Below are 115343 nucleotides of genomic sequence, written 5' to 3'. Positions count from 1 at the left end.
TTTAATTAAGTTTGTTTAAGATCAGCTTACTTGGCATCAGGAACGAAAGCCCCGTTGTTGACGGAAGCCTTAACCGTTCCCTTAGTTGCCGAGTAGAAGATGCTGGTCGTGGTCTTGGAACTAGCCACCGTATCAACGGGTGTTTCCAGCTTAAACTGGTAAGCAACTGAACCCAGGTTGTCGGCCGTTGGGACCGTCTTAACAACGAATTCCTTCAAGTTAGCCTTAGCCAGGTGAGCGTCAATATCGGTTCCCTTCACAATGGCGCCTTCAGTTGGGCTAAAGAAGTCATCCTTCTTTAAAGCATCTTGATTGGCCGTTGAATTCCAGGCAGAAGTCAGCACAGTTTGGGCATCAGCTGGGGCATCGGCATTGTAGACCTTGGCCGTCATGTTCATCAGCTTGGTTGGGTTCTTGATCAAGTAAACCACGATGGAACCGCCCTTAGCAACCGTCGAACTTGACCCCATGAGGGAGTAAGTGTAGCCGGCTGGGATATTGGCGTTGGCTAATTGAATCGCTTGGTAGTTGGTGACCGAGTTAGTGGTCCCCTTAGGCATCGCTACGACCTTGCTAGAAATGGCGGAACCAGTGGCTTTGTCGACGAAGTTCAACGTGATACCGTCCTTGGCATCGATGGTGTTGGCGTCGGCAATCTTCAAGGCATCCGCGTAGATCCACCCGTTAACGTTAGGGTTTTGGGCGTCTTCCACGTAGTAGTACAACCAGCCTTCGCGGGTCTTAGTGGCGGCCTTGGTGATCTTTAGCGTGTCCTTAGCGTAAGGCACGGTGCTCTTGACCATCTTCGTGGACTTATATTGCGCGTACTTTGGCGCTGCCCAGGTAACGTTCTTGGTTCCTGGGTTAGCAAACGTGGCCGTGGTGGTTGCTGGTAATTTGGCGTCGGTCATGGTGTTGGCGGCTTGAACCCCACCAGCGTATTCATTAGCGGTCTTCCCACCGTAGATGTACCCACGGTATTGGCCACTCATGGACACCACCTTGTAGTAGATGGACCCCCGGTTGGTCTTCACGATCCGGTAAGCCCGGAAGTAGTAGGCGGAATTTTTGGAGTTCGCCAAGTTACCAGCCGTATACTTGGAAGCCACAACCCGGGCACCAGCAGCGGTTCCTGGCTTGGTGTAGATTGCGTTACTCCCCGTCAATGCGACGTTTCGAGTAGTTGGATCGCTCGTCATCGTCGTATTGGAAACTACATAAGCCTTGCTCTTAGCGCTGGCCGTGGTCGAAACTGAAGCAACAGCTCCGAAACTCAAAGCGGCTAAGCCCAGGTATAATGATTTAGCTAAACGTGATTGCATAAGTATATCTCCCCTTATCTGTATTAATAGCTTAATACAAAGTTATTATAACAAATTAACACGTGCAAGTTTACTAAGTCATCAGAGGGTTATAATTGGGTAATTTATTTGTAAAAAAACCAGGTAAATGTTGGATAAACGACATGGATTTGTTGTTGCATTTTAGAAAGCGTTTGCTAAGCGTAACGAATTAATTTGGTGATTTTTTCTAAAAGGAACATACCATCCAAAATCAGAAGTGATTACTGAAAGCGTAGACGACCATCCAAAGTTAAAATAGACGACAAATTATTGGATGTTAACTCCAGTATTTGTCGTCTATTTTGGACTTGTTTTAAATTAGTGATTGACCAATTACTCATCACTATACCGTTCTGCCTAGAAAAAGTTCCCCCCTTATTCGTTCAACCACCGCTCAATTTTCACCTCGTACGCCGCAATTAGCTGTTCCTGTTCTACAAAGTTACCCAGAGTGTGAATCGCTAACAGTTCTTCACGCAGTAAAGGAGTTTGCACGGTAACCTGCCGGGTACGCCGAGCGTCCACCCGTCCCTCGCCGTACAGCGTCAGCCATTCAACCACCTGCTGGGGGGATTGGAGGGAGAACAGGTCCTTAGCCGCCACCTGCGGCAACAAGCTTTGGACCCGGTCGGCAATCTGAATGCCGGGACTATCTAAGTCTCCCAGATACGTGACGGTTAAGCCCCGTGCAACCAACTGGGGCAAGAGCTGACAATACGCGGCGTTAAAGTTATTCCCCGCCTGGTCGATCAATGGCCACGCGGGATGCCGGTGATGAAGCCAGACGAACACCCCGTTATTTTCGAGGATCACGGCCTTGGGGGCCATGAGGGGAATGGTCGCCATCGCTGCGACCTGCCAGGGATTTAGCGTGACCGGTTGGGGCAAGTTGGTCTGAAAAACGTTCGCACTGACGAAGGCGGTTCCCACCAACTGGGCGGTGAGTTCGCGGACGGGATGAGCAGTAAGACAGTTAGTCAGGACCCACTGATAGTAGCGATAAACAGCCGGATTTTCCCGGGGATCGCTTAACGTATGGGCCGTGAACCCGGCGTCGACACTTTGCTGTCCCCGGGGTGGTAGTTTCTGATTCGCCGCAATCGCCGCAAACAAAGGCGTGAGGTTTGTGGCGGCGGGCGGTGCCGGTTGACCGGTCGCTTGCTGGTAAGCCGTTGGGTAATCAATCATCGGGCTTGGCCTGCCAAATCAAGGCTGGTCGGACCACGTTGGGATGGAACTGGCCGTCGTTTTTCTGGGTGGGTGCCAACACGTCGTACGCGATATTTTCGACCCCGTCCGCTAAGACCTTATTTTGCGCCCCACTGGGCATAGTCGCAATAAAGTTGAACCCGAAATGGTCAATGGTCCGCGCGAACGACTTGGCGGTTTCGGGATCGAGCTTATCGGCGAATTCGTCAAACATCACCAGGTGCGGCACATCGGCTTGCCGGGACCGTTGCAGAATCATCTTGGGGACCAACAGTAGCGGTAGGACCATGGCCTGCGCTTTTTCCGCCCCGGAGCCGCCGGATTGAACAAACTTATCGTCGACCTCTTCAAAATCATCAGCAGGACTTTGACGCCGGTGAATCCAGATCTTAAACGCCGACCATTGCCGGATATCGAGTAATTGGTAGGCCTCGTCCATGAATTTCGCGTCGTCGTTATCAACGGCTACCTCGTTGGCTAACCGCTCGAGCCGACGCTGAATCTCGGCTAACAGTGCGGGACGATCCGTTAAGTGTGCATCACAGGCCTCGTCGATCACTTGCTGGTCGACGTCGACCGGTGCCAAGGAAACTTTGAGCCTGATTTCCTGGTCGCTTTGAGTCCCTTTAGCCAATATCTCGTTGTAACTGGTAATTAAGCGATACTGGTCCGCAATCTGGTGAATGGCGGCACCAAGATAGGTCTTCTGCGCAATATCGTTGCCCGAAGCCGATTGACTTAAGGCGTTGGCCACGGCAGCTTCATCGGCCGCCAGGAGAGTCTGGGCCTGATGAAGGTCAAACGCCACCACCCGAAACCCTAAGTCACCTAACGGAACGGCCCGTTGCTGGCGCATGGCACTGGCAATTGCGGGATGCCCTCGTTCTTCAAAAATGGTGTCCAACGCATACCGGTCGAGACCGTTCTCGTCATTGTGGTGGATCAGCCGACCAATCCGATCGGTTAATTCGCTATACCCGTGATTCCGTAATTCGCTGCCGTGGCTATGCGTAAACGCTAAGGCAGCAGTCAAGTCGTTCAGTATGACGTCGGCAGGAAAATATGGGGCCAAATCGTGTAGCCCCGCGTGGCCGGCCTGGCCTAACTGGTCTAATTGCTGAGTAACCGTTTGCCGTTGGGTCGCAATCGACGCCAGGTTGGCTTGGTGCGTTGTCTGCTGGGTACCGACTTTTTGTTCCTGGTGGCGATACTTTTGCACGGCCGACTGAGCTTCCGCCAGTTTATCATCGATTTGGGGATCTAAAATGAGCTGCTCCAGTTGGGCTTGAAGTTGGGTCACCTGCGCCTGTGCGACGGTCACGTCAAAGTCAGCAAAGTCCGTGGTTAACACGGTTTTAGTCGCCGTGACCTGCTGCTGCGCGTTTTCCAGTTGAATGGTCAGCTGGTCAAGTTGCTGTTGAAGCTTGGCAAACTGGGTGACCAGGTCGCTTAGCGTGTGGGCCGCCGTTTTAAGGGTTCCCAATAATTGGTCATCGGTTAAATAGGCCTTTAAGTCGGGGTTCTCGTGAATCAAGGCGACGCGTTGCTGTTCCAGTTGGTTGAACCGGTCGCTCATCTTGGTTGCCCCAGCCTTATGGACGGTCAGGTTATCCGTGTGTAGGCCCTCACGAAACCGACCAAACACGGGATTCTGTACCCGTTGATCGATGCGCCCGTCTAGGTCGTGGCGCATCTCCGTGACAATCTTAACGTCTTCGTTAACGTGTTGCTGGCTGGTTTGAATCTCATGGATCTGCGTGATCAACCGGTCCATCTTGCGCAGGTAGTGTTTCAGGGCCCGACTTAGTTCGGCGGTGTCGGTCGCCGTCATCACGTCTAGTAGTATTGGCATCCCCGCCGTTTTGGCTGCTAACTGCGCCTGGAGGGGCCGTAATTGTTCTTGACGTAAGGTAGCTTGCCGGTGGGTGATAGCCGCTTGTTGTTGTGTAAACTCGGCTAAGACTTGTTGTTGCTGGACGAGTTGCTGTTCCAGTCGTTGATACCGCATGAGTCGGTCCGTTAATAAGCTGATTTCATTTTTTAGGCCCTTCCGGCGTGCCTTCAGGTCTTCTTGAACGGCCTTCTCCCGAACGTACTGGCCGACCGCACTTTCTGCCTGTTCCAAGAGCGGTTTCAGCTGCGTTAGTGTTTGTTGCGCCGCGGTGAGGCCCCGTTGTTCGGTCGTTTGGGCCTGTTTGAGCTGGTCGAGTTGCTGACTGGTAGCGGTATACGGCGTCAGGACCACCTCTTTAAACCGGTTCAAGTTCCGCCAAAAGATTTCCTTTTTTAGGCGATTGAGCCGGTCCTGGGCCCGGACGATGCGTTCGTGCAACCCGTTCATCTGGTTAAGTTCTCGCTGGGTCGCCGCAACGTTTTCGATGACCTGCCGATCGATGCCCTCCTGGGCGTTCTTCAGGGCGTTTTGAATCGGGGTAAAGCGGGCATTACCAGCCGTTAAGATTGGGGAGGCCAGGAGCCGGTAAGCCGTGGCCAACTGGTTGAGATTCTCAATGCGCGTAAAGCCGTAAACGTGTTCGGCCGCATAGTTACGATAACCTTCTACCTGAGTGAACACCTTGAAGTCCTGACCGAGTCGTTGATTGGCGGCAATAAAGGCGTCCTTTTCCAAGCTATGCCCCTCAGCGTCGGTAGTCACCACTTGAATGGGGGCCTGCGCTACCGGAACGCTGGCAACAAACCACCAGGTTGGCTTCCGGCGTTCCCCGACTGTACGGTGCGCCCCTAAGCCCAGGACGATTTGCCGGGTCGCTGATGCTAGCACCATGTAACTATACCCGGTGCGGACCTTCATGGCACCGCTGCCCCAGCCCAGTAACATGCTGTCAAAATTCCGAGATTCGCGCGAACTGTTCCGGGCACTGCCCGTTTTATCCAGCCGGTCGGTCCCCTTGGCGGGATTAAAAGACGGTGTGGCGATCGACCCGTCGATCAGCATCGGGAAAAAGCAGTTGGCTAACGTGGTCTTCCCCACGGCGTTTTCCCCGACTAACGTGAGGTTTCCCCGTTTAGAGGCGACCAGGTCTAACTTAGGGTATTTATTAAAGTTGCGGAGATGAAAACTAACGGGACGTAACGTGGTCAGCTTACTCATAATGGGATTCCTCCTCGGATGTGGTTTTGGCTAAGAAACGTTGCGCGATGGGCGTAGCGACAATAAACGCGTCCCGAACGGTCACTAAGCCTAACTCTGTTAAGGCTTGTTTGACGAGCGTGGGACTGATGGCCGCATCGGGAAACAAAACGGCGGTGACCTGCTTGATCTTAGACATTAACTTGGCCGCGGGTAACCCCACCTCGCCAATTTGTCTGGCAACGGCAATGGCCACCACCGTGGGTTTCGCCCGGCTAGGCGTGCGGGTCCGGTCCAATAATAGGGCGTAATCATCCCCGCATTCCAAATCAAAGCGGTCTAATTCGGCCCACTGCTGCGCCAATTCGGTTCGATGTGCCTGTAGCGTTTGCCAGAGCTGTGAGGACGTGGTCGTTCGATTCAGCGACCGTTTGATCAGTAACGCTCGATTAAGGCGCTGCAGGGCCGTTAGCGGTGGCGTCTCCTGTTTGGCTAACAGGTGGGTCACGAGGGCTTGGGCGATGCGGTTAAAATCGGGATCAACGTTCCAGTATTCGATCACCTCTTGGTCCTGATTGCTGGGCACATACTCCGGCATATCCGGGGTAAACAATTGGAAACGTTCGACAAACAACTGGGTGATTTGACGGTGGATTTCCCGTTCAGCTAATTGGGGCACTTCGCTGTGGACCTGCCGCACGATGGTTTGCGTTAAGACGGACCGATCGGCACGGTTCCCCTGCAATTCTGGGACGTTAATGACCGCTTTTAAAGTGGCTAACAAAATATGGACCGTTTCGGCGTCTTCTCTGGGCGGCCCCACCAGCCAGACCAGGTTTTCCTGATAGTTCTCCGGGATGGTACCGACTAATTCTTGCAGGAAATGGTTCACGTGTTGCTGGACAACGGTCCTCTTCAACGCTTTAACGGCATCGGCTGTCGCTTTCGTTGTTTGGGCAGTTAAAGTACTGGTAAAAAGGTTGCGGTCAATGAGTTGATTCACAATGGTTCGTTCGGTTCCGCGTAAATGGGTTACCATTAGTCTGCAACCTCCTGACTGTCAAAAGTAATGGTAAAGCCACTGGGTAATTGAACGCTGAAGGCTTCCCCGGCGTAATGCAGCCAGACGGGCTGACTATCGGGTAAGGCGGTCACCGCCGTTACCGGCCGCCCAAACGGCGCGAAGCTTTGATAATGATCGTAGCCGGTGGCACTGTATAAGCGGACAATCTCGTCACGGGCCAGAACCGTTTGTAACTCCAGGTCGTGGTCGACCCTACCGGGGGTGGCGTCGGTCATCACCAACCGTTGAAATTCGGCTAACCCGCGTTGGCGATGGTCGTCAGTCACGTCGGCTGAGACCACCGTAGGATTATCCGCGGCCGTAGCGATAATACGCTGTTGACGAGTGGCCAGGTACTTGACCGGCCCCATCGTTGTCGCGTTTAACAGGTCCGTCGTATCGGAAACTAACCGGTCTTGCGCCAAATGTTTCGGAATTGCCCGCGGAATCGTGAGGGTGTCATAGTGGGCCAGCAAGTCGTCGATTTGGCCGGACAACTCCCGGATGTCGATGGTTTGATCCTGAATGTGGTCGTACGCCCGTCCCAGAAGTTGAATCGCGCTAAGAATCGTTTGAAACACTGTATAAATCGAGTCATAGCTACTGTCGATAGCACTGGCGGTAGGTTCAAAACTCGCCGAGAGTCGTTGTAAGTGAGTCTGGACGTATTGGTAATCTTGTTGCAGTTGTAAGGTGAGTGCCGTCTGGTCGTCAAGCGCGCGGTTGACCTCTAGGCTATCTTGCCCTTGGCGACTGCGGGCGACCTGTTCGAAAAACGTGGTTGAGTTCGCCATGGCCTGCAGTAAAGGTCCTTGGGCCATCAGGCGTTCAAACGCGGGGATGGCCTTGTGATGCAGCATTTGTTGGAGGTGTTGCGCGGCGTCGCTACCGTGATTAAAGGCCAAATCGTTGGCGAGATCGTCTAAGTCCTCGTCAAGCTTGTGCATCCCCTTCATCACGTCGGCGTAGGCCGATAAGAGGTTATTGAAGTTGTTATATAGCCGGGTCGACGTACTATCCTGGCTGGGTTGGCCTAACTGCTGAACCAAAGCACAATATTCGTCAATCCGGGCGATGTTGGCCGTAACGGTGCTTTCGGCGTCCAAGACCTTGGGCATCAACGTTAGGTACTCGATCCCCTGACTGGTAATGCGGTACACGGGAGCTTGCTGCAAGTGAAAGGCCCCACTCTTCATCTTCACGCGGACCTTCCGTGGGGACACTTCGATGAGCCGCGCCGTTTCGCTGAGTTCACTCAAGACGTTTTTTAAAATCGCGTCCGTGAGGGGCTTCTCGTCGGCATCCAAATAATTAGCGTTGTAGTGTTGACTGAGATAGTTAAAGGTTTGGGGTTCGCCGGTGTGGTCCCCGTAAAGAATCGTTAAGATGAACCAGCCGGCCAGTGGATGGTCGCGACTGTGGCCCAAATTAACGGCCGTTAACAGGTGCTTTAATTCTGGTTGCATGGTCATGGCGATAAGCAATCACCGATCCTTTCTGACTAGTCGACCATCAGTATACCGTTTTTATAAAGCTGGGTTGGCTAATTTCGTTAAATTGTCGCGTTTTCCATTTAATCAGCACCCCCGAGGTTGGCGCTCAAGGACCCCATATCCTTAAGTCCGCAGAACGGACATTAAGTTTTCGGATTATCCCCGCTTTTTCTATGCAGTAATTAAAACCGGTAGGCCCCTCTGCTTAAGGGCCTACCGGTTTTCTAAAATTATAAAACGTTACCTTAGCGCGACAGTTGGTCCAACCGATACAGGTACCACCAGTCGGGAACCCCAATTGGATACTGCCCCAACGTTTCGCCCACGATCCGAATGGGTGACCACTTCTGGCCGGCTGGGATCACCAACAGACCGTCATAGAAGGCTTCGTCAACGCCAATCAGATGGCCGTTAACCGTGGCTCTGACCGGGGCATTCTCCGCCAACAGATTGGCCCAAACGTACTCGTAGACTTGGCGGTCGGCTAACGACACGTCCTTAGTGGTGGGTAAATATTGGGGAATCTCGTCAACGCCAATTTCGCCAAGGTTCGCCCATTCCCGAAAGCCTAAGGTTTCACCGATCTTGGGCGCCGTCATGGGCACCTTGACCTGGGACAATTGATTGAGGTGCCCCTTTAGCTGGTCGCATAACCAGTAAAAACCGCTCAAATCGTCGGGCGTTTCACTCCACCAGACGCGCAGCGGTTCCCCTGCCACAATAGCCGCTTGAACTTCCTCAATTTTTTGGGTGCTGGTGCTAAAATAGTCCGGGTTCGTCTGGTCTTGGTCGTAGCGGGCCTTTAAGGTCCAAAAGGACGCGTGGGCGTTTTCAAACCGATGAAGGTCCCCCAGTTGAAGGTCTAAGGGCACGCCAATGACGGGTTGGTGCAGGGCTTGGGCGAGATTATTAGCGAAGCTTTCGTTAAACGTGATTTCCATGAGGTAACATCCTTTCAGGTCAGTGTGCTGTTCTCATTATCGCGTAACCGGTTACACCTGACAAGCCTAATCTCGGGCCAAACTAATGGCCTGTGGCGTTCGTTCCGATCGGTTCTTAGAGAATTTAAAAGTGGACCAGCAACTGATGAAGAGCTGCTGGTCCACAAAGGTTTAGCTTAATTGAGGACGGATTCACTATCCCCGTTGAGTAAGACTTTGTTTTAAGGCCATCCCGGTTCGCGAATCAGGACACGTTAGACTGCCCTGCGGGGTACCTTCATAACAGACCCGTCCACCATATTTCCCGGCATCGGGCCCCATATCAATTAACCAATCCGCCTGACTAATGACGGCTAGGTTATGTTCAATCAAAATTAGGGTGTTGCCCTTAGCGACCAGGTCTTCAAATAATCGAATGAGCCTCTGGGTATCGTTTAGATGCAACCCAGTGGTGGGCTCATCTAGGAAATAGATATTCCCGGTATGGTCCAGTTCCATCGCCAATTTAACCCGTTGAACCTCGCCACCCGATAAGGTGGTCATGGCCTGGTTAAGGCTTAAATACCCGAGCCCGACCTGATTCAACAATGCCAACTTTTTGGCGATAGCGGGAACGTCCGCGAAAAAGTCGAACGCCTCTTGAATCGACAGGTCCAGGACGGCCGCAATGTCTTGACCGTGGTACTGATACTGCAAGGCTTCTTGACTGTAACGCTTACCCCCACAGAGCTCGCAAACTTGTACGACCGGGTCCATGAAGGCCATCTCAGTGATGGTCACCCCCTTACCCTTGCATCGCGGACAAGCGCCCTTACCGTTGTAGCTAAAGAGTTGGGGTGACACGCCACCGTTGGCCTCACTAAACAACTTCCGTAAAGGATTCATCAAGTGTAAATACGTGGCGGGCGTTGAGCGAATGTTAATGCCCACAGCGTCCTGACTGAGGTCAATGTAGTCTCGATTGGCCACGCGCTGTTTAACGGCGGCAACCAACGTACTTTTACCGGCTCCGGCCGGACCGGATACCACGGTCATGACGTGTTCTGGAATCTTGGCGTCAACCTGGTGGAGGTTGTGGGCCGTGACGTGGTCTACGTTAAGCCAACTTTGCGACTGCCGCGGGGCCCGGAACGTCGTTGGCGTCCGCAACATCTTACCAGTAATCGTATCCGACTTCAGTAGGGCTGAATAGGTGCCCGTAAAGGTGACCTGACCACCCGCCTTACCTGCTTGAGGGCCGATTTCAACCACGTAATCGGCCGATTGAATGATGGCCGGGTTATGGTCCACCAGGACAATGGTGTTGCCGTGAGCCTTTAACTTCGCGAGTGACTTCGTGATGAGCTGAATGTCATGGGGGTGTAAGCCCACACTGGGCTCGTCTAAAATATACACCAGGTCGGATAAGGAACTGGTCAGGTATTTGGCAATTTTGATGCGTTGGGCCTCCCCACCGGAAAGGGTATCGGTGCCCCGGTCTAAGGAGAGGTAGCCCAGACCGATATCGATGAGGGCTTGGACCTTCCCACGTAACTCGCGGACCATCCCGGTCGCAACTGGGTCGGTAATCTGATCTAAGAAGCTAATCACGTTGACCAAGTCCATGGCGCCAACCTCGGCAATGTTTTTACCTTGGATTCGCCCCTTTAAAGCCGCTGGATTTAACCGGGTGCCGTGGCAGACGGGGCACGGTTTGCGCGTCACGATCTTCGCTAAAGCTGCCTGATGATGTCGACCGGAGGCACTGTGAATGACCGACCGCATCATTCGGGGAACCAAGCCTTCGTACAGGGCCGTGCGTCCCCACTCCACCGGGGGATTCTTTAATTTTTGTTGGGGCGCATGCATGAATAAGTCGTACTCTGCTGGTGAATAGTCTTTGATTTTTTTATCTAGGTCAAACAACCCACTATGCCCGTATTCGTTCCAGCGCCAGGTTCCCGGTTGAAAGCCCGCAAAGGTCATGGCGCCCTCGTTCAGCGATTTATCCGGGTCAATAAGTTGACGTTCGTCCACGTCGTCCACGAACCCCAGTCCCTGGCAGTTCGGACACATCCCCTGGGGTAAATTAAAGGAGAACCACTCGGAATACCCAACCCAGGGCTTGCCGACCCGGGAAAACAGTAACCGCAGGACGGAGTAGATGCCAGTGTAGGTGGCTAAAGTGGACCGTGAATTGCGGCCAATGGGCTTTTGTTCCACGACGATGGCGACCGGTAAATGATCGATTCGGTCGAAATCGGGTTGTCCATACTTGGGTAAGTACTGTTGCGTAAAGCTCGGAAACGTTTCGTTCAGTTCTCTGCGGGAAACGGCCGCCAGCGTATCAAAGACCAGGGATGATTTACCGGCACCGGATAAGCCAACAAATACGGTGGTTTGATGCTTTGGAATCGATAGATCCACATTCTTCAGATTATTTTCCCGGGCACCCTGAATGTTAATGGCGCCGTCCGTAAACAAGTCTTGGGTCATGAATGCAACGTCCTCCTTTATCACGGGTTAAGCTTAAACAACGCGGGCGACGCAGTGATGTGAGTCGCTTGTAAGTAACATTATTATAAAACGGGTAAAAATGGTTGCCAACGATTAAGCCTCTGAAATAGTCTGTGGTTTTAAACGGGGCAAAACTCAAAAAAAACGCCCACCATTCCGTTGAATGGTCGAGCGCTTTGGAGTCTAAAAAAATGACGAAGCAACTCACGATAAAGTCGGTAAGGACCTTTAAATGAGCCGATTTTTAGGATCTAATACGAGTGATTCGGCTAACAGGACCTCACTATACAGGTCGTAAATCTCATCGCTTGGTACTTGGTGAGTTAATGCCAGTGAGTGTAAATAGCGCCGTTCTTCATTGAAGGCGGCCATCAACGCCCGGCGCTGATCAACGCTTTGCAGAACCGTAATTTTTTCTTGATGCCGACTGACACCGCTCCACTGTTTAAAGAACGACCCTAACGTATTATTTTGCACCTGATCTTGGAGGTCATACAGGACTAAATCCTTCACTGCCGGTTCTAAATCTAGCCGATCAAGCTGCGCAATGCCCGCCTGGACCATGTTTGGTTTTGGCTTGTAATGCTTTAACATCTTGTGACAATTTTATGTCCCTCTTTCTGGTCTTCGTAATGTGTACCTGATGCTAAGTCTTTAATAAACGGGCCGCGTCTCCCCTTGTGTGTCAGCATCGGCAATGCCCACACTATCGTTCTTCAGATACGTTGGGTCGGCAATGATTTTAACAATCACATCGGCCATGCTCTGCCGTGAACCGGAAACGCCCACGTAGGCGTCATGGCGATGGGTCAGGTCATACTTGACCTCGTTGCGGTCATTTAACCAGGGAAAGCGCAACGTGGTGTAGTCAATGCCGGAAGCCGCCAGCAACTCATCCGCGTGGATGGCCGCTGGTAAACCACTCTTGACCATTTCGTGATTCCACCGGCCGTATTCACCGGGCACTTCGTCGTACAAGCCCAACAAACTGGATTCGATGATCCGCGTGACGCCCTGGGTCTTAGCAGTCTGGATGACATTGTTGGTGATAACGTTATTCGGCGTGTGATCGACCATGGCAACGTAGACCACGTCCTGGTTCTGCATGGCGGCGTTGACCTGGTCAAAGTTGGTAAGATCCCCGTCAATCAGGGTGACCTGCGGGTTAGCCGCCAGTTGTTGCAGACGGTCACTGTGCCGCAAGAATAGGGTGAGTGCCACATCGGGTTGTTCGGCCAAGAGCCGTTGCTCCACGATTTGGGCGATTTGGCCGTTAGCTCCTAAAATTAAAACGTTTTTCAAGATGAGTTCCTCCGTTCATACTTGGGACGATCTCTAGTGTGTCAGAGACCGTCCCACTACTGGTTAACGCTTATTTGTTGTACTTAATCACCTTGGCCGGGACGCCGACCGCCACCGCGTTATCGGGGATGTCCTTGGTCACGACCGCCCCGGTGCCAATAATGGCGTTCTCACCAATGGTGACGCCGGGAGCCACATTGACCCGGGCACCTAACCACGCGTTCTTTTTGATGTGAATTTCCTTGGTGGTGATCTTGCGAATATCGTTGGGCTCGTGGTTATCCGTGAAGAGTCCCACACCCGGTCCCAGCATGGCGCCATCGTCAATGGTGATGGTGCCCACGGACATCATGGTGAGGTTATGGTTGGCGTAGACGTTCCTACCCAGGTTGACCCGGTTACCACAATCAATAAACATCGGCGGCGTGAAAAAGGTGCCGTCGTGCATCTGACCGTGCAGTAAGTCGTTTTCAAGTTTTACGATGCGGTCCCGCTGACTCGGCATGGTGGCGTTAATCTCGTGGCACAGATCGTTACAGCGGTCAATTTCACCATGGACTTCCTTTTGATACTGGACATTCCGAATATCAATCACCTGACCGGCGCGTAAGTCTTCAAAAATACTCATTTAAAGTGCCCCCTCAACAGGTTCTAAGAACTAGCAAACGCCCCTACTTTTCTGGGATGACTTGGTTCAACAGGCTAACAGCCGTTAACGTCCGGGGGTAACCGATGAACGGCAACAAGACGGTGACCACATCCAGCAGCTTTTGCTTATCGTTGCCGACGCGGACGTTGTTAGCGATGTGGCCCTTAACCTGAGGATCTGCGCCACCCATCGAAATCAGCATGGCGAACGTCAATAGTTCACGGGTCGCTACGTCCAGACCCTGACGCGTGTAATAGTCACCGAAACAGTTATCCGCTAAGAACGTGGCAAATTGCTTTTGGTTCTCTGGGGCGGTCGTTAGCATCTGGTCGACCGCATCCCCGGCGATTCCGCGCACCGTTTCGAGTCCCTTCTCATAACGATTTGCGGGGGTCGTCGTGCTCTGCGGGTCAACCGGTACCTGGATGTGGCGTTCCTTAAACACGTCGTTGGTGGCGTTCAAGAAGTCGAAGACCTTGGCTAAGCCGGCGTAAGGCACCGCTTGGTAAACGATCTCCTTGATTTCAACCGGCGTGACGCCAATCGTGAGGGCCGCGCCCAGCATGACCTTGTATTCGTTCAGGCTTTGAACCGCGATTAAGGAGGCTAAGGTGACCTTTAGCCGTAATTGGTCAGATAAATGACTGTGTTGTAGGACTTCATCAAAGGCGAAGTTATCGAACAGGTCAATAAACTCAGGGTCCGTGACCTTTAACGTGGAAACGTGGTTAGGAAATAGATGATTGTGATTAGATTGTGCAGTTTCATTCGGCATAATTGATGACCTCACTTTTTGAATGATTTTAGTAACAGGACTAGCAACTTAGCTTTGAGTTTCGACTCAATCGCTACCCCATAACGGTCTGAATCCAAGCGGTTAACTGGTCGGCAGATTGACCGTTGACTTCTAAGCCGGATTTAACGGTGACTTGGGGGATCAAGCCGGCAAAGTCTTGTTCGTAATCACCAGCGGTCCCCGCATCAGTGTAAAACGGGGCGACGGTGCCGGTGTACATGGCTAACTTTGTTAACAAACTGCGAACTGGTGTGGCGACCATTGAACTCCAGACGGGACCGCCAACCAGAATCGTGGTGTACTGGTCAAAATCAGGTAACGCGCTAGTTAGCGTCGGTAAATCTCCGGTACGTAGCTGGGTTTTCGCAACGTCCGAGGTCGCAAACATATCGCTGGAAAAGGTCTGCGGCGCAACGGTGAGTTCCACGACATCTGCGTCCACCTGATTGGCAAGGGCTTGTGCGGCGCGTTTAGTCGTGCCGGACCATGAATAGTAAATAATGAGTGTTTTAGCTGCCATCAGCCATATCTCCTTTTTAATAAAGTGCATCAGCACGGGTCGTGCGTTAAGCGCTCCCGCTGCGTAACGGTCAAATTGACCTTAGATTCTTCATAAAAACGACCATCATGAAGCATGGGGATGGTCGTTTTCTAGCCTATTCCCCGGCTGGGAAGTCCGTTGAGGCGGCTAAGTCGGTTTCAGCTTGGTATTCTGCGACGCGGTCCTGTAACCGCGCGATGGTCTTGGCGAGAGCGTCTGACCCTAGCACCATGTGTAATGGTGCCGGCGTCTGATCGACACTTTCGATAATCCGCGCAGCCATCCGGTTAGGGTCGCCAGGGGCGAGTCCGTTAGCTGGGTCCAGCATCGCCAAGAAGGCGTGCGCGGGATTGTCGTCGTAAGCCGGCATCAGGTTGGCCACTTGGGCACTGCCGTACCGGAATTCGGTCCGCGCCCCACCGGGTTCCACAATCGTCACGCCAATGTTAAATGGTGCGACTTCTTGAGCCACGGATTCGCAGAAACCTTCGATCCCGAATTTAGCGGCATGGTACATGGAGTTACCGGGATAAGCCACCTGACCACCGTACGAGGAAATTTGAATGATCCGGCCGTGCCCCTGTTCGCGCATGTGCGGGAGGACGGAACGAATCATCTGGATGGAACCGGTGAGGTCCGTGGCAATGATTTTGTCAACGTCTTGGTCGCCTAATTCTTCCGCGGCCCCGAACAAGCCGTACCCCGCGTTGTTGACTAAGACGTCGATGGTGTGGGTCGCCGCCAATTGGTCCACTAACTGGTGAATCGCGGGAACGTCCGTGACGTCTAACGTCTCACAGATGAAGGTGTCGGGATAGTCGTCGACTAAGTCTTGTACCTTGGTCGTATTCCGGACGGTCCCAATCACCGTGTTGCCCGCTTCCAACAATTGAGTCGTCATCGAACGACCGAACCCACTACTAACACCCGTAATTAACCAAGTTTGTTTTGCCATGTTGTTTTCCTCCAATTAAAATCTATCTTTAAAATAAGTGACGTTGAATTGCCTCAAATTGATTGATTAAGCCTAGTACGTACTAGCGACCTGACGGGTAATCCGCCACTGACCGGCCTGCTTGTGGTAAAACATTTGCATCTGGAGTGGCCAGGTGTTGATCCCGCCACCCCAAATTTTGGCTTGGACTCGATTTTGACCAACGAGGCTGGCTTGATCGCCGTCGATTTGGACGTCCTGGATGGCCTCTTCTTGGGAAGAGAAATACTGCATCTCACCGTTTTGAATTTGATCGATCCACTCGAACTTAGGTTGAACGTAACCCGTCATGTGGGTCAGGGCCATCCCGTCCGTCAGAATTTCGTTTAACCGGCTGATGTCTTTTTGAACCATCGCCGTATTTTCGTCGCGGTATAGTTGAATGATCGTTTCCTTATCCGTCATGTTCTTTTCACGCTCCCGTTTAGTTTACAAGAAGAATGATAACGAAATTCCGGGTTAGGAGCTATTCCGAATTCATCGCCGATAGATAAGCTCAGCTTATGCAAAATTCTGTTTCAATAATTCCGCAAAGCTTTCGATGTAGTAGCCCGAGTTGTCGGCTTTCCAGTAGGCGTAGTACTGTTGTCGCAACTGACGGCCCCCTTTAACTAGCGGAATCAGGCGAACAATATCGTGGTCCAATTGGGATTGCGTGCGGCGGTTAGTGATGAGGTAGCCCTGGTTCGCCGCAATCAGCATTTGGGCGTCGTCGTAATTTTTAGCCTGGACAAACTCCCCCTGGACCCCCAGCACTTCTCGGTAGTAGGCCTCTTCGGTTAGGGCCTGTTGGTGATCATCTACAATTAAAATACACGGTAAATCGGTGAGGGCCTTGCTTTCAATCTGGTCGGTGGCCACGGGCAAGCCTTGGTTGACCGCCACCATAAAATCACTGTCCGTTAGAAATTCGTTATGGTACTCGTTAGACAAGGCGCGTCGTTGATCAGAGAAATTCAACTCAACCTGATTGGTTCTTAACAACTCGTAGAGATCTTCATGACTCCCACTCGTGATTTTGACTTTAACTTGGGGAAATTCCTTAGAGAATTGTGCCACCGTCTGTAAGAATTCAGTCGTCCCAAAGCTCCGCAGGTACCCGACGCGTAACTCGACGGTGTCCGGTTGCGCCATCTTGACTGTTTGGTCAACGAGTTGGGTGACGTCGGCTAAGATAGCTTGGCTGTGGGTGTAAAAATACTGCCCCGCTACCGTGACCGTAAAACTACGGCCCCGTCGGTCCAGTAGTTTAACCCCCAGGCGGTTTTCTAGTTCCTTCATTTGTTGGGAAATGGCGGATTGGGAAATGTGACAATCGACCGCAGCCTGCGTAAAACTATGATTTTTAACGATGGCAATAAAATACTGCATCTGTTGAAACATGGACTTCACCTCAAGTTAGTTTTTCTTTTAGTATAGCGGTTATTTAATGGGTTTCACCTTTGGTCGCCTTGAGGACACCTAGTGAAAAGATGATGGCCAACAACAGCAGCGCTAATATCCAAAGGACGGCGTGATCGTAAGCGGCAACGGGCGCCGTATATTGACTGGTCAGGGCCACCACGATGGACAAGCCGACCGACCCCCCGATTTGATGGACGGTGTTCACGACACCGGAGGCAGAACCGCTCATTTTCGGCGTGGTGTTGGCCACCCCAGCCACCGTTAAGGGACTCAATACCAGCCCTTGGCCAATCCCGATGATGACCATTGGTAAGGCAATGGCGACGACATAGCCACTTTGAATCCCGACGAGTGCGGTGATGCCCACGCCGACAAAGGTCAGGATCATCCCACTCATTAATAACTTTGAATTGCTAACGCGCAGCGCTAAGCGAGTCAAAACGGTGGCCATGACGAACTGGGGCAAGGTTTCCGGTAAGAAACCGATGGCCGCCTGTAACGGACTAAACCCATAAACGTGTTGCATCGCTAGTGGCGTTAAGAAGAAGTAGGCCATCCCGAAGCCCAGGTACGCGAACCGTGCCAGATAGGCGTAACTTCGCTGAGCATCTTTGAACAGGGCGAGGGGCATCAGGGGTTCCTGGGCCCGGTATTCTTGGAATACGAACCCAATCAATGCAACGACTGCAACGATCAGAGCGGGTAAACGGTAGACCGTGCCATCGATGCTATAAACCAGGGATGATAGGCCAATTACAGATAAGAGCGTGCCTAAACCATCGATTTTGGCCGCCGTCGTCTTTTCAGAACGCAGAAACTTTAAGGACAGGCAGAACATCGCGAGACCAATGGGAAAGTTCAAGAAGAAGCCCCACCGCCAGGAGAAGTAGCTGGTGATGATGCCGCCGACCACTAACCCAAAGCTGGCCCCTAAGCCCCCGGTCGCCCCGTAGTAAGCAATCGCCTTGGTGCGCATCGTCCCATCGTAGTTATCCATCAACAGGGCCAGTGTGCTGGGTGCTAGAATGGATGATCCAATCCCTTGAATAGCCCGCATGGCGATGATCATGGCCCCATTGGTCGCTAACCCCACCAGTAAAGAACTGATACTGAAGATGAGCAGGCCAATCAGAAAGACGCGTTTACGCCCGAAAACGTCCCCGGCCTTCCCCGAGAACAGGAGTACCCCCCCAAAAAGTTAAGGCGTACGCGTTGGTGATCCAGGAAAGCGTTTGGGTGTTTAACGCCAGGTCCTGGGCGATTTTAGCGGTACTGGTAAAGATGATGGAGTTGTCTAAGAGAATCATGAAGTAAGTTAAGAGGATGATTGGCAATGCAATGCCAAATTTTTGTTTCTTCAAGTGAATAGCCTTCTTTGTTTAAGTTTTATGAAGAATTTGTAAATCGTGGTAAAAATGACTTTCGGTCATTATTTTCTTAAAAGAAAAACTTCTTATTCAGAAGTTTTGGTTAAATAGTCCTTTAGAATCGCGGCTAACTGTAAATCACAAAACGTATTAATGTCTTTGAGCGGGTCGATTGTCTCGGGCGATATACACCAACTAAAAACCAAGCCGTAAATTTCGGTAGTTAGTAGCTGAGCCAATGGCGTGACCGGGGTTGCGGCACTTAACCGCCCCTCTTGAACCAAGTTGGTCAATAACTGTTCCAGTGAGCCTAAATCAAATTCCCACTTTTGATGATTCGTCGGTTCCACGATGTAGCGAATCCATTGCCGGGCCAGCTGGACATCGGAATCAACGACGACCTGTAAATACGCGTTCAGGTAATGGCGGATACTGTCTTGGGGGTCTTGATTGCCTAACTTAGGAATCTGTGCCGTTAGGTCGGATAAGTGGCTCTGGGTCAAAGCCTGAATAATGTCTTCTTTTTTCTTGAAGTAGTTATAGAAGGTGCCCTTAGCGACCCCACTAGCCTTGGTAATGTCTTCAACCGAGATTGAGTCGTATCCTTTTTTCCGAATCAACTGATCGGTCGTGTCAATTAACTTTTTGCGCGTCGCAGCGGCGGCGACCTGACGATTGGTCATTCGTGACACCTCGTTTCTTGATGATGGGATTACTATAAAGCAAATATGACCGATAGTCAATGACTAACGGTCATTATTTTAAAAATAATCGGCAACACTCAAAGCTTGGAAGTGTCTCTTGATCAAGATAGGAGGATCCTAGCCCCCTTTTAGACACGAAAGGCCCGGGTTTCCGGGCCTTGAAGTTCATTAATCCTCTATATCGTGGCCGTCATTGAACGCAATTAACGAATTCCATCGGGGCGGTGTTGTTAAACAAATTTGAATAGGTCTGCTTGGTCACGGACTGTTAGTCGACCAATGGGTACTCGATGAGTGATGACCTGTATGGGCAAGCGATAGAGCATGTGACAATCCACGTCAGCAATCGAAATGGCCATTAGTCGTCTTCAGTCACCCATGCTGCAAAGTTAGGTGACTTGGTAGCGTCAAAGTGACCATTTTTATCAATGAACACGTCCTCAACGGGCAGCCCCACAATTAATTGACTCCAGGTTAATTGACCCGGTTCCTTAGTGAGGACGATTTGACCATCCACATTGGTCGTTATTTCAAGTTCATCCCCTGGCATGAGTGCCAGCTGTTTGCGAATGGTGGTTGGAATCACAATTTGCCCCTTGCTGGAAACCTTGGTGGTCATTGGTTTGATTTCGTGGCTGTCTGGCATGCTAAGCACTCCCTTATTTTAAATCTCTTTACCGTAAGTTATCTTTATCTTATCGCATCTGGACCAAAATAGACGCTAAACAGCCCACCTGGGAATTGGATAACCAATTTTCAGGTGGGCTGTTTTAAGCTATTTCGTGTTTAATCCCACACTATCGCGGGCGTAATAGTCATCATCTGCGATGGCCTGTTTGACAAAGTCGGCAATGGAACTTACCGACACGTCATGGCCGCCAAAGGGTTCGCCCTTGCGCGTAACCTCATAATTGACGGGACCGTTGGTGAACCAGCCCGGCCGAATCACGGTGTAGGTCAAATCGGAGGCCTCTACCACGTCGGCGGCTTCCCGGTACGGCCGCAAAACGCCGTTATGGTCTAGGTTTCCGTTACTGCCAACGGCTGCCGGAATCTCGTTATAAATCCCCATTGAGGTGATAAACAACAGGCGTGAGACCTGGTTACGGTCCATGGCCGCGACAATCTTACGGGCAAACTGACCTAACGGGCCACTCAACGCCACGAAGACGGCTTCTTGGTTAGCCAGCGCCCGGTCTAAGTCGGCATCGTTGGTCACATCCCCGGTGACGACCGTTTCCCGGTCACTGGGTTGTAACCGTCCCGTACTTCTCGCAAACAACGTTAACTGATCATCCGTTTCGTTTAAGAGGGTTTGGCGCACGGCACCACCAATGGTTCCCGTGGCCCCAATAATTAAGACTTTTTTCATTAGATGAGCTCCTTTTAATCACTAATGACTAACAATGACTTGATGGCTTCCCGGTGATCCATGGCTTCATAGGCCGCCTGAATTTGGTCGAGGGTAAACCGTTGCGTAAAGACCTTCCCGGGATGGATGTCGCCCTTGAGGACGGCGTCTAACAAAATTTTCCGGTCATCGGACGTAACGGACGCAATACCGCCCCGTAGTCCGATGTTCTTCCAGAACAAGTTGTTAGTGTTCATTTCCGGCTTTTGGGGCACGCCCACGCGACCGACGACGGCCCCGGGACGGCCGACCTTAACGGCGGTGTCGATGGACTGTTCCGTGCCGACACATTCGAGGACCGCGTCGGCCCCGGCCCCGGTCAAGGCCATGACCTTGGCAACGGCTTCGTCACCCCGTTCAGCGATGATATCCGTGGCCCCAAATTCCTTAGCTAAGGCCTGCCGGTCGGCGTGACGACTCATCGCAATGATGCGCTTGGCGCCTAACAACTTAGCCGCAATCACGCCACACAATCCCACGGCGCCATCGCCCAGCACGACGACGGTGTCATCCTTTTTAACCTCGGCACTGGCCGCGGCGTGGTAACCGGTCGCCATCACGTCGGCTAAGGCCAAAAGATTGTTAAGCATTTCGTCGGAGTAGTCGGCGGGTTGGCCGGGAACCTTGACTAGCGCCCAGTTGGCGTTGGTAAAACGCAGGTATTCGCCTTGGTACCCCCCGTTGCCCCCGGCTTCTTGGTTTAAGCAATCGCCGTCAAAGCCCGCCAAACAAGCGGCACAGTGACCACAGCCGTGAGTGAAGGGTGCGATGACGAAGTCGCCGACTTGCACGTCCTTGACGTCCGCGCCCACGGCATCGACGATTCCGATGGCCTCGTGCCCGGTGGTTGAACCGGCTTCACGCTTGGCAATCCCGCGGTACCACCATAAATCGGAGCCACAGACACAGGCCCGCACGATTTTGATGATGGCGTCCGTGGGTTTCTGAATTTCGGGTTTCGCGTAATCCTTAACGACCATTTTGCCGGGTGTCATAAACGTTGCTGCTTTCATCTTAAAATCTCCTCCATTGCTATTTGGGCTTTAAGTTAATTGATAAGTCTTAGTTTACGCGTCAATGCCCAATTGACCAATTCTAAATAAGCTGGTTATTTATCAGTTTTACTTATGCAACACCACCGCGTTTGGCGCAAACTGGGGCGGCACCGTTAGTTAGAGAACATTGGTTGTCATTCCGGACGCTTTCTTGGTATCATGAAACCATTAGAACCAACGTTTGGAGGCCTCGCTTATGGAAAAACAGCACTACTTAAAATTAATCGACCAAGAACTCGCGACGGCACCCTGGTTCGTCCAGGAGTACTACCAGGCCAAGGCCACGATTCCCTTGTCGCCGGCAACCCTGTACCAGTACCTGACCGAATTTCGCCGGTTTTTTAACTGGCTGATTAGTGAGGGCCTGACCCCCGCCGCTAAACCGGCCGACCTTCAGCTCGACGTCTTGGCCCATCTGAAAAAAGAGACCGTGGAGCTGTATAAGTCCGCCCTCTTGAACCAGACCAAGGACAACGGCGCCCCCGGGAGTCGGTCACACCCGACCATTAACCGGTCGTTAAACGCCCTCTCCTCACTATTTAAATACCTGACCGAGGATACGGAAGATGAACACGGGGAGGCCTACTTCGACCGCAACGTGATGCACAAAATTGCCCTGGTGCGGACTAACGAGACCTATGCCACCCGGGCGGCGAACCTGAAGACCAAGCTGATGCTGGGCAACACGGACCACGACTACCTGGCCTTCATTGACGACAAATACGAGGCACTGTTGACCCCGACGCAAAAACGCTACTTTCGGCGTGATAAGGTTCGCGATTTAGCGATTAACGCCCTGTTACTGGGTAGTGGCCTGCGGGTGTCGGAGGCCGCCAACGCCGATTTGCGTCACTTGAACCTGAAGACCAGTACGATTGGCGTGATTCGTAAGGGTGGCCAGCGCGATACGGTACCAATTGCGCCCTGGACCATGCCCTACATTCAGGCCTACGTGGACCAGCGACCAGCCTTGTACCATGCGGCCCCCGGGGACCGGGCCCTATTTTTAACCATTTACCGCGGGCAGGCGTCGCGCATGCAGGCCAACACCATCGAAAAGATGGTCGCCAAGTACTCGGCGGCCTTCAAGGTGCGGATCACGCCGCATAAGTTGCGCCATACACTGGCGTCCAAGCTTTATCTGGCCACCAAGAACGAGCAACTCGTGGCCACTCAGTTGGGACAGAACTCTACCAGCGCCACCGGGTTGTACACCCATATGATCGATGAGGAGCAACGGGATGGGTTAAAGAAACTGTAAAAATTATATCAACAAAGATTTGAACGTGCAGTTTATTTATCTATCATTCAAAAAGTCCCTAAGGTTGGTCGGAACACCCAATCTTAGGGACTTTTTAGCGACTACTTACCTCGCTTACCGTTGCCTCGTAACGGCCCACCAAAACAAAATTCGAATGGGACCAGAATGGAACGCTCAAATAATCACCATCCGTTGGCCTAACGCCTACCCTTGTTGGTTTTCGGTGGTCACGGCTGGTTTGCGCTTCAACGCTAAGGAGAGGACTAAGCCTAGGATTGCCATCAAAAAGGCCGCTAAAAATGAGAACCAGTACCCGTGATTTAACTGCGCCACCTGAGATAGGTGTTCGGTGCGCCCACCTTGAGTCCCAAACGAGACCAGCATCATCAAAACGGCCGTTCCCAGTGACCCCGCAATTTGACGAACGGTGGAAGACGCCGCGTTGCCGTGAATCGACAGTTCGGGAGCTAAGGCGTTGATCCCCTCGGTAAAGGTTGGCATCATGACGGTGGCGACCCCGATAATACGAAAGGCGTACGCCACGGCGATCCAAACTAAGTTAGTCGTTGACGTCAAGAAGAGCATGGGAAAGGTTCCCAGGGCCATCACACCAAATCCCACCAACGAAATGGGTTTAATGCCATATTTATCGTATAATTTCCCGGAGATGGGACTCATGAGACCTTCTAATAAGGCGCCGGGGAGTAAAACCAAGCCAGAAGCCAGCGCGGAAAGACCGTGCACGCGTTGTAGGTATAATGGGAGAACCAATTCAACCCCTAACAGCGCAATGTTGCTTAACGCGCTTAGGGCCGTGGTCAACGTAAAGACGTGGTTTTTAAAGACCGTAAGATTGATTAACGGGTTGGCCAACTTGAGCTGACGCCGACCAAACAGGCCTAAAATGACCAGACCACCGATTAAGAAAATGGTGCTGACCCAGCTCAAACTACCGGTGTTGCCAATCTCCGAGAAACCATAGAGTAAGGCGCCAAATCCTAACGAAGAGGCTAAGATCGACCACCCGTCGACCTTAACGTTTTCAGTTTGGACAACTGGGCGTACCCAGAAAATCGCGGCCACGAGTAACAGTAGCGTCAAGGGAATTAGCGAACCCGATAACCATTTCAGTCCTAAGCTGTCAATGATCCAGCCCCCCACCGTCGGTCCCAGGGCCGGACCAAACGCGACGACCAGCCCAATGACCCCCATCACGGTTCCACGCCGTTCCACCGGATACAGGACGAGCACGACGTTTTGAATCAACGGAATCATCGAACCAGCGGCCACCGCTTGAATCAGACGCCCCGCCAATAAGGCGCCAAAGGAATTTGCGAAGAATCCCAGTAGGCACCCGCTTAAAAATAGACCGACCAACGTGATAAACGTGTAGCGGGTATTAAAGCGGTGAAAGACCCAGGCCGAAACCGGAATCATCAGTCCGGCAACTAGTTGGTACCCGGTGCTCACCCATTGGGCGGTTGACTGGGTCACCGCAAATTGCTTGATGATCGTCGGTAAGGCGTTGTTAAAGAAGGTTTCGGTGAGTAACATCGTGAAGGCCCCAATTAAGAGGACCCCCAGCATGCGGTTTTTTGTTTTCGTTGATGAATTAATTGTAATCAATCGCAAAACTTCCTTTCATAATCGTAGCTAGCTACACTTTTGTTTAAAAATAATAGGCCCTCTTGTGGCCTACCTTATTTACGCCATGTTGTGAATCATCGTGCGGATGGCCGCGAGAACAACTGTCTGCGTTTCAGGGCTAATTCCGCGGAGCATTTGGGTTTCAACGAGTGCGACTTGTTTTTCTAGTTGGCTGCTGTAGGTCGTAATCAGCTCCTGCCCCTTTGCCGTTAATTGCAGCTGAACCTGCCGTTTGTCCGTCGGAACGACCTGAGTTTCCACTAAGCCCGCTTTCACCAGTCGCTTATTGATACCGCGCGTCGTGGGATGACTAAGTTTTAGCTCGGTTTCGATCTGTTTTTGGGTTAACGGCGTTCCTTGATTCGTAAATAGTTGCATCAGTACGGACATCTGGGTTCCGGTGAGGTTGACGCCTAACGAGCGTAAATCGTTGTTCAACTTTTTTTCTACCAGATTATTGAGGGTTTTTAAATTTCGTCCAATATTATCTTCAAATATGGTATTCATCGGCTGACTTCCTTTCGATAAAGCGTAGTATGCTACACTTATTATTAAAAGTCAACTTTTTTAAGTTCAGGCAGGTAACTTCTGAATTGAACAAAACAGAAAAAATGTTCATTGCCCCTAGCGCGGATTCAGTACAATAAGCTCAACACTTGAGAAATGAGGGATTAATGATGAGTAATTTTAAAATGGCGATCACGTTAGACGACAAAGCGTATTCGAGCGATCAGTTACAACGACTTAAGTATGAACGGGCATTACACGTCCTGCACGAGTTTAAGGAATTGGGCGTTAAATTGACGGATGCCAACGGCCGGGATTATTCCTCGGCGGACTTAAATTGGCTCGAACCCGATCAGGCACTTAACTTATTAGAAAAAACGCATACCCGGCTAGGAGCTGATCAAACCTATGACCTGATGAAACCCCTGTTTGATGATTCCGAACGGCGATGGAAACAATTTAACCAACGCCCCATTGAGGAACAAGGTTGTTGGCTCGGCGTCACAAAATTTGATATTCAAGGTTTAACGCTCGCAGACTTTCAAGCAGCGATGGCCACTGCTCAGGATGGGGAAACCCCGTACCAGATCATGCCCGAACATTATGGAGTCAAGGGCACGATTCAAAGTGGGCAAACGATTATGGAAGCGTTCGGGTGCTTTGGTGAACCAACCATGACCAAGGGCGTTGCTACCCCAGAAATCCCGTCCTTCACGGGTGCTCAACGCCATACAGACTACCCCGTATGCGTTGCAGGAGCGCTTCAATTGGCGGATGGTTTTGACATTCACGTGGGCGCCATCCACGAAGTGAAACCTGTAGCGGGCGGATTAAAGATTGTTTCTACCTTTTTCTGCCCGAAGGATGCCCCCAAAGCTATCGCGGATGGTCACACTATTCACTTTGCCCTAGAGGTCGGTGAAATGTTAAAATTATTAGCCGAAAGCAAGTAATCTGTATCGCGACCATCGTCGACTTAAAACGGGCTTCCTTGAAGGGGCTGGGACAATACTCTCAGCCTTTTCTGGAAGCCTATTTTAATGTGAATTCATTTTCAAAGAACTGGTCACTGACTGGACATATTGCGTTAAGAAGGCGGCCAATTGCTCAATTGTTAGTGTCTCGGAATGATAAGCCCACCACTGCAAGATGCTCATTCTTGAGCCGTTCAGTGCTTCGTTAACTAAGGTCACTTGTAATGAATCCAAGGCCAATCCTTGATTAAATTTAGCGTATTCTAAAATGTCCGGTAAGAAATACTGATTTAATTCGTACTTAAAATGGGGATCGCCATGGTCGCTCATGAGTGCCCGGAGAACGGGTAACTTAGTTTTTAAATACGCGAGCTTCTTAATTAGTAAGTCGTAAATCACCGCCGTATTTTTTAACGTTTGGTTCAGATTCGGTGTTTTCGGAATGGCCTCAAGTAAGCTAAATTCAATATCCTCTAGTAAGTCAGCGATTGAGTCGTAGTGGGTATAAAAAGTCCCCCGACTGACACCGGCTTTTTGGGTGACCTGACTCACTTTGATTTTATATATTGGATAGTCTAGGATGAGCTGCAGATAGGCTTGATGAAGCTTTTCGTCAGTTGATGATAACGTCATTGGTATTCTCCTTTAATGCGCAGTACGATTAGCAGTGAGTTTAATTATTGATATGCCGGTTAACCCGATGTTCCGGCCGGAAGCCTAGATTAAGAATTCTTAATTGAATCATATCATCAGTAGTTAAACAAGTCCTGTAGAAGTGGCGTGGGAATGATTAAGGCTAAACTTGATCTCCATGCACACCCGTGGTGCCAGCTAACCGTTAGGCTTTCGAACGGCATGGGTAACTAGGTCACCGCCATAACGATAATTATAAATCATCGTCAATAACCTAAGGGGGTTAAAAACCATGCTCACCGTCAAAATCCGGTATTCCGAAACGCAAGACTTAGCCCAACTATTTGCCATCGATCACACCATCTGGAATTCGACCAATAGTCCCGGTCCGGTACGTCTTAAAAGTCTCGCTGCATACGGGCAGCGTTACCCAGCCGGCAGCCAATTAGTCGCCGTTCGTGGAACGCAAGTCCTGGGGATGATTTCTTGGAACCCCCAGTCGCCCTACCCGTCAATGCACCGCACCTGGAATATTGGCATTGGTGTGGCCCAAAATGTGCAACATCAAGGTGTCGGTGGGCGGTTGATGACCGCCTTAAAGGCCGAAGCCCGGCGGCAAGGGATTCACCGCATCGAGCTAAACGTTTTAGCCACCAACCAAGTTGCCCGTCAGTTCTACACGCAACAAGGGTTTCAAGTTGAGGGGCGGGCCAGAGACGCGTTTTACCTGAACGGCCACTACGTTGACGACTATAGTTTGGCTTATTTGATTGAACCGTCATGAGAAAGAAACGTGATGAAAGTGACTAAGACCAAAGATGTTTCATTGGAATTCACAACTGATCAATATCAACAGATCAAAGCCATGGCTGATTTTCACGGCGTTACGGTAACCACCTATCTACGAACGACTATTTTGACACGAACGGCCGATGATGTGGATTACCGCGATGCCAGGGCTAACCTGAAAATGAGTCGCGGTGAAACGGTTTCTAGTAACGATATTCGCCAGCGCTTAGGGTTAGATTAACCGTGGGCCCAAAACAAAAGGGTCGCCTGAATGCTGATTTCAGGCGACCTTTTGTTAAATTTAGTGCCAGCTTAATTTGATAGTTTGAGTGGCGGGGCAATTGCGGAGATACCGCTTTATCGGCCGCCTTCTGTTTTCCAACTTGTCTGACCGCAACGGCCCGAACAGCTTATCATTTTGTTTTTCAAAACCGGCTCTAATCTCAGGGTCTTGTAATTCCTGTTTCAAAAAATCACCAAATTTAACGTTGACCATCTGATTACCTCACTTTAATGGTTGTCACCATGGTGCCAGTTTGACCCTTCATTTCCCCTTACCTAAGCGAGCCAAAACCAAATCAAGATTGGCGGTTCGTGCTATGCTTATCCTATAACTTTACGGTTAAGACAACTAGAAAGGAGCCTTCCATTGGCCTTCAATACCCCCCTAGCCGACCAGCTGCGACCCCAATCATTGGACCAGATGGTGGGACAACCCGCGCTTTTAGACCCCGGTCAGCCGCTCCGTCAAATCATTGACCAACACGTCAACATTCCCCTAATTCTCTGGGGACCCCCGGGAACCGGTAAAACCAGCTTGGCGCGGCTCATTGCCGCCAACAACAAGTATCCGTTCGTCGCGTTTAACGCCTCGACCGAAAACAAGGCCAAGCTCACGGACGCCATCGCCGGGTACCCCCATCAGTCGTTCGTGTTATTGATCGACGAGATTCACCGCATGACCAAGACATTACAGGACTTTCTTCTGCCTCATCTGGAAAATGGCCACGTGATGTTGATTGGGTCCACGACCGAGAACCCCATCATGTCCATCGTGCCGGCCATTCGCTCCCGTTGCCAGATTTTTGAATTTCAACCGTTAGACGAGGCGGCCATTAAAGCCACCTTACAGCGGGCGGTCACCACGGTTTACCAGTGGCACGACGACCAGATCGAAGCGTCCGCCCTCGACCTGATTGCCACCGCGGCCGACGGAGACCTCCGGGTGGCCTTGAACATTCTGGAAACCCTGCACGCCATCGACGCCACCCAGCTCACCGTGGCGGCCGTCCAGCACTTTGCCCGGCAACAACACTTTAGTTACGACCGCAAGGCGACCAAGCACTACGACTACCTGGCCGCCTATTCGGACTCGATGGCCGGTTCGGATACCGACGCCGCGCTGTACTATTTGGCGATTCTCCTCAAAAACGACGACCTGCCCTCGGTGGTTCGCCGCTTACGGGAAATTCCTTACACCTATATTGGCTTGGCCAACCCGGAACAGGTCACCCAAATCGTGGTCGCGGCGAATCAGGCCGAAAAGGTGGGCATGCCCAAGGCCAAGTACCCGCTGATGTTTGCCACGATGCTGATGTGTATTTCACCTAAATCTGGCTCGTTTGATGAGACCTGGGAGCAGTTGGATCAAGATACCGAACACCCGAACCTGCACCCGATGCCCCGCGGCTTGCGCGACATGCATTATAAACATTCGGAGGAAATCACGGGTGGTGGGTTAATTGATAGCCCCTTTCAGCAACCGCATCAGATTGCCCAGCAAAACTACATGCCTCAGGGCCTCGAAGGTCGTCAGTATTACCACCCTAAGGATAATCAGAACGAACGGAAATTAGGCGAGCAGTATCGCAAGCTCCACCGATTTATTTATGGGGAGGATTACCATAGTTAATTCTTGTCAGATTAAATCTCGCTTATGCTGGTTGGTTAGACGATTAGAAGTTAATTTGAGAAATTCAGCTGTGCGAATTCAGAGGTGGTAACTTTGTTTTATAGAACTCAGACCATGGTTTCTTTTTGCTATGCCTATCACCGTCTTGCTCAACTGGGGGCTATTTTTGCCGCTATTGAGCTAAAGGATTGTCTTTTTTCTCCTCCACATGTACAATATGCCGTACATAATGGAGTGATTTTAATGGACGCTGTTAACTACACGAATTTTCGGCAAAATCTTAAATCCTTTATGAAAACGGTTAATGAAGACTCCGAACCCCTGATTGTCACCACTAAAAAGGGTGAAGATGACATCGTGGTTCTATCCAAAGATGACTATGATGCCATGAACGAAACGATGCGAATTCTGTCAAATCAACCACTAATGGCCAAAATTAGACGTGGAGACGCTTAATTTGCCAAGGGCCAAGGAACGCACCATACTCTAATAAATCCCGAAGATGACTGATATGGGAATTTATTGGTCAGATGATGCTTGGCAAGATTACAGGTACTGGCAAAACCAAGGCGATAAGAAAAGGATCCGCAAGATCAATGATTTGATCAAAGACATTACTCGGCATCCCTTTTCTGGACAAGGAAAACCAGAACCCCTAAAGCATGAGTTAGCCGGCAAATGGTCCCGACGGATTACCAGCGAGCATCGGTTGATTTATCGAGTCGAAGGTGACACGTTGTATTTGTATTCCGCCTGTGATCATTATTGATAGCCCCTTACACACGTCAAAATTGCAAATAACTGTTTATAAAGTTAACCCCCTGAGTAGGAATTAAGTTTCCAAACTCAGGGGGATTATTTTAATTGGGTAGATCTTAGGGACGTTTTTAGTTAACTATTTGCGGTGTACTTCAACTATACTGACAAGTTCAACGATGCTGATTATTTAGGTTATTTTGATGATTTACCATATCAAGATACTCTCGAATATATTTAAACGGAAATGGCAGAATTGTGTATTGTTGGTATCGAATGAATCCTACTTGCAATAAATTTTCCAAAACATTAAAAGCCAACTGATTATCTAAAACTGATCGATTAGTATCTACAGCAACTATTTTCTTCAGTTGGACAGCCCGGGTCATCTTTAAATCAAGAGGTTGTTGCTGACCAACGTAATAATAGGTGTTCCCATTGAGTCCAATTAAGCCGATGCCATATGTCCCTATCCAGTAAGGTTTAAATTTTCGAACAGGGAGATAAAGCCACTGATTAGATCGATCATGGTAAAGCTTAGCAAAATTTTTCATTACATTCGATTGCCAATTTTGTGAAAAACTCTGTCGAACCTCAGCGATTGTTAGATTCCCTTTAGAAATTTTTTGTAAATCTGTAAGTAATTGATCCCTTCGACAATTATCTTTTTTATTATTTGGTACAACTAATTGTGCAGCGATTTTTAAGTCTGCAAGCTTAACATAGTTACTTTGCCTAGCAGAAACCAACGCCTCTTTAATTTTGGATAAATTAGGGATAGTTTTTAAATTACTTCTATAGATAGCAAAGGCCTGTTGACCGATTTGCAGTCCCCCTAGTAATAGACTCGGTTTTTCTGTAGAACATTGCCAAATTGCACGGGCAACACGTTCAAATTCCGTAGAGCCTTTTGGGGTAGCAGTATTTTTTAAATTAAGCTGTTCAAAATGTAAGTGGCCTGTTAAATCAATTGTTAATCGCGTAACGTGAACACCCATTTTGTCCTTATGAAAATCTAAATAACGATATCTTGTGGAAAATTGAATTTCATTTGAAGCAGGTAAACTAAGTTGATAATTGTAAACATCATTTTTAATCAACAACTGGTAAATTGTTGTACGAAATTGGGCATTATCCCAAACATCTTGATCCGCTTTAACTTGCCATTGAAAGTGATAATCAACATCACCCTGGCCAAAGTTCGTCACGGTTACATGCTGAATAATCGTCGTTGCAGTTCCCAATAAATAAGAAGGATCGTCTTGGTCAAGAACTACTTGGATGTTCAGTCCAGGTTGAGGCTGAGTGCTGGTAGTCACAAGAGTGTTATTTTTTTGTAGCCGGGTACTTTGCATTAAAACTTGTTTTAAATAACAAGTTAAGCTATCAACGTATTGATTCGTAGAGGACGTGATTAAGTTTAAAGTGTGATGCGCTAATAGTTTTAATGCTTGTTGTTCAGAAAAGTTTTTAACACGTCCTGTATAGTATTGTGGAGAACACGTATAAAAATGGGGAGCGATTTTGAAACAATCAAGATATTTTGCTTGTAACTGTGAGACTAGTCGATAAGCAATTCCGGCTTTACTATTATTGAATTTCTGAAGACTCTGTAGAGATAAAAACATTGTGAGATTTTTAGAGTCGTTTCGACTGCCCTTCTTAAAAAAGGGACCATCCCCACCATCGGCCCATTTTAAACAACCATCACTTAGAACATATCCTCTCTTAGTAGTTTCCGTAAGGGTCCGACTAACTAAACGTAAAACCTGATTTTCTAAAAGGACTTCAATCGCCACCAAAGAATGTTTTTGGGGTTTATAACTATGCATCAAGGTTATATACAACTCACTAACTGCGTTTTGGTTGCAGAGTACCTGACCTTTAACTCGACACTGAATAATCTGTTTCAACATCATAAGGACAATGTTGCTCGGCGTAATTCCCTGATGCAAGGCCTGGTGTAAGCTAACTAAAGTCACCCTAATATTACCGTTTTTTGGAGGTAAGACGGTTTGTCGACGGATCATCGCTAAGTAGCGGTATGGACCTTCTGCTCTTTGAGTTTTTGAATTGTAATTTCGGGCTAGTCGGTGCATCGCTAAAATTGGACAAGCATTAAACCAACTATTTAGTTTTTTAGGATTCGAAGTTTCCACTAGTAATAGATGATATCGCTGATCAAATCCAACCTCATCAAGCTGAAAGGGAATATAGTTGGTAAAAGTTACCTCTTTGCAATCATTCATTTAAAAAATCTGCCACCTTTTTTCGATCACTGGGAGTAAGGATAGATTGCCCCTGCTGATTCAACAAATATGGAACTTCTAAAATACGGCCATCATTAGTGGGTTGTATTCGGTAGTTTTGTCCATCAACCGGTTGTAAAATATTAACAATCAAAACTCGCCAATTGCAATTTGGATCGGCATCGCGGATCTCTTTTAGTTTATCTTGAACATGACGTCGTTCCTGCTGAACATCTCGGCGATGGGGTTGACGCCAATTCTTAAAGTCAATAAGTACTTTATTAGTGGTTTCAAAATCAAAAAATTCATTAAACACTTGTGGCAACGGCTTTAAAACAACGTGCCAGTAACGCTCCATTAAAACTTTTCCACAAACCTCACCTAAATAGCCTTTATAACTATCTACTTGAACAGGATTCATGCTATACGGTAGCTCTGCCCATTTTCGGGGATAATGATGCTTATCAAAATAGGCTGCCAGGGTAGGATTCTGCATCATAGCGGTTAATCCAGTACTTTGGGCAGAGACAACTTCATGACCTTGATTTTCTGGTAGAAAAGTAAAGCTTTCTCCCTTCCTTTCGACCCGGTACTCACGAGATAAACCTTCAAGATAGGTAAATTCAGGCATCTTTTCGAAAGAGTGATAATCTTCAAAGCTTTCTGTTGGATGGCATAAAAGATGTTTACGATAATTTTTAAATTGTTCAGCAGGAATTGATTCTTGTAAATGTTTTTTTAACCAATTTACACGGGCTTGTGTCAACTTAGTTTGTTTATTCCAATGGTTAATAATCATCTGTTTTTTAGTTAACGTCGGCAGTTTCTTTTCTCGTTGATAATCTCGTAATGCTTGTGCAATTGGACCGAGTTGATCATCGCTTAGTGGAAAAACATTAAAATAATTCAGAATCTCTGCACTAATAACGACCAACGTTACTGGTACCTTGTTAAAGGTTCGGTCAAGGCGCCCAGCTGCTTGTAAAATAATTCGTGTTTGAGCACCAACGTAACTAATTGTTTGGCGAAATTGCGACGCATGGCGGTGCTTATTTTGATTGCGGATATATTTTTGGACATCCAGTAAAGAAATTTCATGATTATCAACAAGACTATAAATCTGATAGTACTTTAAAATCCAACTTTTGGTGAGTTGGTGCAAAGGAACTTGGTTTGTGTCAGCAAAAATATGAGTGATTGGCCCATAATAAATTCCAGAAATATCAATCCTTTGTTGCCGGGGATCCTTCAAATCAGCATTTTGTGGTGCAATGTTAATGGCCCAATTGACTTCTAGATTACCTATGGTATGGACCAAATTTTGTCCGACCCCTAAGGTTTGATAGGCACTAAGTAAGTAAACCCGGGTTTTCATTTTTTCGGGAAGCCGTAAAGCTTCACTGATTTGGGTTTCAACCGTCTTTTTATTTGGTAACTTAGACTTTTTAATAATTCGTAGCTGAGGCGTTTCTTTTTCCTGGGAACAGAGAATACTTGTCAACAGTTCAAAGACTTGTTGAATGGTCGTTTCAGACATTTGTTCTTCATGAGGCGTATCTTGTGCCTTGGGTAAAACACTTTGCAAACCTAAAAAGGTTGGCATTTTAGGCTGAATCAAAAAACAAATAAAACTATCGAAGAGGTTTAAATAGCGATTCTGATAATAGTCACCAGAATTTCCTCGCTGAACGTCACACATTAGTTGTTGAACAATATCTTCAAGCTGCTGTACAGTATCGTCTTTTTGAAAGAGCTGATTTGCATTAGGTACTCGTTTGTGAATTAACCGCCGCATACATCCCCCGTCCTCAAAATCACCGAATTCTGAAACGACAGGTAAAATTTTAACGGTAGTTTTTTGCTGGCGACAGCGCTGAGTGACATCAAATTGGCGCCGAGTCTCCAAAGATAGATCCTTGGTGCCATCTATGAAATGAACGCCTAACTGTTCTCTTAAGAAGCCAAAATCAAAATTACCAAGAACGGTCTCTAAGTCTACCGTAGCAGACATTCCTAAAACCATTCCACGTTGTGCTAGTTTTAATAAAAACTTTTCGGGAGTCTCTTGTATAAATACAGCGCCTAATGCTGTTCGATTTAGGTGAGCGTCACTATCAGTCATTGAAAATAACTGAAGCCCCGTTCTTTGCAAGTACCGTCCATATTTATCATCCTGAGCCTGAGCTAATGGTCTCCCGTGAAGATATCCCAGTCGTTGGTGTAGGCTTAAAACGAGATGTTTAGATTCAGCAGAAAAACCTAGACAATCACAAATGGTTAAAATCGCATCATCTAAACTCAACTGATTGTCTAGGTCTTGGCGTTCTTGATTGATCTCTTTTTGATACTGATTAGCCCAATCGTTAATTAGCTGGGTTAGCATCAATTGAAAGTGTCCCATTTGTCGTAACATTCGATAAAAATGTAAATGGTCACCTTTAGGTGCTTTAGCAGTATAAAGTTTAACCTGTTGAGCACTTTTATCTTGGTAACTCCACCAAGGACCATTGCTGGTCCCCGTAAGGTTACTTAGGGTAAAAATAAAATTGTTAGTCACATGGAACCCAACCGTCTTATAATCCTCTTCTAGTTCGTATACCTGGGCTAGAAAATTAACTTGGTGCTTCAAAAAACTTAATTTATGATTACGACGTAAAATTTTTAAAATATTAGCCGATCGCTTTTTTTGCGGATTATTAACACCAACAAAGATTTCTTTAAAGAAAGGCAAAAAGTCAACTGGAAACTGTTGCGCATCATCAATAATTTTATCCAAGGCCGCGGTTTTCAAGTTATCAATTTCATCGATAACAACTAAAGCATTTCCTAAGCACTGCGATTGACTAACTGGTAACGACCTTCGTGTGAAGAAATCTAAATAAGTACTAATTAACTTGGCAGAGGTTAAGATAATTAGTTGATGTGTCTTTAAATTAAGTGTCGGGAAATGTTTTTCTAGAAAGTAAGCTAGTGGTGTCTTCTGGGAGATAGCGTAGTGTTGAATTTTATGGCGATTAATTTGGGATAATGGTAAATCTAAATGTAAATTAAAAGCGACTTGGTCAATTATTGCTTGTTTAACATCCTCGTAAGCCTGTTTTAAGTTTTTCCAATCATTACCATTATCATTATCAAGTTCATTAGGTTGATCTTGATAACGTTTTTGATAGTCTTTTAGAACACTAATAAGGTACTTGATATGATGAGTTTCTAATTCCGAAGGTAGCGTTGCCTCCAGCAAATCTGTAACCGTATCTGGCAAAGCCTTTAATACTGCCACTCGCTGATGAAGATAATGACTCGATGCTGAATGTCCGTTTTTATCTTGATAGGCTTCTTGAACTGCATCCAAAAATTTCTTAGAGTGTAATCCCTTCTTATCATTGGTTACAAAGAAAGTGCGAAAGTCAGGATTGTCTACGACTTGTTGGCTTATGTAATGAATAATGCCATAAGTCTTGCCACTTCCCATAGGGGCCGCTAAGGTCATAAGACATCCTGGAGCTTCTGAGACAGATGTTTTTTTCATATGTACTATTAACTTTGAAAAATCTATACCAACCATAAAATCATCACTTCCCTATATCAGGCTCAATCTAACAAAAATAATTTGGTCAAACAAGACCGTTTACATAACTTGTACATAACGGTTTCCAAAAATTTACATAATCTACCCACAATTAAAAATGCCGATAGATAATTCTATCGACATCTGGACATTATTTATATCATTTTAGACGTAGGATTATTATCGTTTTATACGTTAGTTGAGTTTTAATCCTGTTTGATTAGTAAACAATCTTTTGCACGTGCTCCGCAATTCGGGCAATTCGTGGATACCCGCTAAACCCGTGTTACCCGCGACCCCAGGTCAGAACCGCGAGGATGTATCGTTGACCGTTCGGCAAGGTGACGATTCCCGCATCCCCGTTGTTGTCGTTTAAAAAGCCGACCTTATCTTGAACAATGGTCCCCCTGTTCGCTCGAGCCACGCCCGTGGGGATGCCCCGACGATAAACTTGGCGTTTCATCAGGCTTAAGATAAAGGCGCGATCCTGACGATTCGTGAAGGCCTTTTGCCCCAGTTGAAGATCCTTTAAGACCTTAACCAGGCTGTTCGCCGTGGTCCGCGAAGCCCGAACCGCACTGAACGGGGACCCGTAGTAGCCCTGCGAGGCCAACCAGTGATTAATGGACGTGCGGCCGTGGCGTTGCAGGACGCTGACCGGGTAATCGTTGGCCGACTTGACAATCATGCGGGTCATCCCCGCTCGGTTCGCCGGGGTCCAAGAGAAGCGGTACTGTTGTTTTAAATGCAGTAAGTACGCGGCGATGTAAAGCTTATAAGTACTGGCGGACGTGGTGACGTGACTGCCCCGGGCGTTAACGGCCAACTTGCCCTGCCGGTAAACGGCCGCGTGCGGTGCCTTAGCCGCTCGGCTGTCCTTGACGGGAGTGAGGTTATAAAAGGCGACCGCGGCGGTCCGATCCTTAGTCACCAAATTAAGGTACTTCTGCAGCTTAACCTTAATGGCGGCTTGGTGGTGAGCCACGTTGTAGGCGGTCCCGCGTTTCAAATCCGACTGCCAGACCCAGCCGGTGGTCTTCCCGCTAGTGACGTGCAGGTAGGTATAGGCCTGCCCGGCTTGGTAATAGGTCCGGCGTTGGGTGACCCGGTAGGTCTTGGCTCGACTCAGCTTCTGACCGTGCGTCCAACGCATGGCTGCGGCCGGACCGGTCAGTTGATACACCCTTTGGGTCGGCACTGACGCCGCTTTGAAGGCCTTGACCGCAACGTAGTTTTTGGCCGGCACCTGGCGTACCGCGGAAACCTGCGCATTCCGTCCGGGGACGAGGCGCGTGACATCCACCCAACCGGTCAGCCCGGTGCGGGCGGCTTGCACGTAAAGGTAACGGACGGGCTGCCCGGTGGGGGTGGCCCCCGCTAGCTGGGCGGTGGCCGTCCAGGTCGTGGCCGGAACGGTCTTTAAATCTTGGGTGGCCGTTAAGCCGACCCGGTCGCCCTGAGGGGTTAGCCCGTACAGCGTCCCGCCGTTGACCGCATAATACGGGGTGGCCGGCGTCTTGATCGGCTGACCGGTGACCGTCAGTTGGGACGTAGTGGTCGGGGATTGTTCATTAGTGGTAGCGCTTGCATTAGCGGGCGTCAACCAGCTGAAACACCCCCATGCAGCGGCGAGGACCAGTAAGTAATGACGTTTTTTGCGAGTTAGAATTGGGGCCATATTCATTCTCCTTTAGTGGTTAAGTATCCTGTTGACTTCATTATAATTTAACCCGTGAACAAAACAACTGCCCGTTTTCCGGCGATCCTTAAGGTCGAAACTGCCAGCTTACACTAAAAAAGACGTCTCCCACCACGTATAGCGGTGGGCAAACGTCTCTTAAAACGCCCAACAAGCCTACTTAGCCTGTCGTCGTTTCTTATCCAGATAGGCTTTGATTAACGCCTGTTTCTTGTCTTTACTGCTCTGAGCGGCCTTTTTCTCCTGGGCGGAGACGTGGTTCAGTTGACCACTGGGGCCGATGTTAATGGACTTGTGCATTTGCATCGAATCCCCCCTTTCTCATGACTTGATGTGCTTAGTATACCACGGACCCACCGCTGAGACGATGCCGTGATGCACGTCAAAAACGCCCCCGCCAATGAATCGACGGGGGTGTTTTAATCTGAGAACGCGATTTTAAGCGCCCAACGAGAGGGGACTACTTGTTAAAAATCTTCGGGCCCTTCCGCATGTTCTTGCGGTCATTCTTGGCCACGGTTCGTTGCTTGTTATGGCCGTTTTGCTTCTTCTTTTCGATGAGAGCCATCATTTTCTCTTTTTCTGTCATAAAGTGTTCACCGCCTTATTGCTGAACTCATATCTTAAACCATCTTCGGTCCTCCGGTCAATAGACCATTTGAGCGGAGGCTATTTAGCTTGAGGGGCTTGCCGCATAGTCAGCTGAATCCGCTGCCGTTGTTCGTCGACACTCATCACCCAAACGGTCACCACGTCACCAATCGTGACCACCGTGCTGGGATCACTGACGTAGTGGTCGGCCAGCTGTGAAATGTGGACCAGCCCGTCCTGCTTAACGCCGATGTCCACGAACGCCCCGAAATCAACCACGTTACGGACGGTCCCCTGTAGTTCCATCCCCGGTTTCAGGTCCGCCATGGTCAGTACGTCTTGGCGCAATAACGGTGCCGGCATGCTATCCCGCAGGTCGCGGCCGGGCTTACTCAACACGTCGAGAATGTCCGCTAAGGTAGCGGTCCCCACATCTAGTTGCTGGGCCCATTGGGTGCGGTTCAGTCCCGCCAACTGTTGCTGTAATTTGGGCATGCCAATGGCTTGGGCCGTGGCGTGCAGGTCCGTTAGAAGTTGGCGGGCGATCGGATAACTTTCCGGGTGAATGTCCGTGTTGTCTAACGGCTCACTGCCGGCGATGATTCGCAAGAACCCTACCGCCTGTTGGTAGGCCTTGGGCCCTAAGCGGGGCACCTTTTTCAGCGACTGCCGGTTGACGAAGGCCCCGTGGTCGTTACGATAAGTCACGATATTTTGTGCGGTGGTCGCCGTTAACCCGGAAATATGGGTCAGAAGCTCCGAACTGGCCGTGTTGACGTTGACCCCAACCTGGTTCACCGCCGTTTCCACGACGCGATCCAATTGTTCGTCGAGCGCCTTTTCGGGCACATCGTGTTGGTACTGCCCCACGCCAATGGCCTTGGGGTCGACCTTGATCAACTCGGCTAAGGGGTCCTGCAAGCGCCGCCCGATACTGACCGCTGAGCGTTCCTCGACGTGCAGGTCGGCAAATTCGGCGCGCGCGTTAGCACTGGCCGAATAGACCGAGGCCCCGGCTTCGTTGACGATCACGTAATACACCGGATGGTCCAACGTCTTTAAAATCTCACTGACAAATTCCTCGGATTCCCGGCTGGCGGTCCCGTTACCGATGGCGATCATTTCGACGTGGTACTGGTCTAATAGGCGTTTAAATTCCGGCCCGGCCGCGGCGCGTTGCTTGGCGCTGGCGGGCTTATGCGGATAAATCACCTGTTTGGTCAGGAACCGGCCGTTGGCGTCCATGATGGCTAACTTACAGCCGGTCCGGTATGCCGGATCGAAGCCCATCACGACCTTGCCCTTCAACGGTGCCTGCATCAAGAGGTGGTAGAGGTTGTTACCAAAGACTTGAATGGCGTGGGTGTCGGCCGTGTCGGTCAATTGGCGGCGCAGTTCCCGGTCGATGGCCGGACCTAAGAACCGCTTGTAGGCGTCGGCAAACGCGGCCGTGATTTTGGTCACGGCCGGGCCTTGGTGTCGGCCGACTAGGCGAAAATGGCCGTACTGTAAGATCGACGCGGGGTCCACGGTAATCCCTACCGTGAGCACCCTTTCGCGTTCGCCCCGGTTAAGCGCCAGTACCCGGTACGGCGGTAGCTGCTTCAACGGTTGGTGAAAATCGTAGTAGGTCGCGTAAACCTGTTGTTCGTCCTCGGCGTGACGCTTCAATTTGCTGGTTAGTTCGCCGTGTTGCCAAGTGTAGCGGCGAATCCAGTCCCGAAAGGCCGCCTGCTCGCTAAACGTTTCGGCCAGGATCTCGTGCACCCCGGCCCAGACCGCGGCTAAGTCCGGCAGGTCCTGGTCCGCGTTAACGAACGTGCGGGCCCGTTGGTCAATCCCGCTCTGCGGAAAGGTCAGCAACCACTGGGCCAGTGGCGTGAGCCCGGCTTCACGGGCCACGGTGGCCTTGGTCCGGCGCTTTTGCTTATAAGGCAGGTACAGATCCTCGACCTGTTGTAAGGCGGTTGCTTGGGCCAGTTGCTGGTTTAATGACGGCGTTAGTTTCCCCTGTTCCGCGATTAATTTTAAGACGTCTTGCCGGCGCTGGTTAAGCTTTTGTAGCCGGTGAGCCTCGTCTTCGATCTCACGAATGGCGACTTCGTCTAGGGTCCCGGTACGTTCCTTGCGGTAGCGGGCGATAAACGGGACCGTGTTGCCCTCGTCTAAGAGGGTCAAGACGGCTTGAATTTGTTGAATTCGATATTGCTGAAGCTGCTGATGAACCGGTTGAGCCAGGTCCGTCAGTGTCGTGGTTGTGGTTGCCATACTTTACCTCACTTTTTTAAATTATATTTCTTATTTTTAGGCTCGAAATCGCGATAGCTCGTCCAGCATGGCGCTACGTCGCGGATAGGTTTGTTGCCATTCACTGATGAGTTGCTGAGCTTGAATGGACCCGTTGGGATAGGTTGCCATTTCCCGTAACCACCCCACGATTTTTCGATAATGTTTACGAGTACCGGTCGTTTTTACGGCTTGCTGGACGGTGGTCACGTACTTTTGGATAATCTGCCTAGCGTACTTGTTTTTCAGTGCCGGTCCGTAAGTCTGCACGCCCGCTAGGCCCTTCTGGGCGATGATTGCTTGTAATAACGACTGATCCAGTCCTTCGTGAGCATATAACGGGGTTAACTCCGCAGGCGCCACCTGGTCCTTCAACGCCGCCAGGAGTTTTTGCCGTTGCACTGGCCACTCGGACGAACGAAACGAGGCCTGGTAGGCCTTAAAGTCGTCCAGGTTGGCCGGGTCGTAATCGGTCAGTAAGCGCCAGAGTTCCTGACGGTAATTCGTTGTTTGACCGAGTTGCTGATAAATGGTTGCGAGCCGATGACTATCGTGACACACCACGCCGACTAAGTCACGATTAACGCGTTTTCCCTCCCGCAGTAGGTCAATAGCTTCCTGCGGGCGTTGTCGTTGTAAACAAAAATCCACGTAATAGTCGCGAACCCGTTTTTGGGCCACGTTAGCATGGCAGAAGGCTTCGATGTCGGCGTCGGCGACCATGGTCCTTAGACGTAAAATGGTCCACTGCTCGACTTGCCAATCCCGTTCCCAGGTATCCGGCAATTGCCGCGCCCGTTGAATCAAAGTGTCCACTAAGGTAAGTTTTGCCGTTAAAAATTCGGGCTCCGTGAAATCATCACCGAATAATAAGTCTTGGATGGTTTCTTCTAACGCGTTTAGGGGCCGCTGAATCTGCGTACATAACCAATCAAACAATTGTCGTTTTACCGATAGTGTGGCTTGATGGACCAGCTTCGTCCAAATCGTCGCTCCTGCATCCAAGAGCATCATGATTTCACCGTCGGAATCATCAATTTCTAGCTGATCGAGCACCAAAAACAGATGGCTAATGGCATCAAAAACGTCTTGATCTTGGTGATTCTGTAGTGCCACGGTTAGGTCATCGTCAAGATAGGCTAAGAGATCATTCGCAAACGGCGTCGCGCTATCGTAATCGATGAAGCCTTGTTGGTCCGTGTACTGTTCGCAAATGGCATCAATCAGATTAGCCGTTGGCCGAATGGGGATGACCGGTTCCGTGGATCCGCTGGTGCGAAACAGGGTCGCGAGGGTCGGGTTGTGTGGTAACACCAACATCAAGAAGTCCCGCATTTGTTGCGTCGTTGCCTGAGCGATGAGGTCAGTGATCGAATCGTCGCTGGCCCCATTTCCATCACCATCAGCGATCTCTTCGGCGGCGAATAAAACGGCGGCCATGTGTTTACAGTTGCGCTGACCATCGGCATACGGACAGTCACAAGTCATGGTCTGGACCTCTTCATCTTGCAGCGTGATGGTCACTTGATAACGTTGTGTCCCCTGCACCTGTGCCGTGAGTTGCGTGGCGGTCTGTTGTAGATTCTGCACGGCACCATCGAGGTAGTAAGCATACCCACGGTCTAAAATCTGTGACTGAAAAAGTGTTTCCCAGTCTATGAACGTCAGTCCCTCCCATAAGTTCTGATTCGGTAGTTCAACTATAGACAAATTCAGTTTGCCTGTAAAGCCGAGCATCATCGGGAGCCACCCCGTTAAAAAAGACGGTAAATCCCATGGTATATCGAGCTTACCGTCATGCTAATTTCGATAGATTAACTTAGTTTTGTAACGATTCCGAATCCAATACCGATTGGCTAACCAACGGCCAGGCAACCCCTAAACCCATGAGCGACAACGCGCCCATTCCCACCATGGTGACCTGAAAGCCAGTCAAAAAACTGGTCGCACTCTGCGGATTGCCAAACCGCGTGAACAAAAGAACGGCCGCGGCAGTACCGACCGCGCCACCCAACAAGCGACAAACGTTGTAAATCCCGGCGGCCTGACCCAGGGCGGGTCGCTCAACGGCCCCTAACACCACCTTTTGCAGGGCCGGTCCCGCCAACGATAACCCACTACCGGCCAATACTAGTGGTGGAATCAACAGGCCGTATGCCGAACTAGGGGCAAGAAACGCCAATAATAGGTAACCACCCCCCTGCAGCCCCAATCCCCATAAGGCCAGTGGTCGTTCACCGAAACGATCGACCAGCTTACCGGCCACCGGTGCGACTAAGACCAACGTTCCCGTCCAGGGTAGGATCTCCAGCCCCGCGTGCAAGGCATCGGTCCCCCGAACCACCTGCAGGAATTGCGGCAGGAAGAACACCACTCCGTACATGGCGGCGTAAAGTAAGAAAGTGGCCAGGTTGCCGCCGGTAAAGCGCCGGGAGGCAAATAGACTGAGGGGAACCAGCGGCTGGGTCGTTCGCCGTTGGCGCCACAAAAACCACCCGCTCAAGCCCCCACTAACAACGAAAACGACGAGGACTCCCACTTGGTGACTGGTCGTGGGTAGCACGGCGAGGGCCCAGACGATTCCTGCCAGGCCCCCCACCAGAGCCACTACGTCTAACGGGTGGAGGACCACCCGAGTGCCGGTACTTTCGGGCAGGTACTTCAAGGAGAGCGTCACGGCGAGCAACCCTACCGGAACGTTCAACCAAAAGATCCACGGCCAGGCTAGTCGCGAAACGATCAGGCCGCCCAACGACGGGCCAATAATCAGGGCCAAGCCACCGATACCACCCCAGATGCCCAACGCTTTACCTCGTTGCGATACCGGCAAAGCGTTGGTTAAAATGGCCATAGATAACGGCGTCATCACCGAGGCCCCCACGCCAGCGATAACCCGAGCGCCAATCAACCAATCAATATTGGGGGCCAGCGCGCAGAACACCGAACCCACCGTAAAAATCGTTAAGCCCCAGAGATAACCCTTGCGGCGGCCAAACCATTCACCAAGTGCAACGCCAACCAATAAAACGGCGGCAATCGTGATGTTATAAGCGTTAAACGCCCATTGGAGCGTTGTCACCGAAATGTGAAAATCCGTACGAATCGCGGTGGCCGCCGTGGTGACAATCATCGAATCCATCATTGACATAAAAAAACCCAACGACGTTAAAACCAGAAGCCAAATCGGGTGTAGCGGTTGCTTCGTCATCATGTCCTTCTCCCCATTCTTGCTGCACAATTATAGTTCAAACGTTTTTGAACTATAATCAACCTACCACGCCCCTAAACGAAAGACAAGCAAAAGCCGGGTCCCAAATCAAAATACGATTTAGGATCCGGCTAAGCTTATAGCTGCTGGTAAAATTGAGTCACGTCCCGGTCAATGACGGCCTGGTTTAACGTGACGTACTTTTCGCGGGCTACCTTGTTTACGATGATCAACTCGGCGGCCTCTAGTAGTTTAAAATGATAGGACCCGGACGTCTTGCTGATACCTAACTGGGCGCCCACCTGACCACATATCAGGGCTTCCGGCGCTCGTTTGAGGAGTTTCAAAATCGCCAGGCGGGTCGGATCGGCCAGCGCCTTAAAGACTTGAACCTGGGTATTTAGTTCTGAGTTGGACCGTGGCATTTAACCATCCTCCATCGTTGACGCAGTTTTGACTTTATCTCCACCAGTATACCCTAGTTTCGGCGGAACCTTAACGCCACGCCGCAACTTGTTGACCGACCGCCGTTTGTTGTTCCGGTGATAGGGCGAACTTCCCCGTCATGAAGGCTTGGGTTGGGATCTGCAACCCCACCACGGGGTCCTGGGGCGTCAGACCCATGAAGATCAATCAGGAGCGTCTTTAAGTGGCTCAGCCCCACCTTGGCCGCCTTTTTGCCCCCAGCGCCGGTCAACATGACCGGTTTACCCTGAAGAAACTCCGGTGAACCAAACGTACCGGGCGTGACCGGACGGGATAGCCAGTCCAGCGCGTTTTTTAACCCACCGGGAATCATCTCGTTATATTCTGGTGTGACGATCCATAACCCATCGGCGGCTTGAACCTGGTCGCGGAACCGCTGCACGGCGGCGGGGACGGGAAATTCAAAGTCCTGGTTCATTAACGGCAGGTCCGCAATCGTCGCAAAGTTAACGGTTACGCCCTGCTCTTCTAATTGGGTGGCGATGGTTTGCGCCACGGTACGGTTAAACGAGTCCTGGCGTAAGGAACCCACCACCATTAAAACTTTTTTCATCTGCATCACAACTCCTTGAGATTAATTGGTTTGCGGCGTGAGTTGGGGCTCGCGCTTGAAACGTAGCGAGGCTAGGACGCCCACGGCCAATAAAATGACGAGTACACCGAAAGCCACCTGGTACCCCAATACCGTGCTGTGGGTGGCGGCGTTAATGATGCCGCTGACGGAGATCAATAACGCCGTGGCAATCGCCCCGGCAATTTGACCGGCCATGGTGTTGATGGCGTTCCCGTGAGCAATCAATTTGACCGGTAAGACGTTGATCCCGGCGGTCGCCAGTTGCATCAACATGAGCGAGATGCCGACCATCCAGACGGCGTAGGCACTCCCCACCCAGACCAGTGACACGCTGTGCGTAAAGAAAATAAAGGGTACCGTAGCCAGACCGGCAATCAAGAAGCCGCTAATGGCCAGTTTACGAATGCCGTAACGATCAAACAACATCCCGGACAAGGGGTTGACCACGCCCATGAGCAGCGCCCCGGGAAGCATTAATAGTCCCGTGGTTAACGCCGACAAGTGAAAGGCGCTTTGCAGGTACACCGGAACTAGCACCTGCATCCCCAGTAAAGATAATTGCCCCAGACTGCTTAACACCACGCTGAGGTTAAACGTCGAGTACCGAAAAACCGTCACGTTTAACATGGGGTCCTTCAACTTAGTTTGCCGGTGGAGCAACAATGCCACTAGCCCAGCCCCCACCAGGATCACGATGAGGCTTAGGCCCCAGTTACTGCCGATCGTCGAAAAACCGTAGAGGATCCCGGCAAAACCGAAACCGGAATACAGCACGGACGGTAGGTCTAACGGTGGGTTGGTCGTGGGAATGAGTTTGCGCATCCCGACGACCACCAGCACCATCACCGCCACCGTGACGGGAATCAGCACACCGAACAACGCCCGCCAAGTGTGTGTGGCCAAGATCCAGCCGGATAACGTGGGGCCGATGGCCGGGGCCAAGGCAATCACCACCCCGGTGATCCCCATGGCCATCCCCCGCTGATTAGCCGGGTAAATCAGGACCATGATATTGCGCATGAACGGCATGATGATGCCGACCCCGACGGCCTGAACCACCCGACCGGCGAGCAGCCAGCCAAACGTCGGGGCGACGTAGGCCAGAACGGTCCCGGCCAGAAAGATTCCTAACGCCGTTAAGTACAGTTTTTTCGAGTCAAACTTGTACAGAAAGACCGCCGAAATGGGAATCATGACCCCAATCGTCAATAAGTTCGCCGTTGAGATCCACTGGGCCGTCGCCAAAGAAATGTGAAATCCCTGGGCAATGTTGGCTAACCCGTTATTCAGGAGGGTTTCCGTTAAGACGGTCATAAACCCACCAATGATAATCGCGAGGACTAAGACCGTTTTGTTGTAGGCCTTGCCGTTCGCGTCAATACTTTTAGTTAAATCCATATGCCCACCTCTTCTTTGACAGATAATGGTTACCTTGGTAAACTAAATATGTTCCTGGCAACACAAAATAGGTTATCACGATTTTATGTTCCTGGCAACACATTTGTTCATCTTTTTGAAGGAGGCCGTTCTATGGCGCTAGAAGAATACCCAATTGGCAAGGCCATCATTAACTTGGTGACGGCGCACCGCCAGGTCACCACGGCAAAAATTGCCCAGTTGGGGCTACATGCCGGTCAGGATTTAATTTTATTAACTTTATTAGAACAAGATGGTCAGTCGCAAAATGCGTTGGTCCAACAGTTACGCTTGAACCATTCCGCGGTGGCTAAGTCGGTTGCCCGGATGCAAAAAAATGACCTGGTCAGGACCCGGAAATCGACGGCGGATAAGCGCGTCACCCTGGTCTTCCTCACGGCGAAGGGCCGCGACCTGGCGCACCAAGCCCAACAGATTTGGGCCAACGTTGAAGCCATCGCCTTCACCGGACTCGACGCGGCCGACCGACAGGCCTTTAGCCGGATCATGACTACCGTCCAACAGAATTTTGAAACGCACGCCACCACACCACCCAAGGAGTGTTAATTATGGATAAAACGGCGATTTACGCCTTACTTGATCAGCAACATCTCTGGCACGAAATCACCGAGCATTCGGCCGTTTCCAGCATGGCGGAAGTTACCGCCGTCGAACTGCCCTATCCGGAAGCCGAGGCTAAAAATCTTTTGGTTTGCGATGATCACCATCACACCTACTACCTGTTAACGGTCAAGGGGGACCTACGAGTGGACCTCAAGGCCTTCCGGCAACAATTTCACACGCGCCGGTTAACGTTTGCGTCGGCGCAAGACTTAAAGACCCGCCTGGGCGTGATCCCCGGGGCGGTCACCCCACTAGGACTCTTAAACGACGATTCGCGCCGGATTAACTTTTTTATCGACCAAGCCTTTCTAAACGAACCGGGACTCATTGGCGTGCACCCCAACGACAACACGGCCACGGTCTGTCTGAAAACGACCGACCTCTTGGCGTTGATTCGCCAGCACGGTAACCCCGTGACCGCGGTCGACTTTTCGGCGCTAACTAAATAAACGGGGCCCAGTGAGGGACCCCGTCTAAAAAAGTTGTCTATTTCAATTTAAAATTAGACAATAGTTGTTGCCGCTCGGCTAACGATTTTTTCTCCACCTGGGCGAAGTTCTGCCAGCGCACGTGCCATAACCGCGTCTTGTAAAACGTCCCGCGGCGTAGTGCCTTGATCAATGGCGCCCCGAACACCCAGCGGTACGCCCAGTTCGGCGTGCTCATGGTGGTGATGAGTCGAATCTGGGGATGTTTGACCAGCTTAGTTTGCATTGAAGGGGCTGCGTAGAGCTGCCCCTTGGCGTAGACCTTGTCCAAGAAGCCCTTCGTCATCGCCGGCATGACCTCCCACCAGACCGGAAACATGAAGATGATCTGGTCGGCCGCCAACAGCCGCTGCTGATAGTCGGCCACTTGGTCGTTGACCGGTTGCCCCTGGCGCCAGCGACCAAGTTCGGCCGCCGACATCACCGGGTCAAAGTGATCGGCGTGTAAATCGATGAGGTCCACTTCCTGGTGCTGCGCGACGAGTTGTTGGGTGACCTGGCGGGCCAACGCCGCCAGAAAGGCCCGGTGGTGGGGCACGTTTTCACTGGCCGTGGCCGTGTAGGGGTGGTCAAAGATAATCACTGTTTTCATTTAAAAAGCCCTCTTTATTAGATTGATGGCTTTAGTTTAACCGGGACGATTCGGTCTTGCATTAACAATTGTTAAGGGAGGCATTAAACATGACTAACGACTTACCCGCCTATTTACGGGTCAAATTTCCGGAGCTAGCAGCGCACTGGGCCACCATTCAGCCTAAGTTTCAGACCCAAACGGTGCCCGCGCAGACCACGTTATTAGCGGCCGGCGACGTGGCCACGACCCTCTATTTGATTGTTCAGGGCAGCCTGCGCATGTGGCGGACGACCGCGAGCGGTAAGGACATCACCTTTCAGTTTTTCTTCGAGAACCAACCCGTTGCGTCGTTTGAAAGTTTCTACCTGCAACAGCCCAGCGAGTCGGCCATTACCACCTTGGAACCAACGACGCTACTGACATTATCGAAGACGAATTTCGACGTCTTACGGCAGGCCTACCCCGAGTTCGAGGTCAGCCTCAACCGCTGGTTATGCGAACGGTTTATGGCCTACCGGCGGCGCGTCTACACTCAGTTGCAAGCCACCCCGACCGGGCGGTATCAGGCCTTAGTCGCCGATAACCCCGAAGTCCTCGATCGGGTGCCGCTTCACGAGATTGCGACCTATTTGGGGATGACCCCCGTGTCGCTGAGCCGGATTCGCTCCCGACTGGGCCGGGAAACATCGCCAGAATAACCTAAACACGCTACCCTGACGTTTTCGATAACGTTGGGGTAGCGTGTTTAGGTTAGTTTCTAATCTTTAAAATTGACACAATGCTTTTTTAACCATTCTGCGAGGGTTAACATAATCTCTTCATTATCGGGACTATCGGGCACACTTAGAATCAAGCTTTCCCCTTCATCGCTAGTGAATGAGAGTCGATAACCATCAACTTTTAAAAAGGTTAGTCCCGCTAGTAACGCCGTTCGTTTATTACCATCTTGGAAAATATGTTTCTTCGTAATCTTTTGAATAATAAATGCGGCTTTAATCCAGATATTGGGATAGAGGACGCGGCCAAATAAAACCTGACCAGGTTGTTCCACCACAATATCCAATCCTTGAGGGTATTGAACACCAATTACCGAACTATTGGCCTTGCGTAAAACCAACTGATTAATGCTAATATATTCTTCTCGCGTTAAATAGATCATAGATCTTCCAACCGTTTCATTAAATCGGCGTGCTCATCAAATAATTCGTTAGCGGTTTCTAAAATATTAGGACGAGTCGTCTTAACCTTTTTAAAGGTAATGGACTGACCATCTGGCGAAACCACCTTTTCGAATTTTGTTTGGTCATCAACGTCTAGAAACTCACGGTCCTTTTTAGACACCCGAAAAGCATAAGAATTTCCATTTTTAAATAATTTAACTTCTTGATTTAGGTCGTCAGGATTAATCATGAGAAATCCCACCTTTCTTCGTGTGTACATAGTACCGTAAAATACAGACAAAGTCTACTGAACGACTTCTAACTATAAAAACCCGCGCCCGGAGACATTGACGTCCGGGATGCGGGTTTATTTATTTTTCGGCTTAAATCGTATGTTTGCTGGTTCCACCCTGGGCAATCGCCAACACGTCGTCGAGACTGATGTCGACCATGTTCTTGACGGCCAGGTTGGTGTAAAAACCCACGTGCGGCGTAATCATCACGTTAGGCATCTGCATCAGCTGGGCAATCAACGGGTCTTGTAACACGTCATCGGCGTGATTCTGGTTAAATAACGCCGCCTCGCCTTCGACCGTGTCAAGGGCTGCACCGGCCAATTCCCCGGCCTTTAAGGCGGCGACCAGGTCGGCGGTGACGATGACCGGCCCCCGCGAGGCGTTGACCACGAAGGCGTCATTTTTCATTAGCTTGAACGCCGCCGCGTCTAGTAACCCCTGCGACGTGGGGTTCAAATCTACATGGAGGTCCACCACGTCGGCCTGTTTTAACAGGTCTTCTTTCGTATCCACGTAGGTCAAGACGTCCGTGAGTTCGGCGTGGTGCACCGGATCAAAGGCAATCACCTTGGCACCCAATCCGTGGAACAACCGGGCGGCCACGCCCCCGATGCGACCGGCGCCAATGATGCCGACCGTTAGTGAGCGAATTTCGCGAGCTTGTAACCCGGCCCACTGGAAGTTCTGCTGGCCGATGCGCCGGTCGAACAGCTCCAGGTTACGAATCAGCCGCATGGTCTGGGCCACCGCCATTTCGGCCACCGAGTTGGGGGAATAGGCCGGTACGTTGGTCACCGTTAGCCCGGCCGTCTTGGCCGCCGCCACGTCGATGGTATCTACCCCGGCGGTCCGACTAGTCAACTGTTTGAACCCCCAGTCGGCCAACTGCTGGTAAACACTGGGGTCATCCCCGATGGCACTGCGTTGCTGGATGATCAGGCCGTCGTAACCCTGCGCCAGGTGCGCCGTGTCCGGATGAAACTCTAAGTCATTGGTATCGACCTGGACCTGGTGCCGGTCCGCCCAGTCGTGAATGGCGGCCTGTTCGTCGGGCCGCACGCTGTACATTAAAATTTTCATGTTTTACTCCTTTGTCAAACCCTTAGCGGCCACGTAAGTCGTCATTCTCTCGACGGCCGTCTTTAAGTCGGCCAGCGAGGCGGCGTAGCTGATCCGCACGTAGCCTTCCCCACCGGGGCCAAACGAACTCCCCGGAATCAACGCCACGCGGGCCTCGTGGGCCAATTCGCGACAGAAAGCCATGCTGTCTTGGGGCAACCCGGCCGGGATCTTACTGAAGAGGTAGAACGCCCCTTCCGGTTTGGCCGACTTGAAGCCAATCTGATCGAGAGCGGCGACGAGGTAATCGCGGCGGGCCTGGTATTTCTGTTTCATTTGTTGCCCGTCGTCGAGGCCGTTAGCGAGGGCTTCGGCCGCTGCGGCTTGGGCGTTGGTGGTCGTTGAAGTGATCGTAAATTGGTGAATCTTACCGAGTTGGGCCGTAATGGCTTTCGGGGCGCACATCAGCCCAATCCGCCAGCCGGTCATCGCGTGGGACTTGGAGACCCCGTTTAACAGGATGGTCTGGTTCGGTAAGTACTGGGCAATCGACACGTGGGTGGCCCCGTAGGTCAGTTCGCTGTAAATTTCATCGGATAGGACAAAAATGGATTGATCCGCCAAGACGGCGGCCAAAGCTTTTAAATCGGCCGCCCGGTAGGTTACGCCGGTGGGGTTGGACGGGAAGTTGAGCACGACGGCCTTGGTCTTGGGATGGGCGGCCAAGGTGGCTTTCAACTTCTCCGGTGTTAAGACGAAACCGTCCGCGGAGGTATCCATGAAGACCGGCACGGCGCCGTTGACCTTAGCCACGGCAATGTACAATGGAAAAATCGGCGTGGGAATGAGGACCTCGTCGCCGGGATTTAGAATCGACGTTAACGCCGTGTAAATCCCCTCGGTGGCGCCGGCCGTCACGATGATTTCGTTGGCCGGATCGTAGTGCAGGTCGTACTTAGTGGCTAAGAAGTTCGCCGCGGCCTGACGTAACGCTGGCGTCCCGTTAGACGGCGCGTAGTGACTTTCGTTGTTTTCGATGCTACGAATGGCCGCCTGTTTAACGTGTTCGGGCGTGTTGAAATCGGGTTCGCCTAACGTCAACCGGATAATGCCGGGGATGTTGGCGATTTCGGCGTTGAAGGCCAAGATGTCGGACGGTTGGATCTCGGCGATGGCGTGATTCATGTGATGGGTTAAGCTTTCGGGACTAATGGACATAAACATTCCTCCTCAGATTGTGACGCAGGTATCTGGGACTCGTGGCGGTCAAAATAAAAACACACCCCTGGACGCTCGACCAAGGGTGTGTTATCTAAAAAATCTTATTTTGAGCCACCCTTGGATTAAACACATCCATGGGCGCCGCAGAACCACAAAAAACTTTTGGCACGCCGCATCGATGCAAAGCACGAAGTCGTGTTTGCACCTCAGTTGCGGGCACAAACACTAGCGAAAATACCAAAAGGCAAAGCGTTGGTTGATTTTTTGGTGGGTCAACGGTAATGACATATCATGAGCTCCTCATTAATTCTTAATCTAACTATAATGTTTCACACTAACCCTGTCAAGCGTCTTCCGGCAAATCGGATGGCAGTTGTGGGTTACCCGGGGTTAATCTGGTCGATGCCTTTGATCCGCAGGTCGGCTAGGCTGGCCAATGGTTCGGGGTAACGCATGATTAAGCGCGTTAACCCCTGAACTTCTTTGACCTGCAGCATTTGGCACTGGACCAGGATGGCCACGTCGACGTCAAACTCACTGCGGTCGATGCCGTCCCAGTCCCGACTAAAGGTGTCGTCGTGCACCACCGCGTAAGGGACGTGGGTTTTCTTGGTGGTCTTGTTGCTATACAGGGCGTGGAACAGGATGACGCCCCACCGTCGACCGGCCCGGGCGGTCAACGGGGCAAACTTTTCCGGGTCTGTTTTCTGCACGTTGGCCGGACTGACCGCAATAAACGACGCGTTGGGGTCCGGATTGATGGTTTTCAGGTAGGCAAAATAATCACGATATTTTCGTTGCATGGGTAAGGTCCTCTCTTGGCTTAAAGGTTAAGTCCTTTATACCAGTTTTCACGGGGCGCTGTAAAGGGGCGTCCCACTTCGCTAGATTTTTTAAGCATAACAAGGGGGATTTGAAGGTATAAACGGCTATATTGAAAAACAGGATTCATAATTTTCCACATGGCACTCCCGCCATCTAGGACAACCGAAACTGCCCTTGTCGAATGATCGGTAAAACCTGGTCGCGCATCACACCCACTAACTCGGCGGGCGATTCCTGCCGTCCCGTATCCAACCACTCCTGTAAAACACTCAAGACCGCCCCGGTCGTCAACGCAATCAGATAACGCTGAGCGGTTGGTGACGGACTTTTTAGCCCGTAATGTGGGAGAATATTGGCTTCCGCGTTTTGGCGCAGCAGGGTCTTCACCCGCTGCTGAATCTCGGCCGACCCCTTGCGCGATAACAACAGGGTAATCAAGGCGCCTTGGTCGTTAATCAGAGTGAGTAACTGGGTGTACATGGTCGCCAACCCCTGATCACGATAATCGTAGAAGAGCTGCATTCCTCGCCGCACCAGCGTTTGCTCGTAGCTGTCCACTAACGCGTACTTATCCACGAAATGCAGGTAAAATCCGCTGCGGCTCACGGCCGCTTGGCGACACAGCGCGCGAACGGTGATGTCGTCAAACGACTGGTGTTTTAGTAACTCGATTAACGCCTGATAAAGTTTAGTCTGCGTTTTTAGGTAACGCTGATCCGTTTCTCGTTGGCTCACTGGGTGGTCCCCCTAATCAGTTTTTGAAAAGTGTCCATTATCTCAACCCCACAATTGACGCTACTTTTACGGCATTATATACTATCGGTGACGTGAGATATCTGGCCCGGTGTCTATTATAATCATTCACGTTCCTGCGCGCAAAACTAAATTGAAAGCGGGTTCTCTCCCATGAAAAAATGGTTTCAGCATCCCCTAGCCTACATGGCCATCCTGATTGCCGCCGTCTGTGGCGTCTTATTTGTTGGTGCGGCCGTGCCCGGGTTCAGTAAGCTCCCGACCGGTACCCAGAATTTACGGGTGGTCATTTTAGACCAAGACCGGTCGACGGCCTCCCAACAAGTGACCCGGCACTTACGGGATAATTTGCCATTCAAAGTGACTACGACCACCACGAGCCTAACGCACGCGAAGCACCAACTCAACGCGCGCCAAGTCGCGTTGATTATTCGGATTAAAGCGGGCTTTGCGACCGCCGTGACGCGTGGTCAGGCCCCTAAATTAACGTACATTGAAAACCAGTCTAACGGGTTACTGCACAACATGGTCACCAAAAACGTGACCACCCAAGTTACCACGCAGGTGGCCCAGCAGTTGACCACCGTCAAGACCACCCAAGCGCTCGCTAAAACGGCCGGTGCGCAGTTGGCCAAGCAACATCAGACGGCGGCCCAAGCGCAGGCCAAGCAACTCATGCAGGCGGCCATCGCCAAGCAGCCCACTATCGCCCAACACCCTCAGCAGCTAAAGGCCCTTCAACAACGGGTGAAACGCCAGGTCCAAGCTAAATTTCAGGCACAACTTATGCCCCAAGTCAAAAAGCAGGCCACCGCGGCAGCCCAAAATTTAACCGGCCACGTGACCGTAACCACGACCAAGTTACATCACCTGCCTAGCAATTATCAGTACCAATTTGCGCCCATGTTTTTGAACTTAGGGGCCTACTTAGGGCTCATGCTAATGAGTTTGGTCTTAAGCCTCCTCTTTATGAGTGCGCGCCACGTTTTAGGCAAGTGGTCGGCCTTACTGGCCGCTCAACTCAACGGTCTACTGGGCGTGTTGATTGCTCCGTTGTTTACCGTGGGCGTCCTGCGGTGTTTGATTCAGTTTTCCGGGACGACCTTCTGGCACCTGCTGGGCGCGCAACTGCTCTTTGGGTGCGCCACGTTTGAATTCACCTTCGCCTTGGCCCTGCTAGCCGGCGGATTACCGTCGATGCTCCTGCAACTGCCGCTGCTCGTCAGTCAAGTCCTCGCCAGTGGCGCCATCATTCCCCGCCCGGCCCTGAACAGTTTTTACCGCTGGCTAAGCGAACACACGCCAATGTCTCAGGGCGTTTACCTCACGTTTAACGCCCTGTACGGCGGTGGCGCGCACGGTTACGCCAATGCCCTCTGGTGGCTGATTGGCCTGAGTCTGGTGGTCACCGCGGGCATCGTGAGTCTGGGTTACCGATCGACTAAGCCCGGTCGGTTAGCCGTTTTGATTGGTTTTACGGCCTAAATAAAGCAAAGGCACCGCCCTCGTCTTTGGACGAGATGCGGTGCCTTTTTAAGGTTACATTTTCGTTTAGTCGTAGTTTAAATGCTTATCTTGGTCTAAGCCATTGATTTCCTTGATTTCATCGTCAGTCAGGTGGAAGCCAGAGATTTCAAAGTTTTCCTTGACCCGCGCAGGCTTCGAAGACTTCGGGAAGACCACGAAGCCGGTGTCGACTTGCCACCGCAGGACGATTTGGGCCGGCGTCTTACCGTACTTGGCCGCTAACTTGGTAATCACGGGGTCCTCTAAGATCAAGTGACCGTGACCAATTGGAGAATATCCTTCGTTAACGAGGCCGTTATCCGTGTCGAATTGACCCAGTGCAGCTTGAACCTTGTACGGATGGCGTTCGATTTGGTTGACCATGGGTTTAACCTTAGCCATGGCGAAGACCTTTTCGAGTTGGTCTTTTGAGAAGTTGGAGACCCCAATGGCCCGAACCTTCTTTTGTTGGTACAGGGTTTCTAGGGCGCGCCAAGTATCTAAGGTTAAGTCGAAGTTCTTTTCGTTCGGCCAGTGGATCAAGTACAGGTCCAGGTAGTCCAATTCCAAGTCGTTTAACGTCTTGTCAAAGGCGGCTAAGGTCTTGTCGTAGCCTTGATCGGCGTTCCAAACCTTGGACGTGATGAACAGGTCGGACCGGTCGACGCCGGAGGCCTTGATGGCCGCACCAACGGCGGGTTCGTTGCCGTAGATGTGCGCGCAATCTAAGTGCCGGTACCCGGCATCTAAAGCGGTCTTGATGGCCGCGGGGACGTCCTTACTGTCGATTAAGTAGGTCCCGAATCCTAACATGGGGATGGTGACGCCGTTGCTTAACTGTGTCGTTTCCATGAAATTACCTCGCTCTTCAATATTTAAGTCGTGACGCATAAGACCATGATACACCACCGCGTAAGCAGTTTCATGGATTACGCTTCTACCGCGGTCAAATTCGTTGTGCCGGGTCCTAAAACTGGGTATGCTTAAATTAGTCATAAAGGGGCTTGATCATCCTGTCCCTTAAGAATTAAGTAAGGAGGAAATCTGATGAAATTAGCCATTATTGGCGCGACGGGTAAAACCGGCCGCGCAGTCCTGGACGTGGCCTTAGCCCGGCACCTCGACGTCACGGCCATCGTGCGCCACGCCGACCGTTTAACCGTCACGGTTCCCACCATCGAAAAGGATTTATTCGCGTTGACCGCGATGGACCTGGCCCCCTTCGACGCGGTATTGTGTACCTTCGCCTCGGGGAAAAAGAGCGACTACCCCCGGGTCAATCAGCACCTGGTTGATTGCTTAACCGGGACACCGACCCGGTTGCTGGTCGTGGGGTCCGGCGCAACGTTATTTCTCGACGAACAGCGCACCAAAACGGTGGGGGACACCCTGCCCCTCATCATGCGTCATTCGAGTCGCGAACACTTAAAGGCCCGTCAAGTCTTACAAACCAGCGGTCTCAACTGGACCTACGTGGCGCCGCCGATGAACTACTTGCCGACCGGCCCCGCCACGGGGACCTATCAAACTGGTCACGACGTGTTACTCGCCGATCACAACGGCGACTCGTCCATCAGCTATGCCGACATGGCCGTGGCCCTAGTTGACGAGTTACAACACCCGCAAAACGAACGGCAGCTAATGACCGTGGCTTGGCGGTAATCTCTTTAAAAGAACGCTTAAAAGCCCCAGTTTCCTGAAATAATTTCAGGAGGCTGGGGCTTTAACTTAGCTTTTCAAAAACTGGGCAATCGCTTGGGGCACCTGCAGATTATACCGCGTTAACGCAGAATGTTGTGCTGTGGGACCATAGAAAATCTGCTCGGCATAACGACCATGAATCCCTGCAAAAACTTGCCGTAGGCCTTGGGCTCCCACCAGACTGACCGCACCATCTCCCGCCGACTTCTCACGGGCATAGGTCACAAAACCACCCCGATGATGGGTAAGGTCTTAGGTTTGGCGAGGATCCAGATTGACTGAAGACGTAATCGTTACTAGTTTATCGAGCTGAACGGTCGTTGAGCGGTGGGTTAGTCAGCCCGCCGTAACGTGATAATCTCCCTGATGATTATTAACGAACAAAACTTGAATGAGTGGGCGCACCGGTGAGGTGACCGTCAATCACTAAACCGTAATTTCCCGATTACCGACACAGTCACTCGTAAACCACGTTGACCACCATGATGCTGGACAACCCGTCGAATTAAGGCGTTACTCGACGCGGCCGTCCCGCCAAAATTATTTTGCATAAACGAACCATCAGGGCCCTCCTTACTTAAACCGTATGGTGGTTAACCACCGCTTAACGTCAGTGGTGGCCTGTCCGGGATTGTCTTCTGCTAGTCCTGGTAGAAGCCGGGCCCCCGGTGCTGCTCGTTTAATCAGTGCCGGGCTTTTTCCCAGCCGACTACTAGCAAAGGTCGTAAACGGGTACAGATTTTTCCCCCGCAAATTGGCCCGTTGTAAGAAACTTTTGACCACCATGGGGGCCGTCCCGTACCAAATCGGGTAACCGATAAAGATGTCGGTGTAGTCGTCAACTAACCGTGGATCGGTTTTGACCGCCGGCGACTGGTGCCGAAAGTATTCCCGGCCGGCCCGTTTACTGACGGTACTATAATCTGACGAATACGAGACTTTAGGCTCTAACCGTACTAAGCGACCCCCAACCTGTCGATGCACGGTTTGGGCCACCTCTTTTGTGGTCCCCGACCACGAAAAATAAAGGACTAGGACCCGCCGTGGCTGGTGTGCTACGGCGTGTACGGTCGTGGTCGTGGGCTGCGCCGTAGTCGAATGGCTAAAACTGTGCCAGGCCATGGCAGTGGCGATTACCCCAAATAGCAACATTCCAATCATTAAGATGCGTTTCAAATGAGTTCCTCCCCTCGATAAATCCAGGTTATTGTAAAGTTGTTTGGTAGAACGTCGTTAACTTAGCAACGGCTTGAGAAACGTAGGGCTCCTTGGCATACAGGTCCATGTGTGAGGCGCCCTGAATATCAAAAAGTTCGGCGTTATGACCCGCGGCTTTAACGGCGTCTACGGAAAAGTGACGGGTATCCGCATCGGTTCCGGCAATCATCAGCAATGGTCTAGGCGCAATCCAGTCCATGTGTTCAAAGGGTTGGTAGTGGGCTAAAGCGTCGTACTTCAAGTTGCCCCAACCAATGGCGCGAGGATGTTGGTTGGGTCCCGCTACGTAATAATCGTAGCTTTCCCGGAACATACTCCGTTCGGGGTAGGCCGCGGCCTCTTCAGGGGTTCCGGGGTTTACGTGGAACCAGAAGTTTCCTTCACCAGCGGCTTCCAGGTTGCGAATGTGCCCGACCTGATCCAACAACGCGTCTCGTGTCGCGGGGTCCGCCAAAAGTTCTCCCGCCGGATCAACCGCCGAAACCGTCGCAATGGCCTTCATCCGCCGATCCGTTTGGGCCGTGTAACTAACGTAACTTCCGGCCGCACAAATACCTAGAACACCAATATGGTCGGCATCCACATAAGGGCGCACCGAGAGGTAAGAAACCGCCGAGCGAATATCCTCCGCCCGTTGGAAGGGATCTTCTAATCCCCGGGGTTCCCCCGCACTTTCCCCTTGGCGAGCGGCATCAAACGTTAATGCGGCGAACCCTTGTTGGGCTAACTTTTCCGAATACAACCCGGCCGTTTGTTCCTTGACCCCCCCGGCAGGATGACACACCACGATACCAGTTAATGATCGCTGTCCGTCGAAATCGTCGGGCAGGTATAAGGCCCCGGCTAATTGAATCCCGTTACTACTAAATTGAACTGCTGTCCGCATAATGAAGAACTCCTTTTAAATTAATACTTGTCATAACAACTAAATAACTACGACGCTTACTATAACCGACTATCCGAGAACCGTCAAGCATTTTTTGAAAAATAATTGTCATAACAACTTAATTGATGAATGTTCTTGATAGGCCGAGACTAAAGTTGATTTTTACCGAAATATCCGTATAATAGTTGTCATCAAAACTATTTTAGGAGACCAGTTATGAATTATCAATTGCCCCAGCAACTAGGAGAACAGATCTACCTGGTTGCTCAAATGGAAGATAAGTACATCCTAACGCGACTAAAGTCCCTCCAATTAACCGCGGATACGGCGACGCTCATCACCTACGTTAACGCTCATCCCGGCACTCGCCAAAAGGAAATCAATCACGCACTGAATCGCCAAGCCGCTTCCGTCACGAACATGCTCAAGCGCTTAGAAAAGCGAGATCTGGTGATTCGACGCGTCGACGCTCAAGACTCCCGTGAAAAACAAACTTTCTTATTAAAAGATGGCTTGGCGATGGTGACTAAAATTAATCAGGTCACCGCCGACGTTAACCAACTCCTACAGCCGTGTTTATTACCGACCGGTGAAGTCAACATTCAAAAATTTTATCAAGCCTTATTAACCGCTCTCCAACAACTAGGAATTGCGGATTAACTAAAACAGCGCCGATCATCGAAATTAATCGGTGATCGGCGTTGCTTTTGTCTGTTAACAAAGTTTTCGTGGGTCCCAATCTTCCGGATTGGAATCATCTTGAGTGGTGCCGGCGATGATGGCCTGATAATGTTGCGCCCGGTCATCCAGTACCGCAACTTGCTGCTGTAAAGCCGCTAACCGGCGCGTCGTTGCCGCCTGCGCGGCTTGAATAATGGCGGCGCGTTCTTGGATCGTGGCCGGTCCCCGTTGGCACAAGGTGAAGTAATGATGCACTTCGGCAACTGACAGCCCGCACCCCCGTAGGAACTGCGCGGCCTTTAACCAGTTCAGCGCCGTTTCATCAAAGAGGCGGTTGCCGTTTTCGTCGCGTTTAACGTTGGGGACCAGGCCACTATCGGTGTAGTGCCGGACCGTATAGACCGTCATGTTCAATAACTGGGTGACGTCTTTCATTTTATACAAAATTTTAGCCAACTTCTTTCTCAAATGACTTGCCTCGGGTTACCCGAGGGGGCGTATCCTAGGGACATCAATTTCACGAAGGAGAATCTTACAATGAATATTTTAATTTTAGGCGCCACTAGTCAGACCGGTCAAGCCCTGCTCCACCGGTTCAGTCAAACCACACACCACCTGACGGCATTCGCCCGGCACCCGGAACGGCTAACTGCCACGCCAAGCACAATTCAGCTTATTCAGGGGGACGTCTGTGATTTACCTACGCTCACGGCCGCTATGGCCCACGTCGACGTGGTGATTGCTGGTCTCAGTGGGACGACTATCCTAACTCAGGCTCAAAACGTGGTCCAGGCCGCCACCACGCAGCACGTCCAACACCTTTATTGGATCACGGGGATTGGCATCCACCAAGAGATTACCGGTAAACGGGGAGCGCTCTTAGCCCAGTACCTCACGGCGACCCCGGAATACGCTCAGGCAGCCGACGTCATTGCGGCCGGCCCAATCCCCGCTACACTCTTACGCCTCCCCGCCATCACCAACGGACCCGCTACCCCGGTTGAAATCACGGTTGAAGGCCAACAGCCCCACCAAGATACGATTAGTCGGGCGACGTTAGCCAATACATTGGTTCAGTTGGTAACGGACGATCTGACCCAAAGCGCCAGCTTAGCCTTAACCGCCCAAGCGAAGGGGGCTCATTAAATGAGCCAACTTTTACGCTTACATCAATTTGGCAGTTTAGACCACCTGACTTTAGACACGGTACCGACCCGTGATTTAACGGCCGGTGAGGTGCGCCTGCAGGTGAAGGCCACCAGTATCACCCAAGACACCCTGACCTACATTCAAGGACACCTCCACCCCGGGGAGAATACGCCAAAATTCCCCATAACGTTGGGCTACGAACCAGCCGGAATCGTCACGGCCGTGGGGCCAGGCGTTGCAGCCAAGTGGCTGGGCCAACGGGTAGCGCCCGTAGGCCCGTATGACTTTATCCGTTATGGCAGCTTAGGCGATGAAATCGTGGTCCCCGCTGAGCGATTGGTGCAACTGCCAGATAACCTCGATTTTGCCGCCGCGGCGGCGTTGTGGGTCCCCTATTTGACTGCCTATCCCGTTCTAACCGCAGCTCTTACCGTTCAATCGACCGTGTTGATCACCGCGGCCACGTCAACGGTTGGTCAGGCGGCTATTCAGATGGCTAAAGCGGTGGGAGCCACCGTCATCGGAACCACCCGCTCGGCGGCCAAGGCCCAGCTCTTACGAAAAACCACCGCAATCGACCACGTCATCGTGACGGGGGAAAATGACTGGACTGCAACTCTAAAGTCCCTGACAGCTTCTCGTGGAATCGATTTGGTATTTGATGCCGTAGGGGGTACCGAAGTAGCCTCATTAACCGCGGCAATGGCGCCCGGAGGAACCCTGATCGAGTACGGTGTGTTGGCGGGACTGACGGCCCCACTCCCCGTCGCCGACCTATTGAGTAAGGCCCTGACCATCCAGGGGTTTACCGTCAGTGAGATTATCGAAAATTCGGCCAGCCGGCAACAAGCCAGTCAAGCTATTCTGGCCCACGTGAGCCAGGGCGATTTTCATCCGACCGTCGCGGCACGGTATCCATTGGCAGATTTTCGCGCCGCATTTACCCAATTACAACGAAACGACCGCATTGGTCGGGTGGTCTTAACCATTTAGTTTTAAATCAGCGTTGCTGGGCGACTTACTGGCAACGCTGATTGTCGTTTCACGACAAAGACCCAATACTGAGATGAGCCTTGTCAGGGTCCGCACCACTATGGTAGTTTAAACTTAAACGCTTATAAGGATGTGTGTCTCATGGATATTTGGGAACAACTGTACCAAGCGGCTAAACCGCTCTATCACCCCGAAGACGTCAACCAATTTATCTACGCCCATAACGTGGTGTGTGCCTTACAAAGTCGGTCCGGTCAGATCTACACCGGCTTTTGTGTCGAAAGTGCTTGTGGGGCACTCAACTTGTGCGCCGAGCGGGTGGCCTTACTGGACATGTTTACCCACGGTGGCGAAACGCAGGTTCAACGCATCATCTCGTTTCGTGACGCGGCCCCGTCTGGCGTCGGGGGCATGCCCTGTGGCGTCTGTCGCGAAGCCTTGCTCGAATTTAACCCGGCCAATCGCAACACTCAGATTATGGTGGATTACGCGACCCGTCAAACCATCACGTTGGACGAACTGATGCCCAACTGGTGGGGCCCGGCAAAAGCGCGGACCACAACTGACTAATCAACGCCAAATTAAAACCCGGTATCCAATAGTCCGTTTAACTCGGATTATTGGGTGCCGGATTTATTTTTATGGTTTCCCGATTAATCGGCTGCTTCCGCAGACTGCGCCTGTTCTTTTAAAACCTGGGCCACGTCAATGGTCGGTAAAATAAATGCCGGATAATCATTGGAGGCATTGGTCAAGTTTGAAATCAGTGTTCGCACGTACGGGTACAAAATCGCGACGGCATTATTTCTGATTAGCGTGTCAACGCCTAGCCCAGCGTGGTCTTGGCTGGCGTGGTACAAGAATTCTCCCTGAAGCTGAACGACTACCGCAAAGGGATCGTGATCTAGTTTCCCGACACGGACCCCTAGCAACACGTTGATTGTTTCACCGTCAAAGGCAGTGGTCACGGTCAACTGTGGCTTTAGGTTAATCGGTCGCCCCATCGCCTTAAACTTTTTATTGCGCTGATAACGTTGTTCTTCCACCGTATAGCCTGTAAATTCTAAAGCTGACATTAGGCCATCCCTCCCGAAAGTTTACCAATTTCAAAGTAATTTGTCTGACCCAATTCACGCGTCACATAAAGTTGGTGCCTAGATTTTAGATTCTCAGTCGTTCGTGCTGCTAGCGCCTGGGTTAACAGGGCTCCCGGATCTTGGGGCGCCGGATAGTCGGTCAAGAAACCTTGTTGCTGATAATCCTGTTGAGCCTTTCTAAAAGAGATTTCTTGAGAAAGCGTCTGGATACGCTTATTGTTTTCAATTTGAGAAAGTTTGGCATAACTGAGGCCTAGCCGGCGCGCAAACTCACGCACAGATAGTCCCAGCTGATGGCGCAAAGCCTTAATTTGGTGGGGTTGTAGGTAGCCTTTCCTTGTTCGATAAGCTGTAAAGATATTTCTGAAATTTTCGTTGGGATCGTTAAAGTCTAACCACAGTTCACCGTCTGTATCTTGCCAATAATGAGTGCGCACGAGGAGATCCTCAACGTCTTTAATCGACATAATCTCATACTGCCAAACTTCAATGTATTCGCCCGTCGTTTCGGTTTCCGGGTTGAAAAAAGTTTTTTTCATTGTCAAATACCTCCCCGATAAAATCCAAGTCATTGTCGACGACATCATCTAAAGGGATAGCGTAACGGATATGCCGCAGGATGGGCTGAGATCCAAAAAACGATGTGGTGTGCCTTAAGTTGAAATTTCAAATAACACTCGGTCGCTTCCAATATCATACCAAAGATCCAAATATCACCGGGAATGGGTGGGTGATGATTATCCCTTTCCGGTCCACTAACGTAATCTTGCCAAGTAATCCCCGCATAGATTTCATTTAAAATTTCATCTGCATCGATTCCTAAAGTGGCCATTGCTATCAAATTTTTACCACGGCGACTAATCCGCCACTTGCTTTTGTCATGTTTAATCTGGTCAATGAGCTGCTTAATTTCAGTTTCTCGAACCAGCTCGAATAACCCACAATCGGAATTTCTCCTAGATTTAGTTTAGCACGTCATGTTACCTCTGGGAAACATAACGGTTAACTATTGGCAAAGGGATAATCCGAATTATTCAGGACGATATTTTATATCGCCTAAAATTTGATGAAATAACCTAGTTACTTCAACCGAATTTAGTTTCAATAATCTACGGTATTGAGTTTAATCGTGGACCGAAAATGACCAGCCTGTCTTTAATTGAGTATTAGGACGATACTCGTCCCGCAACCGCAGTACGCCCCGGTATATCAGCCTTTGACGTTCCCTTGGCATCCTCAAGTTGCGCGAAAATAACTTGCTATTTGCGAAATGCGTCAGCTTAGTTGCTTGTGGGAGTACCCTCACTAATCGATAGTAGACTTAGAACATTTATTACGGTTAGGAGGAAACGCTCATGTTAACTGTTCAGCACGTCGACACTTATATTCGGCGAAGACCCATCGTCAAAGACATTACCTTTACGATTGCCCCCGGCAGCATCGTGGGGCTGATCGGACCTAACGGGGCCGGCAAAACGACGTTGATGAAAACGATTTTAGGATTGACCAAGTTCAGTGGCACCATTCAGGTGGCCCAAGCCCCGGTCACCGAAACGGACCACCGGGCGTTACAGCACGTGGGGGCCCTGATTGAACATCCCGCCATTTACCCCTTTTTGACCGGCCTGCAGAATTTAGAACTCTATTCTCAAGACGCAGCTGATCGACAACAACTGATTACCGCATTAGAAATGGGCGACTACATTCGGCAAAAGGCCAAGGGGTACTCCCTGGGGATGACCCAGAAACTCGGCATCGCCATCGCCTTTCTGAACCAGCCCCAATTGATCATCCTCGACGAACCCATGAACGGTCTCGACGTTGAAGCCACCATCGGCGTGCGGCAATTGATTCAGCGATACGCTGCGCAGGGAACGGCCTTCCTGATCTCCAGCCACATTTTAAGTGAACTCCAACGGGTGATGACTCACGTGATTTTAATTAATCACGGCCAGCTCATCGTCGATCAACCCCTGCAGCAATTTAACCAACTGCATCAGCAGAACTATCAATTTCGTACCACCGCACCGCAGCAGACCCGCCAATTACTTGAGGCCCAACAGATTGCATTTACGACTCACCAACCTTACTTTTCCGTGCGCCGGGAAACGATTTTTGCGCTACAGGACCTACTCGCCACCCACCACATCTACCTAGAAGAACTAGCGCCCGTTGAGCATAACTTGGAACAGACGGTGGTTACTATTTTGGCGCAACAACGGGAGGCCGCTCATGAAAGCTAGTCTAAAGGAGGAACTATTCAAGTTCATGCGGCAAAAAACGCCCATCTACGGACTTCTCACCTTGCTGGTGCTCATGAGCTATAGCGCTTTGACCACGCCGATTACGTCCACGCAACTCATTTTCGAATTTGGGGCCGTCCAGTGGATTACGATTATTATGATTGCCGTTAGTTCAGCGTTTCTGGCGATGGAGTACCGCCAGCACACGATTATCCTGCTGGTCGCTAAACATCCGCGACGATTCCAAGTTTATCTGGCCAAGCTGCTGGTGCTTTGGCTCTACAGCCTCGTACTAACGGGACTGGCAACGCTGTTTACGGTCGTCCTTAAGGCAATTTTCGTGGGCCACCGGTACGGCTGGTTCCGTCCCATGGCCCATCACCAGACCCTCCTGACACTGTTAAGCGGTAGCGTTTTAGGAACGCTGCTCTATACGTTATTCATCGTGGCCCTGTCCTTACTGTTGATCACCCTCGTCAAAAGTAATACGGTCGTGATTGGCATCGGACTCGCTCTGGGGTTTATGGGCGCAGGCTTTTCAGTGGCCTGCATGCACACCTTCGCCGCTCAAGTGGCGCTGATTCGGTGGAACCCGTTGAACATGATTTTCATTACCCAGCAGCTGGCCAACCCGCCCTATGCGGCCGTTTCACACCTCAGCAACGGGCAAGTGATTGGCGGCACTGTCCTGTATACCGTGGCCTTTATCCTGGTCGGATACTGGTTCTTTAAAAAACGGCCGGTTTAAACCGTTTAGGAGGGAAATTTAAATGCGACGTAGTTTACGGCAAGAGTTTTACAAGCTCCGCCACCGCAAAATCGTTTGGCTGGCGCCGATCATCCTGCTCGTTTTGATGGTCATGACCGGCTACGCGATGGGGTATAATGAAAGTAAGTTGTCAATGGCCACTGGTTACGACGCCCCCGACTGGATCATGCTGATCTTAGTCGTGGTCGGCGCCACCACCTTCTCCATGGAATTTCAAAATCACGCCATCTTGACTTTATTGTACAAGGCACCCGCTAAATTAGACGTATACCTTGCCAAATCCATCGTCATTCTGGGGTACAACGTCTTCCTGCACGGCGTCGCCATCCTATGGACGGTCCTGCTATGCCAAACGTCCCTGATTCGGCCCGTTGCCTGGTCGACCGTCTACCTTTACCACCAACCGCTCTGGGAAAACCTGCTCAAGACCATGGCGGTGGACGTTGTGACCACCACCTTGATCATTAGCCTGATTTTTCTGCTCTCGTGTCTGATCAACAATAACGCGGTCGTCATCAGCGTGAGTCTGCTCGTGGTTTTTATGGGGCAGTTTGTGTCGTCCAATCTGTTGACGGCCAACCAGGGCGTACGGTTATTACGTTGGAATCCCTTTAACATGACCAATTTAACCCGCGAATACTACAACTACACCACCTATTACGCCACCAGTCACCTGCAAAACTCGCAACTTTTGCTGGGCACCTTACTTTACACGGGGCTCTTTATCGTGAGCGGGTATCTCATCTTCAGAAAAAAGCGTTTTTAACGCCGCCGGAGGTTATCACCATGAATCAATTTCCCCAACAACTCAAGAAACTTAGAAAATCCACGAATACCACCCAGGACGACCTCGCCAGTCAACTCTTCGTGACCCGCCAGGCCATCTCCAAATGGGAATCCGGGGACTCCACGCCCGACCTAACGAACCTGATCAAGTTAACCGATATCTTTAACGTCAGCCTCGATACGCTAGTGTTTGGGCGTGACAATCAGGAACCCAAGGTCGATGCTCACGAGTTCGTCTTTGATCCCAAGCGAAACCGCTACGTCCGGCGGTTCGGCAATATGAACTTTTGGGATTTTCTGGCCGGTTATTGGTGGGTCCTGGTGATTCTGACTTTTATCATCGGATTCTTTTCAATCTTCTGGGCGGCCGCCCATTAACACCCCTGGTTACATCACCAGAAACCACGGAAACAGGAGAAAACGCCAAAGCGTACAGCCGAGCGTCTCCCCGTACGCGGGCTCTAGCTTTTCGCGCTGATTCTCCAGGTAGACCGCCGGAAAACCAATGAGAAAAAACAGGGTCCCAGAAATTCTGGGATCACTGTTTAACCGCCAAAGGTCGGCGATGACCCAGACCAATACCATCACATAAACTAGCCGGACGCCCCACAACGTGACTTTAACCTGTGACAAAGACTTCATTAGTTTCCTCCCGCCGTTCAATTAATACCTCTAGCTTAAAGGAAGCTGGCCCGTTTCGGCAACCACCTGCTAGTCAAAAAATGAGTCCCCCAGACCGGATAACACCGTCTGCGGGACTCATTTTCGTTAGTAAGTTTCCTGCTGATTGCTCGTTTCTTCTATATTAAGGGTTACCCCAACGCCGCTCGCGCCACGGTCACTGGTTGCGCGGTTACCTCCGGCCACTGCACCGTTTCGGCAATCGGGATGAGCTTAAGGTCTTCCGTGGCTTGCAGGATACGCACCTGCTGGGGGTTCAAGACGTCGGTTTGATACACGCCCGCCGTAATCGGGGTTAAAACCAGCTGGTTAGTCGCCGCGTAGCATTGTAAGTCGACCGGGGCCAGATCACTAAATAACAGGTAGGCTTGGGGCAACGTTGCCAGGTTGGTCACCGGTAACCGCCGAGCCGGGGCACTCAACGCCGTACCGCGTATGCCCTGTTGGAGCCGCCGCGTAGCGACCAAGACGTCGTTTAAAACGCTGTTGGCCGTGGCCGTACTGCCGGCGCCGGGCCCCGTATACAAGCTTTCGCCGATGGCCTGGCTGCGGATGGCCACCCCGTTTTGCACGCCCTGGACTTGACTTAAGATTTGGCCCGTCGGCACCGCGACCGGGGCCACCCGGCAGTACAGATGGTCGCCCGCCCGTTGTGCTTGGGCCAAAAGCTTTAGTTGCCAACCATGGCGGGCGGCCACTTGACACTGGGCGGCCGTCACGGTGGTAATGCCGACCGGATGGATCTGCTCACGGGTCAGGGGCTGGCCGAACGCGAGTTGACCTAAAATCATCAACTTATAGGTGGTATCCAGGCCACTGACGTCGTTGGTTGGGTCGCTTTCCGCGTACCCCGCCCGTTGCGCCGCCGTCAGCGCCTGGTCGTAGGACTGCCCCGCCGTCATGGCGCTTAAGATGTAGTTCGCCGTTCCGTTTAAGATCCCCGTTACGGCCTGCACGGTATCGGTGGCGTAACTGTCCGTTAAGGTCCGCAAGATGGGGATGCCCCCGGCGACACTGGCCTCGTAAAATAGGTCGCAGTGTTCCCGGCGCGCCAGCGCAATCAATTCCTGGCCAGCCGTCGCAATCAGATCCTTATTGGCGGTGATCACGGATTTACCGTGGGTCAGTGCCGCCACGATGGCCCGTTTGGCTGTAGTTAACGTGCCCATCACTTCAATCACCAGCTGAATCTGGGGATCCGCCACCACGGCGGTGATGGAATCGGTCAGATGCGTTTCCGGCGGTAAGGGGACTTGCCGGGCGCGGGTCAGATGGGCCACGGCCACCTTGGTGAGCTGTAAATGAATCCCCTGGGTGGTTTCAATCGTGGTCACGGCTTGTGGCCAGCGGGTAATCACCCCACTACCCACGGTGCCCAGTCCCAACATGCCAACTTGAATGGTCGTGGTCATTGGTTAACGCTCCTTTCTAAATTTTATCGAGGGCCTGTTTCAGGTCCGCGATGAGATCATCGACGTTTTCGACCCCCACGGAGATCCGAATCAAGTCGGGGGTCACGCCGGCCGCTAAGAGTTCTTGTTCGTTCAACTGCGCGTGGGTCGTCGAAGCCGGGTGAATGATCAGGGACTTGGCGTCCGCCACGTTAGCCAGCAAGGAGAAGAGTTGGAGGTGTTCGATCAACGCCTTGCCCGCCGCTTCGCCCCCGGTCAGGCCCAACGTAAAGATGGAGCCGACCCCGTGGGGAAAGTATTTCGTGGCCAGATCGTGGTACTTACTGTCCGGTAGTTCAGGGTAGTTGATCCAAGCGACCTTTGGGTGGTCGTTTAAAAAGGCCACAATCTTGCGGGTATTTTCCACGTGCCGTTCGACCCGTAAGGACAACGATTCGAGTCCTTGCAAAAGTAAGAAGGAGTTAAACGGACTGATGGTCGCCCCGGTGTCGCGTAACGTTTCGGCCCGCACCTTGGTGGTAAAGGCGCCACCCCCCAAGTCGGCAAAGACTAAACCGTTATATTGCGGGTCCGGTTGGGTAAATTCGGGGTACTTGCCGCTGGCCTTCCAGTCAAACTTGCCACCTTCGACGATCACGCCACCCATCGTGGTCCCGTGACCCCCGATGAACTTCGTGGCGGAGTGGACCACCACGTCGGCGCCGTGTTCCAGCGGCCGCACCAGGTACGGGGTGCCGAAGGTGTTGTCGACGATGAAGATGATGTGGTGTTTGTGGGCGATGGCGCCAATGGCTTCAAAGTCCACCAGGTTAATGTCGGGGTTGCCGATACTTTCGACGTAGAGGGCCTTGGTGTGCTCGTTGATCTGGTCCTCAAAATTCTGCGGGTCGTCGGAGTCCACGAAGTGCGTGGTGATGCCCAACTTCTTTAACGTCACGTTGAACAGGTCGTAGGTCCCACCGTAGAGGGTCTTAGCCGAGACGATTTCATCCCCCTGTTGGGCAATGTTTAAAATAGCGGCGGTGATCGCGGCTGATCCGGTGGCTAACGTTACCCCGGCCGTCCCGTGCTCTAGCGCGGCGACCCGTTTGTCGACCACGTCGGTCGTGGGGTTGGTTAAACGCGTGTAGATGTTGCCGGCGTCGGTCAGTGCGAAGCGTCCGGCGGCCTGCTTGGCGTCCTTGAAAACGTAGGACGTGGTTTGGTAAATCGGCACGGCTCGGGAGCCGGTCTCGTCGACCGTTTGCCCGGCGTGGACCTGTAACGTTTCAAAGTGGTAGTTTTCTGGATTAGTTTCTGTCATGATTAAAGACCTACTTTCGTTAAAGTTAAACTGGTTAACCAGTTTTGATAGAACCGCCGACTGGCATCCGGCCAGCTATAGTTCACGGCGGTTGAAGCGGGAGACTTGAAATAGTGTTGAGGGACCGGCACGGCAAGTTGTTTGCGCCGATCGCGCCGGTACTCGCGCGCCAAGGTATCCGCGGTGTACTCGGGATGCCCCGTCACGTAGACGGCTCGCTGGTTGGGCGCCGTTAAGACCAACGGCCCGACCTCGGCGTTAGCGGCGACCACCTGCAGGTCAGCCGGTAACGTCGCCGGTAAGTCCAACGCCGTGTGCCGGGACTGGGGCATCTTCAACAGTCCCCCCGCACTTAAGCCGCTCATCAGTTGCGCGTGCTCATCAACGGTCGTGGCCGCGTAGATCCCGAAGGCCTTTTGCGGCAGGTCGTACTTGGGAATGTCGAAGTCTTGGTACAAGCCCGCCTGTGCCGCCCAGCATTCGTAGAGGGTCTGGCTGGCGTGGCGGTGGGTCCAGTCGCTGATGGCCACGAACTCGTGCCAGTAATCCACGTCTTCAAACGGTAATTGTTCGACGGGTGCCCCGGTGATGATCACCCCGTCGAAGGATTGGTCCACCACCTGGTCGATCGACACGTAGTTTGCGACGATGGCCGCCCGGGAAACGGTTTTGAAGTGGTGGCGCGTCGGGTACATGAAGGTGACCGCCACGTCCTGATCGACCGCCGCAAAGCGTTGAAGAAATTGTCGTTCCGTCTCCAGCTTGGTGGGCATCAGGTTTAAGATTAAAATTTGAAGCGGGTCGGTCTGTAACTCGTCATCGATCCATTGGTGTTGGGCTTTGAGCAGCCCGTTCGTTGCGATTACCGTCATGTGCTGACTTCCTTTCAATTAAATTCCGCCAAAGAAAAAAGCTTTCGACCATTAGTCTCTAATCATTAGAAACTAACGGACGAAAGCTTTCGCGTTACCACCGTAATTTACGACTACCTCGCGATAGCCGTCTCGACAAGTACCCCGGGATTCCCCGGGAGACTCCGCAAGATATCGGTTGCCTCCGCACCCGTAGCCTTGCGACCCGGGTCATGACTCCAAGCTCATCTTCGCGCGGCTGACGATTGCTTCTCTCACCAAATCAAAGCTCTCTGGAAATCGTCGGCGTTGCTACTCTTCTCTTCAACGTCTTTAATCGTTTTTTAATTTAAAACTAATCTACCACCAGTTTTTATTAGTGTCAACTCATTTTCTGAAAAAAGTTAATTGCCGTCGCGTTCAACTAACGTGGCGCAGACGTGCTCATTCCCGTTGAGCCGCCGATTCGGTGCTTACCGTGTGTTCCTCCGGTCGGTTGCAGTTAAATTATGGGACCGGGGCGTTTTATTAAGTCATTTTTAATTTTTAAATCATGTGAAGTTTTTGTACGAGTCATTTCTGGCGTTGCCGATTTTGCGCATGATTTAAGCTTGAAATTTTAGCGTGTTATAATTGGTTCATAGAAGTTTTTCATTAATTGAATCTCCAGGAGGTCATGAAAATGCTTGACACTCGCTTTGATCAAGAAATCTTCAACTGGGCTCTCAAACAAGATCTTGAAGATTTACGGTTGGCTGTCGTAAACGAAAGTGATTCAAAAAAACAAGACGTTTACGCTGCTTTATATAACTATGCCTTGGCCAAGAAACAAGATAGCTTGATTCAACGCAAGGACTTCATTCGCTGATGGATCAGCCAAGATATATTTTAATTGCGGGAGTGAACGGTGCTGGAAAATTCAGTTTATATGAATTGCAGCCCCACATCTTTAGCCTATAGAAAACTGGTTTCTGATGAAGATATTCTAAAATGGCCCCCTAGGACTGGATACTAAATCTAATCTTAGGGGACCATTTTAAATGTCTGTTTTAGAGCCCTTACTTTTGCCACAAGAACTTGATCAATAACCGGTTAACCTGCGCGTTATCGTGCAACTTACTGTGTTGGGCGTTGGGACCCACAATTCGGTGTTCCTGATACGACTGGGCCCGGTTAGCCACCAGATAACGTAATGACTTGGACGACGCGTTGCTGACCCGACCGTCCGAATGGGTGCCGTTGTTCAGGTCCCCGTAAATGTTTAAGACCCGGGCCTGGCGCGGATAACGTTGCCGCAGCGCTAATAATTGCTGGTAGTCGCGATCCATCTTGGTGGGTTTGCCCGCCGCCGTTAGTTTCATCTGGTTGGGTTCGTCGTTCATTCCCAGGATCCCGTTAAAGTGTCCGGCAATGTCGACCTGCCGTTGAAGTTGGGGTAAATGGCTATTCTGCGCGTTTTTCAACAGGTAAAAGGCCATGGCCATGTTGCCCATCGAGTGGCCGACCAGGTTGAAACGGGTAATGTGATAGGTTTTCTGCAACCCGGTAATCACGTTCTTGGCCCAGTCGGCCGTGGTGTGGTAGTCCCCGTCGCGGTTGGCTGTGAACTGCACCGCGACGATGGGGTGATAATCCCCGGCCTTAAACCGCCCGCGCCAACTGACGTGTCCATTTTTGGCCACGGTGGCGTGCAACACAGTGTGGGTAACACCGGCCTTCTGTGCCGCACGAATCATCGGCATCTCGGCGTTGGCACTACTGCCGTACCCGTGAAAGAATAGTGTTGGGACGTATTTGGCCCCGTCAAGCTTGGTGGCACTGGCTTGTGGTCCCGTTTTGCCGCGGGCGCCACAGCCCCCTAAGATGAGTAAAACTAGCATACTGATACCGATCCAGAAACGTCGGCTCGATAACTGGCGTAACATCGTTTCCATCGCTCCCCTAATCAATGACCAGAACTAGTCATTAATAAATTTAATTTTAGTATACGGCGAATTTCCCCAGGCGTCACGGCGAAACCTCCCAGTCGCGTGATGGGCGTGAATTCTGAAAAACTCTCAGCCAAATTTCAGCTGGTCCCCCGTGAAAGCCCGCGGATTAGCGGGTATGCTAGGGTCATGTTAAACGATTTAGGGGGAATTCACATGAAAGATACGTTAACTTTAATCGGCCTGACCTTACTACTGGTGGCCCTACTCAGCATTGTGCTGCTAAACTACTTAATTTATCCAATCATCTTTTTACTCATCGCCGTGCCGTGCTACTTCGGCGAGATTGCCTGGTCACTCTGGCACCGGGCCCGGGTGGCTAAGGCCGCCCAACAAGCGGCACCCACGTCGCACCCGTCAACGTCCTTACAAAATTAATTACACCGCCAGCTGGGTTGCCGTCAGGGCACCTGACTGACGGTGTTTTCACGCAACCAGCTGATAATTTCTCAGAAATCGCACGTTAGCCCAGGCCCCTCACACACGCTTAGAGGGTGGCTGTTAAAATACTACCCACCACGATTAAAATCAGACCACTTACGGTCAATCGTAATTCCCGCGGGCTTTTCCGTTCGTGCAAGATGAAGATGGCCCCTAAGGTGGAGACGACCACGCTTAGCTGGGTAATCACGAAGACCGTGGCGATGCCGGCCGCCTGGGCCGCAAAAATGTAAGCCAGTGACGACAAGCCAAAGACCAAACCAATCAGGCCGTTGCCCCAACTGGCCGGTTCCGTGAAGGCACGGCCCTTGGTTTGCCAAAGCGTGTAGACTAACGCCCCGATAAAGATGCCGAGCATCTCAGGGAAAAACAGGTGGATTCCCGCAGCGTGAATCGTCTTGGGAAGGGCACTGTAAGCCCAATACCCAAGCGTGGTGGGCACTAAGATGGCCAACCCAGAGACTAACGAGGACTGCCCCGTTGTGCGGGTGTCCGTGATTGCGGTCAATGCGACGCCGGCCACCACCAGTACGATGGCGACGGTCCCCAATAATCGGGCCATGGTCCCCGCCCATTCCCCGAAGATCAGAACTCCGATTAACGACGTTCCCACGATTTGTAATCCCGTGGAGATCGGCATGGTCCGGGTCACCCCGATACGGGTGAAGGCCACGAACTGACCCACTTCGCCCCAGGCCCAGAGAAATCCCGCAGCAAAGCTTAGCCAAAAGTTCAGGCCGTGGACGCTTCCCGCAAAGAGACCCACCATTAGTCCGACCGCGACGGCGCCCATTCCGGTGCCCAGAACCTGATTGGTGGGACTCCCACCCACCTTGCGTGCGATGAGGGGTTGAACTCCCCACCCCAGTGCTGGAATCAATGCCAATAAGATGCCCATAATCGACTCATCCTTTCCGCGGCGCAACCAGTGACCGGTGGCGCAATTGTGCTAGTTAGTGATACCGACTCTCGACTTTCAAGTCCACTTTAAAACACCCCTGACCGATCCCCAATGAAGGCGGGGTCAAAATCGACACAAAAGAAACCTGCCAAATTAACGACCCGTTAAGTTGGCAGGTTTTTTGGCTGACCCGTTTAGTGCTGGTTCAGGGCAGTGCGTCTTTAATTTTAAGGCAAAATAAGCTATTATATATTAAACACTTATATTAATGCAAAAGGAGACCGTACCATGACGCAAAAAGCCCGACTAGCGCAAATTTTAACGCAATTAAACCAGAAGCAAACCCTTAGCTTACACGACATTATGGTCTTGACTGGGACCTCGCGCGATACCGCGCGGCGCGACATCATCAAGTTGGCCGATAGCCAATTAGTCGAACGCAATTACGGCGGCATCAGCCTGCCGAATACGTTTAGCAAGCTTGACCAGTACCTCGACCGGCAAAACGACCTGCTGCCCATCAAACGGGCGTTGGCCCGACGAGCCAGTGCCCTGTTGACCGGGCAGCGGTTCTTGTTTCTTGACGTGTCATCGACGGTGACCTGTCTGCCCCAGTACCTGACCGCCAACGACGCCGGGCTCCTAGTCACCAACTCACTCGACGTGGCCGACCAAGCCCTGCGGCACGCCACCTACCGCACGCGGATTCTCGGTGGGTCCCTCAACGCCGAACAACGGTGTGTCCAGGGGGCCGATAGCTTGCTGGCCCTCACCAAGTTTCATTTCGATACGGCGGTTCTAAGTTGTGCGGGCATCACGGCCGCCGGGGTGTATTACGCCTACGAAGACGACATCGCCTTAAAGGCCGCCCTACGGCAACAGAGTACCCACTTGATGTTGCTGGTGGACCACACCAAGGTCAACGTGACCCACAACTTCAGACTCTTTGCCCCTAGTGATTTCGACACCATCGTGACCGACCAACCGCTGCCCGCCGACCTGACGACGCAGATTCCGGCGGACCGGTTGGTGGTCCTTGAAGGAGAAACTAATCATGACTGACGACCTCTTAACCACTCAACGCAACATGCTGGCCCTGATTCAAAGCGGCTTAGCGTTTACCAAGGATCCGTTCGACCGGGATCGCTACCAAAAACTCCAAGCCTTCCTGCTCCAACAGATGGCCCTCAATCCCCGGTTAAACGCGGCTCAATTAAAAACGGCATTGGCTCAGGACCCCGGATACGTCACGCCCAAGGTGGACGTACGGGCCTTTATCGTTAAGGAACGCCAAGTGCTGTTGGTGCAAGACGTGCCCACGCAGACCTGGGCACTGCCCGGTGGTTACGCGGACGTCGGCTATTCCCCCCGCGAAAACGTGCAACGCGAGGTTCGTGAGGAAACCGGGCTGGCCGTGCGAGTCCGCGGCCTGCTGCACATTTTTGACACGGCCCAACGCCCCGACATTCCCCAGGTTGCCCAGTTTTATAAGTTAGTCTTTGACTGCGAGCCGCTGGACGGGCACTTCGAACCGAACATGGAGGTCGACCGAATCGGCTACTTCGATTTAGCTGCGCTCCCGCCGTTATCGTTGAACCGAACCACGCCGGAACAGTTAGCGACGTTGACCCAGTTACACCGGACGCAGGCGTTCAGTTCGACCGATTAGGGTCGTGGTTAACGCTTCCCGGCTACCGCTAAATTCCCGTAAAAGTGTGATGTTTCTTTGATCATGACCTTGTGATTTTATTAAGCCGCCAAAGAAATGCTAAAGACCGGTCCCAAATGGTTCTCTTCCGTCGCCGTTCGCGCTACTATGAGAAACATATTCAGTTACCCGCTGATCTCAACTCACAAACGGAGGTGGTTATATGCGCTGGGAACCTTTACTCATCATTTTACTAATGGCCAGTCTAAGTGGCCTGGTCATCCTCACCACGGTGGTCAATCGTCAGCACCGCTGGTTTGCCTTAATCACCTTAGGCTACTTAACCAGTTTGGCCGCGATTGTGTTCACCCCCTTAGCCTTTACCGGCACGGCCGTTTACATCATGCCGCCGGGCACGGGACGCGTGAACCTGACCCAACTCGACTTGTTTAACCTGGGCTTTGCCGAAAATATCTTAATGACTCTGCCACTCGGCCTGCTAGTCAAATGGCTGTGGCCCCGCCTGCCGCTCATCGGCGTGACCCTCTTCGGGTTCTTCGTCGGCGGCAGCATCGAAACCATGCAATACGTTCTGTCCCACCACTGGTTGATCAACCGGAGTAGCGACATCAACGACGTCTTGGCTAACATGCTGGGAGTCTTAGTGGGCGGCGCCTTAGTCGCGTTGTTCTACCATTTCAGCCCGGTTCGTCGGCACAAGCTAACCGCCGCGCAGGCCAGTTAGCGACCCTTCTTTGCCACAACTCTCTAAAGCCCCGCCGACAGTTTAGTCGACGGGGCTTTTAGCTCGGTTGCAATCCACCGGTCGCCAGCGTAAACTCAACTTATTACCTGCTTTGGAGAGGATGTTTGCATGTTACCTAGTTTAAAACGCGCCTGGCAAAACCCGCTAACCGCCTATTACCTCGCGCTAGTCTTACTGATCATGATTGCGTGGTTCGCCCGGGGATTCTTATCGCTGGCCTTGTTCACGATAATCTTTATTTATCTGGCCAACGCCGCCGTCATGGGAATTGAACGTCATCTGCACTTAGGGCACCTACTCGCCACCCTCCTGGTCTACCTGATTTTTCTAGGCATCCTGGTGGCGGCCTTCGCCCAGATCATTCCCCCATTGGTCAGTGAAGTGGAAAACCTGCCGCACGCGGTCGACCAGTTGATTCAGACCTACCCGCAACTGGAAACGTCGGCTAAAAAACTGATTAAAAATCTAACGCAAAACGCGTCGGTCATCAGTAACAGTAAGACCCTCTTCACTTCCGGCATCGGGAAACTCTCTCGGTTAAGTTCCGGGGTTGAAACCATCGTGTTGGCCTTCTTCTTTAGTTTTATCTTCAACCTGACCAAGGCCCAGCTCCAACGCTTCGTTCACGCCTTTACCAAGAGTCGGTTTGCCAAGTTGTTCGTGCCAATGGGCGACTTAATTCTCAGCTTCGTGCAGATTTTTGGGACCGTCATTGAAACCCAACTATTGATTTGTTCCATTAACACCGTCTTGATGGTCTTAGGCCTTTGGATTCTGCACATGCCGAGCCTGTTAATTTTAGGGATCGCCGTGTTCTTCTTGGGTTTGATTCCGGTCGCCGGGGTCTTGATTTCCCTGATTCCGTTAACCATCATCGCCTTTGTGACTGGCGGCGTCCTGCGGGTCTTAGAGGTCATTGCCCTCGTCATCTTAGTGCACTTGTTCGAATCCTACTTCCTGCACCCCCGGTTGATGGCCAACGCCACCAACCTGCCGATCTTCGTGACTTTCATCACCCTGATTGTCAGCGAGCAAATTTTCGGCACCTGGGGTCTGATCGTCGGCGTACCGCTGGTGGCCTTCTTCCTGAAAGTCTTCGACGTCCAGCTGGTAACGCCTAAACGCCCACCGCATCACCCTAAAAAAACCAATCCGACTGTCGAATAAATAAAAAAATCCCGTTAACCACCAACCTGTTCGGTCGGTGGTTAACGGGATTTTAACGTCTAAGTTTTAATTTTTCGCGGCAGCCTTGGTCTTGCGAAAGACGAACCACTTACTGAAGAAGTAGTTGGCTAAGACCACGACGACTTGGTCGACCAACTTGGTCAGCATTTCGTTTTGCATGAGTAAGGAAACCCCAATCCACATAATGCCTTCGTCCATTACCAGGGTTAAGGCCCGCACGGAGAAGAACGACACGATTTCGCGGCCTAATGCGCGCATGGTCGTAAAGTGGGAGTGAAAGACCCAGACCCGGTTGGTCAGATACGCAAACAGCACGGAGACGAACCAAGCGACGGCCGTCCCGATTTGGTAGTTCCAATGCCACAGGCTAGCCGTCATAAAGAAGACCACCAGGTTCACTAAGGTGGTCAGCCCTCCGAAAACCAAATAGGCGATAACGTCCTTATATTGGGCATATAGTTGTGCGATACGTTTCATTTTGCGTCTCCCCCTGAACATAGAATCCGGTCATTAATTATCCTAGTCCGTTATACCCAACTCTGAGCCGAATCACAAGTTAAGGCGTCGGGATACTAGAAAAACTTAAAGGTTGGATAGGCCACTGACCTACCCACTAAGGTCGTTATTAACCAGTGTATCATACGCCAGCCGCCCCGGCCTGACCTTAATGACTGGGTTAGGTATTGGTGCCAGTTTTGGGGATGTGACGGAAGCGGTGGTGTGTTTTTTAAATTAAAGTTAAAGTAATTTTATTAATTGTTATTAAATACTCCCTACCGACTAAAAAAACCGTAACCGGCGCCTTCTGGCAGCTATAGTTACGGCTAAACTTTATTGAGTTAGGCTTTCGTTTTTAAGCGGTGTTCCAGGTTTTGAACCACGTGACTCTTCAGAACCACGGCCAACAGCACGATTTGAATTGGCGTGGTCACGGCCTCTTTCATTAAACGCACGGGTAAAATGCCCCAAAGTGGCGTGTGGTACATGATCACCAGCCACTCCGAATTTAAGCCGATGTTGACCAGCACGACCACCAGTAGTTGCGCCACGATAATGCGCCACCACGTGATCGGTTGCCGGTAGAAGAACAGCGCGTAGATTAAAGAACCCACGATGGCCGAGATGGTAAACCCGACGAAGTACGGGCCTCCGGTCATCAGCGTTCCCACGATATCTACCAAGGCCGCCGTCATCATCCCCCACCACGGGCCAAACCACTTAGCTAGAAGTGCGGCCACCAAGAAGGTGAAACTCAAGCGCATAAACTGATTACTGATGGCAAACCGGCTAACTACCAGTTGTAATGCCATTAGTAACCCCATCGTGACCATACTCAACGTATCCAGCTTCGGCAGCTGGGTTCTTGCCATTGTCTTCATTTCAGACATCTCCTAAGGGAGTTGCCACATCACTGCGGCCAATGCGGCAATAGGATCGCGGGCCACCTGCCCTTCGTCCGGTGTTCACATTGCGTTCCACCAGCACTTAACGCCCTATTGCCTACTCCGTAAATTTTAATTACGAAGACTAGCATACCATATTTTGGCAGTATTACTAGCCCAATTGCTTATTTAAATTATTATAACGACACGTTTTCACGCTAGTTTCATTTTACACAATGTAAAATGGTCTGGGCAGTCACAGCTGTCGCTTTTCCGCTCAAACTTCCCGGACCTCGTCAGAACCATCGGCGTTAAGCTTGACTTGATTCATTTGAGGGCTTGAATGTCGTGTAAAAATCATCGAAACGGCATACAATAGCACTACTAAGAAACCAGAAAGGAGCAATTAACATGTCAACTAAACGTCCCCATGAATCGGCAACTAAATCCCAAAAGATTCAAGTCACTGTCGATCGTTCTTTGGCCGACAAAACTGAGGCGATTTTCAGTCAACTGGGGCTGTCCCCGTCAACCGCCATCACCATGTTTCTAAAACAAGTCGCCGTTACCGGCAGCATCCCCTTCAACGTCACGTTGACTGAACGGCAGAAAGCCGCGCTAAACCTCCAAGCGGCCCTCAAGCAAGCCGATCGACCAATCAACGACCTGAGTACACCGGAGGGTTATCGACGCTGGGAAGCGGACGAAAATGACGACTATTGAACCGGAGAACATTGCTTATGGTCACGCTAGTTTCGCATCTCACTCAGCCAAGCCAGATAAGCGGCGACTTGAACCTCGACTTGCTCAAGAGATCTTCGATTGGGCCCGCAAACAGGATCTGGAAGAGTTGCGTTTGGCCGTTGTAAACGAATCAGATTCTAAAACACAAGACGTTTACGCCGCCCTATATCACTATGTGCTGGCTAAGAAACAAGATGCCTTGATTCAACGAAAGGATTTTATTCGTTGAAAACTCAGTCAAGCTAAGTCATCCCAAAGTAGCAATATATTATGTGTCTAAAGGAGCTTAGAATATGAGAATCTTAGAGGTCCCGACAAGTACCCTTAGCGAACTCAAACGGTCACCCCAGAATGTTTTTGATCAAGCCCAAGCTGCTAAGGCTGGCATTTACATTTTCAATCGAAAGACCCCCGTCGGCGTGGTTCTGTCAGTCGTCGACTATGAAGACCTGGTTAAAGAAAACAAAGCGCTGCAAGCTCAACTTCTCGAATTAAAAACCTTAGCACGTCAGAATCACGTAGAACCCACTTTTACTGATAAACAGGTTCGAGGTAAGTCCTTAGCAAATTCAAAACCGAAGATTGACCCTAATGATGGCTGGGAGTAGGTCATGACCATTTAATATCTAGCGTTGGCAAACGTGAAAACAAAAAAGTTTATCATTTAGCCGAACACTGAATCAAAAAGTTGCCATCCAAAAAACGAAGCTAAACCAGTAAAAATAGGCTCCCAGTTAAAGGGGCCCATTTTTTAAAATTATTTTGTTTAGTATTGATGATGACCGGGTTTGAAACGGGTGTAGTTAACGGCCACGCCGCCTTACTCTACAAAAAGTACTTTATGTTTCTTACCGTTGACTTTACGAGACTTGATTTTTAATAAGGGCGCATCCCTCTTACCAATTGCATAACCACGGTTACCCATCTTTCTAACAATCACTTGGGAACCCGTTTGGTTATTAGCTGTAAAGCCCTTAAGCGAAAATTCCATGGCATGCTTGGTGATTTTTAGTTTATCAACCTTATGTAACCCCGCATAATAGTGATACCAGGTCCCCCGTAAGGAACTGGGGATGGTTTGTGACGCCGCTTGAGCAGGCGTTACGAACCCTATGGATAAGACCGACAAGATGGTGATAAAGACTAAGACTAATTTCAATGATTTACGCATTTTCCCTAGCAATTATATTTTTCTAGAATTATCTTATCCCTAGAATTATATTACCAAATCTGCTATAAGTGGGAAGCTTTTGCAACTTCATTGTGTTTAAAAATAATCTAAAGCCATTTTTTAACTCACTTCACTTTATCCACGCTTTACACAGCCGATTATATTGAGCATGGCTAATACGATGCGATGTCGATGTAAATTGATTATGAAGAACCTTGGTACTGCGATAGCTATTACGAGAGATTTTATATACAAAGATTGGATAGTTACCCCTGATTCCATCATAAATTTCTGTGTGGTAATACGTATGCGGTTCCTCGCCCGTTGACCACTCAGCTTTAATGACAACAGGACGATTACCTTTATGAGGATAATTGGCTACGCTTATTACTTTGTGTTTCGTCACATGGACAACGTCATCTCCGTCCCTCCAATACCCTTGCAAAATCTTGGGAGCTGCTTTCAATTTTTGCGTTGTTTTAGTACTAACTGGCTTTGTCGGTGTGTTCAGTCGATAATACCTCGCCCAGCTATTATAAATTTGTAAAAATTTGGCATGGCTGATTCGGTGATGTCCAGTCATATCGTACGGTGCACCTGAATTTTTTGTATGAAATCTGTTGTGAGAAATGTGATAAAAATATCGGGTTCGTAGCCCTTACTAATATAAGTCACTTTATGTTTGGCTATATGCTCGATAAAAGAACCATGGCCATAGTCATCTTGCCAGTATCCACGTAAAATCTTAGGCGCCGTCCTTAACCTTTTAGACGAACTGGCGCTAGTTAACCCTCCGCTTATCTGGGTAGCCGGTACAGCCAATAACAACGTCAATGAAGTTAGCGTTAACGATTTTTTAAACATGTTTCCCTCCGGTTCATAACAACTAAAATGCAAAATTAAGCGCGATTTTTCGCCCACGTTTTACAAAGGTGTTTAAATTTTGCATGACTGATTCGATGAAAGGTCACACCGGCGCCTTGATGAGTTGCGATTATTGAATGAAATTTATTATGCGAGGCTTGAAAAATATAAATTGGTAAAGTAGCAATTTCTTGCTTATATAAAAATGTATGAGCAACGTCACCTTTAGACCACTTAGTCTTATATTCATATGGTTGAAAGCCTTTGGTGATATAAATAACCCGATTTCCTTTAAATGCTTCAAGACCATAACGCGTTTCCCAATAGCCACGTAACAATTTAGGAGCACTGCGTAGTGATTGGCTAGGCTTAGTACTTGCTGAAGCATCGTTTATTTGAATAGCTGAGGCAGCTAATAACAACGTCAATGAAGTTAGCGCTAACGATTTTTTAAACATAATTTTCCTCCAACAGAATCAACAGAATCGATTTTAAGAAAAAGGACGGGCCAGATGAACACGAAGACTGTTTAGACTGGCGGCCGACCCGCGATGATACTGATAGTGGTATTCATAACGTGACCGGTAAGGGTATTGACCCCCGGAAACCTTGAGTTGGCCATGTCGCTTTACGATCCAACCATATTGGATATTTTGTCCAAAAGTCGAATGTGGGCTTCCAAACATGTAACGTAATTTGTATCTTCCGTGACCCAGATTCTTGTATGTGACCTGACTTTCACGATACGGTATCGCCTGGTAATTTTGAAAGCAGATTTGATGAGCCCGAACATAGTAGTAGCCGAAGCTCAATTTACTTTTATGATAAATCCAATGACCGCGGATAGCCTTCGGGGTCCCCGAGTGCCAGGTAGCTGCGTGCGCGGTCGTGGTACCACCAAAACTGGCCAAAGCTAGTACCGTTATCAACATGAATTTTCGACGTTTCAACATCGTTTACCTCCAATTAGAGATGTTAGCTTGGTTAGAACGACCTTAGTATACGACCACCAAAAGTTAATTGTAATATTTAAGCATTACAATTTAATTTATAGGCAAGAATCAGAATACTTGTAGCTGAATAAGGTTGCTATCAGCCGAAAGCTAAAACGCTTACCCGGCAAATTTATAATTCAGGTACATCAAATCAGGAAGTCTATCCCTTGGCCGAACGACGACCCGTACAAAACTTCCCTTTCCAAGAAACAAAACCGATAGCGGCGCCCAAACAATAGCAAAAAGCAAAAAGGACATCCCCAAATCGAGAATGTCCTTCCTGCTTTTATCGAATTCACTGGATTAATCAATACTTAAGCGCGTTCGTAGTCCTTAATCCAGGCTAACGCCAACGCCTTTTCCCCCAAATGTGCCCCAATGACTGGTCCAAAATAGGAACGCTCTACGGGAATATCGGGGTACTGCTGGGTAATTTTGGCCGCCCAGGCCGCCCCGCCGTCGGGATCGTTGGCGTCAATCACCAACGCCTTTAACGGGTAATCGACCTTAGCTTGGGCCTCAACGAAGAGGTCCTCGACCCGTGCTAGGGCCTTCTTGCGGGACCGCACCTTTTCAAAGGCCACGATTTCGTGAGTCTTGTCATCAAAGGTCAGTAACGGCTTGATGCGTAAGACACTGCCAATAAAGGCCGAAGCGTTGGACAACCGGCCACCACGGACCAGGTTCTGCAGGTCGTCGACCACGAAGTATTCCCCGATGGTTGACCGTAAATCGTCCAGCCGGGCAATAATGTCTTCGGGCGTCGCGCCCTTGGCCGCCATGCGTGACGCTTCGATGGCTAAGTAGCCCATCAGTTTAACCGTAATTTGTGAATCGTAAGGAATCACCCGGATGTTATCAATCGTGGGTGCTAAGTTCTTTAATTGGTTCACGAAGCCCGAAATCGTGCTGGCTAAGTGAATACTAATCACCGTATCGTAACCTTCATCCGCCAATTGGTTGTAGAGATTGATCATCTCACCCAACGGGGGCTGCGAGGTACTGGGGAATGACTTGGAATTACGCAGCCAGTCATAAAATTCCTCAGTGGTGATATCGACGCCTTCATCGTAGGAACGGCCGTCAATGATCACCGGAATCGGAACGACGTGAATATTGTATCGTTTCGCCTCTTCTGCGGACAAATAGCTGGTACTATCGGTGACCACAGCAATCTTCATGTTCTTACACCTACTTTTACTTTCGTTTATCCCCTAGAATACCATAAAACCTATACGAGGACTAGGAATTGTCCGCCGTCAGCTTGGGCAGCGCCAGAAAAATGGCTAATCCGGCTAAAAATAATAGCGATAACGAGGCCGCCCCGATTCGGGATTGACCGGTCAGTTGTGTGACCACCCCAACCAAAATGGGCCCTAACACGGCAGAAAACTTCCCCAAAATGTTGTAAAAACCGAAGAACTCACTGGACTGTTCCTTGGGGACCAAGCGGCCAAAGTACGACCGGGAGAGCGCCTGAATGCCTCCCTGGCTAGTCCCAACTAGGATGGCCAACAACCAGAAGTCGTTGACCGTGTGCAGGTGTAAGGCGTCCACACAGATAATCAGGTAAACCACGATCGCCAGCAGAATTCCCGTTCGGGTGCTGGTCTTTTGGGCCAACCAACCGTAAAAGATGGAGCACGGAAACGCCACCAGTTGAACGGCCAGTAACACCATGATCAACGTGGTGCTGGTGATCCCGATGTCTAGCCCAATCGACGTGGCCATGGTAAAGATGGTGTCGACCCCGTCGATATAGCAGAAGTACGCCACCAAGAACCACGCCAGGCCCCGGTGTTGTCGCAAATGCCGCACGGTCTGCCAGACCCGCGTCCAACTCTGCCGCAAGGGCGCCGGCGTGGCGGATAAGGCGTGCCGCTGGTGAACGTTTTTGAGTAACGGGACAAAGAAGATCACCCACCAGATGGCGGCTAAAACGAAGCCCCAGCGGGCCACCGCCGTACTCGATAACTGACCAAAGCCGTGGGTAAACTGGAGAATCATAAATAGAATAAAGGCTAACACGCCCCCCAGATACCCAAAACCGTAGCCCACGCTCGAGATCTGATCCATTTGTCGATCGTCACTGACGTCGGTCAAGAAGCTGTCGTAAAACAGGTTACCACCAGAGTACCCCAGCACCGACAACACGTAGATCACCAGGAGCCACTGCCACTGTCTGGGCGGTAAGATGGCTAACCCCAACGTCATGACCATGCCTAACGTGGTGAACCCCGTTAAGAGGCGTTTCTTAAACCCGGGATAATCGGCCAGCGCCCCCAGAAACGGGGCCAAAATGGCGACTAGTAACGTCCCTAGACTGTTGGCGTACCCCCAAAAGGCCGTCGCGTTAGCCGCGGTCACCCCGTTGGCCTGCGCCACGCCCTTGAAGTAGATTGGTAAAACGGCCGTGGTGACGATGATCCCGTACCCGGAGTTGGCCCAGTCGTAGAAGACCCAACTCCACTGTTCTTTAGTCAGCTTCATGGTGGACCCCCTTCAACGCCGCGACCAGGACGTGGCCCGGTAACGGATCGGGGAAGTGGACCCCAAGCAGTTGCGCAAATGTCGGTGCTTCGTCGACCAGGTCAGCGTCGTCAATCGTTTGTCCTTCCTTGATGGCCGGTCCGGATAAGACTAACGTGGTGCGGTAGTCCGGCTTGTCCGGGTCGTACCCGTGGACCCCGTGATAACGGTCCGGTTGCCCCAGGCTGGCCGGATCAACGGTCTCCACCACGGCCGGTCGGTTGGTTTCGTCGGTAAAGTAGTAACCGGCCTTGGCTTCGACCAGCCACTGGCACTGCGGGTCGGCCCCCCGTTGCGCCGCTTCGGCCCCACTGTAAACCGCCTGCACACCCGGGGTCTCCTCCAGTAAGGCCCGTAAGTGCTGGCCGTCGGCGAAGTTGCGGGTGTACACGTAGGTGCACCCGTCACAGGACTTGGCCCAGACGTGCCAGTCGTTTTTGACCGTGCCTGCCTTGGTCGGCGTTAACCAGCCCCGTTGCGCAAAGGCTTGGTTTAAATGGATCATGTGATCGACATTGATTTGGTAGTGGTCGCCCAATACCGCGAAGTTGGTCTCACCAAAGGTGCCCGCCGCAATCGTGGCATCGATCAACTTCCCGACCCGTGCGTCCAAGCGTTTCAACGCCGCTAGCGCCTCGGTCGACCGAACCCCGTAACGGTGGCGCATGCTATCCATGTCGACCAGGTGAATCAGCGTCAAAGCCGGGCGCTTGTGGTAAAGCGTGTCGACCGCACAAGCGGTGATAAAGTCGTCGAGTTCGGGTTGTTGAATCCCGTGACGCAGGTGCCCATATTTCTGGTTCATCCGCAGCAGGAAGGCCGGGCTGCTGGCCTTCAGCGAGACCAGCACCTGGTTGGTCCAAATCCGATTGGGGAAGATCTCGGCCAGGTTATAGCTAATCCGACTGCCCGCGGTGACCGGCCATAAAAAAGCCGCCGTCTTGCGGTGTTGTTGGCGCACCAGGTCGTATAGTGTCGGGACCTTGACGCTGCGTTGGTACCAGTACCAGTCCGGTGAGCGCCGCTGCGGTTGTAACTTGGTATTGTTGATGATGCCGTGTTCGCGCGGGTACTGGCCCGTAATGATGGTGGTGTGGGACGGGTAGGTTAGCGTGGGGTAAATGCCCCGCACCCGCTTGACCCGCGTCCCGGTGACCACCAACCGTCGTAAGTTCGGCAGTTCATCGAGATGCTCATCGAGATCCCGACTACCCATGGCGTCTAACGAAATGACGACTAATCGTTGCTGAATATGACTTCACTCCTTACTTCACAGACATGGTCCGTTGCCGATCCATGCTCTTGGCTAACCGGTTCAATAAGATTTGTAATAAGTTGCGTTCGTCGACCGACCAGTGTTCAAAGACCTGATCCGCCAACGCTTCAAAGGCGGTGTTGATGGCCGCGGCGGTCTCGGTTCCCGCGGCGGTAATGGTGTACACCAGCTGGCGTTTGTCCCGCCCGATGGCTTCTTTAGTGACCATCTCCTTAGCCACCAACCCCTTGAGCTGGCGACTTAACGTCGAGGTGTCCAAGCGGGTCTGTTGGGCAAGGATTTCTTGGGTGTTGGCCCCCTCACCAATTTGGTCCAAAAGTTGCCACTCCGACACCGTTAAATGGTGTTGTTTGGCCATCCGTTGCAGCAGGGTCTGCTGCGCCTTGGTGACCGTCATTAAGGCTGCTAGACTGGATTTCAACTGTCCTCACTCCTTTGATTGCATTATACAACGGATTTGTTGACCGTCACAAGCACTAATTCGGTCGGAAGTGGGGAAACTTTTTGGCGAGGAAACTTCTTTGCGCTTTACCCCGACAATCGCTATACTTTAAGATGTATTGCTTTTTTGACGTTTCATCTATAACCAACTATCTAGAAAGGTGTGATTCGATGTCCTTTGATGGGTCCTTTACCCACGCCATGGTGCACGAGCTTCAACAGACCGTGACCACCGGCCGGGTCAGCAAAATTAACCAACCCTACGCCAACGAAGTGGTCCTGACCATTCGGGCTAACGGGCATAACCACCCGATTCTGCTCTCGGCGAACCCGACCTACGCGCGGATTCAAGTCACCGAGATTCCCTACGTCAATCCGCCGGTTCCGACCAACTTTACCATGATCCTGCGGAAATACTTGCAGGGCGCCATCTTAAAGGGCGTCACGCAAGCCGCCAACGACCGGGTAGTCCACCTGGTCTTCACCGCCCGCAACGAATTGGGCGACCAGCAAGAACTCCACCTGATCGTTGAAATTATGGCCCGGCACAGTAACGTCATCCTGGTCGATCAGGCCAGTGGCAAGATTCTCGACGCCATCAAACACGTCGGCTCCGACCAAAACCGTTACCGGCTCCTCTTACCCGGCGCGCAGTACATCACGCCGCCCAAGCAAGACCTCACCGATCCCTTTACCGGACCACGTCCCGACCTGGCGACCACCATTCGAGAATTTCCGAACCGCGACGTCCTCGCCGGCACCCTGCAACATCAGTATCAGGGGTTAGGCAAGGATACCGCCGCCGCCCTGGCCAGTGCCTTACACCAGGCCGGTGATGCCAACGCTAACTTCACGACGTTCTTCGCCCGCTTCGATGACCCGCAACCCACGTTAACCGTGTCACCGAAGGGTAAGACCAGTTTCACGGCCTTCCCGTACCCAACCGAGGGTCAGCAACAGGCTGCCGCGACGCTGAGTGAACTCCTCGACACCTACTACCAAGACAAGGCCGAACGGGACCGCGTGCAACAACAAGGTAGCGTCCTGATTCGGGTGGTGCGTAACGAACTCAAGAAGAACCGCAACAAGCTTAAAAAGCTCCAGCGGACCTTAGCCGAAACGGAAAACGCCGACGAGTACCGGGTCAAGGGTGAAATTTTGACCACCTACCTGTACCAGGTGAAGCGCGGTGACACAACTGTGACACTGCCAAACTTCTACGACGCCGAAAAGCCGCTGAAGATTGCCCTGTCGAACCAGTTATCACCCAACCAAAACGCGCAAAAGTACTTCAAGCGCTACCAAAAAGCCAAAAACGCGGTCAGTTACGTGACCACGCAGATCGAGCAGACCCAAGCCAACGTCGACTACTTCGACAACATCATGGCCCAGATCGAGCTCGCCGCGCCCAAGGACCTGATCGATATTCGTTTGGAACTGCAACAAGGCGGTTACCTGCGCGACCACGATCACCAGAAAAAGGCCAAGAAGCGTCGTAAGCAACAGATCAGTAAGCCCGACCAGTTCACGGCGAGCGACGGCACCAAGATCTCCGTGGGCAAGAACAACCTGCAAAACGACAAGTTGACCTTGCACACCGCCAAGCGCACCGACATCTGGTTGCACGTCAAGGACATGCCGGGGTCTCACGTGATCGTCCACGACGCCGATCCGAGCGAACAGACGATTCTAGAGGCCGCCAACCTGGCCGCCTACTTCAGTAAGGCCCGCGCATCCAGTACCGTGCCGGTGGATTACGTGCCGGTTAAACGAATCCATAAGCCTAACGGAGCCAAGCCGGGGTTTGTGATCTTCACCGGACAAAAAACGGTCTTCGTGACGCCCGAAAGTACGCTGGTCGACCAATTAACGGCGAATAACCAAAAGTAAATTATCCAGCCAATACAAAAGGCGCCAGCTCGTAAATCCATGAGTTGGCGCCTTTTTGTATTAGTCAATTAAATCGTGCGGTTGATAATCCGGTCGAGTTCGGCCGTATCACTCAGGTTGTTTAACTTTAACGCCTCACTGGAACCAAAGGCAATCGTCGCGCCCACTTCCTGGTCCGTGGTGCCGGGCCGGTTCAAGACGTGCAACTGCTGGAACGGAAAGACCGCGTTCATCAACGCCACCCGTTTACTGTTCAGGTCGATCTTGATGGCCGCCAGTTCGTCGGCGTCCAACGTTTCGATGTGTTGGCGCGTCAGCATCCGCACCCAATTGATACCCGTGACCTTGCTCAAGAAGGCCATCTCGGTCAAGCGAATCGGCCGAGTTCCGACACACACTAGTTGCTTAGACGTGGCGTTTTTGGGGGCAAACAGGACCTGGACCATCCCCCTGACCTGCCGCTCGCTGACGGCCTTTTTGGCCTGTTCGACCAGGTTCAGGCGCGTTGCCTTGGGTAATTCGGCCGGCATGCGGAACGCCGTGATCTGTGCGAGGTTCTGGGTCATCCCCGGGGCGATCAGATCCATCACTCCAATGGCCACCTTTTCCTGTTCGTGCACGAAGAGACTGACCCCAATCGTCGCCATCTTGGGCAACTTGTCAACGGTCTCCTGATCCGGCGGTAACACGTGCAGATTTAAGTGGCGCTTTTTTAATTCGCGCGTCAGGTAGTGCCGGTTGCCCGGGACGATCACGATGTCGGGGTGCTCCACGTGAATGACGTTGAGCACGTCGCCCAACTGAATGGGATCGACGTACTGTTTGTCGGAAAACTCGGGCGCCACGCCAACCGCGTTCGGGTTGGTATTCATCAAAATGGTGTGGTAACCCGCCCGTTTCAGTTGCTTGAGCATCTCGGTGGTAAAGTACTCGGCCGCCGAGTTGGGCCCCAGCTGGTTGCCACCCCGGCCCAAGACCAGGGCGGTTCGGTCGCCTAACGGTTGGCTTTCGTTTTCGTATTCAAACGTGCTGTAGTAGCCACTGGCGTCTTCGGGAAATTCACCGGCCGTGGGTTCGATCATCTTGTAGGTCGGCTGGATGGCTGCCTCGGTCGACAACCGACGTATCTCGGCGGTATCGGTCTGCCAGATCCGCGCAATCATCCCGTCCCCAAAGCCGTAGTAGCGCGCGCGTTTCAGCGTGGCGACGTCCAAGGGATTTTCCTGGATCTGCTTTTCGATGGTCAAGAGGTGCTGGAGCTTCACGAAGTAGAACGGATCGATCTTGGTCAGTTCACTGAGTTCGGCCGGCGAGTATCCCCGCCGCAAGGCTTCGATCAAAACCAAGATTCGGTTAGCCAACGGGTGGATCAATTGACTGATCATTTCCCCGTCGGTCAGATTACTGACGGACGGTAAGACGTCCCGTGGTGAAAACTGCGAGCTCCGAACCGACTTTAACATCGCTTCTTCGACCGAGCGACCGATGCCCACGGTCGAACCGACCGCCTTCATTGCCGTGTCCAGGTGCTGGTCCGCATCGGGGACCTCCTGGAACGGCCAGAGCGGAATCCGCACGCTGATGTGGTCGTTCATGGGTTCCATGATGGCCGTTTGCTTAACATATTGACTGGGCAACTTCACGTCGACTAGGCGTTGGCCCAGCAACAGTTCGCCGGTCACGATGGCCACGGGGTACCCCACGGTCCGCGCCGCTAGCGCCACGCCACGCGTAAAGTACGGGGCGACCTTGGTCACGTAGAAGTGCTGGTTAGCCGGGTTCAACGCGAAGTGGACGTGTAAGATGCCCACCACGTTGAGTTCCGTGGCAATCCGGAAGGTGGCGTCCCGTAAGTCCTGGTACTCCCGGTCGTTTAAGGTCTGCGGGGGACTTAGGACGATGGAATCGCCGGAATGAATCCCGATCGGGTCAACGTTTTCCAGCCCACTAATGAGCAGTTCCGTGTCGACACGGTCGCGGATGGCGACCATTTCGATTTCCTTATAGCCGACCACGCTACGCTCCAGGGTACACTGGTCGAAACGTGACTGTTGGAAGCCCTGGCTCAGCGCCGTTAACATGTCGTCGACGTTTTCACAGATGGTGCGGTTGGTGTCGACGCGTGGCGCGACCGGTTTGACGATCAACGGAAACCCGATCGCCTCGACTAGGCCCAACGCCTCGTCTTCGGTCTGCACGACCTGGGCTTCGATCACCGGTTCGTGAATTTCTTTTAGGGTGGCGTTTAGCGCCGCCGGATTATTGATTTGTTCTAAGGTACTGGTGGGCATCCCCAAGACGGCCACCTCGTAACGCCCCAAATCCCCGTTTTCCTGGAGTTCCTGGGCGATGCGCATCCCCCGCAGCCCCCCCAACGTCGGTAAAATGGCATCGGGTTGGTCCTTTTCTAAGATGTGGCGCACGTTGGCCGTGGTGACGGCCTGCACGTACATATTGGTGGGTTGGATCTCTTCTAAGGCCACCGAGAAGGGATTGTTATCGATCACCAGCGTGCGGACCCCGTGCTTCTTAAACTCGGTCAGGATCTGTACGGTGGCCCCGTCTAGTTCGGTCTCGTGACCAATCTCGGTCGGCCCACTGCCAATAATTAACACTTTCTGTAACTGATCCCAATTTTGCAACTCTATCCCTCCCGTGAGGTCATCGCTTCCATGAATTCATCGAAAAGGTCGCGACTTTCGTGAGGCCCCGGGGCCCCGTCCGCGAAAAATTGTACGGAAAAGGCCGGAAAATCGCGGTGTCGCAACCCCTGCACGGTCCCGTCGATCAGGTCCACGTAGGTGGTGATCAACCGGTCGCGGTCGATGGATTTCGCCAGCACCGCGTACCCCTGTCCCTGGGTCGCGTAGATGACGTCGTTGGTGATAATGCGGCGAATCGGGTGGCTACTGCCGTGGTATTCGACCGGTAGCGCCGTTAATTCCGCGCCGTTGGCCAGGGCAAACAGTTCATGGCCCAAACCAATCGCAAACAACGGAATCTCGGCTTGGACCTCGCGAATCATGTCGAGCACCCCGGTCCCCAGGTCTAACGGCGATCCCGGTCCCGTGGACAACAGGACACCGTCGGGATCCAGGTTCAAGACGTCCTGAGCGCTGGCCGTCCACGGCAAGACCGTGACGTTGCAGCGCCGTTCGGACAATTGTCGCAAGATTCCGTGCTTCAACCCGAAGTCGATGACCACCACGTTCTTACCGGTATCCGGGTTGGGGTACGGTTTCGGTGTGGCGACTTGATCGACCTGGCGGTTAGTCAGCACCGTGGCGTTCAACTGGTCGAACGCGTGCGCGTCGGCCACGTCGACGATACTGCCCTTCATCGGCCCCGCCTGGCGGAGCTTACGAATCAGGTGTCTAGTATCGATGCCGCTGATGCCCGGGATGTTGTGCTGCTGCAGAAATTCGTCGAGCGAAAGCCGGGATAACCGGTTCGTCGAGATGTTGGTCAAGTCGCGGACCACCATCCCCTTAGCCGTGGGCAGGATGGACTCGTAGCTGTCGTGGTTGATTCCCACGTTGCCGATGGCCGGTTGCGCAAAGATGATGATTTGGTTGTGGTAAATCTGGTCGGTGATGGTTTCTTGATAACCCAAAAGGTTCAGGTTAAAAATGACTTCACCGCTCGTGGTTGCCCCGGCGCCGAACCCTTCACCCGCGTAAGCCGAACCGTCTTCTAAAATTAAATAACGTTTTGCCATGCAAAATCGGCCCCTTTGTCTAGCTAGGTGCTTACGCCTTTAAGATTTCCACCGCGTCGCGATTGTCGATTTCGCTGACGGAGACTTTGATCCGTTCGCGTTGAGAACTCGGAATGTTTTTGCCCACAAAATCGGCGCGAATCGGGAGTTCTCGGTGGCCCCGGTCAACTAAAACGGCCAGATTAATGCTCTTCGGTCGACCCAACGCCATCACGGCACTCATTGCCGCGCGAATCGTCCGACCGGTATATAACACGTCGTCGACCAGGATCACTTTCTTGCCGGCCACGGGAAACGCAATGTTGGTCGCCGTCACTTCGGGTTCGTTCTGCGCGTCGTGTTCGATGTCGTCACGGTACGGCGTGACGTCGAGGTCACCGACCGGGACCGTCACGTTTTCCAATTGTTGTAACCGACTCGCAATCCGGCGGGCCAAATAGACGCCTCTGGTCTTGATTCCTAGGATCACCAGGTCGTCTACCCCTTTGTTTCGCTCGATAATTTCGTATGTAATCCGGGTTAAGGCCCGTTGCATGGCCATTGCGTCGACAACTACCTTTGGCATTATATTGTCCTCCTCGAAAATTTTCAGATTATAGGTAAGGAAACGGACGGGTCTCTTCGGCAAAATTGGTGAAGAAACCCGCCCGCCTAACTACCGGCAAACCCGTTTGATATTAAGTTTAGCATAAAAAAACTAAATGGCTTTGTCAACCGGTAATCCCGCTTGGCGCCGTAAGCGTTGCACGGTGTCGTGAAAAATCGGCGGGACCGGACAGGTAAAGTCCAGTTGTTCGCCCGTGGTGGGTTGTTTAAAGCCCAGTTCTCTGGCGTGTAAGAATTGGCCGTTGCCCTTCAAGGTCTTCTTGGGCCCGTACAGCGGGTCACCGGCGACCGGGTGCCCGATGTAGGCCAAATGCACCCGAATTTGGTGGGTCCGGCCGGTCTCCAAACGACAGGCGATCAGCGTGAACTCGCCGTAACGTTCCAGCACCCGAAAATGGGTCACGGCCGGGCGACCATCGGCCACGACGGCCTGTTTCTTGCGATCCTTTGGCGACCGGCCGAGCGGTGCGCGAATCACGCCTTCGTCTTCCTTGAAGTTCCCGTGCACGATGGCCAAGTACTCTCGCAGGTTGGTTTTGGCGTGCAGTTGTTCGGACAGGCTGTGATGGGCGTGGTCGTTTTTAGCCACCATCAACAACCCCGACGTGTCCTTGTCGATGCGGTGAACGATGCCGGGCCGCAACTCCCCGTTGATCTGGGAAAGTGGACTGTGGTACAGCAGGGCGTTGACCAGCGTGTGGTTGGGGTGCCCCGGGGCGGGATGGACCACCATGCCCTGCGGCTTGTTAACCACGATCACGTCGTCGTCTTCGTAAACGATGTCTAAAGGAATGTTCTCGGGTGTTAAATCGATTGGTTGCGGGTCCGGTAAGGCGATGTGGACCACTGCCCCCACGGGAGCCACGTCTTTGGGCCGCACCGTCTGGCCGTCGACCGTGATTTGACCGGCTTCGATGGCGGCCTTAGCCTGGGACCGCGAGATTTCGGGTTCCGTGACCGCCACCAGCTTATCTAACCGTAATTTTTGGTCTACCGTAAATTCTTTGATGTCCATGTTTACTATTTAGCCTCCCGTCGATCGGCCAGAAACACGCCGATCATAATCAAGATGACCCCCACCGTCAGGCAGGAATCCGCAAAGTTAAAGATAGGAAAATTCACAAAATCGAGTTGGAACATGTCCACGACGTAGCCCTGGGTCAGGCGGTCGATGAAGTTGCCGACCGTACCGGCCATCATACAGGCCAAGCCCAGTTCGTCGATCCAGTGATCCTTTTGGTGGCGATAGCGCCAGAAGAAGACCCCCATCACGCCTAAGGCCACGATGGCGATCACGGTAAAGAACCACATCTGGCCCTGCAAGATGCTCCAGGCCGCCCCGTCGTTACGTAAATGTGTCAGCGAAAAAACACCGTTAATCACCGGGTGCTGGCCCCCCAACGCAATGTTGGCCACCACCGCGTGCTTGATGAGTTGGTCGATCACGATCAACACAATGATGAGAACGGAATCAAAAATCAACATGGGACCGAATCCCCCCTTTTTGAGTTTAGTCATTGGCTAAAAGTATACCAGAAAAACCGGCCATCGCGGCCTTAACCTGGTAATTTCACCCCCGAAATCGACTAGCTCGGCGTTGGATGTTGCTTAAAGCCCCGGTCCGGGATCGCACCGACCGTTACCAACCGGCACTTTCACGGCTTAACGGTCCCGTTACGTCCCGCTGAAAACCGCTAACCACGGGGATTTATCCGCGAATGGGCAGGCATTTGTGGCGGAGTGCTAACGATCGGTGCCACCCCTAAAAGTGAAAATTCTTGCAAGATGGCTTTATAATGTAAGCGCTTACTGTTATAATTAATTTATCGTTAAGAAAAGAGGAGTTATTAATGACTAAAGTATTAGTAATTTATGCTCACCCTGAAACGAAAACCTATTCAACGACCGATAAGTTCTACCAACAGTTTATCACGGCTTACCGGACCGCCCATCCCGAGGACGAGGTCATCGAACACAACGTCTCGGAATACATGCCGTTCCCGTTGGATAAGATTGCCGTGGCCATCTATAACAAGGCCCTGGTCAATCAACCACTGAACCCCGACGAAGAACGTTTTAAAGCCTCCCGGCAGGCCTGGATCGACGAGTTTGTGGCCGCCGATAAGTACGTCTTCGTCAACCCAATGTATAACTTGTTCGTGCCGACCGAGATGAAGAGCTACCTCGACATGGTCATGCAGATTCCCGACACCTTCCATTATACCAAGGAAGGCACCATGGCCGGCGCCTTAGCGGGTAAGAAGGCCATTCACCTGCAGACGTCCGGTGGCGACTACCACGGCACGGCGGGCGGCCCTGACATGAGTCAACTCGACTTAGGCCACCAGTACCTGCAGGCCGTCTTACACGTAATGGGCATTACCGACTTCACCGGCGTTTACGCCGAAGGAATGGATCACGATCCGGCCAACGCGCCCGACATCATGGCCAAAGCCTTTGGCCGCGCTGAAGAAGCGGGCCGCAACTTCTAACTTTAATTTCAAACTAAAACCCGTTTTTCAACCACCTTTAGCGGCGACGAAAAACGGGTTTTTAGCGTCTTTTTAATGCGTCGAGCGCTGGCCGCGTTCCAAAAACCAATAAAACGGCATGGCGATGACCAGGCACCCCAGCCCCATGACCAGCTGGAAGACCGACGCCTTGGACAATAGCCACAGACTAACCAGCACCGCCAGAATCGGCAAAACCGGTCCGAACGGCACCCGGAAGCGACTGCCCTGTTGGACCTTACGCCGCCGGAAAATCAACACGGCCAGAATAGTCGGAATGTACTGGGCGAACCGCGACACCACCGAGATGGCTGCCAAGGTCTGGAACGTCCCGGAAATGGCTAACGGGTAGGCAATCACAAACGAGATCACCATGGCCACGGCGGGCACGTTTTGTCGGTTCCGGTAGCCCACGACCTTGGGCATCACGCCGTTATCGGCCATCGACGCCCCGATCCGGGGCAAGTAGAAGGACTGTGCCGTGGCGATTCCTAAGATCGACACGATGGTCCCCACGGCCACCAACGTTTTGCCGGCCGGACCAATCATCCGTTCCAGCCCGTCTTGAATCGGCGCGCTGCTGGTGGCCAGTTGCGGTCCCAAGACCCCGATGGAAACCACCTGAATCAAGATGTAGAGTAACGCCACGACCGCTAAGACCACGATGATGGCCAACGGAATCGTGCGTTGCGGGTTCCGAAATTCCTGCGCCGCAATCGCCAGGGCTTCAAACCCGGTGAAGGCGTAAAAGATCAGAATGGCCGCGGACCCAAACGAGCCACCAAAACTGCCGGTGGTCACCACGAAAGGTGTAAAGTGCGCCCCGTTAATGAAGAAGACCCCGACGCCCACGAAGATCAGTAGCGGGATCAACTTGGCAACCGTGATCACGTTGTTGACCAACTTGGTCAGGGTGATTCCCGAAATGTTGATCAACGTTAACGCGCCCAGTAGGAGCAGAATCGTCAAGTCTTTCCACAGGGGTTGGGTGAGGACCGGGAAAATCGCGCCCAACGCCGTGGTAAACGCGTTGGACATGGTCGCCCACGCGATGATGCTGATGGCCCACACGCTAAAGCCGACCTCGTAACCCACGAAGTTCCCGAAGGCCTCCTTGGCGTAGAGGTACGGTCCCCCATTTTTCTGAAAATAGGTCGCGTCTTCGGCATAACACAGGGCAATGGAAATGATCAGTAACATATCAAAAATAAAAACTAAAATACTGGCCGGCCCAATCAGTTTTTCCGCCTGACCCGGCAATAAAAAGATTCCTGATCCAATAATTGAATTGATCCCCAGCAAGATTACACTGAGCATCCCAAACTTGGCTTTCACCATTTCCCATCTCCCAAATTAATCAACTCTCATCACCAGCTTAACTAGTGACAAAATCAATTATTGTCCAGGAAGGTCGTGCCGTCAACTTGAACGATTCAGTCCCCTCAATTGTCACATCCGTGACCGGGCCACTGCCACTCAAAAAGACGTTTCCCCGTACTAACGGAAAAACGCCCTGTCGTCATTGATTGGCTAGTTACTGGCCGTCGGTGCGCAGATACCCCCAGAGTTGTCTCAACGTCTGGTAGAGAATCCCGATCGTAATCACGGCGGAAGTGCCCCCGATACCGACCGCTAAGTAGACGTTGCGGGTCCGTTGCGCCCAGCTAAAACTTTCGGCGTTTAGCGCCCACAGGCCCAACGCCGCCAGAATCAGGACGGCCCCGTCTAAACCGATGAGCCCGATGGTCAGCAATAATGCGCCCAATGAATTTGGGTCTAGCTCCCGTTGGGCGATCAACCGCCGGGCGAATTTCTCGCAGGCCATAATCGTCACCCAGGTAAACGCCCCACCGAGCACCGCCACCAGAACGGTTCCCATGAATTTCAGTACCATCGCCCCATCGACTCCTTTTCGCTAGTTTCATTATTCCTAGTTTACCCGGAAAAGCGGCGTTTGTCTGGTCATCCGGAGAAAAAGCGCGAGTTCGTCCTAAAAAAGCCCCCGCCCCCTGAACCGGGCCGCGTCAAAAATTTACTCATCGGCTGCTAAAGACTTAAGTTCCCCCAGTTTCACGACCACAACGCCCGGCGCCGGGGAAATGAGACTTGTTTTTTCGCCATAAGTGGGCAATGATATGAGTCATACGCAACGCCAAATTCTCGAAAAGTAGGTGGCAAGTCATGTCAACACGTCAACCGTTATCCGCCCACCGCGTCGTCATTAAGGTCGGCACCAGTACTCTGGTCTATCCCGACGGCGCCATCAATCTCCGAGCCATCGATCAACTGGCCTTTGTGGTCAGCGCCATGCGCCACCGGGGCCGTCAGGTCGTCCTGGTTTCCTCGGGAGCCATTGGGGTCGGCCTGAACTATATGGGCGCCCACCAACGGCCCAAGGCCATTCCGGAACAACAGGCCATCGCCGCTATCGGCCAGACCGAGCTCATCTCCATCTATAAGGAACGTTTCGCCACCTACGAACAAAAGGTGGGCCAGGTCCTCTTAACGCGCGACATCTTCACCTACCCCAAGAGCCACCGCAACGTCTTAAACACGTTCGAGTCCCTCCTACACCAAAACGTGGTCCCCATCGTTAACGAAAACGACACCGTGGCCGTGGACGAACTGGATCACGAGACCAAGTTCGGCGATAACGACCAACTTTCAGCCATCGTCGCCACTAACATCGACGCCGACCTGTTGATCATGCTGTCGGACATCGACGGCTTCTATACGGGTAACCCCCAGGCCACCACTTCGGCCAAGCTCCTTTCCCACATCGCCACCATCGACGAGCACACCTACGACCTGGCCGGCGGCAGCGGTAGCCGATTTGGCACCGGCGGCATGGTCACCAAACTCAAGGCGGCCGAGCGCATGCTGGCGGCCAACGGTCAGATGATTCTGGCCAACGGTGCCGATCCCACCATCATTTTCAAGATTCTGGCCGGCGATTCCGTCGGCACCCTGTTTGGTTAACCCCACGCCTAAGGAGGTAGTGATATGACGACCATTGATTTAACAACTCTGGGCCAAAATGCCCAAACGGCCAGCTTCGCGCTTAGCGACCTGACCGCTCCTCAGAAGAACACGGTCCTGCAGCGCATGGCCGACGCTTTATTGACCCACCAGGACACCATCCTGGCGGCCAACGCCCACGACCTGGCCAATCCCCAAGTGCCCGCCAAGTTCGTCGACCGCTTACGCCTGACCCCTGAGCGGATTCACGCCATGGCCACTGGATTGCGGCAGGTGGCGGCGTTACCCGACCCGATCGGCAACGTCGATCACGCCTGGCGTAACGCCGCGGGACTCCTGATTGCCAAGCAACGGGTCCCGCTGGGCGTCATCGGCATGATTTTTGAAGCCCGGCCCAACGTGACGGTCGACGCCTCGGCCTTGTGTTTCAAAACGGGGAACGCCGTGATCCTCCGTGGCGGCAAGGAAGCCCTGCAGTCCAACCTTGCCTTAGTCACGATTTTACGCGACGCCCTGACCGCGGCTCAGGTCGACTCCAACGCGATCCAACTGCTCCAGGACACCAGCCACGAAACGGCGGCCAAATTCATGCAATTGACCGACTACATCGATGTCTTGATTCCCCGCGGTAGCGCCCGGTTGATTCAGGCCGTGTTACGCCAGGCCACCGTCCCGGTCATCGAGACCGGGGCCGGCAACTGCCACGTCTACGTCGACGCCGACGCCGAGCTTCAAATGGCGACCGCTATCGTGGTCAACGGCAAGGTCCAGCGCCCCGCCGTCTGCAACGCTACCGAAAAACTCCTGATCCATCAAGCCGTTGCGGCAGACTTTCTCCCCACCATCGTCCACGCCCTGCGCGCTCAAGGCGTCGAGGTGCGGGGGGATGCGGCCACTCAGGCCATCGTCCCCGACGTGATCCCCGCCACCCCAGACGACTGGGGCACCGAATACAACGCCCTCATCATCGCTATCAAGGTCGTGCCCTCCGAGACGGCCGCCATTCAACACATCAACCACTACAACACCCAGCACTCCGAGGCCATCGTCACCAACAACTACCGTGCCGGTAAATTGTTCCAGCGCCGGGTCAACGCGGCCTGCGTGTACATCAACGCCTCGACGCGCTTTACCGACGGCTTCGAGTTCGGTTTCGGCGCCGAGATTGGCATCTCGACTCAGAAACTACACGCCCGTGGGCCGATGGGGCTCGCCGAATTGACCTCGTACAAGTACGTGATCGACGGCGACGGCCAGGTCCGCGCCTAACCCCATCCCAAACGAAACAAATGGCACTGTCACCCCGCTTGCGGTTGACGGTGCCATTTTCATTTGGTTTAGTGCCTTACGGTCAGTCTCATGCCTGACCAATGATTGTGACCAAGGTCTTGCCGCCCACCGTGTAACGACTCCAAAAGAGGGCGTTCGGATCATCCGGGTCACCGGCTGTCCGGAATGGGCGGTGCTGATTAACGACGGTCAACCGATACTTCAGCTTGCCGCTCTGATGGACCCGTTTCATCCCCCAGCCGGGGACTTTTTTGGCAAAGTAGAACTGCCGTGTATTGCCCCGATTAGTGGCCTTTTGAATCTTTTCCTGAAACTGTGGTCGTTGATTCCCATTGACGGCGTTCGGATTTTTAAAGCGGGTAAACTCGGCGAAGCCATTGCTGGTCACCTTCAGTTGGGAGTGAACTTGGTTGTCTTGATTGGGATTGGTCGTGAATTTCATTTGCCGCAAGGTCCCCAGACTCAGCGCAGGTAAGTAAGCCGGTCTGGCAATCCGTTGGTAATCCTGCGGGCGCTTTGAGCCGATGGTCCCACTAGTGGACAAAAGCTCAACGTTTTTCGGCCGCCCCTTATTTAGAAACTTATAATCAAGCTGGCCTAGGTAAAAACTAATTGCTGGTTTTTCGACGGCTGAGCCTTTGAACTTATTTCCAATAACGACGGTGCCTTTCGGGAGTTGTCGCGTTTTCTTGGTCTTGTCGGCGTAGAGCAAGACTACTGGGGTGGCACGTTTGACCTTATAGTATTTATAATCGTTAAGCTCGTAGTCTTGAACCTCATGGCCGCCAATCTGGTAACTCTTGGCCATAGCCGTCCTGGGAAACATTCCGCCCAGGGCCACCAACAGGGATAACAGGGCGATGACTTTAAGCATTACTTTGGGGGGCATATCTTCAATTCTCCTCATCTCTAATTTTTTTAACAATAATGTTAATTTAGCCGTTAGTCGCTAGCCATCCCACGAGAAGGCAAGACTAATTTGGCTGAGAATCGTAATTGAGTTTGATTTCATATTTGTTACTGTAAGTCCCCTCTAGCTTATCCGTAAACTCGATGGCTTAAGTTTTAGAACGATCCCCGTTCCATCGGACGCAGTGTCCATGTCCAGAGTCACCGAATGTTTCAGCAATTCTGGCATTTAAGTAACGCATTTCTGATCGCAGTGTTTAAGGAGAACATGGTATACTAACGGTGCGCAGTATTGAAGGAGTGATTGACATGCAAAATATCAAAGAAAAAAATGATAGTCAAAGTTGGGCTCAACACGCATCTCTCAAAGAATTACGGTTGGCAGCCCAGTTAGAAAAAGATCCATCCCGACAAGCTGTCTACCTATCCTTGTATAATCACGCGCTACAGCAAGCACAAAAACAGATCATTCAGCGAAAAAAATTCGTACGTTAGTGACCATGTGCCGATATATAATTATTGCCGGAATTAACGGGGCCGGTAAAAGTACCCTGTACGATAGTGAACCGGATCTATTTGCGGGAACTAAACGCCTGAATGCCGACGAAATTTTACAACAATCTAACGGTGATTGGCGTTCCACTGCTGATAATCTAAGAGCAATGAAGCTGGAATTAAAGGAACTCCATGCGTGTCTCACACACGGTAAAAGTCTCCACGTTGAAACGACCTTAGCCGGAAATGGAAAAACTCAAATCGACTTAATTACTGAAGCCAAAACTTTAGGCTTTAAAATAACATTATGTTATATCACCTTAAGAAATAGTGAGTTAGCTATTCAAAGAGTTAACGAACGGGTCATCAAGGGTGGCCATGGTATCCCATCAAAATTGATTCAAAAACGATTCGACCAATCCCGAAAAAATTTTGCTAAAATTGCCCCACTATGCGATATTGTCACGATTTACGATAATACCACTGGTTTTCACAACGTCTACTATAGAGTCGGCCAAACGGTTACCCTTAATCAGCTAAAATCATATCCCTGGCTTCAGGCTTTTTGGCCGAACTTTCGTTTCTGATTAATCCTTAAATTTCAAGGTCCTAGCAATTCGCTGGGGCCTTTTTAGTGCGAGCAAATCCGGTAGACGCGCTAACGGCGACCAAAAATAAAACTGGCTAGTCTGTCGCCGGTAAAATACCGGGAACAAGACCAACCAGTTAGTGGTTTGGCACTTAGTAATCATTTTATAGCGGTTACTTCAATGCCGCCTTTTTCAATCAATCCAATTTTTAGAACAGTCCCGTAATCGTCCCATCGGCCGCGATGTCCATGTCTAAGGCCGCTGGATGTTTCGGCAGGCCCGGCATGGTCAACACGTTTCCGGTCAAGGCTACCACGAAGCCGGCCCCCAGGCGTGGCGAGAATTCGCGCACGTGGATGGTGAAGTCCGTCGGGGCCCCCAACTGGTGGGCGTCATCGGTCAACGAGTACTGGGTCTTAGCCATGCAGACCGGCAGGTGATCCCAGCCGCGCTTGGCAAAGGTCTTCAGTTGCCGTTCCGCCTTACTCGACAGTTCGACCTTGGCCCCCCCGTAAATCTTTTGGGTGATGGCCTTGACCTGCGTCAACAGGTCCGTACCCGGTTTGACCAACGGCGTGAAGTGACTTTCCTGGTTGGCCGCCTTGACCACGGCTTCGGCCAAATCGGTCGTCCCGGCCCCACCATCGGCCCATTCGGTCGTGGTCGCGACGGCCACGTTTTGGGCCTTAACGATGTCGGTCAACGTTTGGATTTCCGCGTCGGTATCGCTGGTGAAGCGGTTGATGGCCACGACCACCGGCACGCCGTACTGCTGCATGCTGTGGATGTGCCGCAAGAGGTTAGCGCTCCCCTGCTTTAAGGCCGCCAAGTCCTCGGTTTCCAGGTCGGCGCGCTTAACGCCACCGTTGTACTTCAAGGCCCGGACCGTTGCCACGATGACCACGGCGTCCGGTGTCTTGCCTAAGACGGGGGTCTTGATGTCCATGAACTTTTCGCCCCCGAGGTCGGCCCCGAAGCCGGCTTCCGTCACGGCATAATCGCCCAGTTGCAGGGCGGTTTGGGTCGCTAGAACCGAGTTACAACCATGCGCGATGTTGGCAAACGGGCCCCCGTGAATGATGGCCGGGTTGTGTTCCAGCGTTTGAACTAAGTTGGGCTTGATGGCGTCCTTGAGTAACAGGGTGATCGCCCCGCCGACCTTCAAGTCGCCGACCGTCACGGGTTCCTTGTCGGTGTTGTAGCCGATGAGGATGCGGTTGACCCGGCGTTTCAGATCGGTCAGGTCTTCGCTCAGACACAACACCGCCATCAATTCGCTGGCCACGGTGATGTCAAACCCGTCTTGACGCGGTACCCCGGACGTCCGGCCGCCCAAGCCAATCACGGTCTGGCGCAGGGCCCGGTCGTTGATATCGAGCACGCGCTTCCACACGATTTGACGCGGGTCTAAGTGTAGCTCGTTACCCTGTTGGATGTGGTTATCGATCAGGGCCGCTAGGGTATCGTGAGCCTCGGTCAACGCGTGCATGTCACCCGTAAAATGCAGGTTGATGTCTTCCATCGGAACCACTTGGGCGTGGCCACCCCCGGTCGCGCCACCCTTTAAGCCCATGACGGGGCCTAGGGATGGTTCCCGTAAGGCTAAAACGGTCTTATGGCCGATCAGGTTTAAGGCATCCCCCAAGCCAATGGCGACTGTCGACTTCCCTTCGCCGGCTGGCGTGGGGTTGATCGAAGTCACCAAGACCAACTTACCCAAGGCGTGTTGGTCACTCAGGGGCAGGTTGATTTTGGCTTTCGTGTGGCCGTAAGGTTCAATCTGGTCGGGCGTTAAACCGACCTTGGCGGCAATCTTTTCAATGGATTCTAAGGGTGTGGCTTGGGAAATAGCAATATCTGTGTTTAAGGTCATTAAACGGATTCCTCCTCAGGATTTGACTGATCAATGGCGGTCTGAATCAGGCTCGCCAATTCGATGGCCGAATTTCGGGGTAATAAAAACTGATAAATTCGACCCTGGGCCACCAAGCCCAGCCGGTACCGGGCCAGGTGGACACTACTAACTTGATGTAACGGGATGACCAGGTGACGGTGGTTTAAGACCGTACTGACGGTCAACACGTTATGGGCCATGGTGATGTTACGAAAGTGGATCTCTAACCAGCAGAGCCCCGCAAAGGCCGCAAAAAAGGCCAAGGTGATCCAGTTAAAATGGGTGACTTCGAGCCAGAAAATGGCTCCCACTAAAAGCACAATCAGTGTCCAGCTCCAACTGATCACACTGCTAATCGGGTTCGGTTGGTACAAAAAGCGCCGTTCCTGGGTTATCATTACTTACAACACCTCACAAAAAGGAGTGATTCCTTTGTATTCATTATATACGGATGCCGCCACCCAACCGCAAAGCGGCCTGAGCGCCGGGGGCATCCTCTTGATTCACAACCACCAACAAACTCAACACGGCGTAACCTTAACCGCGACGACCAATCATTTGGCCGAGTTTGAAGTGGCGACCATCGCCTTTACGCAACTGGCCCACGATTTAGGCGCAGCGTGCGCCACGACCACCGTGCTCTTTTACACGGATAGTCAAATCGTGAGCCAGAGTTTAGACAAACGTTATGCAAAACACTATCAAGCACAGGTCGATGCCTTGTTGGCCGCGCAACGGCCCTTTCAACTGGTCCTAACGCAGTGGGTCCCCGAAAAACAAAACATGGGCGCTCACACGTTAGCCAATCAGGCCCTTCACGCCAGAGAAGACGTCAAATAGGTGGCCAACGGCTTTTCGTAGTTACGCCAATCGGGCGTGCCACCGTATAAGGCGGAACCGGCTAAGAGCCGCCCGATTTGGGGCCCGGTGGTCAGTCCGGACGAGCCTAACCCGGAGGCGACTAAGAAACGGTCGTGTTCCGGTAACGGGCCGAAGAACGGTGCGAAGTCGCTGGTGTAGGCCCGCGTCCCGACCCGCACGCCGGTAATGTTTTGATCCGTCAACCCGCTCATCAGTCGTTGCGCACTGGCCAGCAGGTCGGCCGTGACCGCGGCGTCTAGGCTCAGATCAAAATGCTTATCGTCTTCGTGCGTGGCCCCCACGATCAGTTTTCCGTGGCCGAACGGCACAAAGTCCCGTTCGCCTTCGGGCATCAACACGGGCAGGTTTTCCTGCAGGGGGTAATCCTTGACCGCTAACTCGATCAGCTGCCCCTTTTGAGCCCGGACGTCGGTTCTGACGTGTAACGGTACCAGTAATTCGGGCAGCCAGGCGCCGGCCGCGATAATGACCCGGTCGAACCGTTGGGCGCCTAACGACGTCACCACGTTTTCGTCCTGGTCCAACTTGACGCGTTCGCGCCGCACGGTCAGGTTCTTGTGACTGGCCTGCGTCAACAGGGCGTCGACCAGCGCGCCCCCGTCGACTTTAGCGCCACCGCTGAGGAACACCCCGGCTTGCGGGTTGGTCAGTAACGGTAACTTGGCTTGGACCTCTTGGGCCGTCAGCTGTTGGACCGTGCCCATGGTGGGTGCGGTCTTTTGGCGTTCCTGTGCCAGGGCGTCTAGGGCCTCTAAGTCCGGTAACGCGGCGCGCGTCACGATGGTCCCGGTTTGTTGATAAACCTCGGTCCCCAGTTGCGCGTCGTGGACCAGTTGCGGATATAGATCCGCCCCGTCCTTGGCCAAGCGATACCATTGCTGATTACGACGCTTGGACAACCACGGTGAAATGATGCCGGCCGCCGCCTTGCTGGCTTGGCCGTTTCCATCATCGTACAGGGTTACCTTCAAGTGTTGCGCCCCCGGCAGCGTACTGAGATAGTACGCCGCGGTCGCGCCCACAATGCCGCCGCCAATGATTGCAATTCGTTTTTGCATCTAATTCCGACCTCCTTATACCACCAATCTTGCACTCGGTTTCATTCTAGCATAACTTCTAACGGGGCGACGATGATTCTGCCCGGGGTTGGGGAAAAGTTAAGATTAAAACTACAATCAAATCGATTTAGGCCTTATAAATGTATTTAAAGATGGTACTCATTCACCAACCCCATCGCATTCTTATTATTGATTGGTCATTAGGAATTTTCATTCTTTAAGCGATAAATGTAGACTGTTCGATCATAATTTTTAATATAAATATTATTCTACCATAATATTTATAAACAAAAATGGTGTTTACTATTCATGAGTGTGATATACTTTAATTGTCGAGAGACAATAAATTTCTCTTTTATACCCTAATTTGAGAGGAACTTAAGGTAAGGGATATGGTTATTTTGGTAATCATATCCCCGTGCAGCTCTAGCCCCCACAAGATTCCTTGTGGGGGCTATCTGTCTATCCTAAATTTAAGAAGGGGCTACAATATAATGGGTTACTTAATCGGATTAGATATCGGGATTACTTCTGTTGGCTACGCCGTTTTACAAACTGACTTCAAGGGAAATCCTTACAAGATTCTCCTTATGAACACGGTGATTTTCCCCGTTGCTGAAGCCCCCAAGACCGGTGAATCCTTGGCCGCTCCCGTTCGTCAAAAGCGGAGTAGTCGGCGAACCAATCGGCGAACTAAGTTTCGTAAGCTTAGAGTTCAAAAATTATTCGTTCGGTTTGGCCTACTAGAATCTGCTGACGTTGCAACCTTCTTAAATCAAAAGGTTCCTCACCAAGACATCTGGCAACTCCGAAAAGATGCGTTAAATCGTAAGTTGTCTAATAGAGAGCTATTTGAAATTCTTTACTTTTTTGTCGGCCACCGTGGGTTTAAATCCAACCGAAGATCTGAAGTTACCGGTAAACAACCTAAAGACAACCAGGTCGTTTTGACAAGCATTCATGATAGAGGCAATACTCTGAATGACTTTGATTCATTAGGGGAAATGATGCAAGAATTACCGGAATTTAAGACCATTAAGCACAATAAAGCCTATCGACCTGATAACACTATCTATCCCCTACGTGCCTGGATTGAGCATGAATTATCTGCAATATTCTCGGTACAACAGAAAAATAATCGGCAGATTACAGATAACTTCATCACCCAGTACCTAGATATCTTTCGCTCACAACGGGACTTTGATCAAGGCCCCGCGGCCCCGAGTCGCTTTGGGGGTAATATGATTGAACGCATGGTTGGGCCGGATTCATTAGATGCTCACGAAAAGCGGGCTGCGAAATTAACTAACACTTTTTTTCGCTTCAATTTTTTAAGCACTTTAAATAATTTAAAAATTCAACTCACCCTTGGTGCTGAATTTCATCCCTTAACCACGCCACAACGAGAAATCGTCCTCCAAGCCGCAACGTTAAAGAGTTTGAATTATAAACAGATTCGCCATAAGCTTCAATTACCTGATTCTGCTAGGTTTAATTTGGTTCCGTATCAGTCTAATGAAGACCCCATTAAAACTGAATCCAAACACTATCTTTTTAAGCGTAAAGCCTTAACTCAAATTGAAGCTGTCACGGATAACCCCCAATTAATCGATAAAATTGGAACCATATTAGCATACTTCAAAGGCGATAAAACCCGTCAAGAAAAACTATCAGCCTTAAACTTAAGCCGTGCTGAAATTAAGCAACTGCTCCCCATTAATCAACCTGGATTTGGTAATTTATCTTTAAAGACGATGCACAAAATTCTTCCTTATCTTGAACAAGGACATCTCTACCATGAAGCAGCTCAACTTGCAGGTTATGATTTTCAGAACAACCTAGTTGACCGCCAATACCTACGGGATAATCTTAAAAACCCCGTCGTCAATCGTGCCATCGGTAAGACCATTAAAGTCGTCAATGCCATCATCAAAAAGTATGGTGACCCAGATGCCATTCACATTGAACTCACACGTGAAATTAAGCATAGTCATGAGGAACGGCAAAAAATTGCACGACAAATGAACACGAATATGGACCAGAACGATAAGGTTGCTGAACACTTACGAGAAAACGGTATCCCGGTGAATGGTCAAAATATTATCAAGTCTAAATTATTTTATGAGCAGAAGGGTATCGACTTATATAGTGGTCAGCAAATCAATGAACAAGATTTGTACACCGAGGATCATTACCAAGTCGACCATATCATTCCCTATTCCATTAGCTTTAATGATAGTTTTACAAATAAAACAGTTACCAGAACTAGCAATAACCAGAACAAAGCTAACCGCCTTCCACTTGAGTATCTCAGCGAGGAAAAACAAGATGCCTTTAGGGCACGTGTAATGTCGAACATTAGTAATTATCGTAAACGTCAAAACCTTTTAAAGGAAGGCATTACTGAAGACAACCGGCAACAATGGAAAACTCGCAATATTAACGACACCGGCTACATCAATCGACTGCTAAGCCAGTACTTACGGAATAACGTGCAGTTTACCAAAAAATCTCATAACCCGGTTTTTACAGTAAACGGTGCCACCACGGCCTACATTCGAAAGCGGTATGGCATTATTAAGAATCGACAAGCGACGGATCTACATCATGCCGTAGATGCTGTAATTATTGGCTGTATTTCTAATACATTCGTTTCTCGATTAGCAAAATACAGTGAAGCCCAGGAAGCAAGATATCATAAACAACTTTGGCAAATTACCCAATATCGACAAGAACATAAGGATTTATCTACTATTGAGTATCAAGAATTAATCAAACAGTTCCCACTCCCTTGGCCAGACTTTCGCCACGAACTAATGGCTCGACTCTCCACTGATCCGGCTAAGATGATGGCCCACCATACCTGGGAACATTATACTGACGAAGAAATTAGTCAGTTAAAACCTGCATTTGTCATCAGAAGCGCCAATCATAAAGTTACTGGTTCAGCACACGACGATACCATTTACTCTAAGAAGCTCTATGATCAGCGGGGGGTTGGTCTATTAAGAACATCCTTACAAAATCTGAAATACGATTCAAAAAAAGACGGGATCAAGAATTATGAACGCTTAAAGGACGGGAGCAACTCCTTAGTTTACGACTCCCTATTGAGAGCATTAAAGGAACATGACGGTAATGCTAAAAAGGCCTTCCCTGATAATCAGTTGCTTATTTCTACTGGTAATCATCAGCAAATCATTACGCACGTTAAGACCGTAAAAAAGATCACCCATCCAATTGAAGTTAATCGTGACACCGCAATTGCAATTGGCGGCCGCATGATTCGCGTTGATATTTTCAAACAGGCCAAGGCTCAGAAACTTATTGGCATTCCTGTATATGTCAACGATACTGTTAAGCCTACCCTTCCCAATCGTGCTTGTACTAGTGGAAAAAGATATAGTGATTGGTACCAACTTACCAGACAGGATCAATTTTTATGCTCATTAGTTTCCAATGATTTAGTTTTAGTTGAAACTGCTTCACCTCTAAAGGTCACTAACAATATCACCAATGAAGAAGTCCAAACAACTCAATTACTCTGTTACTTCTCATCGTTTAATATAGCCAACGCCCAAATTAACTTTCACTCAATTAACAATGATTCATCCATTAACCCAATTGTCTTAAATAAAGTTACATACCTTACAAAATATCAACTAGATTACCTCGGCAACTACTTCCCCGTCAAACACGAAAGTCGCAAAACATTTAACCGAAAGAGATGACTTAGATGTTCAGAAACATCTATCTTCATAGCCCTGCCCAAATCTCAATTGATCATTATCAACTATCTGTTTGTGTTAAGGATACTCAGTATCATTTTCCGTTCGACGATATTCAAAGTTTACTTATTGAAAACCCAAAATCTGTAATAACCGCTTCTGCTATTGCCCAACTTGCCGAGCACAATATTACCGTAATTACTTGCGACAAAAATCACTTACCAATTTCCACTCTGCTCCCCCTGCAAGGATCCTATCAACACCTTAAAACGCTTCAATTACAATTAAAGCTGACGAAAAGGATTAAAGAACGGATAACCCGAAAAATTATTAAACAAAAGATTTTAAATCAGTCCCAGGTAATTGGCTTGCTCACTGAAAATCCCACTGTGCAACAAAAACTCATGCGATTAGCTTCAGCTATTCAGGACGGTGATCCTGATAATCGTGAGGCTGTTGCCGCAAAAATTTATTTTGAAACACTAGGTGGTTCAGACTTTTCCCGGCGGTCCGAAGTAATCGTTAACGGTGCTTTGAATTATGGATTCGCCATTTTGCGAAGCTGTATTGCCCGTGAATTACTACAATTCGGGTTTGAACCTGCACTAGGATTTAACCATCACAACATTCAGAATGCCTTTAACCTTGCCGATGATTTAATCGAGCCACTGCGTCCGGCCGTCGAATTATATTGTTTCAAAACGTTTAATCCTAATGATTCGTCAGAATTAGACTCCCAAATAAAAAGCCGACTTTTAAACATCCTTAATTACGAAGTTCTGATCAATAATAACCAGGAATCCATTCGTCGAGCAATTCACTTAATGGTTGAATCTTTATGGTCTGTCTGTTCCGAACAAAAGATTTCCTACTTGGCACTCCCAATTGTTCAAAACTTAAAGGTACATGATAATGGAGAATAAACGCTTTATGAGAATTCTAGTAATGTTCGATTTACCTACCATCACAAAACAAAATCGGCGAAACGCTGCTCGCTTCCGAAAAGATTTAATTAATGCAGGTTTTGTAATGATGCAATTTTCGGTCTATTATCGACTCGTTAATGGGACTGACATGGCAAAAAAGTACGAACAACGTGTTAATGACTGTTTACCACCTAGCGGACAAGTTCGCTTACTCGTCCTAACCGAAAAGCAATTCAGCAGCATGCATATCATGCTGGGACCCATTACGCCGCAAGAAGCCGTTGTTGATAATTCTAATTTAACAGTCCTATAAGAAAAAAATCTCCCACGGCAGATATTATGCCAAGGGAGATTTTTTTCTTATAAATTAAGCTTAATCGGCAGAATTATAGTCAGGAAAACCTGACCTATCCCCCATGATTACAGCATTCATACCATATCGTCTTAATTTATACCCTAATTTGAAAGGAACTTAAAGCATCCTGGAATAAATCAATCAGGGAATATTGCTTAATTTATACCCTAATTTGAAAGGAACTTAAAGCCAAGGTACTCGACTTTTCGAGAGTAGACTGCTTAATTTATACCCTAATTTGAAAGGAACTTAAAGCGATATCTTGCTTAATCTTTCGCCGCTTAGCCTTAATTTATACCCTAATTTGAAAGGAACTTAAAGCCCGCACACAACGCTTTTATGGCGCACGGTGCTTAATTTATACCCTAATTTGAAAGGAACTTAAAGCTGACTAGGCGCTAGCCTTGTAATAGGATACCTTAATTTATACCCTAATTTGAAAGGAACTTAAAGCGGTATGCTGAAATGGCCTATTTGGTACGCGCTTAATTTATACCCTAATTTGAAAGGAACTTAAAGCTACAAGTTCAGCACTACATGATGGTACTCACTTAATTTATACCCTAATTTGAAAGGAACTTAAAGCGCTAGTCAGTTTGCCCTGGGCACCCTTGGTCTTAATTTATACCCTAATTTGAAAGGAACTTAAAGCTTGGTAACGGCCTATTTAAACCAACAATTACTTAATTTATACCCTAATTTGAAAGGAACTTAAAGCCAGATTGCGGACGATAACTCTAATTATGGGCTTAATTTATACCCTAATTTGAAAGGAACTTAAAGCTATCAAGTTGCGGTCTGATGGTAGTGTTTGCTTAATTTATACCCTAATTTGAAAGGAACTTAAAGCCTTATGAACCCGCTGGGAAGTATACCGACACTTAATTTATACCCTAATTTGAAAGGAACTTAAAGCTCAACAGAGATGATGCCGGTAACACCGTCGCTTAATTTATACCCTAATTTGAAAGGAACTTAAAGCAGTCAGGCGATAAAAGAGTTCCCTATTTTGCTTAATTTATACCCTAATTTGAAAGGAACTTAAAGCGATGAAGACGTCGTACTTCTCGGCCATGCGCTTAATTTATACCCTAATTTGAAAGGAACTTAAAGCTAGCACCGATCAAAGACCGCTTGACGTCTTCTTAATTTATACCCTAATTTGAAAGGAACTTAAAGCTGGCGTAGGTGAGTCAATAAGGCGACTCCGCTTAATTTATACCCCTTTATGTTAGCATTAAATGCTCTTGATAAAATAACTTGCTTTCGAATAATTTCTTACAGAGAATTCACCATATCCTCTCTCCTCAACGTGTTAGACTAAAAGTAAATCCAAATCACCTTAAAAGGAAGTGTCTAACCATGACCCAAGCCGATTCCGCCAAGTATTCGATCACCGTGACAGCCGATGACGACGGTAACGTTCAGTTAGCGTCCACCCTCGATGAGGGCCGCACCGTGAGTGCGCTGATGTTGTCGGCGCTGAGCACCATTAAGAAGAGCCAACCCCAGTTGACCCAAAAACAGTTTTTAGCCATCTGTAACGGCATCTGGGACTACGATCAGAAATATTGACCCCAGTCAAAAAGGAGCGCCACCTTCACGTTTTCGTGCAGGTGGCGCTCCTTTTAAACGACTTTAAGTTACTTAAAAACCTTGAACCGATCGGCATCGGCCATGAAGTCCTTATCGCCGGCCGGCGCTTCGATGGACCCAAAGTCCATTTCGGCCCGTAATTGCCAGCTGGCCGGAATATCAAACGCGGCCCGCACCTGGTCATCGATCAGTGGGTTGTAGTGCTGTAGGTTGGCCCCCAAACCGTTTTCGGCTAAGGCCGTCCACACGGCGTACTGGGCACTGCCCTGGGCCTGTTCCGACCAGTCGCGGAAGTTATCGGCGTACAGCGCAAAGTTGCCTTCGAACTGCTTGACCACGGCCGTATCCGTGAAGAACAGCACCGTTCCGAAAGCGGCCTTAAAGCCGTTGATCTTCGCCGCCGTCTTGGCGAAGGCATCATCGTCCTTGACTACCTTGCGTAGTGCGTCGTGGACGATGTCCCAGAGCCGGTCGTGGGCCTGATTGAACAGAATCACGGCGCGGGTCGTCTGGTTGTTAAACGGCGTTGGGGCCAACTTGATGTTGGTTTTAATCAAGTCCGTCAAGTCGTCTGGCGTAGCGGTCACGTTGCGACCAAGTGCGTAGATACTCCGGCGTTGTTTAGCTAAATCGATCAATTGAGTTTTCATAATAGGTAAAGTCCTCACTTTTTAAAATTAATTTTTAGTTTAAATGCCAGAACATCTCTGGTGTGAATCTAGCATATCAACTTACTTTTTGAAAGTAAAGGAATTTAACCTGTCGTTGCGGATAATAGTTGGGTAACCTGTTGCTGAACCCAGTCCGTGGAATAGGTCGCGGGCGGCTGCACCAAAACACCTAATAGGAAGGTCCACACCGCCGCCACTTGCTCGGGAGCCAAAGGTTCGGGTACCGGAGTCTGAGCCCCCCACAGCGTCAAAACGGTAGTCAGACTCTGGGGAACCGGCCACGGCTGGGTTAAGCCAAACGCCACCGCACGGGGGTGGTCCTGCTGATAGCCCAATAAATTCGTGATCAAGCGACTGAGCATGGCATCGGGCGCCGGGGAATCCAACACCCCCGTTCGTAGCGCCGCCTCCACCTCGGTTAAGATGTCCGTGCGCAAGACCGTTAACAGACTCGCTTTATCCGGAAAATGCCGGTAAATCGCCGCGGGTGTCACGGCTAAGAACTTGGCCAGTCGCCGTAACGACAATTGGTCCACGCCCAACTCCTCTAATTCCTGGCGGGCCCGTTGTTGGATCGCCGCGGCTAAATTTTCCCGGTGATAGGGTTGCTTGGTCATCTTAACACCCTCCTTAGGATGAAATCGGTTACATCAACTAGTTTAAGCCTATGTTATCACCGATTACATCTAATGTAAACAATGATAACATTGATCACTTTAGCTAACCTTTACGTTTTTTTTACACGTTAAATCACTGAATGGGCTTACAATGAAGGTAATCATCCTATTAGAAAAGAGCAATTCCTATGTCCGATACCGTTTCTCGTCGCCGGTTAACCTGGCAATTCATCGCTTTTTGGCTTACCTGGCTAATTGTCCAGATCGTCATCAACTCCCCCATTGAACGTCACCTGTCCGGATGGCCCCAAGAGTTGACCCTCGATGCCATCAAGTTAGTCGTCTGGTTGGGTGGCGGCTGGTGGTTCATTCATCAAACCCAGCCCCAAACACTCGCCATTGCCCCCCGGGAACAGTGGCGCCCTAACTGGCACTTCTCGGCCGGTTACCTCATTTGGGGAATCGTCGTCGTTTATCTACTCGGTCAATTCTGGTTGACCCATCACGGCCTGCGCGTCAGTCACAGTTTCCTACCCGAATACTGGGGCCGCTACTTCGTGGTCGTGGGGATCACCGAAGAGTTCGTCTTTCGCGGGTACTTCTTAAACGCCCTCCTCAAACACACCAGCTTTGCTTGGGCCAACACCCTTCAGGCGTTGGCCTTCATGTCAATGCACATTCCGCGTTACCTCACCACCATGCCGCCAATGAGTCCGACGGTTTGGCTCAGTAACCTAATCTCCGTGGCCTTACTCGGCGCCCTCTTCGGTTGGTTATACGTCAAAAGTCGGTCACTCTGGCCCGGTATCATCGTGCACATGACCTGGGATATTCTGGTCACGCTGTTCTCGTAAGCTGGCCCCCATTATCGAAGTCAATCGAAAAAGAATTGTCCCGCTAAACAATTGAAATCGTTTAGCGGGACAATTCTTTTTTAATAGCTAAATCTTACTGGTTAACCAAATGTAATTCTGAGAAATTAGACGGGTAGATGAATACTGCAAAGACGGCATACGTGTCGCTGGATATTTTCTGCGTAGCACACCCAATGCGCACTGAGGAAAAGAAGGTTTTCGGATTCGTTCCCGCTTGATAATCCCAGTCACTAAGATAGGCCCATTGTCCCGGTGAGGACATCCGGCCAGTAAGTTTTCATATAAGGTGCTAAGGACGATTCCGCTTTATCGGGCCCATTGCCAATAATCGCACTAATCCCATTCTTGGCTAAAGAACGCTTATATATCGCACGATCATGATCATTATCGTTAGCACCAGAAAAGTCACCAAATGATCCAAAAAATGTCAGGTGTTGAACCGCAAGCGTTGACTTGATATGCGAAGCTTGCAAGGCATCATGCAGGAACCCTTTAGCGGCAACCATCAATTGTGGATCAGGTTTAGCCCCGTGTCCCAACCCTTTAATGGCCTGGACGGCATGCGGATCGTTAACCGTTGAGGTTGGCTGTGAAGACTGATTCGTCTTAGTCGTTCCCGTGTTGGAAGCAGTACTATTAGTCGTCTTATTCGTTGCCGGCTTTAAATAGCCGCGCCAAATCCATCCTTGTAAAGTGCCATCAGCGCTTTTAACGTGATAGTAAATGGCT

At 51.1% G+C, this 115343-nt stretch carries 117 protein-coding genes, 1 pseudogene, 1 CRISPR repeat array and 1 riboswitch; of the genes and pseudogenes, 41 read left to right on the top strand and 77 right to left on the bottom strand.

Features of this window, described 5'->3' with window-relative positions; genetic code table 11:
* Positions 1–26: 26 nt before the first annotated feature.
* The 21 genes from FD25_RS14455 to FD25_RS09495 form a co-directional block, all read right to left on the bottom strand.
* The gene (locus tag FD25_RS14455) at positions 27–1322 is read right to left on the bottom strand and encodes a hypothetical protein (protein WP_057803660.1); all 1296 of its coding nucleotides are present in this window, start codon (positions 1320–1322) and stop codon (positions 27–29) included.
* A gap of 396 nt (positions 1323–1718) precedes the next feature.
* Positions 1719–2531, bottom strand: coding sequence for a DUF2399 domain-containing protein (locus FD25_RS09585; RefSeq protein ID WP_057803657.1), 813 nt, complete (start codon positions 2529–2531; stop codon positions 1719–1721).
* Complete coding sequence (locus FD25_RS14330) at positions 2524–5664, bottom strand: SbcC/MukB-like Walker B domain-containing protein (protein WP_057803655.1); 3141 nt, start codon at positions 5662–5664, stop codon at positions 2524–2526. The genes FD25_RS09585 and FD25_RS14330 overlap by 8 nt, the downstream gene beginning before the upstream one ends.
* Entirely contained in the window at positions 5657–6682 is a 1026-nt protein-coding gene (locus FD25_RS09575; RefSeq protein WP_057803653.1) for a hypothetical protein, read from the bottom strand. The genes FD25_RS14330 and FD25_RS09575 overlap by 8 nt, the downstream gene beginning before the upstream one ends.
* Complete coding sequence (locus FD25_RS09570) at positions 6682–8184, bottom strand: hypothetical protein (RefSeq protein WP_057804313.1); 1503 nt, start codon at positions 8182–8184, stop codon at positions 6682–6684. The genes FD25_RS09575 and FD25_RS09570 overlap by 1 nt, the downstream gene beginning before the upstream one ends.
* A gap of 260 nt (positions 8185–8444) precedes the next feature.
* A complete protein-coding gene (locus tag FD25_RS09565) occupies positions 8445–9140 on the bottom strand; it encodes a DUF3658 domain-containing protein (protein WP_057803652.1) in 696 nt (231 codons plus the stop codon).
* A gap of 195 nt (positions 9141–9335) precedes the next feature.
* Entirely contained in the window at positions 9336–11615 is a 2280-nt protein-coding gene (locus FD25_RS09560; RefSeq protein ID WP_057803649.1) for an ATP-binding cassette domain-containing protein, read from the bottom strand.
* 249 nt (positions 11616–11864) lie between these two features.
* Entirely contained in the window at positions 11865–12230 is a 366-nt protein-coding gene (locus FD25_RS09555) for a hypothetical protein (protein ID WP_057803646.1), read from the bottom strand.
* A 60-nt stretch (positions 12231–12290) separates the two neighbouring features.
* Entirely contained in the window at positions 12291–12938 is a 648-nt protein-coding gene (locus tag FD25_RS09550; RefSeq protein ID WP_083484135.1) for an NAD(P)H-binding protein, read from the bottom strand.
* Between the two features lie 70 nt (positions 12939–13008).
* Positions 13009–13566, bottom strand: coding sequence for an LbetaH domain-containing protein (locus FD25_RS09545; RefSeq protein WP_057803643.1), 558 nt, complete (start codon positions 13564–13566; stop codon positions 13009–13011).
* Positions 13567–13609: 43 nt separating this feature from the next.
* Positions 13610–14362 (bottom strand): carboxymuconolactone decarboxylase family protein, encoded by a 753-nt coding sequence (locus FD25_RS09540; protein WP_057803641.1) that lies wholly within the window; start codon positions 14360–14362, stop codon positions 13610–13612.
* A 73-nt stretch (positions 14363–14435) separates the two neighbouring features.
* On the bottom strand, positions 14436–14903 hold the full coding sequence (locus tag FD25_RS09535) for a flavodoxin (RefSeq protein ID WP_057803639.1): 468 nt from the start codon (positions 14901–14903) through the stop codon (positions 14436–14438).
* A gap of 136 nt (positions 14904–15039) precedes the next feature.
* Complete coding sequence (locus FD25_RS09530; RefSeq protein WP_057803637.1) at positions 15040–15879, bottom strand: SDR family oxidoreductase; 840 nt, start codon at positions 15877–15879, stop codon at positions 15040–15042.
* A 72-nt stretch (positions 15880–15951) separates the two neighbouring features.
* Entirely contained in the window at positions 15952–16323 is a 372-nt protein-coding gene (locus FD25_RS09525) for a nuclear transport factor 2 family protein (protein ID WP_057803634.1), read from the bottom strand.
* A gap of 96 nt (positions 16324–16419) precedes the next feature.
* Positions 16420–17301, bottom strand: coding sequence for a LysR family transcriptional regulator (locus FD25_RS09520; protein ID WP_057803633.1), 882 nt, complete (start codon positions 17299–17301; stop codon positions 16420–16422).
* A gap of 43 nt (positions 17302–17344) precedes the next feature.
* On the bottom strand, positions 17345–18445 hold the full coding sequence (locus FD25_RS09515; RefSeq protein WP_307725067.1) for an MFS transporter: 1101 nt from the start codon (positions 18443–18445) through the stop codon (positions 17345–17347).
* Positions 18446–18464: 19 nt separating this feature from the next.
* Positions 18465–18683, bottom strand: a complete 219-nt coding sequence (locus FD25_RS14470; protein WP_307725065.1) for a hypothetical protein — start codon at positions 18681–18683, stop codon at positions 18465–18467.
* 92 nt (positions 18684–18775) lie between these two features.
* Positions 18776–19372: a TetR/AcrR family transcriptional regulator gene (locus FD25_RS09510; RefSeq protein WP_057803631.1), complete on the bottom strand. Its 597-nt coding sequence runs from the start codon at positions 19370–19372 to the stop codon at positions 18776–18778.
* A 379-nt stretch (positions 19373–19751) separates the two neighbouring features.
* Positions 19752–20039, bottom strand: coding sequence for an AbrB/MazE/SpoVT family DNA-binding domain-containing protein (locus FD25_RS14325; protein WP_057803629.1), 288 nt, complete (start codon positions 20037–20039; stop codon positions 19752–19754).
* Between the two features lie 129 nt (positions 20040–20168).
* A complete protein-coding gene (locus FD25_RS09500; RefSeq protein WP_057803627.1) occupies positions 20169–20765 on the bottom strand; it encodes an NAD(P)H-binding protein in 597 nt (198 codons plus the stop codon).
* Between the two features lie 14 nt (positions 20766–20779).
* On the bottom strand, positions 20780–21817 hold the full coding sequence (locus tag FD25_RS09495) for a zinc-dependent alcohol dehydrogenase family protein (protein ID WP_057803625.1): 1038 nt from the start codon (positions 21815–21817) through the stop codon (positions 20780–20782).
* Positions 21818–22055: 238 nt separating this feature from the next.
* On the opposite strand from FD25_RS09495, the gene xerS reads away from it, so the two are divergent.
* On the top strand, positions 22056–23120 hold the full coding sequence (gene xerS / locus FD25_RS09490) for a tyrosine recombinase XerS (RefSeq protein WP_057803623.1): 1065 nt from the start codon (positions 22056–22058) through the stop codon (positions 23118–23120).
* Between the two features lie 204 nt (positions 23121–23324).
* On the opposite strand, the gene FD25_RS09485 is transcribed toward xerS, so the two are convergent.
* Positions 23325–24746: an MDR family MFS transporter gene (locus tag FD25_RS09485; protein WP_225428506.1), complete on the bottom strand. Its 1422-nt coding sequence runs from the start codon at positions 24744–24746 to the stop codon at positions 23325–23327.
* A gap of 78 nt (positions 24747–24824) precedes the next feature.
* A complete protein-coding gene (locus tag FD25_RS09480) occupies positions 24825–25274 on the bottom strand; it encodes a MarR family winged helix-turn-helix transcriptional regulator (protein ID WP_057803621.1) in 450 nt (149 codons plus the stop codon).
* A gap of 170 nt (positions 25275–25444) precedes the next feature.
* On the opposite strand from FD25_RS09480, the gene FD25_RS09475 reads away from it, so the two are divergent.
* Positions 25445–26227 carry a hypothetical protein gene (locus FD25_RS09475; protein ID WP_057803619.1) on the top strand — a complete coding sequence of 261 codons (783 nt, stop codon included), beginning with the start codon at positions 25445–25447 and terminating at the stop codon, positions 26225–26227.
* 84 nt (positions 26228–26311) lie between these two features.
* Here the strand turns inward: FD25_RS09475 and FD25_RS09470 are convergent, their stop codons facing one another.
* On the bottom strand, positions 26312–26881 hold the full coding sequence (locus FD25_RS09470; protein WP_057803617.1) for a TetR/AcrR family transcriptional regulator: 570 nt from the start codon (positions 26879–26881) through the stop codon (positions 26312–26314).
* Positions 26882–27173: 292 nt separating this feature from the next.
* Here FD25_RS09470 and FD25_RS09465 point away from each other — a divergent pair, with 292 nt between their 5' ends.
* The 5 genes from FD25_RS09465 to FD25_RS13945 all read left to right on the top strand — a co-directional run bounded on the left by FD25_RS09465 (position 27174) and on the right by FD25_RS13945 (position 30351).
* Positions 27174–27665 (top strand): GNAT family N-acetyltransferase, encoded by a 492-nt coding sequence (locus FD25_RS09465; RefSeq protein ID WP_057803615.1) that lies wholly within the window; start codon positions 27174–27176, stop codon positions 27663–27665.
* Positions 27666–27677: 12 nt separating this feature from the next.
* Positions 27678–27911: a plasmid mobilization protein gene (locus tag FD25_RS09460; protein ID WP_225428514.1), complete on the top strand. Its 234-nt coding sequence runs from the start codon at positions 27678–27680 to the stop codon at positions 27909–27911.
* A gap of 408 nt (positions 27912–28319) precedes the next feature.
* A complete protein-coding gene (locus tag FD25_RS09450) occupies positions 28320–29582 on the top strand; it encodes a replication-associated recombination protein A (protein WP_057803611.1) in 1263 nt (420 codons plus the stop codon).
* 243 nt (positions 29583–29825) lie between these two features.
* A complete protein-coding gene (locus FD25_RS09445) occupies positions 29826–30038 on the top strand; it encodes a type II toxin-antitoxin system Phd/YefM family antitoxin (protein WP_057803609.1) in 213 nt (70 codons plus the stop codon).
* A gap of 55 nt (positions 30039–30093) precedes the next feature.
* Positions 30094–30351: a Txe/YoeB family addiction module toxin gene (locus FD25_RS13945; protein WP_083484134.1), complete on the top strand. Its 258-nt coding sequence runs from the start codon at positions 30094–30096 to the stop codon at positions 30349–30351.
* Between the two features lie 160 nt (positions 30352–30511).
* On the opposite strand, the gene FD25_RS09440 is transcribed toward FD25_RS13945, so the two are convergent.
* The 11 genes from FD25_RS09440 to FD25_RS09395 all read right to left on the bottom strand — a co-directional run bounded on the left by FD25_RS09440 (position 30512) and on the right by FD25_RS09395 (position 46397).
* Positions 30512–32587 (bottom strand): hypothetical protein, encoded by a 2076-nt coding sequence (locus FD25_RS09440; protein WP_057803607.1) that lies wholly within the window; start codon positions 32585–32587, stop codon positions 30512–30514.
* On the bottom strand, positions 32580–36116 hold the full coding sequence (locus FD25_RS09435; protein ID WP_202814017.1) for a hypothetical protein: 3537 nt from the start codon (positions 36114–36116) through the stop codon (positions 32580–32582). The genes FD25_RS09440 and FD25_RS09435 overlap by 8 nt, the downstream gene beginning before the upstream one ends.
* 325 nt (positions 36117–36441) lie before the next feature.
* Positions 36442–37833: a serine hydrolase gene (locus FD25_RS09430; protein ID WP_057803602.1), complete on the bottom strand. Its 1392-nt coding sequence runs from the start codon at positions 37831–37833 to the stop codon at positions 36442–36444.
* Positions 37834–38010: 177 nt separating this feature from the next.
* Positions 38011–38160 carry a hypothetical protein gene (locus FD25_RS14115; protein WP_157050064.1) on the bottom strand — a complete coding sequence of 50 codons (150 nt, stop codon included), beginning with the start codon at positions 38158–38160 and terminating at the stop codon, positions 38011–38013.
* Between the two features lie 154 nt (positions 38161–38314).
* On the bottom strand, positions 38315–38443 hold the full coding sequence (locus tag FD25_RS14420; RefSeq protein ID WP_057803600.1) for a hypothetical protein: 129 nt from the start codon (positions 38441–38443) through the stop codon (positions 38315–38317).
* An 80-nt stretch (positions 38444–38523) separates the two neighbouring features.
* On the bottom strand, positions 38524–40713 hold the full coding sequence (locus FD25_RS09420) for a Tex family protein (protein ID WP_057803598.1): 2190 nt from the start codon (positions 40711–40713) through the stop codon (positions 38524–38526).
* 36 nt (positions 40714–40749) lie between these two features.
* Positions 40750–42321: an SWIM zinc finger family protein gene (locus FD25_RS09415; RefSeq protein ID WP_162256271.1), complete on the bottom strand. Its 1572-nt coding sequence runs from the start codon at positions 42319–42321 to the stop codon at positions 40750–40752.
* 229 nt (positions 42322–42550) lie between these two features.
* Positions 42551–43939: an MFS transporter gene (locus tag FD25_RS09410; RefSeq protein WP_057804307.1), complete on the bottom strand. Its 1389-nt coding sequence runs from the start codon at positions 43937–43939 to the stop codon at positions 42551–42553.
* 137 nt (positions 43940–44076) lie between these two features.
* Positions 44077–44364, bottom strand: a complete 288-nt coding sequence (locus tag FD25_RS09405) for an ArsR/SmtB family transcription factor (protein ID WP_057803594.1) — start codon at positions 44362–44364, stop codon at positions 44077–44079.
* Between the two features lie 53 nt (positions 44365–44417).
* Complete coding sequence (locus FD25_RS09400) at positions 44418–44978, bottom strand: NADPH-dependent FMN reductase (RefSeq protein ID WP_202814016.1); 561 nt, start codon at positions 44976–44978, stop codon at positions 44418–44420.
* A gap of 21 nt (positions 44979–44999) precedes the next feature.
* Entirely contained in the window at positions 45000–46397 is a 1398-nt protein-coding gene (locus tag FD25_RS09395) for a DHA2 family efflux MFS transporter permease subunit (RefSeq protein WP_057803591.1), read from the bottom strand.
* A gap of 132 nt (positions 46398–46529) precedes the next feature.
* On the opposite strand from FD25_RS09395, the gene FD25_RS09390 reads away from it, so the two are divergent.
* Positions 46530–46982 carry a MarR family winged helix-turn-helix transcriptional regulator gene (locus tag FD25_RS09390; RefSeq protein ID WP_057803589.1) on the top strand — a complete coding sequence of 151 codons (453 nt, stop codon included), beginning with the start codon at positions 46530–46532 and terminating at the stop codon, positions 46980–46982.
* A gap of 2 nt (positions 46983–46984) precedes the next feature.
* Complete coding sequence (locus tag FD25_RS09385; RefSeq protein ID WP_057803587.1) at positions 46985–47488, top strand: prolyl-tRNA synthetase associated domain-containing protein; 504 nt, start codon at positions 46985–46987, stop codon at positions 47486–47488.
* Positions 47489–47525: 37 nt separating this feature from the next.
* On the opposite strand, the gene FD25_RS09380 is transcribed toward FD25_RS09385, so the two are convergent.
* The gene (locus tag FD25_RS09380; protein ID WP_057803585.1) at positions 47526–48119 is read right to left on the bottom strand and encodes an NAD(P)H-dependent oxidoreductase; all 594 of its coding nucleotides are present in this window, start codon (positions 48117–48119) and stop codon (positions 47526–47528) included.
* Positions 48120–48208: 89 nt separating this feature from the next.
* Between FD25_RS09380 and FD25_RS09375 the strand changes: the two genes are divergently transcribed.
* Complete coding sequence (locus tag FD25_RS09375) at positions 48209–48799, top strand: Crp/Fnr family transcriptional regulator (protein WP_057803583.1); 591 nt, start codon at positions 48209–48211, stop codon at positions 48797–48799.
* A 59-nt stretch (positions 48800–48858) separates the two neighbouring features.
* On the opposite strand, the gene FD25_RS09370 is transcribed toward FD25_RS09375, so the two are convergent.
* The 6 genes from FD25_RS09370 to FD25_RS09345 form a co-directional block, all read right to left on the bottom strand.
* Positions 48859–49260: a type II toxin-antitoxin system death-on-curing family toxin gene (locus FD25_RS09370; protein WP_057803580.1), complete on the bottom strand. Its 402-nt coding sequence runs from the start codon at positions 49258–49260 to the stop codon at positions 48859–48861.
* Positions 49257–49511 (bottom strand): hypothetical protein, encoded by a 255-nt coding sequence (locus tag FD25_RS09365; protein WP_057803578.1) that lies wholly within the window; start codon positions 49509–49511, stop codon positions 49257–49259. Before FD25_RS09365 ends, FD25_RS09370 begins: the two co-directional genes overlap by 4 nt.
* Positions 49512–49644: 133 nt before the next feature.
* Positions 49645–50637, bottom strand: a complete 993-nt coding sequence (locus FD25_RS09360; protein ID WP_057803577.1) for a D-2-hydroxyacid dehydrogenase — start codon at positions 50635–50637, stop codon at positions 49645–49647.
* A 3-nt stretch (positions 50638–50640) separates the two neighbouring features.
* A complete protein-coding gene (locus FD25_RS09355; RefSeq protein ID WP_057803575.1) occupies positions 50641–51834 on the bottom strand; it encodes an aminotransferase class I/II-fold pyridoxal phosphate-dependent enzyme in 1194 nt (397 codons plus the stop codon).
* A gap of 383 nt (positions 51835–52217) precedes the next feature.
* Positions 52218–52640, bottom strand: coding sequence for a hypothetical protein (locus tag FD25_RS09350; protein WP_057803572.1), 423 nt, complete (start codon positions 52638–52640; stop codon positions 52218–52220).
* Between the two features lie 175 nt (positions 52641–52815).
* On the bottom strand, positions 52816–53397 hold the full coding sequence (locus FD25_RS09345) for a TetR/AcrR family transcriptional regulator (protein WP_057803570.1): 582 nt from the start codon (positions 53395–53397) through the stop codon (positions 52816–52818).
* Positions 53398–53568: 171 nt separating this feature from the next.
* On the opposite strand from FD25_RS09345, the gene FD25_RS09340 reads away from it, so the two are divergent.
* Positions 53569–54900, top strand: coding sequence for an ABC transporter permease (locus tag FD25_RS09340; protein ID WP_057803568.1), 1332 nt, complete (start codon positions 53569–53571; stop codon positions 54898–54900).
* Between the two features lie 66 nt (positions 54901–54966).
* Here FD25_RS09340 and FD25_RS09335 read toward each other — a convergent pair whose 3' ends face one another.
* Entirely contained in the window at positions 54967–55773 is an 807-nt protein-coding gene (locus FD25_RS09335) for an aldo/keto reductase (RefSeq protein ID WP_057803566.1), read from the bottom strand.
* A 195-nt stretch (positions 55774–55968) separates the two neighbouring features.
* On the opposite strand from FD25_RS09335, the gene FD25_RS09330 reads away from it, so the two are divergent.
* Positions 55969–56583, top strand: a complete 615-nt coding sequence (locus FD25_RS09330; RefSeq protein ID WP_057803565.1) for an NAD(P)-dependent oxidoreductase — start codon at positions 55969–55971, stop codon at positions 56581–56583.
* Positions 56584–56649: 66 nt separating this feature from the next.
* Here the strand turns inward: FD25_RS09330 and FD25_RS14110 are convergent, their stop codons facing one another.
* The 3 genes from FD25_RS14110 to FD25_RS09320 form a co-directional block, all read right to left on the bottom strand.
* Entirely contained in the window at positions 56650–56847 is a 198-nt protein-coding gene (locus FD25_RS14110; protein WP_146999880.1) for an alpha/beta hydrolase, read from the bottom strand.
* A gap of 348 nt (positions 56848–57195) precedes the next feature.
* Positions 57196–57798, bottom strand: coding sequence for a flavodoxin (locus FD25_RS09325; protein ID WP_057803563.1), 603 nt, complete (start codon positions 57796–57798; stop codon positions 57196–57198).
* Positions 57799–57826: 28 nt separating this feature from the next.
* Positions 57827–58726, bottom strand: coding sequence for an alpha/beta hydrolase (locus tag FD25_RS09320; RefSeq protein ID WP_057803561.1), 900 nt, complete (start codon positions 58724–58726; stop codon positions 57827–57829).
* A 216-nt stretch (positions 58727–58942) separates the two neighbouring features.
* Here FD25_RS09320 and FD25_RS09315 point away from each other — a divergent pair, with 216 nt between their 5' ends.
* Complete coding sequence (locus FD25_RS09315; protein ID WP_057803559.1) at positions 58943–59386, top strand: MarR family winged helix-turn-helix transcriptional regulator; 444 nt, start codon at positions 58943–58945, stop codon at positions 59384–59386.
* Between the two features lie 54 nt (positions 59387–59440).
* Here FD25_RS09315 and FD25_RS09310 read toward each other — a convergent pair whose 3' ends face one another.
* Positions 59441–59842, bottom strand: a complete 402-nt coding sequence (locus FD25_RS09310) for a MerR family transcriptional regulator (RefSeq protein WP_057803556.1) — start codon at positions 59840–59842, stop codon at positions 59441–59443.
* Positions 59843–59944: 102 nt separating this feature from the next.
* On the opposite strand from FD25_RS09310, the gene FD25_RS09305 reads away from it, so the two are divergent.
* The 3 genes from FD25_RS09305 (at position 59945) to FD25_RS09295 (ending at position 62119) form a co-directional block, all read left to right on the top strand.
* Positions 59945–60553, top strand: coding sequence for an SDR family oxidoreductase (locus tag FD25_RS09305; RefSeq protein WP_057803554.1), 609 nt, complete (start codon positions 59945–59947; stop codon positions 60551–60553).
* Positions 60554–61549: a zinc-dependent alcohol dehydrogenase family protein gene (locus FD25_RS09300; protein WP_057803552.1), complete on the top strand. Its 996-nt coding sequence runs from the start codon at positions 60554–60556 to the stop codon at positions 61547–61549.
* Positions 61550–61690: 141 nt separating this feature from the next.
* Positions 61691–62119: a cytidine deaminase family protein gene (locus FD25_RS09295; RefSeq protein ID WP_057803551.1), complete on the top strand. Its 429-nt coding sequence runs from the start codon at positions 61691–61693 to the stop codon at positions 62117–62119.
* A gap of 83 nt (positions 62120–62202) precedes the next feature.
* Here the strand turns inward: FD25_RS09295 and FD25_RS13940 are convergent, their stop codons facing one another.
* Together FD25_RS13940 and FD25_RS09285 are read right to left on the bottom strand one after the other, a co-directional pair.
* Positions 62203–62625, bottom strand: coding sequence for a protein-export chaperone SecB (locus tag FD25_RS13940; protein WP_225428505.1), 423 nt, complete (start codon positions 62623–62625; stop codon positions 62203–62205).
* On the bottom strand, positions 62625–63185 hold the full coding sequence (locus FD25_RS09285; protein ID WP_057803549.1) for a helix-turn-helix domain-containing protein: 561 nt from the start codon (positions 63183–63185) through the stop codon (positions 62625–62627). The genes FD25_RS13940 and FD25_RS09285 overlap by 1 nt, the downstream gene beginning before the upstream one ends.
* Positions 63186–64001: 816 nt before the next feature.
* Between FD25_RS09285 and FD25_RS09280 the strand changes: the two genes are divergently transcribed.
* From FD25_RS09280 to FD25_RS09265, 4 genes are read left to right on the top strand one after another with little or no spacing between them, the layout of a single operon-like run.
* Positions 64002–64889 carry an ABC transporter ATP-binding protein gene (locus FD25_RS09280; RefSeq protein ID WP_057803547.1) on the top strand — a complete coding sequence of 296 codons (888 nt, stop codon included), beginning with the start codon at positions 64002–64004 and terminating at the stop codon, positions 64887–64889.
* Positions 64879–65637 carry an ABC-2 family transporter permease gene (locus tag FD25_RS09275; protein WP_057803546.1) on the top strand — a complete coding sequence of 253 codons (759 nt, stop codon included), beginning with the start codon at positions 64879–64881 and terminating at the stop codon, positions 65635–65637. The genes FD25_RS09280 and FD25_RS09275 overlap by 11 nt, the downstream gene beginning before the upstream one ends.
* 22 nt (positions 65638–65659) lie before the next feature.
* Complete coding sequence (locus FD25_RS09270; protein ID WP_057803545.1) at positions 65660–66424, top strand: ABC transporter permease; 765 nt, start codon at positions 65660–65662, stop codon at positions 66422–66424.
* 20 nt (positions 66425–66444) lie between these two features.
* Entirely contained in the window at positions 66445–66822 is a 378-nt protein-coding gene (locus tag FD25_RS09265) for a helix-turn-helix domain-containing protein (protein ID WP_057803543.1), read from the top strand.
* Between the two features lie 9 nt (positions 66823–66831).
* Here FD25_RS09265 and FD25_RS09260 read toward each other — a convergent pair whose 3' ends face one another.
* From FD25_RS09260 to FD25_RS09245, 4 genes are all read right to left on the bottom strand, one after another.
* Entirely contained in the window at positions 66832–67086 is a 255-nt protein-coding gene (locus FD25_RS09260; protein WP_057803541.1) for a hypothetical protein, read from the bottom strand.
* A 170-nt stretch (positions 67087–67256) separates the two neighbouring features.
* A complete protein-coding gene (locus tag FD25_RS09255; RefSeq protein WP_057803540.1) occupies positions 67257–68537 on the bottom strand; it encodes a homoserine dehydrogenase in 1281 nt (426 codons plus the stop codon).
* A 16-nt stretch (positions 68538–68553) separates the two neighbouring features.
* On the bottom strand, positions 68554–69840 hold the full coding sequence (locus FD25_RS09250; RefSeq protein ID WP_057803538.1) for an O-acetylhomoserine aminocarboxypropyltransferase/cysteine synthase family protein: 1287 nt from the start codon (positions 69838–69840) through the stop codon (positions 68554–68556).
* A 2-nt stretch (positions 69841–69842) separates the two neighbouring features.
* Positions 69843–70712 (bottom strand): homoserine O-acetyltransferase/O-succinyltransferase family protein, encoded by an 870-nt coding sequence (locus FD25_RS09245; RefSeq protein WP_057803535.1) that lies wholly within the window; start codon positions 70710–70712, stop codon positions 69843–69845.
* 661 nt (positions 70713–71373) lie between these two features.
* On the opposite strand from FD25_RS09245, the gene FD25_RS09240 reads away from it, so the two are divergent.
* Complete coding sequence (locus FD25_RS09240; protein ID WP_057803533.1) at positions 71374–71559, top strand: hypothetical protein; 186 nt, start codon at positions 71374–71376, stop codon at positions 71557–71559.
* A gap of 190 nt (positions 71560–71749) precedes the next feature.
* Here the strand turns inward: FD25_RS09240 and FD25_RS09235 are convergent, their stop codons facing one another.
* Positions 71750–72616: an alpha/beta hydrolase gene (locus FD25_RS09235; protein WP_057804303.1), complete on the bottom strand. Its 867-nt coding sequence runs from the start codon at positions 72614–72616 to the stop codon at positions 71750–71752.
* A gap of 219 nt (positions 72617–72835) precedes the next feature.
* On the opposite strand from FD25_RS09235, the gene FD25_RS09230 reads away from it, so the two are divergent.
* Positions 72836–73057 (top strand): hypothetical protein, encoded by a 222-nt coding sequence (locus FD25_RS09230; RefSeq protein WP_057803531.1) that lies wholly within the window; start codon positions 72836–72838, stop codon positions 73055–73057.
* Positions 73058–73166: 109 nt separating this feature from the next.
* On the opposite strand, the gene FD25_RS09225 is transcribed toward FD25_RS09230, so the two are convergent.
* Positions 73167–74018, bottom strand: coding sequence for a GRP family sugar transporter (locus tag FD25_RS09225; protein WP_057803529.1), 852 nt, complete (start codon positions 74016–74018; stop codon positions 73167–73169).
* Between the two features lie 291 nt (positions 74019–74309).
* On the opposite strand from FD25_RS09225, the gene FD25_RS09220 reads away from it, so the two are divergent.
* The 4 genes from FD25_RS09220 (at position 74310) to FD25_RS09205 (ending at position 77602) form a co-directional block, all read left to right on the top strand.
* A complete protein-coding gene (locus FD25_RS09220) occupies positions 74310–75083 on the top strand; it encodes a DeoR/GlpR family DNA-binding transcription regulator (RefSeq protein WP_057803527.1) in 774 nt (257 codons plus the stop codon).
* Positions 75076–75690, top strand: coding sequence for an NUDIX hydrolase N-terminal domain-containing protein (locus tag FD25_RS09215; RefSeq protein ID WP_057803525.1), 615 nt, complete (start codon positions 75076–75078; stop codon positions 75688–75690). The genes FD25_RS09220 and FD25_RS09215 overlap by 8 nt, the downstream gene beginning before the upstream one ends.
* 202 nt (positions 75691–75892) lie before the next feature.
* Entirely contained in the window at positions 75893–76414 is a 522-nt protein-coding gene (locus FD25_RS09210; protein WP_057803523.1) for a VanZ family protein, read from the top strand.
* A 129-nt stretch (positions 76415–76543) separates the two neighbouring features.
* Positions 76544–77602, top strand: a complete 1059-nt coding sequence (locus FD25_RS09205) for an AI-2E family transporter (protein WP_057803522.1) — start codon at positions 76544–76546, stop codon at positions 77600–77602.
* Positions 77603–77668: 66 nt separating this feature from the next.
* On the opposite strand, the gene FD25_RS09200 is transcribed toward FD25_RS09205, so the two are convergent.
* Both FD25_RS09200 and FD25_RS09195 read right to left on the bottom strand, forming a co-directional pair.
* A complete protein-coding gene (locus FD25_RS09200) occupies positions 77669–78100 on the bottom strand; it encodes a GtrA family protein (RefSeq protein ID WP_057803520.1) in 432 nt (143 codons plus the stop codon).
* A 362-nt stretch (positions 78101–78462) separates the two neighbouring features.
* Positions 78463–79002 (bottom strand): folate family ECF transporter S component, encoded by a 540-nt coding sequence (locus FD25_RS09195; RefSeq protein ID WP_057803518.1) that lies wholly within the window; start codon positions 79000–79002, stop codon positions 78463–78465.
* A gap of 33 nt (positions 79003–79035) precedes the next feature.
* Positions 79036–79133: riboswitch (THF riboswitch) on the bottom strand.
* A gap of 283 nt (positions 79134–79416) precedes the next feature.
* On the opposite strand from FD25_RS09195, the gene FD25_RS09190 reads away from it, so the two are divergent.
* The 3 genes from FD25_RS09190 to FD25_RS09180 all read left to right on the top strand — a co-directional run bounded on the left by FD25_RS09190 (position 79417) and on the right by FD25_RS09180 (position 80357).
* Positions 79417–79728 (top strand): type II toxin-antitoxin system RelB/DinJ family antitoxin, encoded by a 312-nt coding sequence (locus FD25_RS09190; protein WP_057803516.1) that lies wholly within the window; start codon positions 79417–79419, stop codon positions 79726–79728.
* Complete coding sequence (locus FD25_RS09185) at positions 79715–79978, top strand: hypothetical protein (RefSeq protein ID WP_057803514.1); 264 nt, start codon at positions 79715–79717, stop codon at positions 79976–79978. Before FD25_RS09190 ends, FD25_RS09185 begins: the two co-directional genes overlap by 14 nt.
* Positions 79979–80042: 64 nt before the next feature.
* Positions 80043–80357, top strand: a complete 315-nt coding sequence (locus FD25_RS09180; protein ID WP_057803512.1) for a type II toxin-antitoxin system Phd/YefM family antitoxin — start codon at positions 80043–80045, stop codon at positions 80355–80357.
* 212 nt (positions 80358–80569) lie between these two features.
* Here the strand turns inward: FD25_RS09180 and FD25_RS09175 are convergent, their stop codons facing one another.
* The 6 genes from FD25_RS09175 to FD25_RS09145 form a co-directional block, all read right to left on the bottom strand.
* Positions 80570–80920 (bottom strand): hypothetical protein, encoded by a 351-nt coding sequence (locus FD25_RS09175; RefSeq protein ID WP_146999879.1) that lies wholly within the window; start codon positions 80918–80920, stop codon positions 80570–80572.
* Between the two features lie 899 nt (positions 80921–81819).
* Positions 81820–82242 (bottom strand): hypothetical protein, encoded by a 423-nt coding sequence (locus FD25_RS09165; RefSeq protein WP_057803506.1) that lies wholly within the window; start codon positions 82240–82242, stop codon positions 81820–81822.
* An 851-nt stretch (positions 82243–83093) separates the two neighbouring features.
* On the bottom strand, positions 83094–83960 hold the full coding sequence (locus FD25_RS09160; protein ID WP_057803504.1) for a DegV family protein: 867 nt from the start codon (positions 83958–83960) through the stop codon (positions 83094–83096).
* Between the two features lie 61 nt (positions 83961–84021).
* A complete protein-coding gene (locus tag FD25_RS09155; protein WP_057803502.1) occupies positions 84022–85269 on the bottom strand; it encodes an MFS transporter in 1248 nt (415 codons plus the stop codon).
* Positions 85256–86524 (bottom strand): alkaline phosphatase family protein, encoded by a 1269-nt coding sequence (locus tag FD25_RS09150; protein WP_057803501.1) that lies wholly within the window; start codon positions 86522–86524, stop codon positions 85256–85258. Before FD25_RS09150 ends, FD25_RS09155 begins: the two co-directional genes overlap by 14 nt.
* Positions 86525–86573: 49 nt before the next feature.
* Positions 86574–87005, bottom strand: a complete 432-nt coding sequence (locus FD25_RS09145) for a MarR family winged helix-turn-helix transcriptional regulator (RefSeq protein ID WP_057803499.1) — start codon at positions 87003–87005, stop codon at positions 86574–86576.
* Between the two features lie 191 nt (positions 87006–87196).
* Between FD25_RS09145 and FD25_RS09140 the strand changes: the two genes are divergently transcribed.
* Complete coding sequence (locus FD25_RS09140) at positions 87197–88915, top strand: NFACT RNA binding domain-containing protein (RefSeq protein WP_057803497.1); 1719 nt, start codon at positions 87197–87199, stop codon at positions 88913–88915.
* Between the two features lie 68 nt (positions 88916–88983).
* Here FD25_RS09140 and FD25_RS09135 read toward each other — a convergent pair whose 3' ends face one another.
* The 5 genes from FD25_RS09135 to lspA all read right to left on the bottom strand — a co-directional run bounded on the left by FD25_RS09135 (position 88984) and on the right by lspA (position 94724).
* A complete protein-coding gene (locus FD25_RS09135) occupies positions 88984–91557 on the bottom strand; it encodes a carbamoyl phosphate synthase preATP-grasp domain-containing protein (RefSeq protein ID WP_057803495.1) in 2574 nt (857 codons plus the stop codon).
* 2 nt (positions 91558–91559) lie between these two features.
* Positions 91560–92633, bottom strand: a complete 1074-nt coding sequence (locus FD25_RS09130; protein WP_057730027.1) for a carbamoyl phosphate synthase small subunit — start codon at positions 92631–92633, stop codon at positions 91560–91562.
* Between the two features lie 31 nt (positions 92634–92664).
* Positions 92665–93198, bottom strand: coding sequence for a bifunctional pyr operon transcriptional regulator/uracil phosphoribosyltransferase PyrR (pyrR, locus tag FD25_RS09125; RefSeq protein WP_057803492.1), 534 nt, complete (start codon positions 93196–93198; stop codon positions 92665–92667).
* Positions 93199–93330: 132 nt separating this feature from the next.
* The gene (locus tag FD25_RS09120) at positions 93331–94254 is read right to left on the bottom strand and encodes an RluA family pseudouridine synthase (protein WP_057803489.1); all 924 of its coding nucleotides are present in this window, start codon (positions 94252–94254) and stop codon (positions 93331–93333) included.
* Positions 94255–94259: 5 nt separating this feature from the next.
* Positions 94260–94724: a signal peptidase II gene (lspA, locus tag FD25_RS09115; RefSeq protein ID WP_057803487.1), complete on the bottom strand. Its 465-nt coding sequence runs from the start codon at positions 94722–94724 to the stop codon at positions 94260–94262.
* Between the two features lie 365 nt (positions 94725–95089).
* On the opposite strand from lspA, the gene FD25_RS09110 reads away from it, so the two are divergent.
* Positions 95090–95731, top strand: coding sequence for an FMN-dependent NADH-azoreductase (locus tag FD25_RS09110; protein WP_057803485.1), 642 nt, complete (start codon positions 95090–95092; stop codon positions 95729–95731).
* A 72-nt stretch (positions 95732–95803) separates the two neighbouring features.
* Here FD25_RS09110 and FD25_RS09105 read toward each other — a convergent pair whose 3' ends face one another.
* Positions 95804–97066, bottom strand: coding sequence for an APC family permease (locus tag FD25_RS09105; protein ID WP_420835898.1), 1263 nt, complete (start codon positions 97064–97066; stop codon positions 95804–95806).
* 217 nt (positions 97067–97283) lie between these two features.
* Entirely contained in the window at positions 97284–97643 is a 360-nt protein-coding gene (locus FD25_RS09100; RefSeq protein WP_057803482.1) for a hypothetical protein, read from the bottom strand.
* A gap of 287 nt (positions 97644–97930) precedes the next feature.
* On the opposite strand from FD25_RS09100, the gene proB reads away from it, so the two are divergent.
* Positions 97931–98728 (top strand): glutamate 5-kinase, encoded by a 798-nt coding sequence (gene proB / locus FD25_RS09095; protein WP_057803479.1) that lies wholly within the window; start codon positions 97931–97933, stop codon positions 98726–98728.
* Positions 98729–98752: 24 nt separating this feature from the next.
* A complete protein-coding gene (locus FD25_RS09090) occupies positions 98753–99997 on the top strand; it encodes a glutamate-5-semialdehyde dehydrogenase (protein WP_057803474.1) in 1245 nt (414 codons plus the stop codon).
* A gap of 88 nt (positions 99998–100085) precedes the next feature.
* On the opposite strand, the gene FD25_RS09085 is transcribed toward FD25_RS09090, so the two are convergent.
* Entirely contained in the window at positions 100086–100907 is an 822-nt protein-coding gene (locus FD25_RS09085; RefSeq protein WP_057803472.1) for a hypothetical protein, read from the bottom strand.
* 329 nt (positions 100908–101236) lie between these two features.
* Here FD25_RS09085 and FD25_RS09080 point away from each other — a divergent pair, with 329 nt between their 5' ends.
* On the top strand, positions 101237–101422 hold the full coding sequence (locus tag FD25_RS09080; RefSeq protein ID WP_057803470.1) for a hypothetical protein: 186 nt from the start codon (positions 101237–101239) through the stop codon (positions 101420–101422).
* A gap of 5 nt (positions 101423–101427) precedes the next feature.
* A complete protein-coding gene (locus FD25_RS09075) occupies positions 101428–102009 on the top strand; it encodes an ATPase (protein ID WP_057804301.1) in 582 nt (193 codons plus the stop codon).
* Between the two features lie 211 nt (positions 102010–102220).
* On the opposite strand, the gene FD25_RS09070 is transcribed toward FD25_RS09075, so the two are convergent.
* Positions 102221–103885 (bottom strand): formate--tetrahydrofolate ligase, encoded by a 1665-nt coding sequence (locus tag FD25_RS09070; protein ID WP_057803468.1) that lies wholly within the window; start codon positions 103883–103885, stop codon positions 102221–102223.
* Positions 103885–104304 (bottom strand): EbsA family protein, encoded by a 420-nt coding sequence (locus tag FD25_RS09065; RefSeq protein WP_057803466.1) that lies wholly within the window; start codon positions 104302–104304, stop codon positions 103885–103887. Before FD25_RS09065 ends, FD25_RS09070 begins: the two co-directional genes overlap by 1 nt.
* Before the next feature lie 34 nt (positions 104305–104338).
* On the opposite strand from FD25_RS09065, the gene FD25_RS09060 reads away from it, so the two are divergent.
* Positions 104339–104746 carry a ribonuclease HI family protein gene (locus tag FD25_RS09060; protein ID WP_057803464.1) on the top strand — a complete coding sequence of 136 codons (408 nt, stop codon included), beginning with the start codon at positions 104339–104341 and terminating at the stop codon, positions 104744–104746.
* On the opposite strand, the gene FD25_RS09055 is transcribed toward FD25_RS09060, so the two are convergent.
* A complete protein-coding gene (locus FD25_RS09055; protein WP_057803462.1) occupies positions 104722–105846 on the bottom strand; it encodes an NAD(P)/FAD-dependent oxidoreductase in 1125 nt (374 codons plus the stop codon). The genes FD25_RS09060 and FD25_RS09055 overlap by 25 nt on opposite strands.
* Positions 105847–106340: 494 nt before the next feature.
* Here FD25_RS09055 and cas9 point away from each other — a divergent pair, with 494 nt between their 5' ends.
* The 4 genes from cas9 to FD25_RS09035 all read left to right on the top strand — a co-directional run bounded on the left by cas9 (position 106341) and on the right by FD25_RS09035 (position 112430).
* Positions 106341–109577 carry a type II CRISPR RNA-guided endonuclease Cas9 gene (gene cas9, locus FD25_RS09050; RefSeq protein WP_057803460.1) on the top strand — a complete coding sequence of 1079 codons (3237 nt, stop codon included), beginning with the start codon at positions 106341–106343 and terminating at the stop codon, positions 109575–109577.
* A 5-nt stretch (positions 109578–109582) separates the two neighbouring features.
* Positions 109583–110497: a type II CRISPR-associated endonuclease Cas1 gene (gene cas1 / locus FD25_RS09045; RefSeq protein WP_057803458.1), complete on the top strand. Its 915-nt coding sequence runs from the start codon at positions 109583–109585 to the stop codon at positions 110495–110497.
* Positions 110487–110813 (top strand): CRISPR-associated endonuclease Cas2, encoded by a 327-nt coding sequence (cas2, locus tag FD25_RS09040; protein WP_057803456.1) that lies wholly within the window; start codon positions 110487–110489, stop codon positions 110811–110813. Before cas1 ends, cas2 begins: the two co-directional genes overlap by 11 nt.
* 130 nt (positions 110814–110943) lie before the next feature.
* A CRISPR array of direct repeats spans positions 110944–112035; the repeat unit is 36 nt; unit sequence CTTAATTTATACCCTAATTTGAAAGGAACTTAAAGC.
* Between the two features lie 182 nt (positions 112036–112217).
* On the top strand, positions 112218–112430 hold the full coding sequence (locus FD25_RS09035; protein ID WP_057803454.1) for a hypothetical protein: 213 nt from the start codon (positions 112218–112220) through the stop codon (positions 112428–112430).
* A gap of 68 nt (positions 112431–112498) precedes the next feature.
* Here the strand turns inward: FD25_RS09035 and FD25_RS09030 are convergent, their stop codons facing one another.
* Both FD25_RS09030 and FD25_RS09025 read right to left on the bottom strand, forming a co-directional pair.
* The gene (locus FD25_RS09030; protein ID WP_057803453.1) at positions 112499–113101 is read right to left on the bottom strand and encodes a nitroreductase family protein; all 603 of its coding nucleotides are present in this window, start codon (positions 113099–113101) and stop codon (positions 112499–112501) included.
* A 104-nt stretch (positions 113102–113205) separates the two neighbouring features.
* Positions 113206–113739 carry a TetR/AcrR family transcriptional regulator gene (locus FD25_RS09025; RefSeq protein WP_057803451.1) on the bottom strand — a complete coding sequence of 178 codons (534 nt, stop codon included), beginning with the start codon at positions 113737–113739 and terminating at the stop codon, positions 113206–113208.
* 188 nt (positions 113740–113927) lie between these two features.
* Between FD25_RS09025 and FD25_RS09020 the strand changes: the two genes are divergently transcribed.
* Entirely contained in the window at positions 113928–114593 is a 666-nt protein-coding gene (locus FD25_RS09020; RefSeq protein ID WP_057803449.1) for a CPBP family intramembrane glutamic endopeptidase, read from the top strand.
* A gap of 251 nt (positions 114594–114844) precedes the next feature.
* Here FD25_RS09020 and FD25_RS09015 read toward each other — a convergent pair.
* A pseudogene (locus FD25_RS09015) lies at positions 114845–115343 on the bottom strand (hypothetical protein); the annotation flags it as partial.

The sequence above is a fragment of the Levilactobacillus acidifarinae DSM 19394 = JCM 15949 genome, from assembly GCF_001434835.1.
Taxonomy (GTDB): Bacteria; Bacillota; Bacilli; order Lactobacillales; family Lactobacillaceae; genus Levilactobacillus; species Levilactobacillus acidifarinae.
The sequence above is the reverse complement of the archived record's forward strand: the minus strand, read 5'-3'. Positions and strand labels throughout refer to the sequence as shown.

Excerpts from the sequence above, each read along its gene's own strand:
- FD25_RS09305 (WP_057803554.1), top strand. The coding sequence starts at position 59,945 with ATGAATATTTTAATTTTAGGCGCCACTAGTCAGACCGGTCAAGCCCTG.
- FD25_RS09410 (WP_057804307.1), bottom strand. The coding sequence starts at position 43,939 with ATGACGAAGCAACCGCTACACCCGATTTGGCTTCTGGTTTTAACGTCG.
- proB (WP_057803479.1), top strand. The coding sequence starts at position 97,931 with ATGTCAACACGTCAACCGTTATCCGCCCACCGCGTCGTCATTAAGGTC.
- FD25_RS09370 (WP_057803580.1), bottom strand. The coding sequence starts at position 49,260 with ATGATCTATTTAACGCGAGAAGAATATATTAGCATTAATCAGTTGGTT.
- FD25_RS09150 (WP_057803501.1), bottom strand. The coding sequence starts at position 86,524 with ATGGGTAGTCGGGATCTCGATGAGCATCTCGATGAACTGCCGAACTTA.
- FD25_RS09230 (WP_057803531.1), top strand. The coding sequence starts at position 72,836 with ATGAAAGATACGTTAACTTTAATCGGCCTGACCTTACTACTGGTGGCC.
- FD25_RS09025 (WP_057803451.1), bottom strand. The coding sequence starts at position 113,739 with ATGACCAAGCAACCCTATCACCGGGAAAATTTAGCCGCGGCGATCCAA.
- FD25_RS09385 (WP_057803587.1), top strand. The coding sequence starts at position 46,985 with ATGGATAAAACGGCGATTTACGCCTTACTTGATCAGCAACATCTCTGG.
- FD25_RS09400 (WP_202814016.1), bottom strand. The coding sequence starts at position 44,978 with ATGAAAAAAGTTTTAATGGTGGTGGGTTCCTTACGCCAGGACTCGTTT.
- FD25_RS09235 (WP_057804303.1), bottom strand. The coding sequence starts at position 72,616 with ATGTTACGCCAGTTATCGAGCCGACGTTTCTGGATCGGTATCAGTATG.
- FD25_RS09265 (WP_057803543.1), top strand. The coding sequence starts at position 66,445 with ATGAATCAATTTCCCCAACAACTCAAGAAACTTAGAAAATCCACGAAT.
- FD25_RS09110 (WP_057803485.1), top strand. The coding sequence starts at position 95,090 with ATGACTAAAGTATTAGTAATTTATGCTCACCCTGAAACGAAAACCTAT.
- xerS (WP_057803623.1), top strand. The coding sequence starts at position 22,056 with ATGGAAAAACAGCACTACTTAAAATTAATCGACCAAGAACTCGCGACG.
- FD25_RS09510 (WP_057803631.1), bottom strand. The coding sequence starts at position 19,372 with ATGACCAATCGTCAGGTCGCCGCCGCTGCGACGCGCAAAAAGTTAATT.
- FD25_RS09495 (WP_057803625.1), bottom strand. The coding sequence starts at position 21,817 with ATGAAAGCAGCAACGTTTATGACACCCGGCAAAATGGTCGTTAAGGAT.
- FD25_RS09255 (WP_057803540.1), bottom strand. The coding sequence starts at position 68,537 with ATGACCACGACCATTCAAGTTGGCATGTTGGGACTGGGCACCGTGGGT.
- FD25_RS09395 (WP_057803591.1), bottom strand. The coding sequence starts at position 46,397 with ATGGATTTAACTAAAAGTATTGACGCGAACGGCAAGGCCTACAACAAA.
- FD25_RS13940 (WP_225428505.1), bottom strand. The coding sequence starts at position 62,625 with ATGTCAGCTTTAGAATTTACAGGCTATACGGTGGAAGAACAACGTTAT.
- FD25_RS09105 (WP_420835898.1), bottom strand. The coding sequence starts at position 97,066 with ATGCTCAGTGTAATCTTGCTGGGGATCAATTCAATTATTGGATCAGGA.
- FD25_RS09085 (WP_057803472.1), bottom strand. The coding sequence starts at position 100,907 with ATGCCCCCCAAAGTAATGCTTAAAGTCATCGCCCTGTTATCCCTGTTG.
- cas1 (WP_057803458.1), top strand. The coding sequence starts at position 109,583 with ATGTTCAGAAACATCTATCTTCATAGCCCTGCCCAAATCTCAATTGAT.
- FD25_RS09340 (WP_057803568.1), top strand. The coding sequence starts at position 53,569 with ATGAAAAAATGGTTTCAGCATCCCCTAGCCTACATGGCCATCCTGATT.
- FD25_RS09270 (WP_057803545.1), top strand. The coding sequence starts at position 65,660 with ATGCGACGTAGTTTACGGCAAGAGTTTTACAAGCTCCGCCACCGCAAA.
- FD25_RS09335 (WP_057803566.1), bottom strand. The coding sequence starts at position 55,773 with ATGGAAACGACACAGTTAAGCAACGGCGTCACCATCCCCATGTTAGGA.
- FD25_RS09245 (WP_057803535.1), bottom strand. The coding sequence starts at position 70,712 with ATGACGGTAATCGCAACGAACGGGCTGCTCAAAGCCCAACACCAATGG.
- FD25_RS09165 (WP_057803506.1), bottom strand. The coding sequence starts at position 82,242 with ATGTTTAAAAAATCGTTAGCGCTAACTTCATTGACGTTGTTATTAGCT.
- FD25_RS09355 (WP_057803575.1), bottom strand. The coding sequence starts at position 51,834 with ATGTCCATTAGTCCCGAAAGCTTAACCCATCACATGAATCACGCCATC.
- FD25_RS14330 (WP_057803655.1), bottom strand. The coding sequence starts at position 5,664 with ATGAGTAAGCTGACCACGTTACGTCCCGTTAGTTTTCATCTCCGCAAC.
- FD25_RS09075 (WP_057804301.1), top strand. The coding sequence starts at position 101,428 with ATGTGCCGATATATAATTATTGCCGGAATTAACGGGGCCGGTAAAAGT.
- FD25_RS09350 (WP_057803572.1), bottom strand. The coding sequence starts at position 52,640 with ATGCAACGAAAATATCGTGATTATTTTGCCTACCTGAAAACCATCAAT.
- FD25_RS09280 (WP_057803547.1), top strand. The coding sequence starts at position 64,002 with ATGTTAACTGTTCAGCACGTCGACACTTATATTCGGCGAAGACCCATC.
- FD25_RS09405 (WP_057803594.1), bottom strand. The coding sequence starts at position 44,364 with ATGCCACGGTCCAACTCAGAACTAAATACCCAGGTTCAAGTCTTTAAG.
- FD25_RS09575 (WP_057803653.1), bottom strand. The coding sequence starts at position 6,682 with ATGGTAACCCATTTACGCGGAACCGAACGAACCATTGTGAATCAACTC.
- FD25_RS09080 (WP_057803470.1), top strand. The coding sequence starts at position 101,237 with ATGCAAAATATCAAAGAAAAAAATGATAGTCAAAGTTGGGCTCAACAC.
- FD25_RS09525 (WP_057803634.1), bottom strand. The coding sequence starts at position 16,323 with ATGACGGATAAGGAAACGATCATTCAACTATACCGCGACGAAAATACG.
- FD25_RS09540 (WP_057803641.1), bottom strand. The coding sequence starts at position 14,362 with ATGCCGAATGAAACTGCACAATCTAATCACAATCATCTATTTCCTAAC.
- FD25_RS09285 (WP_057803549.1), bottom strand. The coding sequence starts at position 63,185 with ATGAAAAAAACTTTTTTCAACCCGGAAACCGAAACGACGGGCGAATAC.
- FD25_RS09185 (WP_057803514.1), top strand. The coding sequence starts at position 79,715 with ATGACGACTATTGAACCGGAGAACATTGCTTATGGTCACGCTAGTTTC.
- FD25_RS09130 (WP_057730027.1), bottom strand. The coding sequence starts at position 92,633 with ATGGCAAAACGTTATTTAATTTTAGAAGACGGTTCGGCTTACGCGGGT.
- FD25_RS09420 (WP_057803598.1), bottom strand. The coding sequence starts at position 40,713 with ATGGCAACCACAACCACGACACTGACGGACCTGGCTCAACCGGTTCAT.
- FD25_RS09175 (WP_146999879.1), bottom strand. The coding sequence starts at position 80,920 with ATGCGTAAATCATTGAAATTAGTCTTAGTCTTTATCACCATCTTGTCG.
- FD25_RS14115 (WP_157050064.1), bottom strand. The coding sequence starts at position 38,160 with ATGCAAATGCACAAGTCCATTAACATCGGCCCCAGTGGTCAACTGAAC.
- FD25_RS09310 (WP_057803556.1), bottom strand. The coding sequence starts at position 59,842 with ATGAAAGACGTCACCCAGTTATTGAACATGACGGTCTATACGGTCCGG.
- FD25_RS09555 (WP_057803646.1), bottom strand. The coding sequence starts at position 12,230 with ATGTTAAAGCATTACAAGCCAAAACCAAACATGGTCCAGGCGGGCATT.
- FD25_RS09380 (WP_057803585.1), bottom strand. The coding sequence starts at position 48,119 with ATGAAAACAGTGATTATCTTTGACCACCCCTACACGGCCACGGCCAGT.
- FD25_RS09180 (WP_057803512.1), top strand. The coding sequence starts at position 80,043 with ATGAGAATCTTAGAGGTCCCGACAAGTACCCTTAGCGAACTCAAACGG.
- FD25_RS09435 (WP_202814017.1), bottom strand. The coding sequence starts at position 36,116 with ATGAAAAAAACATCTGTCTCAGAAGCTCCAGGATGTCTTATGACCTTA.
- FD25_RS09030 (WP_057803453.1), bottom strand. The coding sequence starts at position 113,101 with ATGAAAACTCAATTGATCGATTTAGCTAAACAACGCCGGAGTATCTAC.
- FD25_RS09100 (WP_057803482.1), bottom strand. The coding sequence starts at position 97,643 with ATGGTACTGAAATTCATGGGAACCGTTCTGGTGGCGGTGCTCGGTGGG.
- FD25_RS09430 (WP_057803602.1), bottom strand. The coding sequence starts at position 37,833 with ATGGCCCCAATTCTAACTCGCAAAAAACGTCATTACTTACTGGTCCTC.
- FD25_RS09260 (WP_057803541.1), bottom strand. The coding sequence starts at position 67,086 with ATGAAGTCTTTGTCACAGGTTAAAGTCACGTTGTGGGGCGTCCGGCTA.
- FD25_RS09155 (WP_057803502.1), bottom strand. The coding sequence starts at position 85,269 with ATGAAGCTGACTAAAGAACAGTGGAGTTGGGTCTTCTACGACTGGGCC.
- FD25_RS09225 (WP_057803529.1), bottom strand. The coding sequence starts at position 74,018 with ATGGGCATCTTATTGGCATTGATTCCAGCACTGGGGTGGGGAGTTCAA.
- FD25_RS09375 (WP_057803583.1), top strand. The coding sequence starts at position 48,209 with ATGACTAACGACTTACCCGCCTATTTACGGGTCAAATTTCCGGAGCTA.
- FD25_RS09530 (WP_057803637.1), bottom strand. The coding sequence starts at position 15,879 with ATGGCAAAACAAACTTGGTTAATTACGGGTGTTAGTAGTGGGTTCGGT.
- FD25_RS09020 (WP_057803449.1), top strand. The coding sequence starts at position 113,928 with ATGTCCGATACCGTTTCTCGTCGCCGGTTAACCTGGCAATTCATCGCT.
- FD25_RS09465 (WP_057803615.1), top strand. The coding sequence starts at position 27,174 with ATGCTCACCGTCAAAATCCGGTATTCCGAAACGCAAGACTTAGCCCAA.
- FD25_RS14455 (WP_057803660.1), bottom strand. The coding sequence starts at position 1,322 with ATGCAATCACGTTTAGCTAAATCATTATACCTGGGCTTAGCCGCTTTG.
- FD25_RS09585 (WP_057803657.1), bottom strand. The coding sequence starts at position 2,531 with ATGATTGATTACCCAACGGCTTACCAGCAAGCGACCGGTCAACCGGCA.
- FD25_RS09330 (WP_057803565.1), top strand. The coding sequence starts at position 55,969 with ATGAAATTAGCCATTATTGGCGCGACGGGTAAAACCGGCCGCGCAGTC.
- FD25_RS09475 (WP_057803619.1), top strand. The coding sequence starts at position 25,445 with ATGAGTAATTTTAAAATGGCGATCACGTTAGACGACAAAGCGTATTCG.
- FD25_RS09195 (WP_057803518.1), bottom strand. The coding sequence starts at position 79,002 with ATGAAGACAATGGCAAGAACCCAGCTGCCGAAGCTGGATACGTTGAGT.
- FD25_RS09535 (WP_057803639.1), bottom strand. The coding sequence starts at position 14,903 with ATGGCAGCTAAAACACTCATTATTTACTATTCATGGTCCGGCACGACT.
- FD25_RS14325 (WP_057803629.1), bottom strand. The coding sequence starts at position 20,039 with ATGCCAGACAGCCACGAAATCAAACCAATGACCACCAAGGTTTCCAGC.
- FD25_RS09365 (WP_057803578.1), bottom strand. The coding sequence starts at position 49,511 with ATGATTAATCCTGACGACCTAAATCAAGAAGTTAAATTATTTAAAAAT.
- FD25_RS09295 (WP_057803551.1), top strand. The coding sequence starts at position 61,691 with ATGGATATTTGGGAACAACTGTACCAAGCGGCTAAACCGCTCTATCAC.
- FD25_RS09200 (WP_057803520.1), bottom strand. The coding sequence starts at position 78,100 with ATGAAACGTATCGCACAACTATATGCCCAATATAAGGACGTTATCGCC.
- FD25_RS13945 (WP_083484134.1), top strand. The coding sequence starts at position 30,094 with ATGGGAATTTATTGGTCAGATGATGCTTGGCAAGATTACAGGTACTGG.
- FD25_RS09440 (WP_057803607.1), bottom strand. The coding sequence starts at position 32,587 with ATGAATGATTGCAAAGAGGTAACTTTTACCAACTATATTCCCTTTCAG.
- FD25_RS09220 (WP_057803527.1), top strand. The coding sequence starts at position 74,310 with ATGACGCAAAAAGCCCGACTAGCGCAAATTTTAACGCAATTAAACCAG.
- cas2 (WP_057803456.1), top strand. The coding sequence starts at position 110,487 with ATGGAGAATAAACGCTTTATGAGAATTCTAGTAATGTTCGATTTACCT.
- FD25_RS09210 (WP_057803523.1), top strand. The coding sequence starts at position 75,893 with ATGCGCTGGGAACCTTTACTCATCATTTTACTAATGGCCAGTCTAAGT.
- FD25_RS09190 (WP_057803516.1), top strand. The coding sequence starts at position 79,417 with ATGTCAACTAAACGTCCCCATGAATCGGCAACTAAATCCCAAAAGATT.
- FD25_RS09545 (WP_057803643.1), bottom strand. The coding sequence starts at position 13,566 with ATGAGTATTTTTGAAGACTTACGCGCCGGTCAGGTGATTGATATTCGG.
- FD25_RS09445 (WP_057803609.1), top strand. The coding sequence starts at position 29,826 with ATGGACGCTGTTAACTACACGAATTTTCGGCAAAATCTTAAATCCTTT.
- FD25_RS09140 (WP_057803497.1), top strand. The coding sequence starts at position 87,197 with ATGTCCTTTGATGGGTCCTTTACCCACGCCATGGTGCACGAGCTTCAA.
- lspA (WP_057803487.1), bottom strand. The coding sequence starts at position 94,724 with ATGTTGATTTTTGATTCCGTTCTCATCATTGTGTTGATCGTGATCGAC.
- cas9 (WP_057803460.1), top strand. The coding sequence starts at position 106,341 with ATGGGTTACTTAATCGGATTAGATATCGGGATTACTTCTGTTGGCTAC.
- FD25_RS09320 (WP_057803561.1), bottom strand. The coding sequence starts at position 58,726 with ATGCGGACAGCAGTTCAATTTAGTAGTAACGGGATTCAATTAGCCGGG.
- FD25_RS09470 (WP_057803617.1), bottom strand. The coding sequence starts at position 26,881 with ATGACGTTATCATCAACTGACGAAAAGCTTCATCAAGCCTATCTGCAG.
- FD25_RS09480 (WP_057803621.1), bottom strand. The coding sequence starts at position 25,274 with ATGAATACCATATTTGAAGATAATATTGGACGAAATTTAAAAACCCTC.
- FD25_RS09500 (WP_057803627.1), bottom strand. The coding sequence starts at position 20,765 with ATGAAAAAAGTCTTAATTATTGGGGCCACGGGAACCATTGGTGGTGCC.
- FD25_RS09390 (WP_057803589.1), top strand. The coding sequence starts at position 46,530 with ATGGCGCTAGAAGAATACCCAATTGGCAAGGCCATCATTAACTTGGTG.
- FD25_RS09250 (WP_057803538.1), bottom strand. The coding sequence starts at position 69,840 with ATGACAGAAACTAATCCAGAAAACTACCACTTTGAAACGTTACAGGTC.
- FD25_RS09035 (WP_057803454.1), top strand. The coding sequence starts at position 112,218 with ATGACCCAAGCCGATTCCGCCAAGTATTCGATCACCGTGACAGCCGAT.
- FD25_RS09565 (WP_057803652.1), bottom strand. The coding sequence starts at position 9,140 with ATGGAAATCACGTTTAACGAAAGCTTCGCTAATAATCTCGCCCAAGCC.
- FD25_RS09120 (WP_057803489.1), bottom strand. The coding sequence starts at position 94,254 with ATGGACATCAAAGAATTTACGGTAGACCAAAAATTACGGTTAGATAAG.
- FD25_RS09360 (WP_057803577.1), bottom strand. The coding sequence starts at position 50,637 with ATGAAAATTTTAATGTACAGCGTGCGGCCCGACGAACAGGCCGCCATT.
- pyrR (WP_057803492.1), bottom strand. The coding sequence starts at position 93,198 with ATGCCAAAGGTAGTTGTCGACGCAATGGCCATGCAACGGGCCTTAACC.
- FD25_RS09240 (WP_057803533.1), top strand. The coding sequence starts at position 71,374 with ATGCTTGACACTCGCTTTGATCAAGAAATCTTCAACTGGGCTCTCAAA.
- FD25_RS09315 (WP_057803559.1), top strand. The coding sequence starts at position 58,943 with ATGAATTATCAATTGCCCCAGCAACTAGGAGAACAGATCTACCTGGTT.
- FD25_RS09205 (WP_057803522.1), top strand. The coding sequence starts at position 76,544 with ATGTTACCTAGTTTAAAACGCGCCTGGCAAAACCCGCTAACCGCCTAT.
- FD25_RS14420 (WP_057803600.1), bottom strand. The coding sequence starts at position 38,443 with ATGACAGAAAAAGAGAAAATGATGGCTCTCATCGAAAAGAAGAAGCAA.
- FD25_RS09275 (WP_057803546.1), top strand. The coding sequence starts at position 64,879 with ATGAAAGCTAGTCTAAAGGAGGAACTATTCAAGTTCATGCGGCAAAAA.
- FD25_RS09215 (WP_057803525.1), top strand. The coding sequence starts at position 75,076 with ATGACTGACGACCTCTTAACCACTCAACGCAACATGCTGGCCCTGATT.
- FD25_RS09460 (WP_225428514.1), top strand. The coding sequence starts at position 27,678 with ATGAAAGTGACTAAGACCAAAGATGTTTCATTGGAATTCACAACTGAT.
- FD25_RS09055 (WP_057803462.1), bottom strand. The coding sequence starts at position 105,846 with ATGCAAAAACGAATTGCAATCATTGGCGGCGGCATTGTGGGCGCGACC.
- FD25_RS09300 (WP_057803552.1), top strand. The coding sequence starts at position 60,554 with ATGAGCCAACTTTTACGCTTACATCAATTTGGCAGTTTAGACCACCTG.
- FD25_RS09560 (WP_057803649.1), bottom strand. The coding sequence starts at position 11,615 with ATGACCCAAGACTTGTTTACGGACGGCGCCATTAACATTCAGGGTGCC.
- FD25_RS09090 (WP_057803474.1), top strand. The coding sequence starts at position 98,753 with ATGACGACCATTGATTTAACAACTCTGGGCCAAAATGCCCAAACGGCC.
- FD25_RS09520 (WP_057803633.1), bottom strand. The coding sequence starts at position 17,301 with ATGTTTCAACAGATGCAGTATTTTATTGCCATCGTTAAAAATCATAGT.
- FD25_RS09065 (WP_057803466.1), bottom strand. The coding sequence starts at position 104,304 with ATGATAACCCAGGAACGGCGCTTTTTGTACCAACCGAACCCGATTAGC.
- FD25_RS09160 (WP_057803504.1), bottom strand. The coding sequence starts at position 83,960 with ATGAAGATTGCTGTGGTCACCGATAGTACCAGCTATTTGTCCGCAGAA.
- FD25_RS09070 (WP_057803468.1), bottom strand. The coding sequence starts at position 103,885 with ATGACCTTAAACACAGATATTGCTATTTCCCAAGCCACACCCTTAGAA.